The organism is Halalkalibacter flavus (assembly GCF_036663575.1).
GTDB lineage: Bacteria > Bacillota > Bacilli > Bacillales > Bacillaceae_D > Halalkalibacter > Halalkalibacter flavus.
The window spans coordinates 1-98,599 of record NZ_JAWRVK010000018.1 but is presented as its reverse complement, the minus strand read 5'-3'; the positions used below and the strand labels follow the sequence as shown (position 1 = coordinate 98,599).

Genomic DNA, 98,599 nt, shown 5'->3' with positions numbered 1-98,599 from the left:
GGCGGAATTGGCAGACGCGCTAGACTTAGGATCTAGTGTCTTATGACGTGGGGGTTCGACTCCCTTCACCCGCATAAAAAAACCATACATAGTGTATGGTTTTTTTTTTTTGGCGAAAGATCATCTTAAATCTTTCTTCGACTGATCGGCTGTCTTCTTTCCCGGTACAAGATCAATTCCACCTGGATGAAAAGGATGACACTTAAGAATCCTTTTTAACGTTAACCATCCACCTCTAATTGCACCAAATCTTTTGATAGCTTCCATTCCATAATGAGAGCATGTTGGATAAAACCGACAAGTAGGAGGTTTTATGGGAGATATAACGAGCTGATAAAAGCGGATGATGGATAAGAGGATTGTTTTCATTTGAGACACCTTTCAAAAAAAATTTAAAATTAAGGAGGAAATTGTCAGCCTTTGTCTAATTATAACAAATATTAATTTTGAAAGGAGGATAAAATAAACTCTACGTAATATCCCCGCTTTAAAAATTCCTCAGAGGTGATGAAAATTGAATAATGAAAAAGGCTTTACCCTCATTGAAATGTTGATTGTCCTAATGATTATTTCGATTCTCCTCCTTATCGCTGTCCCAAACATGTCCAATAATAATGAAGTTGCAGCTTCAAAAGGGTGCGAGGCTACTGTGAAAATGGTTCAAGCTCAAGTGTATGCGTATGAGATTGAGAAAGGTGAATTACCTAATAATTTAGATGATCTTTCTCCTGATTACGTTGATAAGCTGAAATGCCCAGACGATACTGAATTAGACTACGACAAAGAAGACAATGGAAAAGTAACTAGTAAATCTTCTTAATATGAGCTCAAGCAAAGGATATACCCTCATCGAATTGCTTATCACTTTAACCATTCTATCTTTCATTCTTCTAATACCAATAATTAAACTTTCCAATCCATCGTCAAATGATCACGAAGCGGATTTAATTGCTAAACAAATTAAAGAACAAATTCTTCTCGCACAGCATGTGGCAATAGCAAATGGAAGAAGAGTTTTTATCCGTATGAACAATGACACGAAAGAATTTTCTATTCGCTATAACAGCTTTGATGATTATTTAGTTATTCCGTATCAACACTCGGATATGTTATTTGAATCACAAACCCTCTCTCTTAGTTCCGTTTATTTTCATACCAATGGTCATCCTGGTACATCAGGTACCTTTCAGTTAAGAATTGGCCAGAATAGATATCGCTATACGATTTATTTAGGGAAAGGAATGGTTTCCTATACAAAAATGTAGTGGCTTTACGTTAATAGAAGTGCTATTTGCTTTTAGTTTTTTCGTGTTGTTTAGCGCTTCTATTTTTCCATTGTTAATAAGTGTATATGCTGAGCGAACGGCAATTAATGAAGAGATTCGTGCTTTGCTATTATTAGAAGAGGCAGTGAACCATTATAAAGCTGATCTGCCTGTCAGTGATAGGAAAGTTGATGGGGTTTTGATTGGGAAAGAGGAGGTAGACGAAGATTTGTTGCGGTTTTGTGCAAGGTGGATTGGAAGAAATGGGAGGGACTATGAACGGTGTTTCTTTGCTTCGAAATGAAAAAGGGTTTTCGATGATTGAGCTCCTGATTGCGCTCGTTATTTTTTTAATCATTGTTTCGATGTTTCCTAAAATTATGTTAGTAAGGACAAGTGGTTACTATACGAATACAATATCACCTCAACAAGTTATGACTTTTTTTAATCAATTAGCTCATGAGATTCGAATAGCTTCAAAAGGAGAAGTAATAGAAGGAACTTTGCGATTAACAAGGTTCAATGGTGACCTGATTGACATCGAGCTATTAGAATCAAAACAGTTACGAAGTAGGAAAAATAAAGAGGGTCATAATCTTCTTATTGAACAAGTCAAGGCTTTTTCATGCAGTGTCTCTGAACGTATCGTTACGTGTGATATTGAGATGCTAGATGGCTATCGTAGTAGTAAGACGATGCTGTTGCTGTATGCCAAATAAGGAGGACTCTTATGAATCAAGAGAAGGGATTTGTTTATCCAGTTACTTTGATTATGTGTATGCTAATTTTGCAAGTCCTTATTTACCAAGTATCTTTATATATGACTGAGAAGCAAGCAGTTTACGAACAAGAACGTCTCATGCAAATTGAAACTCTTCTACAATTAGGCATAAGTGATTTTCTGAACGGAGAGTACGACCCAGTTCCCGATAAAAAGATACTCTTTTCATATCCAAACGGTACAGTTACACTAAGTATAGAAACTTATCTTCATGGAATTAGTAACATCTCTGTAAAGGCTGATTTGGAAACCGGCCACGAGCGAATTGCTGGTTTTCAATATAATTGGAGCAATAAGGTATTGGATAATTATTGGGAGGTTTCATAACGTGTCGCATCATTATTACATTACAGGATTTATGGGGTCAGGAAAAACAACGATTGGACAAGCATTAGCTGAAAAAATAGGCTATCGTGTCATTGATACTGATCAATGGATTGAAAGCAAAGAGCATATGTCCATATCAGAAATTTTCGAAAAAAAAGGAGAAGCTTATTTCAGAGAACTTGAAACGCAAGCATTAAAAGAGATACGAGGAGAACGGACGATAATTACGACTGGTGGAGGTATCGTAAAAAAGGATAGAAATAGGGAAATAATGTCCTCTCAAGGTAAAGTTATTTATTTGCAAGCAGACCTTGATGAGTTATTAAGGCGTTTAGAAGGAGATGAGACAAGGCCTTTATTACAACAACAAGAGAAAGATAAAGTCCAAAAACTATATGAATCAAGGCTCGATCTTTATGAACAGGCTGATATTATCGTGAATACTGTTGGGAAAGCGGTTTTAGATATTGTTCGTGAATTAGAATTGATTTTAAAATCCTAATGTTTGGGCATACTTATGCTAGATGCATTAGGAGTTGAGAAAAATGTCATTAAATGATTATGTGAAATTTTTGACCCAACAAGCAGTAATTAGAATGGATCAACCAAAAGAAGAGAGACGCACAAAAAAACTCGAGCGCAGAGCTGACCGTCCGCCTTTTTCTAATCAGGCATTTGGTATAATCCCACTTGGCATTTCGTTGTTTTTAAGAAAAAAACCAAAGAAAAACATTCGTAGAAAGTAAAGAGGGGCTGTTCCAAAAGGCCGAAAGAGAGGTGGCAATGGCTCCGTTCGCTACGCGCCGTGAGTGTGTACCCCACTCCTCTCAAGGCTTTTAAAAGATGTAGCGACTTCGCTCATTGCTTCGGGAGGGTGTCTCAAAAGGTCAAAAACAGACCTTTTGAGACACCCCCTTTTGTTTGTCATTTTATTGGCTAATCAATGATTTTCTTTTCTTTATTTTGGTACCATACTATAATGGGGGAAGTAAGGTAAGTTTGGGAGTGAACATGATGGAACAAAACACATTAAAAATAACAAATGTATTGTCAGATCCAACACGGTTCTCGATTTATCAATATATTGTAAAGCAACGTGAACATGTAACCGTACAGCAAATTGCTGATCAGTTTAATATACATCCAAATGTTGCTCGTCTGCACTTGACGAAATTAGAAGACGTACAAATGATTATTTCAGAGACACAAAAGACAGGAAAGGGCGGACGACCTAGCCGCTATTACAAGCTGTCTGATGAAGTTATTCAACTACAGTTCCCTTATAGAGACTATCAAAGGTTAGCAAAAATGGCGTTAGAATCATTGGTGGAGCTTGGAGATATTGGTTTCGAAGCGCTTAAAAAAATGGGGTATAAGTATGGACGCGAGAGTGCAGACTTGTATGTGAAGCAATTTCACTTTGATGTAGCGAATGCAACAATGGAACAGAAAGTTAGAATGATTGAGCAAATAGCGATTAACCAAGGGTTGAATCCGGAAATTTCTTATTCAACTGAAAAGGATGAAATTGAGTTTAGTATTTATAACTGTACATTTAAAGAATTGATGAGTGAGCATTCAATTTCTCTTTGTTCTATGCATCATGAGTTATTTAAAGGCATTTTCTCTTACTTTCTTGGGGAACATATTCTTAAGGACAATATGAAGTTAACGGATCCTACGGCGAAAGCTTGCTCTTATTCTGTCATTAAATTATAGGTGACACAGTTTTGCCATTCATCAAAGCATTTACAGTCTGGAAGTAGTCGTATATAATAAGGTCTGTACTTAATCATTTGCTATCCTAAACAAATACTGTCGTGTGTGGCAAATTTGTTCATGAAGGAGGGAAACCCAAATGGATCGTATGTATCGTGTTTTAGCATTTTGGACAGGAATCTTTTCCGTTCTGTTCTTTGTTGGTCATATGTATAATGTAGCATTGTTGTTCTTTGCGCAAACAGGCGCATTATTGGCTCTAAGCTACCTAAACCTATCAGAACGTGTGTACATGTACATTTTTGGTGCCTATTTAACGATTTTCTTCGTAGGGTTCACGTATTACGCAACGTTCTTGTTAGTACCAAGCTTTGGAGGGCATTAATATTTCATTGTACATATGTACAGAAGAGAAACCGTTTCCTTATTTAGAGGACGGTTTCTTTCTTGTTGAAAGTTAATACTATTGACACAGTGTTAAAGTATTTATACAATAATACTAGATTGGTGATCTTTGATAGGGAGTCCCCCTCCCCTCAAGGTTCTTACATCAATACGATTTACTCCCCATAGGGCTTCCACTAATTGTGGAGGTCCTTTTCTACATATAAAAAGGTATCCTAAAAGATAATAATCATACCTTTTTGGATACCCCTTTATTACTTAAAATCCAGACAAAAATGGATTGCCATCCATTTCATTTCCTATTGTAGTAGTAGGTCCGTGACCGCAAGCAACTACGGTTTCCTCTGGTAACTCAAGAAGCTTCTTATGTATGCTTGTTAACAATAATTGATGATCTCCACCCGGCAAGTCTGTTCTCCCTATACTTTGGGCAAATAATGCATCACCTGAGAAAACAACCGCTTCGTCCTTAAGGTAGAAAGAAACACTTCCGGGTGAATGCCCAGGAGTTTCATACACGTTAAAGGAGAACGAACCAATCGTAATAGTATCTTCCTTCTCAATAATATAATCTGCGGGCTTCACTGTAATTGCGTGATTCCCCATAAAGCGTGATGAGCCGTTTTTATTAGGGTCTGCTAGCCAATCTTGTTCATTCTTATGTAGGTAGACGGGACAATTGAATTCATTTCGAACGTCATCGACAGCACCAATGTGGTCAAAGTGAGCATGTGTTAATAAGATGGCAATTGGTTTTAAGTTTTGTGATGTTAGCCATTGAATAAAAGCTTGTCCGTCTCCACCAGGATCAATGATAACCGCTTCGTTAGCATCGTTTTGTAATACATACGCATTTGTTTGTAATGGGCCAAGTGGTAGTTGTGTCCATTTCATAGAAATCCCTCCAAGTTATTTAAGTTATTCCTATCATACATTACGAGAAGCGACTCGACAAATATAAAAAAAAAGAGTAAAATAAATGAAAAATGCCCAATATAAATATTGAGGAAACTGTACTAGCTTCGTCAAATTTTAGGCTGACAACGTTCTCAAATGGCATTATAATAGGACTAGTTAAGCTGGGTTCTTAGTTTTACATAAGGAGGGGAAGACAGTATGATCTTTTCTATCATCATGTTAGTTACGGCGCTTTTATGTGCAGTTGCGATTGTTCGTGAACTTCGCAGAAAGAACTTCTTTGCAGTAGGCTTTGCCGGAATTTCATTTGTTGTTTTTGGTTGGTTTGCAGTGGCAACGATTATTTCAATCATTACAACAGGTGGTGGAGCACCTACGGCTCACTAAGAATAATCCACGAAAAAAGGCAGCTACCTTTGGAGTAGATGCCTTTTTTCTTGGGATGTCTCAAAAGGTCAAAAACAGTCCTTTTGAGACATCCCCCATAGCCATCAAGCTAATAAATTTTATTGAGTATATAAATCATATAGCTATTGAAGAAAGAAAATAGCTATATGAATTTTTTTGGCTTTTGAAAAAAAGGCATGCCAAAATATCCTTATTAAAAGGATTTTTTGAAAATAGGAATGTTACCTGTTACAATGATAATTGACACCAAGTATGTCAAAAACGGTCTTTTTCTCATGGCGATGAGACTTTCGTCCGTTTTTCTGTAGGAGGAGGAATAGGCGAAAAAGCAGTTTTGTCATATCTTCGGTGTCTTTTTCTATGGCCTGACTTAGGTTTGAGTAATAGGATAATACGATATAAAACGCTTTATATTCACTAAGTTCCTTCTCTTTCTTTTGTAAGAGGAGTTTTCTCATTTTATATACGGTTGAAGTACAAATTAGTAAGGAAATGAATTGTGCATAGATATGACATTCTAAGCGTTCCAACTTCATTGGCTTGCAGAAATCTACATGCAAAAAGGATTTCCACGTCTTAAATAACAGTTCAATTTGCCAACGGAGCGAGTATAAAGGGTGAATTTCTTCTTTTGATACCGATTCAATTGGTAAATTAGTGATATAGGCATTTAACCCTGTTAACCGTTTACTTCGTTCAGAATACTTGATTCCGCGAATTCTCTCGCTTTCTTTTAGCTTATCAAGGCGTTGTTTTTCTTGGGAGCGCGACAATCTATGGATTAGAACGCGTACAGGGAACTTTTCTTTTCTCCCAATATAAGCCCCTTCTACTTCATGTGTTTCTCCAGGGTGTAGTTGAGCCATCAGTTCTTCTAATGAAACCGGGATATATTCGGTTTTTTTGATGATTGTCCCATTCTTAAAGTAGGATGGTGATGGATTTTTAAAATAGACTTGTGTATTAGACTTTAAACGAGAAACATAATAAGCCCCTTTTTCCTGCATGGTTTGAAAACCTCCCGCTTAAAATAACCTAAATCCCGTAGACAAAGTCCCCTGTCTCAACCGTTTCAGCACACAATGTGCCTGAGGGTAAATCATGATTTTTTTCCTGGCTCTTTTTGGGTGTGAAGAAATTGACCACTTATTAGATCAAATTCAAGTTGTAATTTGATCGAGGTGCAGCCAGTTCCAGGATAGAAATCATGGAAGGAGTTTGGCAATTGAAAAGCAGTTGAGTCCAGTGAACGGATTCTATTAAATAGATGGTTATATTTAGTGAATGGGAGCGCCGTGTGAGTAAATCTTTGGGTAAGTAAATGAGTGAATAAGGTCTTTAAAAACGTCACTGTCTGGGCATTGAAGCGTTGATTTAATGCTTCGGCACTCATATCGTAACACCTGATGAAGCCTCTAATGCACTACATAATTCAACGAGTGAAGCTGTCGCCATTTTTTTACGTAACCAAACACAAAGTTTGATACACTCTTTAGCACCGAATTTACTTTGTCGTTGGACAAACTGAGTTTCTCTGGCTAATTGTTGTAGGGCTTGCGGCGATAAATGTCTCATTAGTTCTGTAACAAATAATTCAAGTTCTTTCTCTACCAGATCTGTCATAAAAACGCTATCCTTTCATCATAGGCTGTTGAAAGAATAGCGTTTTTTAAATTTTTACACAACTATTTTGCTTAGCTTGATGGCTATGAGACATCCCCTTTTTCTGTTAAAAAACCTGTTGTTCTAAATAAAACATTCCTCCATTAATAATAGACACATGAATTTTAGGTTCATATTGTTCTTGTAAGGCTTGTTTCTCAACTTCATAGCTTTCGGGTTTCTCATCATAATCTTCATAAAACTGCTCAAGAAGTGACAAGTCCGTTTCCCATCTATTTACAGCTTCTTCTGCCCATGTTTTGTCTTCATTTTCCGCATAGGTCTGAACCATTTTCTGCAATCGAATCAATCCACTATGAACCGTGATAAGAGGGGTTAATTTAAAGCAGAAATCTGGAATGTTGGGAGATAGTTCTTTTTCTTGCAGCTTATTGTAAAATTGTTGAACAATTTGGCCATGAATGAGATTTAATCCTAAAGATAACAATACATCTTTTTTGCGGTCACATTGAAATGAAACTTTCATATTCAAACACAGCCATGGTTGCAGAGGAATGGACTTTCTCCCTGATGCCTGTATGTCCTCGTAAAGGCGAATGAAGCCCCCTAATTCACGTGTCGATCCAAATAATTGCCGAAGTCTTGGTGATCCAAAGTGAATCTGTTCTCCACGTAAATCATCGGGGACATTCGTCTGATCCGTAATAAACGTTACCTGCATCGGATTAGGTTCGCCACCTGTTTTTTCAAGATAATGCCAATAAAATGGTCTGTTCATTAATAATTTATCTAACTCAATCGATAATTGAACCTTTAAATAACTTGACGTATTTTCAATGATTGGGCTATCATTCGCCTGAAAGTAACGCTCTAAAAAATCATGAACTTGAGGCTGTTGCATCGATCTGATCCTCCTTACTAGAATTCGCAGCTTCTTCTGCTGCATCATTCATAATGGCAGCAAGATGATCAAACTTAATTCGCATTTCTCCTTCAGAATCTGATTGTAATAATATATCTTGTACGTGTTCTTCAACTGAAGGGAGATCAATTTTCGTTAATATATCATCGAGCTCACCGATGACTGCTTCAAATAGGTGAATCTTTTCATATAGCAATTTAAGAATGTGCTGCTCGACGGTGTCATTTACAGCAAAGTTGTAAATTCTCACATCTTCTTGTTGACCAAGGCGATGAATACGCCCAATTCGTTGTTCAATACGCATTGGATTCCATGGCAAATCATAGTTAATGATATGACTGCAAAATTGCAAGTTGATTCCTTCGCCACCTGCTTCAGTTGCAATTAATACTTGGGCATGATTTTGGAAGAGCTGACGCATCCAATCTTTTTTTCCTCTTTTAAATCCTCCTCTAAATGGTACGGAGGAGATGCCATTTTGTTTTAAAAACCATTGTAAATACAACTGTGTTGCACGATATTCAGTGAAAATAATAACTTTATCATTGATTTTCTTGATGATCTCGAGTGCTTTCTCGGCTTTTGCATGGCCTTCTACCTCACCAATTTTGTTCAATAAGCGTTCTGCACCAGGAAGTTTTCGTCCTTCGGCATGGGCTCGTTCAACCATGTTTTTTAGTGTCATAAAAGCAGCCTCTCTGCTGCTGCACAATTCCCTTTTTAAAGTCAGCAAGCCAAAATGACTTGAATCACCATTTAATTTTTCAATCTCTTCATAAAAGGCGCGTTCTGATTCACTAAAATCAATCGGTACCGTTTCAACGATACGTTTCGTCCATTCAATGCCAGTTTCCTCACGGCGATTGCGCACCATGACTTTGTTGACTAACTCTCTTAGTTTTTCTTCATTTTTAGGTGATCTCTTATTCGAACGATATTCTTTTTCAAAAGAAGAGATATCTCCAAGATGCCCAGGTTTAAGCAATGAAACCAAATTAAAGATTTCCTCTAGCTTGTTTTGGACTGGTGTTGCGGTTAATAACAAACAGAATTTCTTCTTCAGCTTTTTAATGAACTCATAATTTTTCGTTTTTGGATTTTTAAGTTTATGAGCTTCATCAATAATGACTAAATCATATGGCTGTTCTAAGACGATATCATGATGTGGTTGCCTTTTGGCTGTATCAATGGAAGCTACGACAACATCACATTGCTCCCATACATATGATTTTCGTTGAGCAACAGCCGGAATATGAAACTTTGTATTTAATTCAATCGCCCATTGGGAAACAAGAGAAGCTGGAACGAGAATTAATACTTTTTTTACTAACCCACGGATCATATACTCTTTTAAGATGAGTCCAGCCTCGATTGTTTTTCCAAGCCCTACTTCATCAGCAAGTATTGCTTTGCCATTCATTTGCTCAATAACTGTATTTGCCACTTCAATTTGGTGTGGAAATGGCTTTAACTGAGGAAGGTGCTTAGGTGCTTGTAAACCATGAAACTCTGGTATGATTTGGTGTTGTTCTGCTTCATACGCTAGTTTAAAAAGTTCCCAATTAGACCAAGGTCCATCTTGACCTAATCTTTCCTTGAAGGTGTCGTTCCAATTCTGATCAAAATGTATATCAATCTTCATTTTCATCACCCTTTCAATCAAACTGCTATATCCGAATGAAATTATAAAAAAACTATAAAATAATCTGATTTAGTAAATAAACAGTTGCGAAAACCTATTCAACTTGGTAGGATATTAATATAAATCCGAATTACAAACTATTGCCTAAATTTTAAAAGGTTTTATACATGTAGTATGTACCACTCATAAGAATTTCATGAGTAAGAGTGAAAACAATTAAATGACTTGCGGATGAGAATAAGGGGAGAGCTTGCGAATTATGCAACGCCGAAGGAGCAAGTATTAGATAATGTGTTATCAATGCGAATCTCTCAGGCAAAAAAGACTCTTATTTGACGCAGCTCTGGAGAGTGCTTATGATAAGCCACCTACGAAGACACTATATTCTTTTAGAATATAGGAAACTTTCTGGTTACAGGACAGAGTTATACACAAAATAGTGTATAACTCTGTCCTTTTTGCATTTTATGAATTAACTTGAGGAGGTTTGATCATGGCTGATTTAAAGAGAACACCACTATTTCATCTTTATAAAGAAGGTGGAGCAAAAACGATTGATTTTGGGGGATGGGATCTTCCCGTTCAGTTTTTAAGCATTAAAGAAGAGCATGAAGCAGTCCGTACAAAGGCAGGGCTATTTGATGTTTCACATATGGGTGAAGTAGAAGTTAAAGGCCCACGGGCACTTGATTATTTACAAAAATTAATGACCAATGATGTATCTAAACTTGTAGATGGGCAGGCGCAATATACAGCCATGTGTTACGAAGATGGCGGGACAGTTGATGACTTGCTTATTTATAGAAAGGCAGAAGACGATTATTTACTCGTAATTAATGCCTCAAACATTGAAAAAGACGTTGAGTGGATGCAGCAACATATCATTGAGGGTGTAACAGCAATAAATGTTTCTAGTGACATTGCACAATTAGCGATTCAAGGACCTCTAGCAGAACAAATTTTGCAAAAAAGAACGTCTTTTGATTTATCTTCCATTCGGTTCTTCCGGTTTGCTGACCAAGTAAACGTAGATGGTGTCAATGCACTCGTTTCGAGAACTGGTTACACAGGCGAAGATGGATTTGAGCTTTACTGTGCTGCAGATCAAGCTGCTAAGCTATGGAAAAGCTTGCTTGAAGCAGGTAAAGAGGAAGGCCTTGTTCCTTGTGGATTAGGAGCACGTGATACATTACGCTTTGAAGCAAGGCTGCCTCTTTACGGGCAAGAATTAACAAAAGAAATTTCCCCACTTGAGGCTGGAATTGGTTTTGCCGTAAAAGTAAATAAAGAAGCAGACTTTATTGGGAAAGAAGCGTTGAAGAAACAGAAAGAAGAAGGGCTGAAAAGAAAGCTTGTCGGCCTTGAAATGATTGACAAAGGTATCCCTCGTACAGGGTATGAAGTGTTTGTTGGTGATAAATTAGTAGGCTTTGTCACGACAGGAACTCAGTCTCCTACATTAAAGAAAAATGTCGGCCTTGCCGTTCTAGATATAGATGTTACTGCACTTGGAACAAAAGTAGAAGTTCAAGTTCGTAAAAAGCGTCTTAAAGCACAAGTCGTATCAACGCCATTTTATAAGAAGTAAGAGGAGGAACATACATGAATCACCGTTATTTACCGATGACAGATGCAGATCAAAAAGAAATGCTTGAAACAATCGGTGTACAGTCAATTGAGGAATTGTTTTCTGATATTCCAAGTGAAATTCGCTTTAAAGGAGAAATGAATGTCAAAGAAGCTTTAAAAGAGCCAGAGCTCATCTCATATTTTCGAGAATTAGCAGCGAAAAATGTGTCACTTAAACAAACCCCTTCTTTCCTAGGGGCGGGCGTATATGAACATTACATCCCATCAATTGTTGATCACGTCATTTCTCGTTCTGAATTTTATACGGCTTACACACCATACCAACCAGAAATTTCACAAGGAGAGCTTCAAGCGATCTTTGAGTTTCAAACGATGATTTGTGAGCTTACAGGAATGGATTTAGCGAACTCGTCTATGTATGACGGCCAAACGGCTTTAGCAGAAGCTGCGATGCTAAGTGCCGGACAGACAAAAAAGAAGACGATTCTAGTTTCTAAAGCTGTTCATCCGGAAGCTCGTGCCGTCCTGCAGACTAATGCAACGGGGCAGCGTTTAAACGTGATAGAAATCGATACGGTTAATGGTGTGACAGATTTGAAACAGTTACAAGAAGTATACGGGGATGACACAGCTTGTGTTGTTGTTCAACATCCGAACTTTTATGGCAACCTTGAGCCTTTAGCTAAGTTAGAAGAGATTACGCATAGCAAGAAAGCAATGTTTGTAGTGTCTAGCAACCCACTTGCTTTAGGATTGCTAAAACCGCCTGGTGAATTTGGAGCAGATATCGTCGTTGGTGACGCGCAGCCATTTGGAATTGCAACACAATTTGGCGGTCCGCATTGTGGCTATTTTGCAACCACGAAGAAATTAATGCGTAAAGTCCCTGGTCGTCTAGTTGGGCAAACAACGGATGAACATGGTCAACGTGGATTTGTTTTGACGTTGCAAGCACGTGAGCAGCATATTAGACGTGAGAAAGCTACTTCTAATATTTGTTCGAACCAAGCGCTAAATGCACTAGCAGCGTCCGTTGCAATGAGTGCGATTGGCAAAAAAGGCGTAAAGGAAATGGCGTATCAAAATGTACAAAAAGCTGCTTATATGAAAAAGCAGTTGAAGGCTCATGGAGTAGAAATGGTTTCAGAACAACCTACATTTAATGAGTTTGTCATTAATGTGAAGAGACCAGTTTCAGAAGTTAATGAGCTTTTACTTTCCAAAGGATTTATTGGAGGGTATGACCTCGGACGTGATGATAACTCGCTACAGGGCCAAATGTTAGTAGCTGTGACCGAAGTACGAACAAAAGAAGAAATTGATACTTTTGCCAAGGAATTGGGGGCATTACTATGATAACAAAAGATCAGCCATTAATTTTTGAACGCAGCAAGCCAGGGAGAGTTGGACATAGCTTACCAACATTAGATATTTGTGAACAATCAATTAATGAGTTAATTCCAAGTGAGTTTTTACGTGAATCAGAACCTGAATTGCCAGAAGTTTCAGAGCTTGAGATCATGCGTCATTACACAGCATTATCAAAACGTAATCATGGTGTAGATTCAGGGTTTTATCCACTTGGTTCTTGTACGATGAAATACAATCCAAAAATTAACGAGGATGTCGCACGTTTTGAAGGATTAGCTCATATTCACCCATATCAACCAGTAGAACAAGTCCAAGGTGCAATGGAATTACTATATGAGCTTCAAACATCATTAGCTGAAATTACAGGGATGGATGAAGTAACACTTCAACCAGCAGCAGGTGCTCATGGTGAGTGGACTGGGCTCATGATGATCCGCGCTTTCCATGAAACAAACGGAGACTTCCAACGTACAAAAGTTATTGTGCCTGACTCTGCACATGGAACGAATCCTGCATCGGCAACAGTCGCTGGTTTTGCGTCAGTTACGGTACGAACGGATGACAATGGCTTAGTTGATTTAGACCATTTACGTGAAGTTGTTGGTGAGGATACAGCAGCACTCATGCTAACAAATCCAAATACGCTTGGTTTGTTTGAATCATACATCGTAGAGATGGCTCAAATTATTCATGAAGCTGGTGGGAAACTTTATTACGATGGAGCTAACTCCAATGCCATCTTAGGAATTGCAAGACCTGGAGATATGGGGTTTGATGTGGTTCACTTGAACTTGCATAAAACATTTACAGGTCCTCACGGTGGTGGTGGTCCAGGATCAGGTCCAGTAGGAGTAAAGAAGGATTTAATTCCTTATTTGCCAAAACCAGTCATTGTTAAGCGTGAAGATGGTTTGTTTGATTTTGATTATAATCGTCCGGAATCGATTGGCCGTGTGAAACCATATTACGGTAACTATGGTATTAACGTTCGTGCATACACGTATATCCGTACGATGGGTCCTGATGGCTTACGTAAAGTTTCTGAATATGCCGTTTTAAATGCAAACTATATGATGCGCAGACTAGAGCCTTATTTTGACCTCCCTTACACGCAACATTGTAAGCATGAATTTGTTATTTCAGGTCGTCGTCAAAAGAAACTAGGTGTACGTACATTAGACATTGCCAAACGCCTTTTAGATTTTGGGTACCATCCGCCAACGATCTACTTCCCATTAAATGTTGAGGAATGTATGATGATTGAGCCAACGGAAACCGAATCAAAAGAGACGTTAGATGAATTCATTAATGCGATGATTCAAATTGCGCGTGAAGCAGAAGAAAATCCAGAGATCGTCCAAGAGGCACCGCATACAACTGTTATTTCAAGGTTAGATGAAACAACAGCAGCAAGAAAGCCAATTTTAAAATATGAAAAAGCATAAGTGTAATAAAGCGCTCCACACGAAAAGGGGTTGTCTCAAAAGCCGATAACAGAGGCAGCAATGGCTCCGTTCGCTACGCGCCTTGAGAGGAGAAACCCACTCCTCTCAAGGCTTAAAAAAATGTAGCGACTCCGCTCATTGCTTCGGGGCTGTCCCAAAAGGTCAAAATCATACCTTTTGGGACAGCCCATTTTAATGAGAAAACAAGTTTAGCTTAGCAGGGCGTATTTTCGAGAAAAATCAGGAATAAAAAAGGAGATGCACCAAATCATGGTAGCATCTCTTAAAAGCTTACTTTTTCTTAATTTTTCCTGACCACTTTTTAAATCCACCTTTAAGGTGCGAAATATCTTCGACGCCGCGCTTCTTCTTAATTAGTTGAGCAGCTTGTCTACTACGAGCACCTGACTGACAGTATAGATAAACGGGTTGATCATTACGTACTTCATTCATACGTTGACGAAGTTGGGACATAGGGATGTTTCTAGCTCCAAGGATGTGACCACCGTCATATTCACGTGGTTCTCGAACATCGATCAACTGTGCTTTACGATAGCCTTTAATGAAGTCTTCTTGTGTTAATGTTTTTAAATATTTTGGATTGTAAAAGCGCTTGAAAACGAGATACGCTACAAATCCAAGTAGGATAAGCCATAAGAATTCCATAGGTTGTTGTCTACACTCCTTTGCGTACTGCATCAATATTTATTATAATAGCCGCTAAGCAAATACGCAATAACTCAAATAACTTGGCTAGAAACAACTCGTTTGATAGAATGACATAGATAACATATTGGAAAGAAGCGATGTGAAATGAAGGAAACATGGCGTTACATAGATTCTGGAGACTGTTCTCCTGCTTATAATATGGCCTTGGATGAGGCATTGTTAGATTGGCATAGTAAAGGCATAATTCCGCCAACGATTCGTTTTTATGGTTGGAATCCTCCTACTCTATCAATTGGATATTTCCAAAAGGTGGAGAAAGAAATCAATATGGATAAAGTTAGAGAGTATGGCTTAGGATTTGTTCGTAGACCAACAGGTGGACGTGGAGTCTTACATGATAAGGAATTAACGTATAGTGTGATCGTATCAGAGGAACATCCAGAGATGCCAAAGACGGTAACGGAAGCTTATCGTGTCATTTCTGAAGGGATTTTAGAAGGTTTCAAAGATGTGGGACTTGATGCATATTTTTCGATTCCAAGAACGGAGGAGGAGAAAAATGCCCTTAAAAATCCTCGGTCTGCGGTCTGTTTTGATGCACCGTCTTGGTATGAACTTGTTGTTGAGGGCAGAAAAGTCGCAGGAAGTGCACAAACAAGGCAAAAAGGTGTAATCTTACAGCATGGTTCGATCATTTTAGATATCGATGAGGATAAACTTTTTGACTTGTTTAACTATTCGAGTGAACGGTTACGTGAACGCATGCAAAAGAATTTCAAAAACAAAGCCGTCGCTATTAATGCATTAAGAAGTAAACCATTAACGATGGAAGAAGCAAAAATGGCGTTTAAGAGAGGCTTTGAAAAGGGTTTAAACATTGAATTAGAGTCATACACGTTAACAAAAGAGGAAGAGGAAGTCGTACTGCAAATTGCAAGAGATCGTTACGAGCGAGATGATTGGAATTTTAAAAAATAAGTCAAAAGGACCTGTCTTTAATGAGACAAGTCCTTTTATTGTTGCAAACTATGCTTTTGGCAATAGCTCTTTGAATTTAGTTTGAAGGTCTTGCGTTACTGGGCCAATAGGAAAGGTTGTTGTTAGTTGTCCATATACCGCTTTAATAGGAGTGATTTCTACTGAAGAGCTAGAAATGAATGCTTCATCTGCATGCTCTAATACTTCGACAGGGAATGCTTCTTCTACAACCGAATAATTGTGTTTTTGAGCTAATTCAATGATTAATTGTCTTGTTATCCCATTTAAAATTAGGTTGGTTGCCGGATGTGTGTATAACACTTTATCTTTAATAAGAAAAAGATTAGAAGATGAGCCTTCAGTAATCGTTCCGTTCCGATGAAGAATCGCTTCTTGACAGTTATGATCGGCAGCTTCACGTTTAACCATTACATTGCCTAATAAATTAATCGTTTTAATGTCACAGCGTAGCCAACGAATGTCATCTGTTAGCCAAACATCAATGCCGTTTTTCTGTATGTCTTCGGTGTTATGAGCAGGCTGAGTGAATGCTGTGAACACTGGTGTCGATTCTCTTGAATACAAGTGGTTACGTGGTTCAATTCCACGCGTTACTTGAAAATATACAAGTCCAGTTTGCAATGAGTTTTTTTCGATTAACGTAGTGATGTATTCTTTAATTTGTTCTTTTGAGTATGGTAGCTTGATGTCTAATTTACTAGAGCTTTGAACAAGCCGATTTAAATGGAGATCCATAGCAAATGGTTGACCTTCATATACTTTTACGACTTCATATATGCCATCGCCAAAATAATATCCACGATCGTCAAAATGTATCATTGCATCATTTTTAGGGAGAAGTTTGTCATTTTGTATTATGTATTCCATTTTTTGATTCCTCCAACTATTATAATCTCAATATATTGATTGAAAATTAACTACATGTATGCATCAAGAATAACATAATTAAGCCAATCATCTATTAAAAATTTTGTCAAACATTTTGTATTTGGCGTATAACAGTGATGAAATAAGCCATAGAAAAAGTCTTTGCTATGGCAAGAGACAAATTTGTTCAAAATGTCGAAAAAAAGCGGATAACATTCTCGTAAACTCGCAAATCCTTCTTTTTTTTACCCATTTCAAAGTTGACAAAATGAATTAAAAAGGATTCCAGCACAATATATGGTGTATTGAAAATAAATTTGAGCACAATATATTGAATCTAGTGCCGATCTTGTGGTAAGCTTACCCAAGAATATCGTACATGGACAAACACCAGAATTAAAGATCAACTAGATATACTAGTAAAATATAGATTTCCATGTGAAAGAGGAGGAGACGCGAATGGCAATGACGATGTCAAATGTTATGCGCCTGAATACGGAAAGATTAAATGAGGATATTGAGCAATTTTCGCAAGTACACCCAATCACAAGCGATATGCATATTACTCAAAAAGGCGTATCAAGACTCGTAATGTTAGACCGTTACACGTTTAAAGATACAGAGAAGAAAACACTTAGAGAAGGGGATTTCGTCGTTTTAACCGTAAAAGACGACCCTAAGTTTCCTGCACGTGGATATGGATTTGTGATGGAGCTTGACCAAGTGAAAAATCATGCAAAGGTACTCGTTGATGAAGAGTTCCGAGGAGTGCTTGAAGGGGACGAGGCAGAAACAGGAATCGTAACTCGTTCACTAGATACAATTGAGAAGCCTCTTGAAATTTATTATGAGCAAATTGCAAAGCGAAATGCGACAGGACTTGCATCAGTTGAAACTACAGTGGAAAAACGTCAAGAAGCGTTCGAACAATTTTATGAACAGCTTGTTTCCATGAACTTCATTCCAGCAGGTCGTGTTTTGTATGGTGCTGGCGCGGAAACGGATGTTACGTACTTCAATTGTTATGTTATGCCATACGTTCAAGATTCACGTGAAGGGATTTCTGAACATCGTAAGCAAGTGATGGAAATTATGAGTCGTGGTGGAGGTGTGGGTACGAACGGTTCGACACTACGCCCGCGCAATACACTAGCTCGTGGAGTAAATGGTAAGTCATCTGGATCGGTTTCATGGCTAGATGATATTGCAAAACTAACGCATCTTGTCGAACAGGGTGGGTCAAGACGTGGTGCTCAAATGATCATGCTTTCTGATTGGCATCCTGATATTTTAGAATTCATCATTTCTAAAATGCAAAACCCGCGTATTTTGCGTTTCTTGTTGGAAAATACAGAAGATGAGCATATTCAAAAGCTCGTAAAAGGCAAGCTTTCTTTCACACCATTAACTGTGGTTGAAGAGTCAATGTATCAAGGAATCGTTAATTATAAGACGATTGCTGGGCAGGGTGGTTTCGATCCGAAAGTGATTGAGAACGCAGAGGAAAAGTTACACGTAGGCGGAACATACTCAGTCAATAATGCTGAATTTTTAACAGGTGCTAATATTTCGGTATGTTTAACGAAAGAATTTATGGAAGCTGTTGAAAATGATGAAGAATATGCCCTTCGTTTTCCCGATGTAGAAAATTACAATGAAGCTGAAATGGCTGCTTATAACGAAAAGTGGCATGAAGTTGGCGACGTTCGTGAATGGGAAGAATTAGGTTACGGTGTTAGAACATACCGTATTATTAAAGCGAAGGAGCTTTGGAATCTTATAAATATTTGCGCAACGTATAGTGCAGAACCAGGAATCTTCTTTATCGATAATGCGAATGATAAAACAAATGCAAAGGCATATGGGCAAAAAGTAGTTGCGACGAATCCATGTGGAGAGCAACCTTTAGCTCCATATTCTGTATGTAACTTAGCAGCGATTAACTTAGCTGAAATGGCAAATAAAGAAACAAAAGAAGTGGACTTTGAAAAGTTAAAGAAAACGGTCGAAGTCGGTGTTCGCATGCAAGACAATGTTATTGATGCAACTCCATACTTCTTAGAACAAAACACTAAACAAGCCAAAGGTGAGCGTCGTGTTGGTTTAGGAGTGATGGGGCTTCATGATCTACTCATCTATTGTGAATCAGTATACGGCTCTGAAGAAGGGAACGATCTTGTTGATCGAGTGTTTGAGACGATTGCGACTACAGCTTATCGTACAAGCATTGAACTTGCTAAAGAAAAAGGAAGCTTCCCGTTCTTAGTAGGTACTACAGATGAAGAAACAATGGAGCTTCGTACTGCATTTATTAATACAGGTTATATGACATCCATGCCAGAAGATATTCGTGAAGGGATTTTAGAGCATGGGATCCGTAATTCGCATTTGCTTACAGTTGCGCCTACAGGTAGTACAGGAACAATGGTGGGAGTATCAACAGGGCTTGAACCTTACTTCTCATTCTCTTACTTCCGTAGTGGCCGTCTCGGGAAATTTATCGAAGTGAAAGCAGGCATTGTGGAAGAGTATTTACAAGCAAATCCAGGTGCAGATGAAAATCAACTACCTGAATGGTTTATTTCTACAATGGAATTATCACCAGAAGCTCATGCTGATGTTCAGTGTATCATTCAACGCTGGGTTGATAGTTCATTATCAAAAACGGTTAATGCTCCTCGTGGATATACAGTGGAACAAGTACAAGCTGTTTATGAGCGCTTGTACCGTGGTGGTGCTAAAGGCGGAACGGTTTATGTTGATGGAAGCCGTGATGCGCAAGTTCTATCTTTAAAAGCAGAAGAAAATCGTTTTGATGATGAAACAGAGACACAATCAGAATCAAATAAAAAAGTTGTATTAATTGACACAATCTCGGAAGTGAGATCAACAAATGTAACAATCGGATCTGAGGTTGGCAATACGTGTCCAGTTTGTCGTGAAGGACAAGTTGAGGACCTTGGTGGTTGTAACACGTGTACAAGTTGCGGTGCGCAGTTAAAGTGTGGACTTTAAAATAAATAATGCTAGGGGCTATTCCAAAAGGTCAAAACCAGACCATTTGGAATAGCCCCTTTTTCTAGTAACTGGAAGGCTGAATCCTCTTAATATGCACACTCTATAGAAGCGTATTAAAAAAGTAATAAACAGAGGTGCATATTACATGAAGGCGTTTGAACCACAACTTGTTTATATAGAACCAGGGGCGCTAGAGTATCCACTAGGTCGTGAGTTGAAAGAAAAGTTTGAGAAAAAAGGTGTAGAGATAAGAGAGACAACATCTCATAATCAGGTACGAAATATTCCAGGCAAAAATGAACTACAGCAATATAGAAATGCAAAATCAACCCTTGTTATCGGTGTAAGGAAGACTTTAAAATTTGACACATCAAAGCCTTCAGCCGAATATGCGCTGCCGCTTGCAACAGGGTGCATGGGACATTGCCATTACTGCTACTTACAAACGACTCTTGGAAACAAACCATATATTCGTACGTATGTGAATTTAGAGGAGATATTTGATGCTGCTGATCAATATATAAAGGAAAGGGAACCAGATATTACTCGGTTTGAAGCGGCGTGTACATCTGATGTAGTAGGGATTGATCATTTAACTCATTCTCTAAAGAAGACGATTGAGCATATAGGACAGACCGATTTAGGGCGATTACGATTTGTAACGAAGTATCATCATGTCGGTCATTTACTTGATGCGAAACACAATGGAAATACAAGGTTTCGATTTAGTGTAAACTCAGATCATGTAATTAAACAGTTTGAGTCAGGGACTTCATCGTTTTTAGAGCGCATTGAAGCCGCTGGAAAAGTAGCCAAAGCGGATTATCCTTTAGGCTTTATTGTAGCCCCATTGATTTTGCATGAAAATTGGAAAGGAGGCTACTATGAGTTATTTGAACGATTAGAAGCCATCTTACCACTTTATGCGAAAAAGGATTTAACGTTTGAATTGATTCAACATCGTTTCACAAAAACAGCAAAGAATATTATTCAAAAACGATATCCGAAATCGAAACTCGAAATGAATGAGGAAGAAAGGAAATACAAGTGGGGGAGATACGGTCGTGGAAAGTACGTCTACAAAGATGAACAAGCTGGAGACTTAAAAGAAACGATACAATCATATATTGATAAATTCTTTCCAGAAGCAAAAATGGAATACTTCACATAAACTTTGTTAACTCATTGTCCTCGTCCTACATTCTGTTGTAAAATAAGAGTGTTGCACATTTTTTATATCAATAGAATAGGTTTATAATACAGGGCTGTATTGTACACCGTATCTGTCAAACGTTTATGTTTGACAAAAAATGGAGGGGACCTTATGCCAACACCTAGTATGGAAGATTATTTAGAACGAATATATATGTTAATTGAGGAGAAAGGGTATGCGCGAGTCTCCGATATTGCAGAGGCATTAGAAGTCCATCCGTCTTCGGTGACAAAGATGGTTCAAAAGTTAGACAAAAGTGAATACTTAATATATGAACGATACCGAGGGTTAGTACTAACGTCAAAAGGGAAGAAAATCGGAAAGCGTTTAGTGTACCGTCATGAGTTATTAGAAGATTTTATGCGACTAATTGGTGTCAATGATTCACATGTGTATCAAGATGTAGAAGGGATTGAACATCATTTAAGTTGGGATGCCATTGATCGTATTGGTGATCTTGTTCAATACTTCCAAGAAAAAGAGACAAGAGTAAACGAATTAAGAGATGTCCAGAAAAGAAATGAGGAAGAAGAATAAGAGAAAACATTCGCAATTATTGCGGGTGTTTTTTATTTTTTTAGGTAGTCCTTCCCGCCTTTATACATAGAGTTGAAGGAGGAGGCGATTTCTAATGAAAGTTGATGGCGTATTTGCTGGTGGAGGAGTAAAAGCCTTCGCATTTATTGGTGCCCTCCAAGTTATGGAGGAGAAAGGGTATGAATTTGACCGAGTTGCTGGGACGAGTGCGGGATCAATCATAGCAGCACTTATTAAAGTAGGCTACAGCAGTGAAGAGATTTTTCAACTGCTTGATGAATTAGATATTGAATCTTTTAAGGATGATCGGATGTCCTTCCTTCCATTTACATTAACAAAATGGTTACACTTGTATTATCGCCTTGGTTTGTATAAAGGCAATGCTTTAGAAGATTGGCTGCGCACCGTGTTAGAAGCAAAAGGAGTAAAGACGTTTGGTGATTTACCTCAAGGGTCATTAAGAATTATTGCATCCGATTTAACGAAAGGAAAGTTGCTCGTGTTACCGGATGATTTAAATAAGTATGGTGTCATTCCAGAAAAATTCCCGGTATCTAGAGCTATTCGAATGAGTTGTAGCATCCCCTATTTTTTTGAACCAGTAAAGATTTATGATCGAGGGAGTGGAGGGAAAGCATCCTATATTGTGGATGGGGGGTTGCTCAGTAACTTTCCAATGTGGCTGTTTATGGATGGAAACCCTAAAAGGTGGAGGCGACCAGTTATTGGCTTTCAATTAAAGCCTGAATTAAGTGAGATACCACCTAAAAAAATCAATAATGCAGTAGCAATGTACCGAGCTTTATTCGAGACTATGGCATCAGCACACGACATAAAATATATTGATGAAGAACATGCCCGGAACATTGTTTTTATCCCAGTCCTAAACATTAAAGCAACAGACTTTGAATTATCAGAAGAACAGAAAGAGAAACTCATCGTCTTAGGAAGAGAAGAAACAAACCACTTCCTAAAAAAATGGTGTTACTAAGATTTAAATCAAAAAGGGGTGCCCTTCCCCTTTTTGATTTAAATCGAAGCAATGAGCGAAGCCGCCGTACAGGTTTTAAGCCTTTTTGAGTGAACTTCTCAAAAAGGCGCACGGCGAGCGGAGCCATTGCAAGCATGTTCGCACTATTTATGGAAAAAGGGGTGCCCTTCCCCTTTTTGATTTAAATCGAAGCAATGTAATAGAAAAAGAAACGAGCGTTTAAAAAAACGCTCGTTTCTTTTTCTTGTTTTTCTTACCTTCTATTACAGTTAAATTATGACCTTCTCTACGGTTTTTAGGGCGAGAAGTTTTTTTCTTTTCAGTCATCATGTTCGTAGTTCTCGGTTTGAAAGCAGCTGTTGGAGCGGGAGACGACGAACGTTGTGTGCTCGTTCGTTTTGCTTTACGAAGCTGCGCTCGACTTGGGCCTGTTTGTGATGGGAAAAGAGGTGTGCCGTATTTACGAGACATATACCATCGATAGCCTAGAAAAATAACAGCTACAAACCCTACAATCATCAAGATCCTTGTTAGGAAGCCAAGAGGATTAAAGATTAGCTCGTAACCGAGTCCTATAAAAGCGAAGAAAAGAACAACGGGTATGATATACTTCATGATCGAACGCATTTGTCTACACCTCCAATAGAATTGACGATCAAAGGCTACACAATTTCTGCTTGGAATCACGCCGGTGTTTTTAGGACATCGGACATGATCTAACAGTGAAAGGTAAGTTTTGCTCGTATAGTTTTTTATTTATACTTACGCCTAAAAGGGCGGATGAAAGGAGTGAAATAAAATAAAATAAAAGAGCACCAAGGCTCAACCATTTCTTTAGTAAACAAAGCTACAGTGATTATGGAAACTCGTTCAAGGAGCTTGCCCTACTGGAAGAATGAATAAAAAGTGGGTAGGTTGTTACAATATTATTCTACATTTGATAGATAAAATCCTCTATAATAACAACTTCGTAAGCAATAGTTCAAAAAAATACTTTTCCCTATATTATACCCAAAATAAGTAGTCTTCATTCTAGTTGGACAATAGAAATTTTATGACTTTTCAACTTTATTATCGGACATACTATTGGGTGGAGGTGGTCAGAGTGGAAAAACAGTATGTCGAAAGAAACAAAAAGGAAGAACAAATGTCGTATCCAACAAAAGTTGTATTAATTGGACTATTTGGGGGGCTTATTTGGTCTCTTATTGGTTATTTGGCTTTCTATTTTAATTTTATTAGAGTTGGTCCGGCTCTTGCGTTAATGCCATTTGTCGTTGGAGATTGGAAAGATACGTATATTGGTCAATTAGTTGGGGTAGCGATGATAGCGGTGCTGTCAATTGGAGTAGCTTTTTTATATAGATTAACCTTACAAAAATTTAATAAATTGTGGATTAGTATTGGGTTTGGACTTGCTCTTTGGGTGTTGGTTTTTATCTTATTGAATCCGATTTTCCCTGGACTTAAATCGGTGAATAACCTCGATATGAATACGATTATAACTTCCATTTGTTTGTATGCTTTGTACGGTGCTTTTATTGGATACTCCATATCCTATGAATATGCAGAACAGCACCGAAATGATTAGGCTTTCTCCTCTTATGTGCTTTGTTTACCTTCTGTTTATGCTACAATAGTTTTTAGTGTAGCGGGTACAATATATTAGAAAGAAGGAGAAAATATGAATCGAATTCAGGTGTTGCGTTCCAAGCTTGAGGAACAACAAATTGACGGATTATTAGTTACAAGTAGCCATAATAGGCAGTATTTGACCCAGTTTACAGGTACTGCTGGTGTTTCAATCGTTTCATTGCAAAAAGCGATATTTATCACTGATTTTCGTTATATGGAGCAAGCGAAAGAGCAAACGAAAGACTTTGAAATTGTTCAACATACTGGACCAATTTTTGAAGAAGTAGCGAAACAAGCTGAAGCGCTTGGGTTGAAGAAATTAGGGTTTGAACAAGCACACCTTACATATGAAGCACATCAAATTTATGCTAAGCAAATGAATGGAATTGAATTAGTTCCTGTCTCAGGAATGGTGGAAGAAATAAGACTTATAAAGAATGATCAGGAAATTCAATTGATTCAAGATGCGGCAAATATAGCTGATGCAGCATTTGAGCATATTACGACATTTATTCGTCCAGGAATTACAGAGTTGGACGTAGCAAACGAACTAGAATTTTTCATGAGAAAACAAGGGGCGGCAAGTTCATCCTTTGATATTATTGTCGCATCAGGTTATCGTTCAGCCTTGCCGCATGGAGTGGCGAGTGACAAGATAATTCAAAAAGGAGAGCTTGTTACATTAGATTTTGGTGCTTATTATAAAGGGTATTGTTCAGATATTACGCGAACAGTTGCAGTTGGGGACGTGAGTGATGAATTAAAAAACATATACAATACTGTCCTTCAAGCACAACTTCGTGGAATGGATGGAATTAAACCAGGTTTAACTGGAAAAGAAGCTGATGCACTAACAAGAGAGTATATTACAGAAAAAGGGTATGGACAGTATTTTGGACATTCAACTGGACATGGCCTTGGAATGGAAGTTCATGAGGGCCCATCGCTCTCGATGAAATCAAGTACAGTACTTAAGCCAGGAATGGTTGTTACTGTTGAACCAGGAATTTATATTGCCGGAGTAGGTGGAACGAGAATTGAAGACGATACACTAATCACACAGGATGGAAACCGTTCCTTCACTCATTCTCCAAAAGACTTAATTATAGTAGGAGAGTAGTGAAATGAATTTATAATAGTTTCGTTCCTAAAATAAGGAAAGAAACTTTTTCCAAGCTGTGGTATAGTAAGGATTGTGACTGAACGTCCAAGTACTGGATGAAAGATGGAGGAATTTAACAATGATTTCTGTAAATGATTTTAAAACAGGTTTAACAATTGAAGTTGATAATGGGATTTGGCAAGTTATGGAGTTTCAACATGTAAAGCCAGGTAAAGGAGCAGCTTTCGTACGTTCGAAATTACGTAACCTTCGTACTGGATCTGTACAAGAAAAGACGTTCCGTGCTGGTGAAAAAGTATCGAAAGCGCACATTGAAAATCGTCGTATGGCTTATCTATATGCTAGTGGAGATATGCATACGTTCATGGATAATGAATCATATGAGCAAATCGAATTGCCGACAGCTCAAATTGAACATGAACTTAAATTCTTAAAAGAAAATATGGTTGTTCAAATCATGACTTATCAAGGTGAGACGCTAGGAGTAGAAGTACCGAATACAGTTGAACTCGAAGTAACAGAAACGGAACCAGGAATTAAAGGAGACACAGCTTCAGGTGGAACGAAGCCGGCTACTCTAGAAACTGGGTTAACGGTACAAGTTCCTTTCTTTATTAACCAAGGTGATCTCCTAATTATTGATACAAGAAATAGTGCATACGTTTCACGTGCATAATAGGGTAAATGATGAGGCGGTCTTAAAGGTCAAAACCTTTTAAAGACAGCCTCTTTCTTTTTGTTCATCGACTACAACAATACAGTCAAATTAAATATAAAAGAAGGACGAGCGCATAAGCTCGTCTTTTTTTGTTCTGAATAAGTGCCTTCTCTCATAAGGTTGTACAAAGCGAATATTGTTGAGGTGGAAGAATGAAAACGTGGTTCTACACAATAGAAATGACTCTGCTAGTAATGGTAGGTTTACGAGTGATTTCTGGCCTAATTGAATTAACGGTAGCTGGTTTGATCCTAAAGTTTAATAGCATTGAAAAGGCTGTAGCACTAAATGCAATGCTCGCTATTATTGGTCCAACAATTTTTATTACTTCTATTGCGCTAGGACTTATAGGGATGTCAGACAAATTATCGTTATCGAAATTTCTATTTATAGGAGCAGGGGTCGCACTAATCTTAATTGGTATTAGAAAGTAGAGGGAGTTGAAGGGGAAATGTTACCAGATATAGCATCCATTTTACCAGAGAATATTCGAGTAGTGATCAATCGCTTACAATCAAACGTTGCACAAAATGTTGAAGAAATTCGCCTTCGTGTTGGCAGACCTCTTGAAGTTGTCTCAGGAGGACGGCCTTATTATCCGCAAACCAACGAGCGGCATTATATTGTGAGAGCAGAGGACGCCAAATATTTATTAAATCAGCTAAGTCAATATTCTATGTATGCATTTGAAGAAGAGTTACGTCGAGGATTTATCACCATTGCAGGAGGACACAGAGTTGGGCTTGCCGGCAAAGTAGTACTTGATCGTGGTTATGTCAAAACGATACGAGATATAAGTTCTTTTAATATTCGAATTGCAAGACAAACGATTGGTGTCGCTGAACAGTTAGTATCGCATCTGTATGATCAGAGATGGTTAAATACAATATTTATCGGACCGCCACAATCAGGGAAAACAACTATGCTTCGTGATGTTGCAAGGTTAATAAGTAAAGGAATGCCAAGTCGCAACATTGCCCCCTTAAAAGTTGGCATTGTAGATGAACGATCAGAGATTGCTGCGAGCATGAAAGGCGTTCCGCAACTAGAGCTTGGGTCGAGAGTTGATGTACTTGATGGATGCCCAAAGGCAGAAGGCATGATGATGTTAATACGTTCAATGAGTCCTGATGTGATTATCGTTGATGAAATAGGTAGAGATGAAGATGTTATTGCTGTACAGGAAGCCCTGCATGCTGGAGTAAAAGTAATGACAACGGCTCATGGCTATTCATTAGAGGACGTTGAACAAAGGCCTGGCTTAAAGAAATTGGTCGAGCTTGGAGTGTTTGAACGAAGTGTTGAGTTAACAAGGACGACAAGAGCCGGTGTCATCAAGCGGATTCGCAATCAAAAAAGGAAAGATGTGGTGACTGTAACGTGAAGTTATTCGGCGCTATTATCATCATACTTGCCACAACTTGGATCGGGTTTGAGGGCGCCAAACGGCTGAGTGAAAGGCCAAAGCAACTAAGACAGCTAAAAGTAGCTATCCAATCTCTAGAAGCAGAAATCATGTATGGCTTAACACCGCTTGCTGAGGCGAGTGAGCATATAGCAAAACAAATGCCATTACCAATCTCGCGCTTCTTCGAGCAGTTTGCCTACAGACTGCAAAATAAACAAGAAACAGCTTTTGAAGCATGGGAAGAAAGCTTGAACGAAACATGGGGACAAACCTCAATGCTTGATAGTGAGAAAGAAGTGATGATGCAGTTTGGTGCAACCCTTGGTCAGCACGACCGAGAGCAACAACAAAAGCAGATCAAATTAACACTTTCTCATCTTGAGCGTGAAGAACAAGAGGCAAAAGAGCGCCAACATCGGTATGAACGAATGATTAAAAGTTTAGGGTTCTTGACAGGATTGCTGATTGTCATATTGATGTTGTAATGGCAGGAGGAGGAGAGGTTGTGGTGTATGATGTTAACACCATTTTTCAAATAGCAGGAATTGGAATTGTGGTTGCGATGATTCACACAGTCTTGAAGCAAATGGGTAAGGAAGATTGGGCCCATTGGGTTACCCTTATAGGATTTGTCGTCGTACTCTACATGGTAGCAACAATTGTTGATGATTTGTTCCAGAAAATAAAAGGGGTCTTCTTGTTTCAAGGGTAGGGAGGTGAGTTGCGATTGATATTATCCAAATTGTCGGGTTAGGACTTATCGCAACCTTCCTAGCCCTTGTCGTTAAAGAACAGAAGCCATTATTTGCTTTTATGCTAACAGTTTTTGTTGGTGTTCTGATCTTTCTATTTCTTATAGATGAAATTGCTAAAATCGTCAAAATGCTTGAAGGAATTGCCGAACAAGCAAACATGAATATGATGTATTTGCAAACAATTTTAAAAATAATTGGGATCGCCTATATAGCAGAGTTCGGTTCACAGATTGCAAAGGATGCAGGACAAGCTGCTATTGCTTCAAAGATTGAACTGGCTGGGAAGATATTGATTTTAGTTATGGCAATACCAATATTAACAGCAGTGATTGAAATGGTTCTTTCTCTTTTACCATCGTAACGAGTAGTGTGTGATTGGGGGGACAAGCGTGAACATACGGTTCATCGTTCAAGGAATCATCGTAGTTACAGTCTTATTATTATTTGCACCAATCAGCTCAGCTGAAACTGGACCGTTGGACGAACAGGGATTTGTTGAACAACAAATGGAACAATTGCAACTAGATGAGATCAGGGCCTATTGGGAAGAGATTTCAACAGAGTACGGAGGGTTTCTTCCGGAAAGTCAAAAAGGAACATTTATGGAGTTTGTTCGAGGGGACAAGCAATTTTCAATGAAAGAATGGGGAATGGGGCTTGTCCGTTATTTATTGCATGAATTGCTAGTGAACGGAAAGTTATTAGGTTCACTTATTCTCTTAACGGTTTTTTGTATGATTTTGCAGTCATTGCAAAATGCATTTGAACAACAGACCGTTAGCAAAGTAGCTTATGCCATCACGTATATGGTGCTAATGATTATTGCGTTAAACAGTTTTAAGGTAGCGATCTCTTATGCTCAAGATGCCATTAGTAGCATGGTCCACTTTATGATTGCTATGCTCCCACTTTTGTTAGCGATGATGGCGGCCATTGGAAATATAACATCAGCAGCGTTGTTTCATCCGCTTATCATTTTCTTAGTTAATACGAGCGGGCTATTAATTCAGCATGTCGTGTTGCCGCTGCTCTTTTTGTCAACAGTACTGAGCATTGTTAGCACGCTTACAGATCATTATAAAGTAACCAAACTAGCTAACTTTCTTAGGAATCTAGCAATAGGAACATTAGGAGTATTCTTAACCATTTTCTTAGGTGTCATTTCTGTTCAAGGTGCAGCAACTGCTGTAGCAGATGGGATTACAGTAAGAACCGCAAAATTTATTGCAGGGAATCTTGTACCAGTAATTGGAAGGATGTTCACAGATGCAGCAGATACGGTGTTAAGTGCATCGCTATTACTTAAAAATACGATTGGAATTGCAGGACTTGGAATCCTCTTAATGTTATGTGCCTTTCCGGCAATTAAAGTGTTATCACTAGCAATAATCTTCAACTTGTCAGCAGCCGTGCTACAACCATTAGGAGGAGGTCCGATCATTGAATGCTTATCAATTATTGGAAAAGCAGTCATCTTTGTATTCGCAGCAATGGCAGCCGTCTGCCTCATGTTCTTCCTAGCCATCACCATCATGGTCGCAGCAGGAAACTTGTCGCTAATGATTAGATGAGTTAAGGAAAAAAGGCCGATCTTGCCTTTTTTCCTTAACTCAAAGCGATGAGCGGAGCCACCGTTATGTTTTAAGCTTTTTAGGAGTGGGTTTCTCCTAAAAAGCGCACGGTGAGTGTAGCCATCGCAGCATGTTCGCACTAGTGAGGAGGAAGATCCGCACCTTACCTAATAATCTGAAGAGTTAAGGAAGCCGCCGTCATGTTTTAAGCTTTTTAGGAGTGGGTTTCTCCTAAAAGACGCACGGCGAGCGTAGCCATCGCAACATGTTCGCACTAGTAAGGGGGAAGGTCCGCACCTTACTTTATAATCCGAAGCGCTAAGGAGCCACCGTAATGGTTTTATGCCTTTAGAAGTGGGTTTCTCCTAAAAAGTGTACGGCGAGTGAAGCCATCGCAACTGTGTACGCGCTATTAAAGGGAGAACGTACGCCTAGCAAATGACTGGAGCTATCACAGCATGTCTCTTAAAGAAAAGAGGGCGATTTCACCCTAGAAAGGAGAGAGAACCTTGGGATTTTTGACAGAATGGCTGACGAATATCATCCTACTAATCTTACTTGCAACGATCTTAGAACTGATGTTACCAAATTCCAATATGCAGAGGTACGTCAAAATGGTAGTAGGCTTACTATTACTTGTTGTGATGCTTCAACCTTTATTAACTATATTTACTGAGGATGTTGATGAATGGCTGTTTTCCTTGTCTAATGAGGTCGAGCAAACAGAAAGATCAATAAATGAAACAATAAATTTACAAAAAAGAGATATAGAGTCAGGTGTACGCGCATATACCTTAGAACAGGTGGCTGTCCAATTGGAGAGACAAGTAGCAGGAGCATTAAAAGATCAACATTCACTTGCAATCAAAAGTGTAAAAATTGATCTTGATGGTGACTTGAATCCAACAGTGGATGAAGAGCAGATAGTTGAGCAAATAAAAGCAATTCACGTCCATGTACAAACACCCTCTTCACCTGAATCCGAAGAGGACCAAGGGGGTTCAAGAGAGATTTTACCAGTCCAAGTTGTTCAGATTGATACTTCAAGTAGAACAAAGGATGAGAAAATCGAAGAAACCGATCATGATTTAGAACCTGTTCAAACATTTCTCTCAGAAAATTGGCAGATCCCAAAAGATAAGATTTTAATAGCTTGGGAAGGGGGGAAACAAGCACAATGAATCGCGATGAACAGAAGGATCAACAATGGCTACAAGCCCTATTTAAGAAGCCTGATAATGGGAAAAAGAAACGATTGTCATTCCATTACATTTTGCTTCTAGGTTGTGTAGGTATAGCGCTCATGATCACGGGCAACCTTCTGACCAATCCAGCAGGAGACGAAGAACAATCCTTACCCGTCTTTAGCGAAGAAGAGAATGAAGCTGAGACTGTATTTGGGCGAGACACATCATCAGCTGAGCCAAATTCGATGCAAGACTATGAAATGCGCTATGAAAATCAGCTAAAAGAAGTGCTTGAACAAATTGTAGGAGTGTCCGATGTCAACGTAATGGTCAATTTAGCTAATACAGAGCGCAATGTGTATGAAAGAAACACAAACGAAAAGCAGCAAAACACGGATGAGACAGACCGTGAAGGTGGCACGAGAAAAGTAGAAGATATCTCTCGTGATGAACAGCTTGTTATTACACGAAATGGTGATAAGGAAGAACCCATTCTAGTCGAACAGGAGAAACCAACCGTTCGAGGGGTGCTCGTTGTAGCTAAAGGAGTGGAGAATGCCCAAGTTAAAAGTTGGGTTGTAGAAGCTGTAAGTCGTTCCCTTGATGTACCAACACATAGAGTTTCGGTAATGCCGAAGAAAACAAAGGAGGATTTATAATGGTCTTAAAAAAGCAAACAGTTTGGTTATTAACAATGTTGAGTTTAATTATCGTTCTTTCCGTGTATTATGTACAGTCCCCGGGTCCGGTTCCAGGAGAACAGGTTGCGTTTGATGAACTGCAAGAAGACTCAGATATGGCCTTAGAAGAAATGGAGGAAGGTGATGCAAATGAAGTTGTCGTTAACATCGCTGAAGAGTTAGATGAGGCTGAAGCTGAAGCAGAAGAAACAGACTCAGGTGTTATTTCTAGCATTTCTACCAATGAAGCATTTGCAACGATTCGTATGGAGCTTCAAGCATCACGCGATCGTATGGCTGAAGAATATACACAAATTGTGGCTTCTCAAGATGCATCTGCAGAAATGAAGTCACAGGCGCATGACAAGAGTATCGAGTTACAACGTCTATCGCAAAAAGAACATCAATTAGAAACATTAATTATTGCGAAAGGATTTGAAGATGCATTAGTAATGGCTGAAGAAGATCAAGTTCGCGTAATTATACAAACAGAAGAACTTTCTCGTGAACAAGCAAATGAAATTTTAAGCATGACATATGATCATTTAGGTTCAAACAATACAGTTACTGTTGCTCATCAAGCATCGAAGTAATTATAGAAAAGGAACGGGCTTTTAAAAGCCCTGAAGAATTAAAAATCACGGAGAGCTGCTTACGCCAGTCTCCGTGATTTTATTTTTGGGGGCTTTCGGTAGATAACACACCTCTTTTACTTCCTATCCGAGCTGAGAAAGGAGGGAAAGGTCCTTCATTCGCTTGATGAGAGACTTTTCTTTCCTCCATATATAAGCGTATTGGATATTATATCATTTGAAACAACCTCTTCTGCCGTTTTTTATAGAAGGGTAATTAACGATGACCAAGAGCATGATAGGCATTAAACCGCTTAAGAACCTATTTTTCGAAAGAGAAATGGCTTCCGGTTATTCGTCTATGATATAATACGCAAAGTAACTAATACGTAAGGAGCGATTGGAATGGAATGGAATGATTTAACAGAAGGTGCAAAGGCAGTTCTGGAGCAAACACGTAATATAAAAAATGATAATATTCAAATCGTTGAATTTGAAGTTGGATTTGAACAAGTTCCTGAAGAAGGTGATGAGGATACATACGCAGTCTCAATTCAAGAGGAAGATTATCAAAATCTAAAACGTTATACACAGGAAAATGAATATGGAGACAAGTTCCATATGGCTCGTAACAAGAACATCGTAAAAATCATCCTGTTAGAAAACGGTAAAATTCCTGATAACTTATCGGAGTTTCCTGTGTTTCGTCAATATAAAAAGGATGCATTAATAAAATCTGAAGTCGACGAAAGTACAGTAGAATCAACAGACGAATAATAGTCTCCGGAACATTATAGTCTTCTAATTAGATTTTATATGGCGATCTTTTATTCCTACTTGACTTCATGAGGAGGGAATTAGATCGCCTTGTCGAAGATACTAATACGATATAATCATGATATAATATTATTTTCAAAAATCCCCTTTGATATAGTTGAATAAGGGACAAGAGAGGGAGTGCATGAATAATGTTAAAAGTTCAAGAACTAAAAGAATTAATAAAAGCACTAGATCAATCAAGTGTAGATGAACTGAAATTTGAACAAGAAGGAACAAAACTAGTATTAAAAAAACAACAAGCACCTGCAGCAGTTGAGAAGGTGGTAGAGGTTTCAAGAGAGCAAGCTCCTGTTGTCTCAACCCCTGTTGTAACTACAGAAGCACCAAAAGAAGCGCCAAAACAACAAGAAGTACCGGTAAATACAAATGTACATACGATTACATCACCAATGGTCGGAACGTTTTATTCAGCACCATCACCTGATTCAGCTCCATACGTAAAGCAAGGCGATAAAGTAAGTGAAGACTCAGTTGTTTGTATCGTTGAAGCGATGAAACTTATGAATGAAATTGAAGCTGAAGTCAAAGGAAAGATTACGGAAGTTCTTGCCGAAAACGGCGAGCTTGTTGAATACGGACAACCATTATTTGTTGTTGAGCTTGTGTAACATAGGAGAGATACGATGATAAAAAAAGTCTTAATTGCAAATCGTGGGGAGATTGCAGTACGGATTATCCGTGCTTGTAGAGAACTAGATATAGAAACTGTAGCTGTTTATTCGGAAGCAGATAAGGATTCGTTACATGTTAGGCTTGCAGACGAAGCTATTTGTATCGGCCCGACGGCTTCTAATCGAAGTTATTTAAATGTCACAAATATTATGAGTGCTGCTACGTTAACAGAGGTTGATGCAATACACCCAGGGTATGGTTTCTTAGCTGAAAATGCTGATTTTGCAGAAATTTGTGCAGCATGTAATATTACGTTTATTGGCCCTAGCCCTTCAGCTATTAATCAAATGGGGACAAAAGATGTTGCAAGGGAAACAATGGCACGAGCTGGCGTCCCAATTGTTCCTGGTTCAAGCGGAATTGTTGAAAGTATTGATGCTGGACTGAACATAGCTGAGGAAATTGGATATCCTGTAATTATTAAAGCGACAGCTGGTGGCGGCGGTAAAGGGATTCGGGTCGCAAGGAATCCGGAAGAGCTGAAAAAGGGTATGAATATTACTCAGCAAGAAGCTGCAACTGCGTTTGGAAACCCTGGTGTTTATATTGAAAAGTACATCGAGGACTTTAGACATGTTGAAATTCAGGTATTAGCTGATAATCATGGAAATGTGATTCACCTTGGAGAGCGGGACTGCAGTATTCAACGTCGTTTACAAAAACTACTTGAAGAAACTCCATCACCTGCGATTTCCCCTCAAACGAGATCGGCAATGGGGGAGGCAGCTGTAAATGCTGCAAAAGCGGTAGAGTATTCTGGAGCTGGAACGGTTGAGTTCATTTATGATCACAACAATGATCAGTTTTACTTTATGGAAATGAATACTCGTATTCAGGTTGAGCATCCTGTTACAGAAATGGTAACGGGTGTTGATCTAATAAAGGAACAAATACGAGTAGCAAGTAACGAGCGTCTCTCGCTTACTCAAGAGGAAATAACATTCCAAGGATGGTCAATTGAGTGCCGAATAAATGCGGAGAACCCAGCAAAGAACTTTATGCCGTCACCTGGTAAGATAACAAATTATTTAGCGCCAGGGGGACTAGGTGTTCGAGTTGATTCAGCTGCTTATCCAGGTTATGTGATTTCTCCTTTTTATGATTCAATGGTTGCGAAGGTGATAACTCATGGAGCAACAAGGGAAGAAGCTATCGCTAAAATGAAGAGAGCATTAGAAGAGTTTGAAGTAGAAGGAGTGGAGACAACCATTCCATTCCATCTTCGTCTTTTGAACCATGATACATTTGTTTCGGGTGATTTTAATACGAAGTTCCTTGAACATTATGATGTAATGTCAATCAAGCTCTAATTCACTGATAAATAAGTGTTACGTTGTTTTACATGCGATAATAGGAGGGAAGTACAATGAACGAAAATCATATTCTCGAACTAGAAGAGCAAAAGTCGGAGCTAGGTAAGGTTGAAATTTCACCAGAAGTTATCGAGGTCATTGCTGGTATAGCTGCGTCTGAGGTTGATGGTGTTGCAACGATGCGTGGTAATTTTGCAACAGGTGTTGCTGAGAAGTTAGGTCGAAAAAATCACGGAAAAGGTGTGAAAGTCGAATTAGCTGAAGATGGCATCACAGTAGATGTTTCGGTTGTTATTACGTATGGGGTAGCTGTACCAGAAGTTGCGACTTTAATTCAATCAAATATTAAACAAGCGCTACAAACAATGACAGCAATTGAACTACAAGCAATTAATGTTCATGTAGTAGGAGTACAATTTGAATCTACTGAACCGGTTGAACAAGATGGAGTGTAATTACAAATTAAAGGTCCAGTGATCTATTTGGCAATTGCAGAAACCATTGGATGGGGGGTGCTTCAAAACGTCTAAATCGACATTTTGAAGCACCTCCTTTTTTCACTTTTTGAATTGATTTATTTTTGGCTATAATAGTATAGGTGTGAGAATATAATAAGCGGTTACTTAGTAAAGAAACGAAAGATTTTAAACAAAACATTGTAAATTGTTCTGTTTTAGCCTTGCGTGTTATGCTATTATCAACATATTAAACGAACAGAAGGAGTTTGACTATGAATCGAAGAGTAGCAAGACTCAGAGCGGCACAAGCGCTCTATCAAATAGACCTAACAGAGAGTGAGGTGGATGTAGCGATCGAGAGCGTTTTAGATGAAGGCGAGACTCCAAGTTCTTTTATGCTTGAGCTTGTCCGAGGAACTCTTGAACATAAAGAAATCATCGATCCAGTAATCTCTTCTAGTCTCCAAGGCTGGACTCTTGATCGAATGGGCCTTGTAGATCGTGCCATTGTACGTATGACTGTATACGAAATGAAGTACATCGAAGATATTCCTGTTAATGTTACCTTTAATGAAGGAATTGAACTAGCAAAAGCATTTGGTGGGGAAGAGTCAGGAAAGTTTGTAAATGGAGTTTTGTCTAAAGCAATGGAGCAGTTACACAAATAGGTTTGTATAAAAAGGAGCGGATTACGTCATGACAGCATTATTATTAAACGGAAAAGAATTAGCAGCTAAAAAGAGAGAACAGTTAAAAAGAGATGTAGAAGAATTAGCTTCTCAAAATATTGTACCAGGCTTGGCCGTTATTTTAGTTGGGGAAGATCCAGCATCCCAAACATATGTTAGAGCAAAACAAAAAGCTTGTGAACAAGCAGGAATTCACTCGGTTCTTATTGAAAAGCAAAATACCATTACCGAAGAAGAGCTATTAGCAGAAATTGACCGACTTAACGAGGATCCTTCAATTGATGGCATTTTAGTTCAGCTTCCAATTCCTGAACATATTTCAGAACAAGCTGTTATTGAAAGAATTGCTCCTAATAAAGATGTTGACGGATTTCACCCAATCAATATCGGCAAAATGATGACAGGAGAAGATACGTTTCTTCCTTGTACGCCTTTTGGTGTTGTAGAGATGTTAAAAGAAGCAGAAATTGACCTTGTAGGTAAGCATGTTGTTGTTGTTGGAAGAAGCAACATTGTTGGAAAACCAGTTGGACAACTTCTTTTAAATGAACATGCAACAGTTACATATACACATTCAAGAACGAAAAATTTACGTGAGATGACCAATCTTGCAGATATTTTAATTGTCGCGATTGGCAAGCCGGAATTTATTTCAGCTGAAGACGTGAAAGATGGTGCTGTTGTCGTAGATGTTGGAATTAACCGTGTAGACGGAAAGCTTGTTGGAGATGTTGATTTTGATGGCGTCAAAGAAAAAGCATCTTATATTACACCTGTCCCAGGAGGGGTAGGACCTATGACGATTACAATGCTACTTGAAAATACGGTTATTTCCGCAAGAAAGCGTTCGTAGAGGTTTATCATGGCGACTAAAGATGTATTAACGATTTCTGAAGTGACCCGCTACATCAAATCACTCATGGAAGAAGATGTGATACTTCAAAGTGTTTGGATAAGAGGAGAACTTTCAAACGTAAAGATGCATAGTCGTGGTCATTTGTATTTTACCGTAAAGGACGATAAATCTAGAATGCAAGCAGTTATGTTTGCAGGTCATAATCGTTATTTAAAATTTAAACCTGAAAATGGGATGAAGGTACTGCTTCGAGGTGAAGTAAATGTGTACGAACCATATGGACAGTACCAATTTTATGCAAAAGAGATGCAGCCAGATGGAGTGGGGAGTCTATACCTAGCTTATGAAAAATTAAAGGCACAGCTTGAAAGAGAAGGATTATTTGCCAATGAACGTAAAAAAGCCATCCCTCAATTTCCTTCTCGAATTGCGGTCATCACATCCCCGACAGGAGCAGCTATACGTGATATTGTCATCACACTAAAAAGACGATACCCAATTGCTCAAATTACATTACTTCCAGTGTTAGTACAAGGTGATCAAGCTCCTAGTTCTATTACACGTGCCATTCGACAAGCTGATCTAGCTGGTTGCTTTGATTGTTTAATCGTTGGGCGTGGTGGAGGTTCAATTGAAGAGTTATGGGCCTTTAACGATGAAGGAGTAGCTAGAGCTATATCACAAGCGAATGTTCCGATCATTTCAGCAGTTGGTCATGAAACTGATTTTACAATTAGTGACTTTGTTGCAGATTTGCGTGCCCCTACACCAACAGGGGCGGCGGAACTGGCGGTACCAGACCATCAAGAAGTGAGAAGGTCTCTAAATATGCAAAAAAAGAGATTAAAGAAGCTTATGATAGATCGATTGTCTTCTGAATCCGCTAAACTAGAACGATTTAAACGGTCTTATGCATTTCGATATCCTGAGCAGTTAATTAGGCAAAAAGAGCAGCAACTTGATGGATACATGGACAGATTAAAACGGAGTGTCACGACAACGGTCACAGGACCGGCTAATCAATTGAAACATTTAGATAAGTCTTTAACGATGCTCCATCCACAAGTGAGAGTTCGACAAGCAAACGAGCAAAGAAATCAACTACAAGCAACGCTCGTAAAGGCGATGAAAGAACAAATTAAAAGCAAACGAATTCCTTTTGAAAAATCAATTGGAGAATTAAACCTTCTTAGTCCTCTACGATTAATGGATCGTGGGTACAGCTTAGTGTATGATCAAAAAAACAATTCATTAATAAAGTCGACACAACAAGTTGCAGTAGGCACCAAGTTAGATATTCGTTTAAAAGATGGGAAAGTCCATTGTGTAGTGGAAGGTGCAGATCGAATGGAATAGGAGGAGAGTTGGATGGCGGAAAAAACGGAACTGAGTTTTGAAGAAGCTATGAAAGAACTAGAACAAGTAGTAGAGTGTTTGGAACAAGGAGATGTTCCATTAGAAAAAGCTATTACAATGTTTCAAGAAGGAATGGCATTATCGAAGCAATGTCACGAAAAACTAGAGAAAGTTGAAAAACAAATGGATCAAATCCTTCATGAAGATGGGGAGTTGGAGCTGTTAAATTTTCAGGAGGATGAATAATCGTGAATCAAGAGCTTACTTCTTTTTTAAAGGAAACAAAAGAGCAAGTTGAGATGCGCTTGCCGCATCACCTTGAGCGATTATCTGTACCTGAAAAATTAGTTCAAGCGATGACTTATTCTTTAAAGGCAGGGGGAAAAAGAATTAGACCTGCTTTGTTGTTAGCAACCATTCAAAGTTTCGAAAAGCCTATAGAATCCGGATTGGATGTCGCGTGTGCAATTGAAATGATCCATACGTATTCTTTGATTCATGACGACTTACCGGCGATGGATGACGATGACATAAGAAGGGGCAAACCAACGAATCATAAAATATTTGGAGAAGCTCTTGCTATTCTAGCCGGGGATGCTCTCCTTACATATAGTTTTGAATTGGTTGCGCAAATGAATAATCAAGGCGTGACAGCTGAACAAAAGCTACTCTTAATACAAGAGATTGCTAAAGCAGCAGGCCCTGAAGGAATGGTAGGCGGACAAGTTGCTGATATGGAAGGAGAAAATAAGTCACTAACATTAGAAGAACTTATTTATATTCATCATCATAAAACGGGAGATCTTTTAACGGCATCTATCGTAGCGGGAGCGATTATTGCAGGTGCGACTGAAGATGATATTGCCAACCTCCGAATGTTTGCCAAGGAACTTGGTTTAATGTTTCAGATTAAAGATGATATTTTAGATGTAGAAGGAGATCCAGAGACGATTGGCAAGCCAATCGGCAGTGATGATGGTAATAATAAAAGCACATATCCGAATCTTTTAGGGTTGGACGGTGCGAAAAAAATGCTAAATGAGCATATGACTCAAGCAAAAGAATACTTATATAGAGTAAACATGAATCATCAATTACTTTTAACGTTAACAAACTATGTGGCAGAGCGTGACCATTAATTCAAAGCATTTCCATTGAGCTTCGAATTAGCTCATGCTATAATAGCGTGACATGTGAGTGGTGCAGTATTCTAGTCAGTTCTCCATTCTTGAAGGCGGGGCTAAAAATCCGCCAAAGGGCACATCGATGAAGCTCCTTGTCTGGGCTTGAGGCGCCCAGCCTTGGGTCTTGACTGGGAGAAAAGGTAGTAGGGCGATCCGCAAAGGCATGTGGGCGTTGACCCTCCTACTGTGGAGGCCTTTTGCTCGGTCCATACACGAGTATGATACTAGGGCAAAGGGTATGAACCTGCAACGGCAAGCTAGGGAGCTTGTCTGCAGCGTAGCCTGCCTTGAGTGGAGGTAGAGGGGATTATGGAAATGAGGACAAAACGTGTCGGCCAACAGGTTTTGAACTTTACCCATATGAAATCTACTCTGCAAAAGAGGATAAAAGAATGGCAAGGAATTGCTGAGGAAATCTCCTAGACTGTTCGTTTGACATTTAAAGAGGATTGCAGTGTAGACTAAGTGGTAATCCAGTCTGACGCTTGGTGACAACGTCAAATTCAGTATAAAGGGAAACCGCCACCCGCGGCGACGCGGTGGAGCTGAATTGGGAAATCCTACTGGACCTAAGCTACAGAGTTTACTCTTTAAATGACCACTCCTAACATATACATAGAACTTTTAAAAGGTGATCGATAGATAATTATGAAACCTCTTCAGAAATCAATACATTGGAGTTTGGGAATCGCCGTTATCACACTTGTGCTAGCGGCTATTTTTTCAGTTATTTCCACGTTTATTTTAAGTGGAGTGACATGGGCAGTCGGTATGTTCATTGTGTTCATTATTGTGTTTTTAGGTGTGTTCTTTGATACAATAGGTGTAGCCGCAACCGCAGCAGATGAGAGGCCATTTCACGCGATGGCTTCAGAGCGTTTACATGGGGCAAAACATGCTGTTTTAATTACGAGAAATGCAGATAAATTTGCAAATTTCTGTAATGATGTGATCGGAGATATTTCTGGTATTATTAGTGGTACGGCATCTGCCTATGTTGTCTTGCAATTATCGATACAACTAGGTTATGGTGATACATCAATACAGCAATTTGCCATTTCTATTTTATTTACAAGTGTTGTTGCTGCTTTAACAGTTGGTGGAAAAGCAGTTGGAAAAACGTTGGCGATTCATTATGCAACTCCAATTATCTATCAAGTAGGTAGATTATTATATTTTTTAGAGGTAAAACTGAAAATAAAAGTATTTTCAGGAAATGGAAAAACAAAGAAAAAAGAAAAACTGACTCGAAAGTGAGGGTTCCTTTATGAAACTAGAGGAATTTAAAGACCCAAACGACCTAAAGAACTATTCAAAAAAACAGCTAGAAGATCTCGCAGAGGATATTAGACAATTTTTAATTGGAAAATTGTCTGTTACGGGGGGGCATCTAGGTCCGAATTTAGGTGTTGTTGAATTAACGCTTGCGTTGCATCATTTGTTTGATAGCCCAAAAGATAAATTCATTTGGGACGTTGGGCACCAAGCATATGTGCACAAAATTCTTACGGGTCGTGCCGATCAATTTGATAAATTGCGTCAATACAAAGGGTTATGTGGGTTTCCAAAGCGCAATGAAAGCGAGCATGATGTATGGGAGACTGGACATAGTTCAACTTCATTATCTGCTGCGATGGGAATGGCTACAGCACGGGATTTAAAAGGAACGGATGACAACGTTGTAGCGATTATTGGCGATGGAGCATTAACAGGTGGAATGGCACTTGAAGCATTAAATCATATTGGACATGAACAAACAGACTTAATTGTCATTTTAAATGATAATGAAATGTCAATTGCTCCAAATGTGGGTGCTCTTCATAATGTCTTAGGAAGACTACGTACTGCAGGGAAATACCATAAGGCAAAAGAAGAACTTGAACAGTTAATCAAGAAAATCCCAGCTTTCGGTGGAAAGCTAGCATCGACTGCTGAACGTGTGAAAGATAGTCTTAAATATTTATTAGTTTCAGGGATCTTCTTTGAAGAGTTAGGCTTTACTTATTTAGGGCCAGTTGATGGACATGACCTTGATGATTTGGCGGAGAATCTTAAGTATGCCAAGAAAACAAAGGGACCAGTTCTTGTTCATGTACTAACGAAAAAGGGAAAAGGATATGAGCCAGCTGAAAACGATGCAAAAGGTACGTGGCACGGGCTTGGACCATATAAGATCGAATCTGGTGAAGTGGTAAAAAAACCAGGTCCTCCAAGTTATAGTGGAGTGTTTGCTGAAACACTGAAGAAAATAGCACGTGAAGATAAACGAATTGTTGCACTAACAGCAGCGATGCCAGGTGGGACGAAGTTAGACGTGTTTGCTAAAGAATTCCCCGAGCGTATGTTTGATGTAGGTATTGCTGAGCAGCATGCGACTACGATGGCTGGTGGTTTAGCAACGCAAGGTATGAAACCAGTGTTTGCTGTGTATTCTACTTTCTTGCAACGTGGGTATGATCAAGTCGTACATGATATTTGTAGACAAAATTTGAATGTTGTCTTTGCGATTGACCGAGCAGGACTTGTCGGAGCAGATGGAGAAACACATCAAGGGGTGTTCGACATTGCTTTCCTTCGTCATTTGCCCAATATGAAAATCTTAATGCCAAAAGATGAAAATGAACTTCAACATATGATTTATACTGCTGCTAAATACGACGGTGGTCCCATTGCCGTTCGTTACCCTAGAGGGAATGGATATGGAATAAAAATGGACGAAAAATTAAAGCAGTTGCCGATTGGGAAATGGGAAACATTACAAGAAGGAACAGATGCCTGTATTTTGACTTTTGGAACGATGATACCAGTTGCTGAGCAAGCATTAGCTCATCTATCGAAACAAGGTCTTTCGGTAAAACTCGTGAATGCAAATTCTGCAAAGCCTCTTGATGAGGACCTGTTACACGAGATTGCTCAAAAGGAAATTCCGGTACTCACATTAGAAGAATCTGCTCTTCAAGGAGGCTTTGGAAGTGCTGTATTAGAATTTTTCCATGACAATGGCTATCACAACGTTGAAGTAAAGCGGATGGGAATTCCAGATGAGTTTATTGAACATGGTAGCGTATCAGAGCTATTAGAGGAAATTGGACTGACATCTGCCAATGTTTCTGATCAAATGATGACGATGTTACCGAAAAAAAAGCAAAGGGCGTAACGAACATTGACTAAGAAAGAACGAATAGATGTTTTGCTCGTCGAGCGAGGCCTAGTCGAAACGAGAGAAAAGGCGAAGCGATCTATTATGGCTGGACTTGTCTACTCTGGTACGGAGAGAGTGGATAAGCCAGGAATAAAAGTGGATCGGGATATTCCTCTAGAAATTAAAGGAAACCCACTTCCTTATGTGAGTCGTGGAGGATTAAAGTTAGAAAAAGCCATCGAGCTTTTTCAACTTAGCTTAAAAGATAAAATTGTATTAGATATAGGTGCATCAACTGGAGGGTTCACTGATTGCTCTTTACAAAATGGAGCTAAATCGGTGTATGCACTTGATGTTGGATATAATCAATTGGCATGGAAACTAAGACAGGATGAGCGAGTTACAGTAATGGAACGAACGAATTTCCGTTACGTGAAGCCAGAGGATTTAACAGAAGGATTGCCTCAGTTTGCAACGATCGATGTATCCTTTATATCTTTAAAGTTGATTTTACCTGTATTAAAGACCGTTCTTGTTCCTAATGGAGATGTTGTGGCACTTGTAAAGCCACAATTTGAAGCTGGTCGTGAACAAGTTGGGAAAAAAGGCATTGTCCGAGATAAAAAAGTTCATGAAGATGTGTTGAAACGTATGATAGAGTTTGCTTCAAATGAAGGGTATCACGTTAGTGGCCTAAGTTATTCACCGATTAAAGGTGGAGAGGGCAACATCGAATTTTTAATGCATTTACAGTATAACGGTGACGAAGGCTCAATTAGTGACTCTATTTCAATTATGGATGTCGTCACTACTGCACATGAGGAATTAAAAGCAAAACAAGAAGAGTAGCTCATTAAAGAAGTCTCGATCAATGATTTAGGAGGGCACTGAAAAAGGGAAAACCACCTTTTTCAGTGCCCTCATGATTTGATCGAGGCGTTTTTTTGTCTATAATTATTCATTGGAATGTATGAAAAATTATTTTTTTCGTAAATTTTAAAAGTTTTTGTAGGTGTAAATGTTGTATTGTAGAGCGAATACGTAGATAATGAACATATGAGACAGTGTAGGAATAGGTGAGAAAAGATGAATAAAGGACAAAGGCATATAAAAATTAGAGACATTATTGCCAATAACGAAGTTGAAACACAAGATGATCTAGTTGAACAATTACGAAGAGAAGGCTATAACGTAACACAAGCAACGGTATCTAGAGATATAAAAGAACTTCATCTTGTAAAAGTACCAATGCTAGATGGACGTTATAAGTATAGCTTGCCAGCAGACCAACGATTTAATCCGCTACAAAAGCTCAAGCGTGCATTAATGGACAGTTTTGTCAGCATTGACCGATCTGATAATCTAATTGTTATGAAAACATTACCGGGTAATGCGAACTCAATCGGTGCTTTAATCGATAATTTGGATTGGACCGAAGTAATGGGGACAATTTGTGGCGATGACACCATTCTTATTATTTGTAAAAATAAAGAAGAAGGGCCAGCTATAACACAGCGATTTTTAGAAATGTTATAAGGGTGTGACATGCATGTTAATTGAATTATCAATCCGACATTTTGCTATTATTGATGAATTGACCGTGCAATTCGAAAAAGGGTTAACTGTTCTAACGGGAGAGACCGGGGCAGGAAAATCAATAATTATTGACGCGATTGGTCTTCTCCTTGGAGGTCGTGGTTCTGCTGAATATGTAAGACACGGTGAGAAGCGCGCAGAAATTGAAGGCTTGTTTATTGTAGAAGATGATCACCCTATCATTGAAAAAGCAATTGAATTTGGCATAGATGCTCAAGATTCAATGTTTATTTTAAGAAGGAATATCACGTCACAAGGAAAAAGTATTTGCAGAGTCAATGGCAAGTTGGTTACTCTTGCTATTTTACGGGAGATTGGACAAGCTCTTGTCGATATTCATGGACAACATGAGCATCAAGCGTTAATGCAGCCAGAAGAGCACATTTCCATGTTAGATGGATATGCTTCAAAAGCTTTAACGGACACGTTTAAAGAGTATCAAATGTTATATAATCGTGCACAACAGCTTCAAAAGCAAGTGTTGTCGCTTAGTGAAAATGAACAAGAGTTAGCACAGAAAACCGATTTATTTCAGTATCAGCTCGAAGAAATTGAACAAGCTAAATTGGTTCCAGAAGAAGACGTTCATCTTATGAATGAAAGACATAAGCTAGCACATAGCGAGAAGCTGTTCTCTCTTCTTCAAGACAGTTATTTAAGTTTGTATGGAGAAGGACGAGGGTTAGATTTTATTAACAATGCTGTGTCGCATTTAGAAGAAGCTGTTTCAATTGATCAGGAATTAAAAGATGTATTTGAATCTGTAAGTAATAGCTATTATTTGTTAGAAGAAGCGGCATTCGCTCTGCGTGATCGGGTAGAACAAATTGAGTTTGATCCAAATCGGCTTGAATTCATTGAAGGGCGTCTTCATGATATACAACGGTTAAAGCGGAAATATGGGGAGACGGTAGATGATATCTTGGTGTACGCTTCTAAAGTTGAAGAAGAGTTAGATTCGATTATCAATAAAGATGATCGCATATCAAAGCTTCAAAATGAGTTAGATGGATTGTGGCAAGATTTATATATAGAAGCAAAAGCATTAACATCAATTCGGAAAGAAGCTGCTCAGGAGTTAACAGAAGCGATACATGAGCAGTTGCGTTCACTATATATGGAAAAGACCGTATTCGATGTTCGAGTAGCGGAGAGAGCGCCAAGTAAGCACGCGCCTATGATTAAGGGAAAGACGATGCCTTTTTCTCAGGACGGCATTGACACGGTAGAGTTTTATTTGTCAACGAATCCTGGAGAGCCAATGAAACCACTCTCGAAAGTGGCATCAGGTGGGGAGATCTCTCGAATTATGCTTGCGATTAAATCCATCTTTTCAAATCAGCAAGGAGTCACATCAGTTATATTTGATGAAGTCGATACTGGAGTTAGTGGACGAGTTGCACAAGCCATTGCTGAAAAAATCCACGCTATATCCATTGGATCACAAGTACTTTGTATTACTCATTTGCCTCAAGTAGCAGCGATGGCCGATTCACATCTCTATATTCAAAAGAACGAAGAAAATGATCGCGTTAAAACTTCTGTAAAGTCGCTCTCAACAGAGGAAAAAATAAATGAAATTGCCCGAATGATTTCTGGGGTAGAAGTAACAGAATTAACAAGGGAGCATGCGAAAGAATTGTTAGAACTTGCAGAATCTCTAAAGCAACCCGCTTGAAAAGCTAGCCAAAAAAGGATAGCTTTTTTCTTTTTGTTCCAGTTATAAATGTTGTTCTCTAAGGCAACATTAATAGTACATCCAGTAACGGAGGTGTGGGCAAGGAGCTAGGAGAGTGAAGTGAGTGAGAGGCGATGCAGTAAGAAAAACATTAGGTATACTTGTATTACTATTTGTCGTAAGTTTAGGTTTTTCTGATGGGGTACGTGAATGGGTGAAAGTTCCCACAGCTATGACTGTGTTCGAAGGGGATATGACCCCTGTAGTGGATGCAACGAAGTCACTAAAAGCTGTAACTGCAACTGCTGCGCCATCAGCACTTACTTTTCAAATGAATGGGGTAAGTGAAAGTGATATAACAGATAATGTATCGTTAGAAGTCGCAGGTTTTCCTGTGAAAAGTATTGATGTTAATGTGCTTCCAAAAACAGAAGTTATTCCGGGAGGACAATCCATTGGTGTAAAGCTTAATACCGAAGGAGTGTTAGTTGTAGGTCATCATCTAGTTGAGACGGAAGATGGCAGTTCTTCCCCAGGAGAAATAGCTGGTATTGAAGTTGGAGATATGATTACAAAAATAGATGATCATGAAATCCAACGTATGAGTCAAGTTGGCGAGTATGTTCAAGCTGCAGGAGATGATGGACGAAAGCTGAAACTTGAAATTAAACGAGATCAACAAACGCTTGAAAAGGAATTGATACCTTTAAAAGCAAAAGGTGAACATTCTTACCGTATGGGTCTTTATATTAGGGATTCAGCAGCAGGGGTAGGAACTTTAACCTTTTATGACCCAGAATCAAAAAAATATGGGGCATTGGGTCATGTTATTTCTGATGTTGACACACAAAAACCAATTGTTGTTCATGATGGACAAATCATTCGTTCTTCTGTAACTTCCATTGAAAAAGGTAGCAATGGTGACCCAGGTGAAAAACTGGCAAGCTTATCTAACCAACGAGATGTACTAGGTACAATTGAAAAAAATAGTTCCTTTGGGATATTTGGAACATTAAAAGAAGCAAATTTAAAGAACAACATCCATGATAAAAAGATGCCGATCGCCCATTCAACTCACGTCAAGGAAGGGCCGGCTAAAATATTGACTGTTGTTGAAGGGGAAGAAGTAGAAGAATATGACATTGAAATTGTTAGTTCTGTTCCCCAAAAACAACCAGCAACAAAAGGAATGGTTATTAAAGTAACTGATCCAAAACTGTTGGAAGCAACAGGTGGAATTGTACAAGGAATGAGTGGAAGTCCGATTATTCAAGATGGAAAAATTATTGGTGCGGTAACTCATGTCTTTGTTAATGATCCAACAAGTGGATATGGATGTCACATTAGTTGGATGCTAGAAGAAGCAGGAGTAACTGATCATTTTTCAAATACACAGGAAGCCAAAGCGAGTTAAAATCGTTTTGGCTTCTTTTCTTTTTCAATTTTTGTGATATGATTAAGGTATAAAGAAAATTCGACAAAAGAAAGTTGGTTTGTTTGTCAATGTTCGAATCAGGTCGAATGAGGTAGTATACTGAAGAATAACTTAGGAAATGTAAAAAAACCATTTAAATTTCAAAAAAAATAAAGGGAAATAAAATCCCTTGTCGAAAACTTAAAAGTATGACAGAAAATAGGAACAGAGGAGGCTTTATTGTGCAAAAAGTAAAAGTATGTATCGCAGATGATAATCGTGAGTTAGTCAATTTACTCAATGAATACATATCAGCTCAGAATGACTTAGAAGTAGTAGGAACAGCGTACAATGGTCAGGAATGTTTAAGTTTGATTGAGGAGCAAGAGCCGGATGTATTAATCTTAGATATTATTATGCCTCATTTAGACGGATTAGCTGTACTTGAGCGGATTAATAAATTAAATTTGAAGAAAAAGCCTAATATTATTATGTTAACTGCTTTTGGTCAAGAAGATGTTACGAAGAAAGCTGTTGATTTAGGAGCTGCTTACTACGTACTTAAGCCGTTTGACATGGAAGTGTTAATTTCTAATATTCGTGAAATCAGCGGACAAACAAGATCATTTGTTCAACAGTCTCCACTTAACTCATTTATTTCAAATGCACCACAACCAGAACAGCATAGCTTTAACTTAGATGCAAGTATTACAAGTATTATTCATGAAATTGGTGTGCCAGCTCATATCAAAGGCTATATGTATTTACGTGAAGCAATTACGATGGTCTATAATGATATTGAGTTACTAGGATCGATTACAAAAGTATTATATCCTGATATTGCAAAGAAGTTTAATACAACATCAAGTCGTGTGGAACGTGCTATTCGTCATGCGATTGAAGTAGCTTGGAGTCGTGGGAATATTGATTCTATTTCTAGTCTGTTTGGATACACAGTAAGCCACTCGAAGGCGAAGCCGACAAACAGTGAATTCATTGCAATGGTAGCTGATAAGCTTAGGATTGAACATAAAGTTTCTTGAAAGGATCGCAATCAAGATACAAATAAAGACTAAAGAAAAAACACTTCAAATTTGAAGTGTTTTTTCATATTGTAAAAATGTCAAAAATAAAAGGGTTTTCACTATCTCTATAGTAGTAAATAGTATGAGAGGGGTGAAACGTATTGGAAGATGGGAAGATGACAGTTATTATAACCGTGGCTGTAGCTATGGTTGTAAAAATACTTTTTGTATTTGTGCTGTTCTATTGGTGGAAAAATGAAAAGAAAAAGGGACGGTTTTAGCATTTCCAATTTTTTTAAGGGAGTGCTGTTTTTCGTACAATGGACTTAAACTCATCTTTAATTTTTTCAATTTACCAAAATCTTTCCTATTATAAATAAAATCGCTAAAATTGCTCATATTATGACCAAACGGTGCAAAGAGGGTTATCATATGAGGAATTTGATAAAAGGACCTATCTATGAACACAAACAAACCAAAAAGCTGCTTCATTATTTGCCAAAACGAAGCATTGTTTTTTTATGGCATGAAGACCTTGATGGTGTAGCAGTCGATGGATTAATTGAAGCGCAAGTGAAGGCAGTAATTAATGCAAAAACTTCGATGACAGGCCATTATACACAGCATCACGTAAGGCGTTTGCTTCAAGCGGGAATCCCGGTCTTTGATATAACAGCTTCTTGCAAGCATGACAGACTGTATCAAGGGGATGAAGCAATTATCTTTCAAGATGAACTTTATGTAGACGATCAGTTAGAGCCAATGTTTGTAGCAAGCTTGAAATCATATACAGAAGAAATAATTAATGAAAAAGCAATTGAAGCACGTAACAACTTTTCAGATCAATTTGATAAATTTGTTCATAACACAATAACTTATGCTGAAAAAGAATGTGATTGGTTTAAACAATTCCCTACTATTCCACCTTCTTTTGAAGTAGTGAATCAAAAAGAGGTATTTATTGTAGCGAGGAATACAAAGTATGAAAAGGATATTAAAGCAGTCCGCCATGCAATGATGAAAAAGGGGACGGTCATTGTAGCAGTGGATGGAGCTGCGGATGGTTTGTTAAAACAAAAAATTGTACCTGATTTCATCATTGGCGATATGGACTCGATTAGTGAGAAGGCTATTGATTGCGGGGCGCAATTAATTTGTCATGAACACCCGAACGGATCTTCACCAGGAAAAGAGCGATTAAATAAAATGGGGTTATTTGTTGATACGATCCGCTTCGTTGGAACAAGTGAAGATGTAGCCATTACAGCATCTTATTGGTCGGGTGCTAACCACCTTTATTTAATAGGTTGTCGTTTGGGTATGACAGAGTTTCTAGAAAAAGGGCGTGCAGGTATGGGATCGACTTGGTTGTGTCGAATTCAAGCTGGTGAAAAAATAACAGACTTAAAGGGAATTCATCACCTGACAAACCGATCAATTAGTCCATTATTATGGCAGAAAAAAAGTCGAGTAAAACCTTCGCTAATTGAAACAATTCATCATCTTGTCAGTGGCCGTGTAGGGTTATGGAAGAAGAGGGAGGTTCTTCGCCATGATTGATATATCATTTGTGATAGCAGCCTATAATGAAGAGGAGACGCTTGAAAAGACACTTCTTGCTATTAGAGCTAACAAGGAATTCAACCAGTCAGAGATCATCGTCGTTGATGATGGAAGTAAGGATCAAACAAAAGCAGCAGCGGAGAAATATGCAGATAAAGTTATTTCGTATTCAAAGAATAAAGGTAAAGGATACGCCATGCAGCTTGGATGGAGGAGTGCAAAGGGAGAATATATTGTTTGTCTAGATGCAGACCTCGAGGAATCAGCTAGTGAGGCATTTGCGCTCCTTGAACCAATTCGCCAAAACAAAGCAGATATGACCATTTCGATTATTAACCCTGGGAAGAAGTCTGGAATGGGCATGGTGAAACGAAGAGTCCAAACAATTGTTTATCAGAAAACTGGGGTGAAATTAGAAGCACCATTATCAGGTCAACGAGCATTTCGACGAAAGTGGCTTTCGGTTCTATTGAGCAAATCTTACTATGGATTCGGCATTGAAACACAGATGACAATCGACCTATTAGAAGCAGGGGCAACTTGTTTAGAAATACCAACGACTATGAAGCATCGTGAAATGGGAAGAGATGTAAAAGGGTTCGTTCATCGTTTAAAGCAGTGGGTTGATATAGAAAAACAACTAAGAGGTGTGCAATCATGATTGCCTTCTTTCTGTCAATGCCAATCATTGCTTATTTAAGCCTTATTTCGTTTCAAACAATGAAGTTAGGTGTGTTGAATTATGAAGGAAGGTTTGTTCCTTATAGTCTAGGAGTTGTCATTATATATAGTTACAGTTATTTATTTGCTCTTTCTCCAGGACTAGAATCAGTCTCCATGGCTTCTTTTATTTTCGTCTTTTCGATCTGGTTACTAGGTCTTGTTGATGATGTGTTTGGCAAGCCGTATCCAAAAGGATTAAAAGGCCATGTTTTGTATGCGTTTCAAAAAAAACGTATTACAACGGGATTGGTAAAGGCAGCTGGCACCATTGTAGTAGCATTGCTATTCGTCTGGATAACGCCCTTGTACACGTACTTTACCACATTCCTCTCTCTTTTCCTACTTATAGGTCTTCCGCATGTTATGAATTTATTTGATACTCGTCCGTTACGAGTGTGGAAGGGAGCGTTATGTTTTGTTGTTCTTGTTCTACTTATTAATCCGCTTCCATCTTTTATCTATATTGTCATGCTACTATCTGTCTTTTATGTTTGGTACGTGCTTGAAGGCTACAGAAAGGCGATGCTTGGAGATAATGGGGCTACCGTAGTTGGGGCCATCTTAGCAATAGTAGCAATCAATCATTTACCAATAGGACTTCAACTTTTTGTTCTCGTTGTAGTTAGTTTCTTTATCGTCATTGCAGAAAAGTATTCGTTTTCAAGAATTATTGAACATTCTTCTTTGCTTCGTATGATTGATCAAATTGGAATTATGAATAAACATCAAAAGGGTGACTCGCACAACTAGAGTCACCCACTTTGAGTTTATTTTTTTTGAAACCTTGGTGCAATTTTTCCATTTTTGCGGTCGCGATAAAAAATAAAACCACCAATAAAGCTTAGTCCGGCAAAGAAAAGGACCAGTCCAGCGAAAAATTGTAACGAAAGATTTGGGAATGGACTATTAATGATTTGAAAAATAGTATCTCGCATCAACTTAATTCCATATCCCGCAATGACTCCTGGTATTACTAATATCATTAAGGCGATAAAACGTCCCATCAACAATTCCTCTTTCATCATTTACTATAGTTATATTTTAACGAAATTTCATCAATGTGTACACGTTAGTGGTTGCATTTTTGTGTCATTTGCGTAATAGTAAAAGGAGGAAAATTAATAGTAGAAGTTAAGACCAAGTCATAAAAGGGGGAGTATTGATGAAACGCGCGGTAATTATTGGTGCTGGTCAAGGTGGAACAGCCCTGTTTCGATTGCTCATGAATATGGAACACATTCAAGTTATTGCCGTGTATGATATTCTATCATCTGCCCCAGGCATTGTAGAGGCAGAGAAACATCATGTGAAAATTGGATCTGATTGGAGAGAAATTCGTAATGATCAGGTTGATTTTATTTTTGAATCTACAGGAAATCCTGATGTTCTTACGGAACTTAGGAAAACGATTCAACCCAATACAATGATTGTTCCCTCTCAATTAGCTAGGCTTTTCTACTCTTTAATGAAAGAGAAAGATCAACTAATTGTCCGTCTGAATGAACAAATGTCGATTCAAGAAACGATCTTAAATTCGACTCACGATGGGATGATAGCAATTAATTCCCATGAACAGATCTTAATCTTTAATGAGGCTGCTGAGCGAATATCTGGGATACAAGCTCAGTCAGCAATCGGGCGTCCTCTTCGTGAGGTTATGAAATCGAGTGGGTTACCACGGGTAATGAGAACACAGCAAGCAGAACATAACCGCAAGCAGCAACTTCAAAATGGGACGATTGTCATTACAACAAGGGTCCCGATGATTGAAGAAGGTCGCTGCATCGGTGCATTAGCTGTCTTTAAAGATATAACAGATATGGTGGAAATGGCAGATCAAGTGACGAACTTAAAAAATGTTCAAACGATGCTTGAAGCAATTATTCAATCTTCAGATGATGCGATCTCAGTTGTAGATGAGAATGGGATAGGCCTAATGATAAATCCAGCCTATACGAGGCTAACGGGATTACTGCCTGAAGAAGTGATAGGACATCCTGCAACTGCAGATATTTCTGAAGGGGAAAGTATGCATTTACAAGTGCTAGAAACGGGGAAGGCTGTTAGAGGGGTTTCTTTAAAGGTTGGACCAAACAAAAAAGATGTGATTGTAAATGTAGCACCAATCATAGTGGATGGACAGAAGCGAGGAAGTGTAGGGGTCATCCATGATGTCTCTGAGTTGAACTCTTTGCATGGTCAACTTGAGAAAGCAAAAAAACGAATTCAAACACTTGAAGCTAAATATTCTTTTGATGAAATTATAGGAACATCCGAGGAGATGAGGGTGGCAATTGAACAAGCTAAATTAGCGGCTCAAACTCCCGCAACAATTTTATTGCGAGGCGAATCAGGTACCGGAAAGGAACTATTTGCTCATGCTATACATAATGAAAGCCAAAGGAAACATCATTCGTTTGTTCGTGTTAATTGTGCTGCGCTATCGGAACAATTGCTTGAGAGTGAATTGTTTGGCTATGAGGAAGGTGCCTTTACGGGAGCGAAACGTGGAGGGAAGAGAGGGTTATTTGAAGAAGCTGATAATGGAAGTATCTTCTTGGATGAGTTAGGGGAACTCTCCAGTACAATGCAAGCTAAATTATTACGCGTTCTTCAGGAACAAGAAATTATTAGAGTCGGAGGAACGAAGCCAATATCCATTAACGTTCGAGTCATTGCTGCGACGAATGTAAATTTGGAAAAAGCAATAGCTGAAAATCGGTTTCGAGAAGACCTTTATTATAGACTAAGTAAATTTCCAATCTCTATTCCTCCTTTACGTGAACGAATGAACGATCTTGAACTTTTAGCGATGCATCTTTTGAATAAACTAAATAAAGATTATGGAAGATACGTTCAAGCCATCTCTCATGAAGCCTTAGAGTATTTAAGTGGCTACCAATGGCCAGGTAATGTAAGGGAACTTGAGAATGTCTTAGCTCGAACGATGATTTATATGGAATCAGCAAGTCGCCGAGTAGAGTTACAACATCTTCCCCCTCTTTTTTCGAATGTTCAAACCGATACAGTCATTCAAAAAAGTACAATTGGGGAAAAAGAAGAGAAACTGCAGGAATTACTTAATAATTTTGAGAAATCAGTTATTGTAAATGCACTGGAACGTTATCAAGGAAATCGAACGAATGCGGCAAAAGCATTAGGTATTTCCATTCGTTCACTGTATTACAAAATGGAGAAGTATGAAATTGCATAAATGTGCATGCAAATTCTTGCGTGCTAATGAAAAAAAATGCATACTCTATTTTGGATTGTGATCGTTTTGTGAAGACTATAAAGGGATGGACAAAAATTCTTTTTGTGGCACGGTTTTTGCAAAGGATAGGGTAAGGAGTCATCTTTTTTTGAAGGTGACGTATTTAAGGAGGCTACATCATGGAATTATTCTCTTATATGGAAAATTACGACTATGAACAAGTCGTTGTGTGCCAAGACAAATTATCTGGATTAAAAGCAATTATAGCGATTCATGATACAACACTCGGCCCTGCTCTTGGTGGAACGAGGATGTGGATGTATGAGACAGAAGCAGATGCGTTTGAAGATGCACTGCGTTTAGCAAAAGGCATGACATATAAAAACGCAGCAGCGGGATTAAATCTTGGCGGGGGAAAAACAGTTATAATTGGTGACCCTAGAAAAGATAAGAATGAAGAAATGTTTCGTGCATTCGGTCGGTACATTCAAGGTTTAAATGGCCGCTACATTACAGCTGAAGATGTAGGAACAACCGTACAAGATATGGATACAATCTATGAAGAAACCGATTATGTAACAGGGATCTCGCCTGCTTTCGGTTCATCAGGGAATCCATCCCCAGTAACGGCGTATGGAGTGTATGTCGGTATGAAAGCAGCTGCTAAAGAAGCATTTGGTACGGATGATTTAGCAGGAAAAACAATTGCTGTACAAGGGGTCGGAAATGTTGCTTATAACTTGTGTAAACACCTGCATGAGGAAGGTGCCTCATTAATTGTCACGGATATCAATAAAGATTCTGTTCAAAGAGCAGTTGCAGATTTTAACGCAAAAGCGGTTGATGTAAATGACATTTATAGTGTTGATTGTGATATTTTTGCTCCTTGTGCACTAGGTGCTATTATTAATGACCACACGATTCCACAATTAAAAGCAAAGGTTATTGCAGGAGCTGCTAACAACCAATTAAAAGAAGAACGTCATGGGAGTCTTATTCACGAAATGGGCATTGTGTATGCACCAGACTACGTGATTAACGCAGGTGGTGTTATTAATGTTGCAGATGAGTTAAATGGGTATAACAGTGAACGGGCGTTGAAGAAAGTAGAAGGAATCTATCAAAACATTGAGAAAGTATTTGATATATCAAAACGTGATCAAATTCCAACATTCAAGGCGGCAGACCGTATGGCCGAAGAACGAATTGAAAGAATGAGAAGATCAAGACGTCAATTCTTACAAAACGGCCAGCATATTTTATCACGTCGCTAAGAGTTAACATAAAAAGGGTGGTTTTCCCTTTTTATGTTAACTCGAAGCAATGAGCGGAACCGCCGTTACGATTTTAAGCCATTTGAGCGATCTTCTCAAATGACGCATGGCGAGAGAAGCCATTGCAAACATGGTTTGCACGTATAAGAAAAAAGGGGCGGTTTTCCCTTTTTATGTTAATTCGACGGGAACTTTAGGAGCTAGGAGGAACGTTACATGGCTGAAGAATACGATCTTGTCATTTTAGGAGCCGGTACTGGTGGATATGTTGCTGCCATTCGTGCGGCACAGCACGGGCTTAAAGTGGCAGTAGTTGAAAAAGAAAAACTAGGCGGAACTTGTTTGCATAAAGGATGTATTCCAAGTAAGGCATTACTTCGAAGTGCAGAAGTATTTGCAACTTCAAAGCGTTCAGAAGAATTTGGTGTTCTTACAAACGAAGTAAGTCTTGATTTTAAAAAAGTGCAAGCACGAAAAGAATCAATCGTCGATCAATTGCATCGTGGGGTCCAGCATCTATTAAAGAAAGGGAAGATTGATGTTTATGAAGGAACTGGAAGGATCCTTGGACCATCCATTTTTTCCCCAACTCCAGGGACGATTTCTGTAGAACGATCAGATGGTGAAGAAAATACGATGCTAATCCCCCAGTATGTTCTTATTGCAACAGGCTCTTCGCCTCGGGAATTACCCGGTCTTAGAGCAGATGGAAAATATGTTCTTACTTCAGACCATGCTCTAGAGCTTGAGGTTTTGCCAAAATCAATCATCATTGTTGGTGGGGGAGTCATTGGGATTGAATGGGCTTCGATGCTGAATGATTTTGGTGTTGAAGTTACCGTTATTGAGTATAGTGAGCAGATTCTTCCAACAGAGGATGCAGCTATAGCAAAAGAAGCGGCAAGAATTTTAAAGAACAAGGGTATCAAAATTGTGACTGGTGCTAAAGTGCTAGCTGAAACTTTAGAAAAAGGGCAAGGGGTAACCATTCAAGCTGAAGCGAAGGGACAACAAGAATCGTATCACGCAGATCAATTGCTTCTTTCTGTAGGCCGAAGTGCGAATGTAGCTGATATAGGCCTTGAAAACACCGATATTCAGGTAGAAGACGGTGTGATTGTTGTGAATGAATATAATCAAACGAAAGAATCGCACATGTATGCTATCGGAGATGTGATCGGTGGTTTGCAGTTAGCGCATGTTGCTTCACATGAAGGTATTGTTGCTGTCGATCATATTGCAGGTAAGAAGCCCGATCCGATCAACTATGACACGGTCGCAAAATGTATTTACAGCAATCCTGAAGTTGCGAGTGTTGGATTAACAGAAAAGCAAGCAGTAGAACAAGGCTTTCGCGTAAAAGTGGGAACATTTCCGTTTAAAGCGATAGGAAAAGCGCTAGTATATGGTGAAACAGACGGTTTTGTTAAAGTGATCGCAAATAAAGACAATCAGGATGTACTAGGAGTTCACATGATAGGACCACATGTAACAGACTTAATTTCTGAAGCAGCTTTGGCCAAAGTACTAGATGCTGCTCACTTTGAAGTAGCAGAAATGATTCATCCACATCCAACTTTATCTGAAGTAATAGGTGAGGCGGCACTTGCTGTAGATGGTTTGGCTATTCATTCATAATAGTGAGGGAGGAAGAAAGATGACTGAAAATCGACATCATGCATTAGGTCTATCCGACGAAACGGTGCTTGAAATGTATAAAACGATGCTGCTGGCTCGAAAGATTGATGAGCGTATGTGGCTCCTAAACCGTGCAGGGAAAATTCCTTTTGTTATTTCATGTCAGGGACAAGAGGCAGCTCAAGTAGGGGCAGCATTTGCACTAGATAAAAGTAAGGATTATATCTTGCCATATTATCGTGACATGGGAGTGGTCTTAACATTTGGGATGACCGCACGCGATCTTATGTTATCTGGATTTGCAAAAGCTGAGGATCCTAACTCAGGTGGAAGGCAAATGCCAGGACATTTCGGACAAAAGAAAAACCGAATTGTGACAGGATCATCACCTGTAACGACTCAAGTTCCACATGCAGTCGGAATTGCATTAGGTGGCAGGATGGAAGGAAAGGATTTTGTCACTTTCACAACTTTTGGAGAAGGTTCCTCAAACCAAGGGGATTTTCATGAAGGGGCAAATTTCGCTGGAGTTCATAAACTCCCGGTTATTTTCATGTGTGAAAATAATAAATATGCGATCTCTGTACCAATTGAAAAGCAACTAGCGTGTAAAAATGTATCTGATCGTGCAATTGGATACGGGATGCCTGGGGTAACGGTTGACGGCAATGATCCTTTAGCAGTATATGAAGCAGTAAAGGCAGCTGCAGACCGTGCTAGAAATGGCGAAGGGCCATCTCTTATTGAAACGGTATCGTACCGTTTAACTCCTCATTCAAGTGATGACGATGATCGGGCTTATCGCTCGCGTGAGGAAGTAGAAGAGGCAAAGAAATTAGATGCAATTTTTACATTTGCAGACTATTTAAAAGGTGTAGGAATTTTAACAGATGACATTTCGTCAAGAATTGAAAAAGAGATGGCTAATATTATCGATGAAGCTACTGAATATGCAGAGCAAGCACCATATGCAGATCCAGAAAGTGCAATGTTATATACGTACGCAGAAGAATAGAAAGGGGGAAGTAAGATGGCTGTTATTTCATATATAGAAGCTGTAACACAAGCAATGAGAGAAGAAATGGAACGGGACGAAAAAGTATTTGTACTTGGTGAAGACGTTGGGGCAAGAGGCGGTGTTTTCCGAGCTACGAATGGCTTATATGAACAATTTGGTGAGCAGCGAGTTATTGATACGCCTCTAGCTGAATCAGCTATCGCTGGTGTAGGAATTGGGGCAGCAATGTATGGGATGAAGCCAATTGCGGAAATGCAATTTGCTGATTTTATCATGCCAGCTGTGAACCAAATTATTTCGGAAGCAGCAAAAATTCGCTACCGCTCTAACAATGATTGGAGCTGCCCAATTACGATACGAGCTCCATATGGCGGCGGAGTTCATGGGGCTCTCTATCATTCGCAATCAGTAGAAGCAATCTTTGCAAGTGTACCAGGGTTAAAAATTGTGATGCCTTCCACGCCTTACGATGTAAAAGGCCTCCTCAAAGCAGCTATTCGCGATCCCGATCCGGTTTTATTCTTTGAGCATAAACGGGCATATCGATTAATAAAAGGTGAAGTACCTGACGATGATTACACCTTACCTATTGGTAAAGCTGATGTGAAACGTGAAGGTGACGATATTACTGTCATTACGTATGGTTTATCCGTTCATTTTGCTTTGCAAGCAGCTGATCGCCTTGAAAAAGAGGGGATCGGGGCACATATTCTTGATTTGCGTACGGTGTATCCGTTAGATAAGGAAGCCATTATTGAGGCAGCGAGTAAAACCGGCAAAGTTCTACTCGTAACGGAGGATAATAAAGAAGGCAGCATTATGGGTGAAGTGGCAGCAATCATTGCTGAGCATTGTTTATTTGATCTAGATGCACCGATTAAACGCTTGGCTGGACCAGATGTACCTGCGATGCCTTATGCACCAACAATGGAAAAGTATTTTATGATTAACCCAGAGAAAGTTGAAAAAGCGATGCGGGAGCTAGCTGAATTTTAATCGCTAGGAGGGAATCGAATGGCGACAGAAATGACGATGCCCCAATTAGGGGAGAGTGTCACAGAAGGTACAATTAGCAAGTGGCTTGTAGAACCAGGTCAATATGTGAATAAGTACGATCCCATTGCAGAAGTGATGACAGATAAAGTAAATGCTGAAGTACCTTCTTCGTACTCAGGTACAATTAAAGAGCTTCGTGTACAAGAAGATGAAACGGTCGAAGTAGGAGTCGTTATATGTACAATTGAAGTTGAAGGAGAAAGTAATAGTGAGGCAGCAGCATCGGTTAAAAAAGAAGATGTGGCTCCAACGCCGCATGTTGAAACACCAACCGACCAGTCACAAAAACGTCGTTACTCTCCAGCCGTGTTGCGTATGTCTCAAGAACATAATATTGATCTTGAACAAGTTACTGGTTCAGGTAAAGGTGGTCGAATCACACGCAAAGATCTACAACGCATTATTGATGGCGGTGTAGATCAAAAAGCAACTACTAGTGCTGAACCTGTTACTCCAGTTACTAATAAACCAGAAAGTAAACCTGTAACGCCGCAAGAGTCTACCGCTGTCCTTACATCACACGGGGACGTGGAAATTCCTGTGTCTGGGGTACGAAAAGCAATTGCTGCTAATATGGTGAAAAGTAAGCATGAAGCACCGCATGCATGGATGACGGTTGAAGTTGATGTGACGAAACTTGTTCAATATCGAAATAAAGTCAAAGAGGGCTTTAAAGAAAAAGAAGGCTTTAATTTAACTTTCCTGCCATTCTTTATTAAAGCGACTGTTGAAGCATTAAAAGAATTTCCACAGTTGAATTCAATGTGGGCTGGTGAAAAGATTATCCAAAAGAAAGATATCAATATCTCACTTGCGGTTGCCACAGACGATGCATTATTTGTCCCTGTTATTAAACATGCAGATGAGAAAACGATCAAAGGACTTGGACGTGAAGTTCATGAGTTAGCTGGTAAAGTACGTTCAGGAAAACTAAGTGGAGCGGATATGCAAGGTGGTACATTCACAGTGAATAACACCGGCTCCTTTGGTTCGATCCTCTCAACACCGATCATTAATCATCCACAAGCCGCCATTCTTTCAATCGAGTCAATTGTGAAGCGACCAGTTGTCATTGAAAGTGACGCAGGCGATATGATTGCCATTCGCAGTATGGTTAATCTCTGCCTTTCTCTTGACCATCGCGTGTTAGATGGACTTGTTTGTGGACGTTTCTTAGCAAGAGTAAAAGAAATACTTGAAAATATGACTGCAGAGACAACATCTATTTATTAAAGAGAATGTTCGAAAAGGCGTTTTTCCTTTTCGAACATTCTCGAAGCGATGAGCGGAGCCGCCGTAATGTTTTAAGCCTTTTAGGAGTGGGTTTCTCCTAAAAGGCGCACGGCGAGAGGAGCCATCGCCGCATGTTCGCGCTATTTAAGGGAAGGAAGCCTAAGTCCTTTGAAAAACTAGGAGAATAGGCAAAGCCGCTGTAGTGTTTTAAGCCTTTTAGGGATGGCATGTTCGTGCTCTTTTGTTTAAATGATAATCAAAGCTGTTAAGAGGAACTGTTCTTAACAGCTTTTTTGTTTACATGAAATTGGTGATCCTGGTTATTCTAAAAGTATCAGAAAGGAAAGGGTGACCAATTCATGAAACGTTTTCACCAGTTGTTTATTCTTGCGCAAATTGTCTTGCTAGCGTCTATTGCTGTTACATCATTGGCACCTGTTCAAGCAGAAGTACCAAATGAAGAGCCAGAGCAGGAATGCCGTGGGCATGAACAACAAGAAATTAATAAGGAGTTAAAAGTTCATCTCGATTATTACTATGAACTGCTAGCTGAAAAATACGCTCCAAACGAATTAGAAAAGTGGAAAGAAATCCGCTCTGAGCGAGATTTGCTTCAGAAGAAGTTAAAGGAAGCTAAGCAAAAAGGTGAATTGGAAAATGGCGGGGCCATTGATAATGAATGGATTGAACAGCATAAAGAAATCACTGATGCTTTTAATGCAGCAATCGAGAAGCGAGATGAAGAACAACTTCGCAAACTACTTCCACAACTTTTTGACCATTATAAAAAACTAAATGATGTATATAAGAAACGTTTAGATGTAGTTAACAGAACATAATGCTATAAGGCTTATCTTCAACATAGATTTGGTTGAAAATAAGCCTTTTTATGTAGGATTTTATATTTACAAATCGTAAAGCTTACGATATAATTTGTAACTGTGATTAAACGTAATCGTTACGAAAGGGGTTTGTTATGAAGAAACTATCGAGCTTGTTTGCATCTGTCCTTATTGCTTCTTCATTTCTAGCGGCATGTGGCGGCGGAAACGAACAAGCAGAAGAGCAAGAGCAACCAACAACTGAAGAACCAATTGAAGAAGTAGAAACATTGGAATTATTTACTACTATTTTTCCATTAGAAGATTTTGCTACTAAAATCGGAGGAGAATTTGTAAATGTGACAAATGTCGTTCCTGTAGGTGCAGATGCACACACATTTGAGCCAACAGCTCGTGAGATGATTAGTGTAGCTGAGGGAGATGCATTCATTTACAATGGTGCAGGTTTAGAAGGATTTGTCGATGCATTAATTGAAACGCTCGAAGGTGAAGATGTGGCGATTGTGAAAGCTTCAGAAGGAATTGATTTTATAGATTATAATCATGATCATGATCATGCGCATGAAGAGGAAGATGACCACGATCACGCACATGATGAACATGCGCATGAAGAGGAAGATGATCACGGCCATGAACATGATGATCATGCGCATGAAGAGGAAGATGATCACGGCCATGAACATGATGACCATGCACACGAAGAGGATGACCACGATCATGCACATGATGATCACGCACACGATCATGACGAGGATCCGCATGTATGGTTAGATCCAATTTTATCTATTACGCTTGCGGAAAACATTAAAAATGCACTTGTTGAATTAATGCCTGAACAAGAAGAAGTATTTAATGCAAACTTTGAAGAAGTAAAGGCTGAGCTAGAAGCAATTGATGCAGAGTTCCAAGCTATGGTTGAAGCTGCAGATAAAGATACGTTCCTAGTTTCACATGCTGGATATGGATATTGGGAAGAACGTTATGGCGTTAAGCAAATTGGGATTTCTGGCATTTCACCAACAAATGAACCATCACAACGTCAATTACAAGATATTATCGAATTGGCAAATGAGTACGGGTTACAGTATGTATTATTTGAGCAAAATATTCCAACAAAAGTTGCCGAAGTTGTGAAAGATGAAGTAGGAGCAGAGGCTCTATACCTTCATAACTTAGAAGCGCTTATTGAAGAAGACGTTGAAAATGATGAAGACTATTTCAGTCTTATGAGAAGAAATATTGAAGTTTTAGAAACAGCACTTCAATAAAAGCAACGAGGAAGATCAGGTAATATGCTGATCTTTCTCTTTTTTAGGTGCAAAAGAATTGGTTTTATTAATCGAAAGGGTTACAATAAAAGTAACATATGTTTAAGAGGTGAAGAGTACAATGCAATTTAATTTCTATATGAATGATGTCGTGAAAATTGCTCGCCAAGAAATGGTCGAGGCAGGTTATGAGCAATTACAAACACCGGAAGAAGTTGATGAGGTATTAAAGAAAGAAGGAACGACTCTCGTAATGATTAATTCTGTTTGTGGATGTGCTGGTGGAATTGCCCGCCCAGCTGCAGCTTATATGAAAAATTACGAAACAAAGCCGGATCGCTTCGTTACAGTATTTGCTGGTCAAGACAAAGAAGCGACAGCAAAAGCAAGAGAATATTTCACTGGCTACGCTCCATCTTCGCCATCATTTGCTTTATTAAAAGACGGTGAAATCAAAACAATGGTAGAACGCTTTGAAATTGAGGGACATGAACCAATTCAAGTCGTTCAAAAGCTTGAAAAAGCATTCGACGACTATTGTAAGGAATAAATATCACTTACCTTGGAAAGAGCTTACAGGTAGAGTCCTCTAAGCTCTTTTCTTTTTGTACGGTGATTTATAAGAAACGAAAAATAATTTATGCTATAATGACTTATATAGTGCGTTTAAAAAGACGGCAATGGCTACACACGCTACACGCCTCTAGGAGAACCCCACTCCTAGAGGCTCAAAACCTTGTAGCGGTTCCGCTCATTGCTTAGATTCTGTACAAAAGGGAAAAATCATCCTTTTGTACAGAATCCTATAAGTTAAATAAGGAGAGTGCAATAAATGCAAGCTTTGTATGATCAAATTCAAGTGTACTTAAATATGGACGAAGAGATTTCTTTTAAAGAATTCAGCGGATTTTACCGTAAAGTTCTAGCTGAATTAGGTGAAGTTCATGAGACATTAGACGAAGAAATGGTTTGGAAAAGCTTATTCATCGTTGAGAACGTCATGTCTAACGCAGAAGGCCGTGCTAAGCAAGGTAAAGGGTCTGAATCAAAGAAATATGCGAAAATGGCTCAACGTTTAGAGTTATGGGCAAAAAACCTTGCTGCACGTTTAGGTGAGGCTGGCTATACAGAAGAAGACATTAGCGAGCGTTTCAACAAAATGCTTGAAGAAGGTACGCCTGCAGAATCGAAATAATAAAGCAATAACTCAAGAGAGAGTTTATCTTGACAATAAGTCTCTCTTGAGTTATATTAGAATATGTCGCTTGCGATATGTGCGCCTATGGTGAAAGGGATATCATTCAAGATTCCGGTTCTTGCGTTGTAGGTTCGAGTCCTACTAGGCGCGCCAAAATAGTATTGACAACTTCCTAGTAATTAAGTATATTAATAGATGTCGATACATTATTATCTTGATCCGTTAGCTCAGCTGGGAGAGCGCCACCTTGACAGGGTGGAGGTCACTGGTTCGATCCCAGTACGGGTCATTCACTAAAAAGTCAGTAATGACGCGTGTTCTCAGGATCTGAGGGGCGCGTTTTTTTGTGGTTAAAGAAGAGAGATGTGGCGTTTGATCACATTTTGATCACATTATTTTGCATTTCGTTTTTTGGGTTTTTCTTTCCTATAAAAAGTTGAACCGAAGTCGGCTGCAAGTTCCTCTTGGATGTTTGGCATAATGTGAGCATATGTTTCCATTAATGTTCGAACATCATGTCCAAGTCGTTCGGCAACAGCCTTTGGATTTGCTCCATTTTGAAGTAACATAGATGCCTCGGTGTAGAGCTTGTGACAGTTTGAGATATTAATGGAGAACCTGCATCACGAGTAGCTGATAAGTACGGGGAAAAGCACGATAACCACTATGATTACATCTTCAATATTTATTAGGTAAGCCCCTCCGATTCACCATTCAAAACGTTTTCATCAATTAGAATTATTTATTCATCAGCAGTTCGAATCACTAAAACGACAGTTGTTTCAGAATTGTTTGCCGCACCGCTTGTCGGTATTATATTGTTGTCAGCTACAAAGAGTCCCTGGATCCTATGAATTTGATCATTTGGATTAGTTGCGGAATGTCCCCATTCGGCAAGTACAAATACCATGGCACACAAAGCCTGGCCAAGTAAACAAAGTGATCGTACCAAGCCTTTTGAATCGACCGATACCTTTTTAATTCCATCGATCATCTGTTGTATTTTTCATTATCTTTTGGACTATAAGAGAACTTTCTAATTTTGGAACTCCAAATTTATCTACTTTGTCAGGGCTCAATGATACGTATTGCTCGTACCTTGATTTAATAACTCCAGACGCTCTGAACCAGACAGCCTCCAGCATAGTTCAAGTTATTAATATATTCTGTAATGTCCTTTTATATGAATCTGACGGTCTGCTGAACTGGAAATGTGATTTGAATATTAGTTTAAAGTACGATAGGTTGAAAGATTTTATTCTATTTTTAATAGAATATTTGCTAGTCGGCCCATAATAATTGAATGAGTGAAGGCCTTGATGTTTTTTTGATAAGTAAGTTTTGGACTAGAAAAGCTGATGGTGGTTGCAAAATTAATTAAAAAGCATATTTCAACCGATTGCAGCAGGCTTAGGCTTGTTCTTTTTTTTGTTTGTTTAAATTGCATGATCAAAATAACTTGCTGCTGTTTCTGAAACTGCAGCAAGTTGTTGTCTTTTCTAGTCCAAACTATTTTTTTAAGTGTCCAAAAGAGGACAAATTTTACTTTTCTAAAATTCAAGGTTCTTTAAATTAATTATGAATATCCAATACCACGATAACGAAAACCAATCTGCTTTAATTGTTTACTATCCAACATATTTCTCCCATCAAAAATATATGGAATATTCATCTTCCTTTTTATTTCTCCCCAAGGCAATTGTTTGTATTGGGGCCATTCAGTGCATATAACAATAGCGTCAGCGTTTTCAGCTGCTTCTTCCGGTGTATTAAATTGGTTTATTTTATTTGAAGAAAGCTTTACTACAGGATCATGAACATGAATAATTGCTTGTTCCTTTGCTAATAAATCAATCATTCTAAGAGCGGGAGATTCTCGTATGTCATCTGTATGTGGTTTAAACGATAAACCTAAAAGAGCCATTTTTTTGTTTGTTAAATTACCTAACTGTTGTTTTATTTGGGACAGAAGATATTTAGGCTGAATTTGATTTACAGCTACTACTTCTTTCATGATATTTAACGGAACATTGTATTTTGCTGCAGTGGATAAAAGTGCGGAGACATCTTTTGGAAAGCACGAACCTCCATAGCCTAGGCTAGCATTTAAAAAATGAGATCCTATACGATGGTCGGTACCAATTCCATTTGAGATATCTTGTATATTAACTCCAATTGTATCGCATAATTTTGCTATTTCGTTTATAAATGATATTTTTAGTGCAAGAAAGGCATTCGCTGTGTATTTAATTAATTCTGCTCCTTTGCGTGAAGTGACAAGAATTGGACAATCTACATCATAATATAATTGCTTTACGATAGCTGTTGCACGTTCGCTTGAACTTCCAATAACAACTCGATCAGGATTTAGGGAGTCATAGAGTGCATTTCCCTCTCGTAAAAACTCTGGATTAGAAACCACGTCGACCTTAAATTCCGTAGTATTAGCTTCTTGGATCCAAGACTCGAATGTTTCATTTGTGCCGACTGGAACTGTACTCTTAATGATTACTACTTTATAATCGTTAATATTTTCACCGATCATCGTTGCAGCACTTTTAATATATTGGAGATTCGCACTACCATCTTCATTAGAAGGAGTACCAACACAAATAAAAACTACATCATTATCATGAATACTTTTCTGTACATCCGTTGTAAAAGAAAGGCGATCGGTTGAAGTAAGTTCATCTAACAATTCCTGTAATCCTGGTTCATGAAAATATATGTTCCCTTGATTAAGTGCAGAAACCTTTTGTAGATCTAGGTCAAGCCCAGTCACTTGATGACCACTTTTGGCTAATACCAAAGAAAGTGTTGTCCCTACATACCCCATGCCAATTACTAATACGTTCATTATTTATCACCAAATTTCTTTATATTTACTATAAACCTCTTATTAACGTATTAATAACAGGGCGAATATGACACGGAAATACGCCTAGTTTCTTAGTAACAAGGAAATAACATTAACAAATTAAATAGACGCTAATCCAATTACGTGTAAGGTGTATTTATTAAAGATTACCTATGCAAAATAGATTACTAGTTAAATTAATTAAAAAAATGACAATCAGTGTCACTTAATATATATAGCCATAAATTAGATAGTATTAACGGACTTTTTATGAGGTGGCTAACAGTGAAAAAAAATACGCTAATTACGGGTGTTGCTGGATTTCTAGGGTCTTATTTAGCAAAGGACCTTCTCGAAAAAGGTTATTCAATAGTTGGCTTAGATAACTTGTCAACTGGTAAAGTTGAGAATTTGGACAGTATTATGAATCACCCCAATTTTCTGTATTTGTGTACAGATGTGTGTTCTCCAGAAATATTTGAGATGAATGAATTGGTAAATACAAAAGAAATTTATCATTTGGCTTCCCCCGCTTCCCCTAAATTCTATCAAGCAACTCCTTTTGAAACCATTAAAGTAAATACATTAGGAACAGAAAACATGTTGAAATTATCTAAAAGAAACTCCGCCAAGATGGTTTATACTAGTACAAGTGAAGTATATGGGGACCCGGAAGAACATCCTCAGACTGAGCAATATTGCGGGTCAGTAAATACGTGGGGTCCAAGAGCATGTTATGATGAATCAAAACGTTTAGGAGAGGTATTATGCTATTTGTACTATAGCTTATATGGAGTGAAGGTAAAAGTAGCTAGAATTTTTAATACGTATTCATTTGGATTAAGAAATGATGATGGAAGAGTCATCTCTAATTTTGTCACACAGGCTATTAATAATGAGGATATAACGGTATATGGTGATGGAAAACAAACTCGATCATTTTGTTATATATCCGACAATGTAAATGCTCTACAGTTAATGATGGAAAAAGAAGAAGCAAATGGAGAAATTATTAATATTGGAAATCCGAATGAGCTTTCGATAGTAGAGATTGCTCATCTGATCAAAAAGTTAGCAAAAAGTTCAAGTAATATTATATTTAAATCGCTCCCAGTGGATGATCCTAAAAAAAGACGTCCTAACATCGAAAAAGCAAAGCGATTGTTAGGATGGGAACCAAAGGTACAATTAGAAGAGGGATTGATAATGACTATAGATGCTTACCGGAAAAACAATAAAAATAATTAATACATCAATTAAACGTCCTTGTTGTTATGAAGGGCGTTTTTCGTTTGAACTAAGAAATTAATTATAACTCAATAAAAACATAATGCATGAAATAGAGGTATTATGTATTTTTAAAAATAATGTCTTTCTTATAAGAAGAATGCCGTGTCCGATAGACAAGTTAATATATATCTTATTATAAAAAGGAGAGATTATATTGTGAACGAATTTCAAACTATTACTGTAAAAAGGTCTGGAAAATCCACACATATCAATAATCCGACAGAATATAAGTTAATCGGTAAAGGGCGCCAGGGGGCTGTTTTTAAATTATCTGAAAATCGTTGTGTCAAAATATATGTAGAAGAAAAATATTGTAGGCGCGAAAAAAGAGCATTAATCTCAGCACAGGATTTTAATATTGTTCCAAAAGTTTATGAAGTAGGTTCAAACTATATCGTCATGGAATACATCGAAGGCAAGTCGTTGGATGATTATCTTCAACAATTTAACACGTTTCCAGAAGATATTGCTAAACAGCTTATTCGTATTTTTACGGTAATGGAGGAAATTGGATTTACAAGGATTGATGCAAAACTACGTCATTTGCTTATGAATAAAAAAGGTGAAATTAAGGTGATAGATCATGTGTATTCATTTAGAAAGAAACACCGATACCCGATTGACTTATTTGAAGGGCTGAAAAAATTAAAATTATTTGATTCATTTATAGAACAAGTAAAAAAAGTTGATCAGGAGCAATTAAATAAATGGATGAAAAAAAGAGGATAATCATATTAAAACATGTTTTAAATGGTTATCCTCTTTTTTCTAATTTAAAATCAAAGAAATTTGTGTCAAACCCTTACTAATGACAATAGACTACAATTATCAGTGCAAAACTTTTGAGGTGACATAATTGGTGAATTATTGGGACTGTAGAAAAACAATTTTCATACTTGCTCCTAAAAATACCGATAGATGTATATTCTTTATTAGGAGGCTCAAATATGCTTATATCAGTTGTTATGGCAGTATACAATGAAGAAAATTATGTTGCAGAAGCTATTACAAGTATACTAAATCAAACCTATAAGAACCTTGAATTTATAATTGTAAACGACGGTTCAACTGATAATACAACATCTATTCTTGAACAATTTCAGGACAGTAGAATTAATATTATTAATTTGTCAAAAAATTCAGGAGTTGCAAAAGCAAGAAATATTGGTGTTGAAAATGCTACTGGAGATTGGATTGCAGTTCAAGATGCAGATGATGTTAGTTTGCCTAACCGTCTTGAAGAATGTGTAAGATTTATAAAAGAGCATCCAAACATTTCAGCCGTGAGTTCCTTGATTGAGTGTATTCCAGGGGCATCACCTATTTCAGAAGAGAAAATTCAATTTGAAGAAGAAATTTACAATCGTTTTAATACAAGTGAAAAAGTGAAAAAAGCTCTTTATTATGGCTGTCCTATTTGTCATGGATCGGTAATCTTCTCAAAAGCAATCTTTAATAAAGTGGGTGGGTATAATGCAAAGTACAAGATAGGACATGATTACGATTTATGGATTCAAATGTCAAAAATCTTACCAATTGAAAAGCTACCTAAAAAATTATATCAATTTCGCTTTAATGAACATTCAGTCTCTCGCTCAGATGTTAAAGCAACTTGTAATGAAGTTATCTTAATATCAACTATAAATATTTGCCGATCTCTTAAGTTAGAACTTGGGTACTCTCCAACTATCCTTGTTTTTGGAACAGAAAAAGCTTATAAAAATTTCAAAAAAAGAATTAAGTCAAAAGTACCGAAAAAAATTTGCTCTTTTAAACATATTATTCATGACAAGTTTAGTGATGTAAGAGAAGCTTACTCTTTATTTAATAAAAAAAAAATAGACGGCTTAATTATTCTTGACCATGATAAAGCTTATGAAGCTAAAAGCTATTTTAAAAGCAACGGTATGAAATCGAACCGGAATTTTTTTGTCATTTGGAATATAACTCAGTAATGTATGATCTTTTCCTGTTTTTATCTTAATTATTTTATTTTAATTACATGAACTAACAAGGCATGGGGGGAGATTTAATGATAATAGGAACTGTGGCTATAGCTAGCCATTTGCATAAAACGAGAATACTGGCACAATCAATAAAGAAACACATGAATAATTGTAAAGTTGTTGTCTGCTTAATTGAAGAAGCTATTCCACAGGAGTTTCATAAGTGTCATTTCTTTGATGAAATTGTATTAGCAAAGGATTTAGGGTTTGAAAACTTTTATAAATTTATTTTTCAGTATGACATGTATGAAGGTACTTTGGCTTGCAAACCACAGTTAATGAAATACTTACTGAGTGAATATCCTAAAGAAGACTACTTTATTTTCATGAATAGCGAGATGAAGGTATATGAATCTTTTAATGATTTAATTAAATTACTAAAACAACACCCTATCATTTTTACACCACATCTTATCTACTTTCCTGAGGATATAAATGAGGATTTACCTAAGTGGCATAATAAGTACGGTTTATTTAATTCTAGCTTTCTTGCAGTAAAGCGGCATCAAAAAGCAAAGGAATTTCTCTCATGGTGGGAGAGAAGATGTAATAGGTCTTGTTATATAGATCATAATAAAGGGCTATTTTTAGATCAAAAATGGTTGGATTTTGCACCATGTTATTATCCAATTTATTCTTTAGATCACCCTGGTTATAATGTTGCTTTTTGGAATTTAGATGAAAGAAGAATTTATAAGAACAGTTCAAACAAGTATTTATTTAATGGGCAAAAACTTTGCTGCTTTAACTTTACTGATTATAATTCCCATTTAATAGATAAAATAAATAAACTTATACCAGAAGAAAAAGAATTATTAAATGATCTAATATTAGAATACCAAGAAGAGCTGCAGCTTGATGAAAATAAGAATGTAGCAGCAAAGGATTGGGACTATAACTATTATCAAAGTGGAGAATTTATAGATAAGAAACTAAGAGGGAAGTATAGACATTCTCATTTATTACAAGATCAATTTCCGGATCCTTTTCAAATGAATAACTTGGCAATTCATAGTTTGAAAAAATAAATTTATCTGGAGGTAATAACAATGAAAATTGATATAGAGCATTTTCCTCCACCAACTGGATATTATTTTTCAACAAAAGAGTATTGTTCTCAGAGGAATGAAAATATTAAAACAACCCAATATTCAGAATTTAAGTTTGATCATTCGTCAAAACGTTCACTGCCAAAAAGTATTTATTCTAGTATTCCGTGGGAGTTTAATAGAGCATACTATAATACACCTTCTAAGGAATTTGTAGCTGAAATACCGATGGGGCGAGTGGTAGAAGGCTGTCATATCGTTACAGAAAACAATAAACTATTATGGGATATTTCTATTCATTATGGTCCGTATTTAACGGTTGAACCTAATAAACACCCTCTTTTAAACGTGGATCGTTTACCTCAAATGAAAGAAACTGATGGGAAAGTAGCAGCTCTCACTTTCTGTGCAAGCCAGTATTATTATCATTGGATGTTTGACATTTTACCACGTATTCATTTAATGGCACTAAAAGGCATTGAAGTCGATAAGTATGTTATTAACCGTAACGGTCCAAAACAAGCTTTTCAGGATGAGACACTGAATTTATTAGGAATAAATTCTGAAAAAATAATTGAAGCTGATAAAAACTTTCATCTAAGAGCTTCTAATTTAGTTGTTTCATCTTTAGCTGGGTATAAAGGTCAAATGCCAAAATGGACTTGTGATTTTTTAAGAAAAAGCTTTTTAGATAGTGACACCTCAAACCTAAATCATTCAGAAAATGAATTAATTTATATAACAAGACAAAATGCTAGACACAGGAAAGTAGTAAATGATTTAAAAGTACAAGAGTTTTTGAAAGAACTAGGCTTTAAAACTGTAAAATTAGAGGAATTATCTGTTAAAGAGCAAGCACGTGTATTTTTCCAGGCAAAGGTTATAGTTGGTGCACATGGTGGTGGGTTAACAAATCTTGTATTTTGTCAACCAAATACGAAAGTGATTGAAATATTTTCACCAGCATGGGTAGCACCGTTATATTGGATACTAAGTAACCATTTAGATTTAGATTACTATTTCTTAATTGGAGAGGGAGAACGATCACCTGAATATGTTGATGTACCGGGTTGTTTTATCGATATCGATATAAAAATGAAAAAACTAAAGAAGACATTAAAATTAGCAGGAGTTTATTAGTAGTTGAAAGGAGAATATTTTCAAATGTCTTTGTTAACTAAGGTAAGGTATACAAAGATAAGGTGGTTTCTCATATGAGCTTGGATAAAAGCAACATTATCTCGGAAAGAGAAATTAAGTCTATTCACTTGTGGATGTCAAAAATGAAAAGATATAAGGACTTAAGCCTAGAAGAGAAGATTTCTAAGTGTAAAAGAAGGTTAAAGTTAAACTATAAAGTTATAGGCAATGGTAAACATAGAATTGTGTACGATTTAAATAATGGCTATGTATTAAAAGTAGCTATAACTAATTGGGGAGTTGAAAACAATAAAACAGAATTTGATATGTATACGAACTGCCCTCGGCAGTTACGGAATAATCTTTGTCCTGTAAAAGAACATGGAGAAGGCTGGATTATTATGAATAAAGTGGATACTAATACTCCTGTTGATTCAAAATATAAGAAGAAGTTAAGACAATTGAAAAAGGAATTCATCGAAAATGGAATTAATCCTAAAGATATGTGGAGAGAAAATTTAGCTCTTTCTGAAGAGATGGAGATCATTGTGATTGATTATGGAAACTTCCACAAAATTGATTAATGTCAACGGATTGTGTAATAGGTATTTAATACCTTCTATATTCCCTCAAATAAAGGGTGTCTCAAGCTTCTCCCAACTTTGAAGACACCCTCGAAAGTTTTGAATGGATTTAGATTTTCTGCTAAATTCCACTCCAAAAATCAAATAGATTTTCGTTTTTTTTCATACCAGCACTTATTAAGTCGTTTAATAAGTCTATCTTATCTTTTGGCTTTCCTAGTACGATTACTCCATCTACATTTAATTGTTTAAAAGATTCAATAGCTTTAGAACTTGCATTTTTTTTGTTAATTGGAATAGTTTTTTTAACCTTCATATTCTTATTTGTGACTGAAATAAATGTATTACACCCATTTTCCGTTCCAACTAAGATAAAGGATGGACGTTTCCTTGTATGAGAAAAATTATTCGTTTTAAGGAATTTTGAAAAAGAAGTGAATAATTCAATTGAAGTTAATTCGTCGTTCCTGTGAGATAATGACTCTTCATAAATTCTATACTTGTATAAAACTTTTGGGATATTTTCAATTGTCCCTATATTAATAAGACGGCACCATAACTCATAGTCATATGCAATTTTATAGTTGGGATTATATTTCCCAGCTTCATAAAAAGCTGATTTGGAAAAGGTTACTGAACCATGAGTTAGAGGACAACCAGTATAGAGTAAGGATCGAATTTCTTCATGAGTAGTAAACTTGTTTCTACCTAGAGTTCTTGTTCGTTTTCTATTTTTTTTGTCAATACACTCTATAAATGAGCCTACTGCTACTAGATTGTTATTATTTTTAATATATTTTACTTGCTCTTCAATTCGCTCAGGAAAGCTAATATCATCAGCATCATGGATAGCAACCCATTCCCCTTTTGCATGAGCAATTCCAAGGTTAAGGGCATTAGCTGCTCCTTTATTTGTTTGTAAATGTATAACGTGTACTCGCTTATCAGTTATTCTATCTAAAATCTCTTTTGTTTTGTCAAAAGAACCATCATTAACAATAATAACTTCGATATTGCTATAGGTTTGTGCCAAGATTCCTTTAATTGCATCTCTCAAATACTGCTCTCCATTATGAACGGCCATAACGATTGAAACTAACATAGAAACTCTCCCCTCAATGTATTGCTTAAGATAATGTATGTATTCCGGATACCTTTGACACGGTTTTATCCCAGTCACTAAAAATGATACTTGAATATTATGGAACAAAAGATATTTTGGAGGGGAACTATGATATTAGTAGTAGGTGGAGCTGGGTATATAGGTAGTCATGCAGTGAAATGTTTACTTGATCATAATCAAGATGTGGTTGTTTTAGATAATCTTTCTACAGGACATAGTGAAGCCGTTGATAAGAGAGCCATTTTTAAAAAAGGTGATATCAAAGATGCAAATGTGTTAACGAATATATTTGAGAATTATCCAATATCGGGTGTCATCCATTTTGCTGCCAATTGTTATGTTGGAGAATCAATAATGGAACCTTTGAAGTACTATGAAAATAATGTAGCCGGAACGATATCATTACTCAAATTGATGAAAATGCATCAGGTTACCAACTTAATTTTTTCCTCAACTTGTGCAGTTTATGGAAATCCTGATGTAGAAAAAATAAATGAATCAACTCCAACAGTCCCAATTAATCCATACGGTCATTCAAAATTAATGATTGAGCAAATTATTAAAGATTTTTCTATTGCTTATAGATTAAACTATATAATTTTACGCTATTTTAACGTAGCGGGGGCAGATCATCTTGAAAGAATTGGTGAAGACCATCACCCTGAAACACATTTAATTCCAAATATACTCTTTCACTTACTTGGCAGGTCGGAACATATTACTGTTTTTGGCGATAATTATGATACGGTGGATGGTACTTGTGTTCGTGATTATATCCACGTTACTGATTTAATTAATGCACATATATTAGCTCTTGAAAGCCTTCAACAAGGGAATGTTAAAAATAAAATTTATAATGTTGGTAATGAACAAGGGTATTCGGTAAAAGAAGTAATTCAGAAATGTGAAGAGGTTACTGGTAAAAAAGCAACTATACTATATAAGGAAAAACGTAAAGGTGACCCGGGTAAATTGATCTCCTCGTCAGAAAAGGTATCTAAAGAATTAGGATGGAAGCCTAAGTACTCATTAGAAGAAATGATTGAAACTGCTTGGAAATGGTTTTCTCGCTTTCCTAACGGTTATAAGAAAATATAAAAGGGGATGTAGATATGTGCACCATATTAGAACATAAATTAACTGGGTAGGTCACGGTGGGAGTTAGAAGAAGCCCCTTTTTGGTTCAGATTCAACGCTGGTTCATGGCATCTATTTTAGGTGCCTTAGCTGTAAACTTAGCTTTTCATGATAAAAATAAAACCTTGAAGAAGTTTTGGTAAGAGAAGAGTAATCCATTTTTCTTCAAAAAGGTGACGTTTGTTGAGGGGCGAGAGCTGTTTACATAGCTCTTTCTTTGAACTAAAGAGAGCTATCGTTCAATAAGCACGAGTGGCTTTAACAACCTTTAAAAATATTATTGATCTTCCACAATCGGGCGCTTTTCTGAAATAAGGAAAGGGTCCTTCTATATGAAAAGGGCAAAGATTGTTGAGGAACGATTGGTTATAAGATGTTAGTTTGTATAAAGACTGTAAAGTTTTTCGCTTAAATGTAGTGTAGTGCTGTGTTTGGTATAAATGAAATTTGAAAATTTTTTTATATTTCTATGAACCATAGTTTTCTTTCTTCATCTTAACAAAAGTTCATTCCAAGTAGCTTCACTCCCTTTAGTTATAGTGCTTGTCCTTCCTTTTGACGTATCCTTTATTTCTCTTTGACTATTATACTTATTAATCCACAGTTTGAGGACAGATTCATTTGTTAGTTCATACTTTCTGGCAACCTCACGCAAAGAATAATTACCAGAAAGATAGTCACTTATGGCAGATTGTTTTAGTTCCCGAGTGTATGGTTTCCGAGTGGAGGATTCTTTCAAACCTTCTGTACCATATTTATCAAATTTATATACCTATTCTCTAATTGTTGATTCATACACCTTTAACAATTTCAGCTAAAGAATATTTACCCTCTTCCAACGCTTTTAATACTTCCAACTTATACTCCGGAGTGAAAGCTCTTTTAGACACAAAAATCCTCCGCTTGTTAGTAGTCAGATTTTTATTTTTTAACCTGTCTACCTTAAGGGGAGCATATCACGTTGAGGAGGCGTTATTTCGTTATATTATAATTAATTTAGCTACTCTGGAATTATTACAAATCCTTTTTATTTTATGGACAAGCTTATTTGAAATATTTGCTATAATGGACTTAGTAGTTTTATATTTACATATCTAAAAGTAATGTGTGATGAAATTTTTGGCCGTACTAATTTTGTTGCTTCAGATAGAGTTATAATGAATGAGAATGAAATATTGATTAAAGGTAACTGTCTCCTTCTATATGTCTAGCATTTAACGCAAAAAAATTTTTCTTTCTACCTGACAGAATTTTTGGCAAAAAGAAAATATTCTAGATAACTGGAATATTTCAAACGGTAGATTCGAAGTTTTTTGTATATTAGTAATTGGCACAATTTTTGCAATTGAAATGTTAGACATAATCGTTTTTCTATACTGAGAGGAGTAATGATCATGAACAAATTTAAAAAAGTTTCTATTATAGGTGTCCCAATGGATTTAGGACAAAAGCGCCGTGGGGTCGATATGGGGCCAAGTGCCATGAGATACGCTGGCTTAATTGAAGAAATTGAATCATTAGGTTACGAGGTTAAGGATTATGGGGATATTAACATTAATCGCCCAGCGAACAATGAATTAAAGGAGGGACAATTGAGGAATTTAGATGAAGTGATCAAAGTAAGTGAAGAATTGTGCAGTGGTGTCGAAGAAATAGAAGCCGAGCACAGCTTCCCGCTTATTCTAGGTGGTGACCATAGCATTAGTATTGGTTCTATTGCCGCTATTAGAAAAAGCTATCAAAATCTTGGTGTTATTTGGTATGATGCTCATCCTGATTTAAATACAGTTGAAACCTCTCCATCTGGCAATATTCATGGGATGCCGTTAGCTGTAAACATAGGAATTGGACATGAAAAATTGATAAATATAGGAAAGATTACACCGAAAGTGAAACCAGAAAATATTGTGATCATTGGTGCACGTTCGATTGATGAAGGAGAACGTACACTCATTAAGGAACAAGGGATAAAGGTTTACACGATGCATGAAATCGACAGAATGGGCATGACTAGAGTCATTGAAGAAACAATTGAGTACCTAGCTAACCGAACAGATGGGGTTCATTTAAGCTTTGACTTAGATGGAATCGATCCCTTGGATGCACCTGGAGTAGGAACACCTGTACTTGGAGGAATTACATACCGTGAAAGCCATTTAGCGCTTGAAATGCTAGCTGAATCGGAATTAATCACATCGGCAGAATTTGTTGAAATAAATCCTATTCTTGATAATAAGAATCAAACAGCGAATGTAGCCGTGGCGTTAGTGACCTCTCTATTAGGGAAGAAGCTGCTCTAACGAATGTGAATTTATCGGACAAAGGGGGGCGTTAAATGGCAGCAGAAGAAATACAACTAAAAAAGAAGGAAGAAAAGAAGAGTAGAGGGTTAAGCGACTATTTACTGTTTCTAATTCCATCATTAATTGGAATAGGGTTATTTATGGTGCCGATTTCAAAAGAGGGTTCCATCACCATTCCAGTAGCATTTATGGCTAAGCACTTAGAGGGAATGATTATTGATCATTTGCCAGGCATATTAACGATCATGCTAGCAATCGTTGTTATCTTTTCCCTTGCGGCAACTATCTCCAAGCCGATCCTGATTATGAGGAATGGATTCTTAAAAAGTCTGTTCCTTGTCCATCCTTTGTGGCTGTTCGTAAGGGTGCTTGGATTTACTTTTGCAACGATGACCTTACTGCAAATGGGACCTGAAGCGGTCTGGTCGGGAGACACAGGTGGATTATTGTTATTCGATCTTCTCCCTTTACTTTTTACCATCTTCTTATTTGCGGGGTTATTCCTTCCGTTGTTATTAAACTTCGGTTTGTTGGAACTATTTGGTGTCTTATTAAACAAGGTGATGAGACCTGTGTTTACTTTACCAGGACGTTCATCGATTGATTGTTTAGCTTCGTGGATGGGAGACGGAACTATCGGGGTGTTGCTAACGAACAAACAATATGAAGATGGTTTTTATACGAAAAGAGAGGCCGCAGTCATTAGTACAACCTTCTCCGTTGTTTCGATCACGTTTAGTATCGTTATCTTAACCTATATGGATTTAGAGCACCTATTCGTACCATACTATTTTACGATTGTACTGGCTGGTCTAGTGGCAGCGATTATTCTCCCGAGAATTCCGCCTTTATCACGAAAGCCTGATACGTACATCGTCGAAAATGAAGAGCGATTTGATGAGAACGCATTAAAGGGACAAAAAGCTTTTTCATATGGTTTAACAAAAGCTTTGGAAAGAGCGCAAAATAACAGTGTAAAGGAAACGTTAATTGGCGGGATGAAAAACGTATTAGATATGTGGTTTGCCGTCATTCCTGTTATTATGGCGATCGGAACTATAGCGCTGATTCTAGCAGAGCATACTTCGCTCTTTGCCATATTAGGTGCTCCATTTGTTCCCATTCTCATGTTGCTGCAAGTGCCTGAAGCTCATGTGGCAGCACAAACAATGGTAGTCGGTTTTGCGGATATGTTCTTACCAGCTGTCATTGGAAGCGGAATTGAAAGCGATTTAACGAAATTTGTCATTGCCTGTGTATCGGTAACTCAGTTAATCTATATGTCCGAAATAGGCGGGTTAATTCTAGCTTCAAAATTGCCTGTAAAATTTATCGACCTTGTTCTCATCTTTTTATTAAGAACATTAGTGAGTTTGCCGATCATTGTTGGTATTGCCCATCTCCTTTTTTAGATGAAGAGGCTGTCATAAAAGGTGACTTTTTACTTTTTATGACAGCCTCGAATCTTTTTATTTCGCACTAATGTCTAAACGCTTCATTCGATATTGCAAGGTTTGGCGGCTTAACCCCAATTTTTCAGCTGTATTGGTCACATGATATTTATTTCTTTCTAGTGCCTTTTTGATGTAAATCTTTTCGGCATCTAGTAAGTAATCTTTTAAATTACGTAAAGGCTGCTGCGGTTCTTTTAAATCTTCGGTTTTCAAACTATGAGTATCATAGACACTTGTAATATCAGAAGATAAAGAAACAGAATGTGATTTATGACGAAAGTGGAAAGGCAAATGTCGCACTTCGATCATGTCCTCATCTATCATTAAGTTCATAGCTCCTTCAATCACGTGTTCGAGTTCTCGAATATTTCCTGGCCAGTCGTAGCTAACTAATAGTAGAGTGACTTCTTCACTTAAACCTTTAACATCCATTTGAAAAAGTTCGTTGTATTTGGTGATGAAATGATCAACTAAAGGATGAATATCTTCTTTTCTCTCTCTTAGGGCTGGTATAAATAGGGAGACGACACCTAGGCGATAGTATAAATCCTTGCGAAGGCGATTATTAGAAATCGCTTCAATCGGATCTTCATTGATGGTTGAAATAATCCGGACATCAACTTTTCGGTCCACCGTATCCCCAATGCGGCGGACTTGCTTTTCTTGAATAGCTCGTAAAAGTTTTGCTTGTAATACGGGACTAAGAGAATTAATTTCATCCAGTAACAGGGTGCCTCCTTCGGCTTCTTCAAATAACCCAGGGCGCTCAATGGCTCCAGTATAGGCACCTTTTTTTGTTCCAAATAAAAGACTTTCAATTAAAGATTCAGGCATGGCCGCACAATTTTGTGAAATGAAAGGCGCATTAGAACGGTCGCTGCCATTATGGATGCTTTGAGCAAATAACTCTTTCCCTGTCCCGGTCTCGCCAACGATTAGCACGGAAGAAGGAGTGCGCGTGGCTCGCTTTGTATTATCAATAACTTCTTTAATGACAGGACTCACTCCAATAATACTATCAAAAGTGAAGCTTGTTTCTCCTTTACTCTCCATATTTTTCCTAATTAACCGTTCTAATTTCGTGATATCTTTTGAAATCTCAATCGCACCAATAACTTTCTTTCCTTCATACAAAGGGAATGTGTTGTTTAAAGCCGTTATTTCTTTTCCTTTATTGTTAAAATACGTTTGCTTTACATGTCTAGATTCTTTTTCTTTGTATAAAGCATCTAATAAGGTACTTCCTTGCCCATCTTCAAACATAAAAATGTCTAAGAAATTTTTGCTTTCTACATCTTCTTTTGTCATTGACTCAATTTCCGTCATTTTTTTATTGTAAATAATCGTTTGTCCAGAAGTATTAATAACATGAATTCCTACATCAACTTCGTTAATTAACGTTTCAAAGATGACTTTTTGCTGGGGTAAAGGGAGGTTTTCAATTCGGTTCATGTGTTAGTCCTCCAGTCTGTTTTTTTATCAGTTTAAACTAGTTAGATTAGTAGAGCAAATAAATTTTTCTTTATTTTTCGAATATAAAATAAAAAGGAAAAAATAATTGTCTATTAGATTATGAGAAACCTAATTCCTTATTAACTGAAAGAATGGCATGAGTTTTGCTACTTAAATATTAAATGCAAGTATGAGGAAAATTAGAAAAGAAGTGAGAGGTCAATGTAATTGCTTTAAAGCGGGACTAATGCTGAAGAGGTTGTTTGATTGATCGGACAAATATTTTTTCTTTTTGAACTGCGAAAATGAACAAAAAGAAAAAATATTTTGCTTTGGTAGTTTGTAAAAGTACTATTTGCTTATCTTGAAAGTTGGCACAGGAATTGCATTAACAAAAGTAAGATCTAAAAGTACATTTCGAAGGTAGCAAATCTTAATCTCGCTATTTCGAGCACATGATAAAAGGAGGAGACTTAAAGTGACCATGTTACAATCAACATCTTCAATTATTAAAAGAACCGACAGTCTTGGTGCGAGAAATTATAACCCACTTCCAATCGTTATTTCAAAAGCGAAGGGTGTTTGGGTGATAGATCCGGAAGGCAGAAGGTATCTTGATATGTTAAGTGCGTATTCTGCGGTGAATCAGGGACATTGTCATCCTAAAATTGTTCAGGCTTTAAAAGATCAAGCAGATAAAATTACGTTAACTTCAAGAGCTTTTCACAACGATCAATTAGCCCTTTTTTACGAAAAAGTTGCCAGATTAACAGGGAAGAATATGTTGCTACCAATGAATACTGGTGCTGAGGCAGTAGAAACGGCTATTAAAGCAGCGCGTCGTTGGGCTTATCAGGTAAAGGGGGTTTTAGAGAATCAAGCTGAAATCATCGTTTGTGAAGATAACTTTCATGGACGGACGATGACGGCAGTCTCTCTGTCTTCTAATTCTGAATACAAGCAGGGTTTTGGTCCGATGCTTCCGGGTATCAAAATTATTCCATATGGTAATATAGAGGCTTTGAAAAAGGCGATAAACGCTAACACGGCTGCTTTTTTATTAGAACCAATCCAAGGAGAAGCAGGTATTAGAATTCCAAAACAAGGATTCTTAAAAGAAGCGTATGAACTATGCAAGCAAGAAAGGGTTTTATTCATTGCTGATGAAATTCAAGCAGGCTTAGGTCGTTCAGGGAAATGGTTTGCGTGTGATTGGGAAGATGTAAAACCAGATATGTACATTCTAGGAAAAGCGCTCGGAGGAGGGGTCTTCCCAATTTCTGTTGTTTGTGCGGATCGTGAGATTCTTGGTGTATTTGAACCAGGTTCTCATGGATCTACATTTGGAGGTAATCCGCTAGCTTGTGCTGTCTCCATTGCTGCACTTGATGTACTCGAGGAAGAAAAGCTAATTGAACGTTCGAATGAATTAGGAAACTATTTATTAGAAAAATTAAAAGCCATTAGAAACCCAATTATTAAAGAGGTTCGTGGAAGAGGGTTATTTGTAGGAGTAGAGCTGACAGAACCAGCTCGGACGTATTGTGAACAACTGAAGGAAGAAGGACTTTTATGTAAGGAAACACATGAAACCGTTATTCGCTTTGCACCGCCATTAGTCATCAGTAAGGAAGATCTAGATTGGGCTATTGAGAAAATTTATCAAGTACTAGAACAGTAAGGCTAATACCAACCGTATGAGGTGAAAGTGACATGGGAGCAATAGTGGAAAAAGGGAAAGAGCCTAGCGTACTAACATCAACACAAGATATAATTCATCAGGCATTGGGGAAATTGGGTTACAGCGATGAGATGTTTGAATTACTTAAAGAGCCGATTCGGATGTTAACAGTTCGTATTCCTGTCCGGATGGATGACGGGACTGTGAAGGTATTTACAGGGTACCGTGCTCAACATAATGATGCAGTGGGGCCAACGAAGGGTGGTGTTCGCTTTCATCCAGAAGTAACAGAGGATGAAGTGAAAGCACTCTCACTTTGGATGACCTTGAAATGTGGAATCGTCAATGTTCCGTACGGCGGTGGAAAAGGCGGGATTGTCTGTGATCCAAGAAATATGTCATTTCCGGAAATCGAGCGCTTAAGTAGAGGTTACGTAAGAGCGATAAGTCAATTGGTTGGTCCTTCAAAAGATATTCCGGCTCCAGACGTGTTTACAAACTCTCAAATTATGGCTTGGATGGTTGATGAGTATAGCAGAATACGAGAATTTGATTCACCTGGTTTTATTACTGGAAAACCAGTGGCTCTAGGAGGTTCTCATGGGCGAGAAACTGCTACTGCGACCGGTGTGACGATTTGTATTGAGGAAGCAGCCAAGTTGAAACAACTTGATTTACAACAAGCAAAGGTGATTATTCAAGGATTCGGGAACGCAGGCAGCTACTTATCGAAAATACTAAGTGAACGTGGTGCTAAGATTATTGGCATATCGGATGCATATGCGGCACTCTATGATGAAAATGGGTTAGATATTGAGTATTTACTCGATAAACGGGATTCTTTTGGGACCGTCACAACATTATTTACAAATAAGATTACGAATCAAGAATTACTCACGAAGAAGTGTGATATTTTAGTTCCTGCTGCGATTGCTAATCAAATTACGAGTGAAAACGCCGACAAAATTAACGCTTCCATCATTGTTGAGGCAGCAAATGGTCCGACAACAACGGAAGCTACTAAAATACTAGCTGAACGAGGAGTTTTAATAGTTCCTGATGTCCTAGCTAGCTCTGGTGGTGTAACCGTATCTTATTTTGAATGGGTACAAAACAACTTAGGGTATTATTGGTCTGAAGAAGAAGTAGCTGAAAAGCTTAGAAGTAAAGTCGTTGATGCCTTTCATCAAGTGGTAGAGACGGCAAGACGTCACAAAGTAGATCCTCGTTTAGCGGCCTATATGATAGGGGTACGGAAAACAGCAGAAGCTTCTAGATTCCGCGGCTGGATTTAAGGAGGGAACCTCTCATGACAAGTTATATGGCTATTGCTAGTAATTCAAGCGGAGTTGTTGAAAAAGTAATGGTGAATGAAGGCGAATATGTACACGATTGGGAGCCTTTGTTTCTCATCAAGTCATCTAGTGGAACGGTAAATAAAGTGGAACTTGGGTTAAGTGGCTTCATTTCTAACGTCAAAGTTAAACGGGGAGATCAAGTCATCTCAAATATGACACTAGCAATCACTATTATTGATTTAAGTGCCGAGAGATTACGTCAATTAGATGATATCTTTGGAAACCAAATTAAAACATTAATGTCCAACCCATTAAACATAGCCGAAGCTGTAGCAGAAGCGGATCTTTTAATCGGTGCTGTCCTAATTCCTGGTGCAAAAGCTCCTAAACTTGTAACAGAAGAAATGATAAAAGCGATGAAGCCAGGTTCTGTCGTCGTAGATGTAGCAATTGACCAAGGTGGAATTGTAGAGACAGTTGATCGTATTACAACGCATGATAACCCAATCTACGAAAAGTACGACGTTGTACATTATGCGGTGGCAAACATGCCTGGAGCAGTATCAAGAACATCAACGATTGGTATAACGAATGTTACAGTTCCTTACGCATTACAGATTGCAAATAAAGGTGTATCCCAAGCCATTTCCGATAATCATTCTTTGAAATCTGGATTAAACGTAGCAAATGGTGAAATTACGTACGAAGATGTCGCTAAAGATCTTGGATATAATTTTGTTTCACCAGATAAAGTTTTTGAAAAGGTTCCTACAGCATAAGCAGAATAATATATAATAAATTAGATGACCTTAAACGTTGATTCATAAAAGCTAGTTAAAGCACGCCTCTCAGAAGTGAGAAGGTGTGCTTTTTTAATATTTTAACTTTATAGACCCAAGTTTCACTAAAAGTACAGTAAACTTCTCTTGAACAACAACATGACGATTCTAAGAGAATAACTGTTCAAATTTGGGATGAAAAAGCTGAATGAAATAACCCGTAGTGAAGGATAGCAGAACAGTCGCTATTCCAATCGCCCTACTGAAGTAAAATGCAAGAATTAGTGCGAAGCTTTCTGCGATTACCAGTAGGGTTGCTGCTTCATTTTTTGATAAATCTGTCCAGTAGCCACTCATCAAGTATGAGTAGAAGATGACTTTTTTTGATGGATTTCCGGTAGCTTCCGTCTGTAGCCAATTTTGCTAGGGTTAGTTCGTCGGAGAAGCTAAAGCGTCACGTTAGGTTTTACCAACTCTTCATGAATATAATCAAAGTTCAACGGTTGTCCTCCAGTAACCTCAAAATTCTTCTCGGGAAAAGAAACTCCTCAATCCATTTATCCGTCATTTCTCCCACTAACGGACAAACCAATCCCTTCTTTTCGGCTAGACCGATGCTCTCCATTACTTTTTGACGAGAGTTAGCTGAATTTGCGGCAATGCCTCTGAGACTAATCCCCTTATCTGTAATTCCAAAATCTTTTGATAATGAATCATACAAAAAATACTTGATATCACTATCGTTGCATTAATTAATTCATAATATTAAAAAGACTCTAAATCTTCAATAATCTTATTTTGTGCAAAGAAAAAGTCCTTTATAATGGATAAGTCAGGTGGTAATCCCGTCCAAATCCAATAATAAAGGACCATCGCATGGATAAGATTACACGAAAAACTTCATTTGGACAATGGTTTTCAACAATAAATCTTCAATTATTTGAAGAACAAGTGAAAACATTGAAATTAGATTTTTATACAAAGAAACTTACTACGGAATCATTCTTGAAATTATTACTTTTTGCACAGCTGGAAGAGATAGAAAGCCTCCATGCGCTAAGCGATTGTCTCTTTGATGATCAACTGCAAAAAGGTATTGATCTTGATTCAATCAGCATTTCGCAGCTTTCACGTCGATTAAATGGAATGAATCCAGATTTATTTCAAAGGTTATTCCTTGATTTAGTCGGACAAATACATGCCAAGACACATTACACAAAACTAATCATGCCATTAAAAATCATTGATTCAAGCACCATGCCACTAAATCTAACCAACCATAAATGGGCTAAGTTTCGCAAAACAAAAGCTGGTGTGAAGTTACATTTGCGGCTTGTTTTTATGGAAAAAGGGGTTTCATATCCCGAAAAAGCATTAATTACAACGGCAAAAGAACATGATCGTAATCAGCTAGAAGTCATGATTGATGACAAAGAATGCATGTATGTGTTTGACCGCGGTTATCTCGACTATGAGCGCTTTGATCGCATGACTGACGATGGCTACTTTTTCCTTTCTAGACTACGGAAAAACGCTGTAATACAGGAAGTTTACGATTTTAAACTACCTGAAGAATCATCTGTTTTATCCGATCAAATGGTGTTGATTGGAACACCTCAAAATCGCGCTGAAAACTACTTTCGGTTATTAAAAGTGATCGACTCAAAAGGAAATGAACTTCATCTGATCACCAATCGATTTGATTTGAGTGCCGAAGAAATTTCAGAGATGTACAAATCACGCTGGGCAATTGAATTGTTTTTCAAGTGGATAAAACAGCATCTCAGGATCAAAAAGTTCTAAGGTCATAGCGAATGGGCGATCCAAAACCAAGTGTTTATCGCACTTATTGTTTTTTGCCTACATGTTCTCGTTCAAATAGAGACGAAAAGTAAGCGAAAAACCTTACAAATTAGCCGTTATTTAAGGGCTGCTTTATGGAAACCAGCACATATTTGGCTACGAAAGATTGAAGGAAAAACCATCCCTTAAAAGAATTTTGTCGTCGTCGCACCAGTCTAATTGTAAATTAATTTCCAAATGAATAGGGCCACCTTTGATTGGTAATTTACCTTTTTGGCTCTTAGTAGGTTAGATAATTAAACTGAAAATTACGACAATATTTATGCAACACTAGTGAATTTTAATAAATCATATAAAATGCGTAATTTCTTTTGGGTAGTATAGAAATTAAGTAAGATATTAAAGTTGAGTTTAACTCTTGTAATTGGGTTACATTTTATAATGAAGAAACACGACTTACTTTTAACAGAGGTATTGTTATAATTAATTGTAAATTAACCACGTTACCACACAATACAACAAAGGGAAGTAGGAATTCTTCTAAAGGTGTATTGCCAGATAAAACTTTTACAGTAAAGGTGAAAGCTCTTATTCACATACTCACCTTGTGTTTTTGAAAAAACAGAGGTAGATTGTAGATCACATCCACTATCTCTATTTTACTATATTCAAACATATTGAAAAGTCATGACCTGCCTAATATGGAGGTCATGACTTTTTTTAATGTTTATAGTTCAACTTAATCATTTATGATTTTTAAGTCGAAAGGTGTCTTATATTTTGAATTAAAAGAATATAAACCACCACTAAAAATTACCGGTAAATATTGGTGGAATTATTGTAATAAAGTACACACCAATTGTTATGAAAACGGTTTCTTTAATGTGGTTTCTGATAGAAAATAAACATGTACTTAATAAATAAGGGGGAGGCAAATTGAAAAAGTAGAGTTCTTTATCCTAAGGCCTTACTAGATATGGCTGATATTAAAGAGCAATGGTACTTCAAAATGTTAGAAAGTAAACGTTTGCTTAGTTATTAATGGACATGTAATTTGTTAAAGGGGGATTAGTTAAGATGAAAATCAAAAAAATTATTAACGTATTAGCAACAGGTTTTTTATCAGCAGGAATTCTTGCGGCGTGTTCTGCTCCGCCACAAAGTGCACCACCAGCAAGTACTCCAGTTGAGGGAGATGGAGATAGCGATAACGAAGTCATTGAATATGAAATCACTCCTGAAGAAGGAGCGGAACTGCTCGTATGGGACAATGGTGATGAAAGTCGAGAATGGGCTGAATATGTTGCTGAGAAATTTACTGAAGAATATGGTGTTCCTGTAACCGTAGAAGAGATGGGGCATACGGATGCACCGGGCGTTTTACAAACGGATGGACCAGCTGGTCTTGGAGCGGATGTGTTTGCAGGTGCTCATGACCATGCAGGAACTATGGACGCCGCAGGACTTATTGTTGAAAACTTCTTTCCTGAGTACTATGAAGAGAATTTCATGGAAGCGGCTGTCCTAGGAACATCAGTAGATGATACATTGTACGGTTATCCTTATGCGATTGAAACGTATGCACTTTATTACAACAAAGATCTTGTAGATGAAGTACCCGAAACTTTTGAAGAACTCTTAGAATTATCAAAAGATTTTACAGATGTAAGAACAGATCACTACGGTATCATGTTTGAACCTGGAAACTATTACTTTACCCATGCTTTCTTAGGTGGATATGGAGGCTATGTTTTTGGTGAAGACAATACTGATCCATCGGTTACTGGATTAAATAACGAAGGTGCTGTTCGTTCTGGTGAATTTATGCGTGAAATAAGAGAAGCGAGCTTGCCCCTGAATACAGAGGACATTACAGGAGATATTATTGGAACACTTTTCAATGAAAATCAAGTCATGTTCCGTATTTCTGGTCCTTGGGATGTTGCTGCACATAAGGAAGCGGAAGTGAACTTTGGTGTGGCTCCACTGCCACTATTAAGTAATGGCGAACATCCAACGAGTTTCTCAGGTGTAAAGGGCTATTATGTAAGCGCGTATACAGATTACCCTGATGCTGCTGCTCTTTATGCACAATTTGCAACGAGTGCGGAAATGCTGGAAAAACGGTTTGAAATAACTAATGAATTACCACCGCATTTAGCGTTACTTGAAAGTGATGTTATCTTAGATGACCCAATTTTATCGGCTTTCTTAGCACAAGCACAATTTGCACAACCAATGCCAAATATTCCTGAAATGCAAATTGTATGGGGTCCAATGGGGGATGCATTTATTAGCATTTGGAATACGGACCGTGATGTTCAAGAAATCCTAGACAGTGCAGTAGATCAAATAAGTGAGTCAATTGATGTGTTAAGCAACTAGTGAAATGAATATCCCAAGTTTGGGAGACCAACTTGGGAATTATTTATAAAGGAGGCTGGAAATTATGGCAGGATTGCCTGCTCCGAAATTAAAGCGAAATGATCAGGAGCTAGAATTAAAGCGAAATGATCAGGAGTCAGAATTAAACCCAAATGAACAGAAGCCAATAAAAAATGTATTTAAAACGAAAGCATATATTGCCTCTTTTTTATCTTTGATCTTTATGGGATTGGGACAGCTTTACAATCGACAAATTGGAAAAGGTCTCTTTTTCTCAGTTTTATGGCTCTATATTCTCATTTTTTACGCTCAACCTTTTCAGTGGGCGATGTGGGGGCTTAGAACTTTGGGAGAATCCCCTCAAATTCGTGAGAGGGGAAGGGTTGTTTTTGAAGGGCATCATTCTATTTTCCTAATGATTGAAGGAATCATTGCTTTATTGATTGCAATAGTTATTTTATGTATCTATGTTATCAGTGTACGTGATGCCTATAAAGTTGGGAAAGCAAGAGATAAAGGGGTTACACCACGTACGTTAAAACAATCGCTTCAAAATAGTTGGGAAAATGGGTTTGCCTATATTTTATTAACTCCAACTGTTATTTTTACATTATTTTTAACGATATTACCTTTAATCTTTTCTGTTATGATTGCTTTTACCAATTACTCAGGACCCAACCACTTACCTCCACGGAATTTAGTCGATTGGGTGGGCTTTCAGACCTTTACTGATCTCTTTAATAGGAACTCGTGGAGTAGAACATTTTACGGTGTATTTATGTGGACAATTGTTTGGGCAGTACTAACAACCTTCACCACATTTTTTGTAGGTTTTTTCTACGCGGTTTTGATCGAGTCAAAAGGGGTTAAATTCAAGAAGTTTTGGCGTGGAATCTTTATTTTACCATGGGCAATTCCAGCATTTGTTATGATCCTAATCATGCGTAATATCTTTAATGGACAATTCGGGCCAATTAATAAATATATTAATAATTTGATTGATCAATTTCCAATATTAGCTGAATGGGGACTTAGTGCAATACCTTTTTTCACCGACCCAACATGGGCAAAGATCATGTTAGTCGTTGTAAACATGTGGTTTGGATTCCCGTTTTGGATGATCTTGATGGCTGGTGTTATGACAGGGATCGATAAAGAACAATATGAAGCGGCTGAAATTGATGGTGCCAACGCTTGGCAGAAGTTTCGCAGTATTACGTTTCCAGTTGTTATGTTTTCGACATCACCATTGTTAATCATGAGTTTTGCAGGAAACTTCAATAACTTTAATATGATTTACCTTTTCACGGAGGGGCGTCCAACGAACTCCGATTATAGTTATGCTGGATCTACAGATATATTGATCAGTTGGATTTATAAAATGACTTTTGATCATAATCAATTTGCAATGGCATCTGCTGTTGGGTTGTTAATTTTTATCGTAGTGGCGATTTTCTCAGTATGGAACTTCAGTAAAACAAGAGCATTTAAAGAAGAGGATATGATGCGATGATGAGCAAAAAATTAAAGAACTTCATCCGGATGTTTGTCATATATGGAGTGCTGGTGGTAACAAGTATCATGATTTTATATCCGGTTTACTTTGTAATTATTGGTTCATTAAACCCTGGAAATACGCTATACGCCACGAGCTTACTTCCTGATAACTTATCATTAAGACACTATATTTATTTATTTACTGAAACCGATTATCTGCGTTGGTATATGAACACATTGAAAATTTCGTTTTGGAATATGCTTATTTCTACCTTTTTAGTGTTAACGGCTGCTTATGCTTTTTCGCGCTTTCGTTTTCCTGGTAGACGAGCAGGGTTAATGGCAATTCTAGTTTTGCAAATGTTTCCAAGCTTTATGGCGATGATTGCGATCTATATTTTGCTTCTACAAATGAATTTATTAGATAACCATTGGGGATTAATTTTAGTTTATGCTGGTGGGTCAATCCCGTTTGGAGCTTGGCTTGTAAAGGGATATTTCGATGGAATGTCCAAAAGCCTAGAAGAAGCTGCCAAAATAGATGGAGCCGGTCATTTAACGATCTTCTTTAGAATTATGATGCCTTTATCCTTACCGATTATGGTATTTATCGCAGTGATGAACTTTATCGGGCCATGGATGGACTTTATTTTAGCAAGACTAGTACTCAGATCGGATGCTAATAAAACACTTGCTGTTGGTCTTTTTGAAATGGTGACAGGACTTGGTAACACTGAATTTACGACTTTTGCAGCGGGAGCAGTACTCGTTGCCGTTCCAATCACAATTTTATTTATGGTCCTTCAAAAACCGTTAACAGAAGGATTAAGAGCAGGAGCGAATAAAGGTTAAATATTCTGTTTCTTAAGGCGAAATGATAAATGGCGATCTTGACCTTTGGGTGCAGGATCGCCATTACTTTTTCGCAACATGATCAGATAACAGAAAAAGCGTGTGAAGTTGACGTTAGCTGTTAGCATGTTTTTTACCATAAAGCATACTAACATTAGTAGTACAGAGCCCGGCCAGGGTTTGTGCTACTATTTTTTATAGTAGAAGTGAAGTAAGGTCGAACCCCCCTGGGACCATTATTGAGTCTGTAATTTTCTTCTTAAGTGAATCTATATTCTCTATTTTTACGTCAAATGCAGAAATCATTAATCTAGGAAACATTTTATTATTGTTAACGATAATGTTAGAACCAGGCCGGGCTACGAACCTTGTTGTCATAAATTCATTAAAAGCAGCAGGAGCTGTTAGATTTCCAGTTTATATCGGAGTACTATCTATGTGGGGTGTTGCTGTACCAGCTGCCTACTCCCTAGGGGTGTACTTTAGCTTAGGTCTAAAAGGGATTTGGATCGCTTTTATATGTGATGAATGGTTACGCGGGATTGTAATGCTATTACGGTGGCGCGGTCGACAATGGAAAAAGTTGCATTTTGTGAAAAGGAAAGAAGAGCGACAACATGTAAAAAGTGGAACTTAATTTTTTATCTACAATGAAAAACTAATTAATTAATAATGGAACAGTTACAGGGAGATGACTTATGTTAATAAAGAAAATGAATTTTATTTTAGCAATAGCACTTGCTGCTACACTTTTGCTAGCTGGCTGTACAGAAAATGCCAATCATTCAATATCATTTGAGAAAGAAGATCTGAAAACAATAGAACCACACGGGGTATATTATGAAATGTTCGTAAGGGCTTTTTATGATTCTACAGGTGATGGGATCGGGGATTTTAAAGGGGCTACATCGAAACTTGATTACTTGCAAGAGTTAGGTGTAGAAGGAATTTGGTTGATGCCAATTAATCCTTCGCCTAGTTATCATGGCTATGATGTGATCGATTATAAAGATGTTAATACAGATCATGGGACAATGGAAGAATTTAAAGAATTTGTGGAAGAGGCAAATAAAAGAGGAATAAAAGTCATTAAAGATTTTGTTATTAATCACTCAAGTGAAGAACATCCATGGTTCCAAGCGGCCTTACAAAATGATGAAACCTATCGAGACTATTATGTATGGGCAGATGAGGATACAAACACAAGTCAAAGTGGAGAATGGGGACAACAAGTATGGCTTCCAGCAGAGAATGGTTATTACGAAGGAGTGTTTTGGCAAGGAATGCCTGATTTAAATATGGATAATCCAAAGGTAAGAGATGAGATTTATGAAATAGGAAGGTTTTGGCTTGAAGAGGTTGGAGTGGACGGCTTTCGGTTAGACGCAGCCAAACATATTTATAGTTCTTATCATGGCAGTGATTATCAGGAGAAGAATCATGAATTTTGGAGGGAATTTCGAAGTGAAATGGAAAAAGCTAATCCGGATGTAATTTTAGTAGGAGAAGTTTGGGATACTGCGTCAGTTGTAGCACCTTATTTAGATGGAGGCCTGCAATCAGCATTTAACTTTGATTTATCCGATAAAATATTGGCTTCTGTAACATCGGAGAGAGATGCAGGTTTAGTTACAGATCTTGAACGAACAAGGAATTATTTTAGCAAAATGTCTAATGATTTTATTGATTCAACTTTTATCACCAATCATGATATAAACCGAGTGATGAGTGAAGTAAATAGCAATATGAACCATGCAAAAATGGCGGCTGCATTATTGTTAACATTACCAGGAAATCCTTACATTTATTATGGCGAAGAGATTGGAATGGAAGGCAAGAAACCTGATGAAGATATTCGTTTGCCAATGAGATGGTATGAAGATCCAAATGGAACCGGACAAACTACATGGAGAAAAGATCGATACCACGGTGGGGAGACAGGAATAGGAATTAGTGTTGAAGCACAATTATCGGAGGCAGACTCTTTGATAAATCACTACAAAGAATTGATACATGCTCGTCGTGCTAGTGAAGCCTTAATTGCAGGGGAAATAAAAAGTACGGTGATTAACGAAAGAGGGATCTTAACGTTTGAAAGAGTAACAGATCATGGTGAGAAGTTGGTGATTCACAATTTAACTAGTGAAATAAAAGAGATAGACTTAGAAGGTGATCTAAGTAACTACAAAGAATACTATTTTTACCTTGGTCATATTGAGGAAATAGAATTAAAAAATAGTACATTAAAAATACCCGCTTACACAACTGTGATTTTACAAAAATAATATAGACTAACATCATTCCAGTTATTGGAGCGGACGGAATTATCGAGATGTTAGAGTTGATAGAAGAAGGGAAATTATCAGGAACAGTAGCACAGAATCCTTATGACATGGGATATTTAAGTGTTGAAGCTGCGACGAAAGTAATGGAAGGTGAAGAAGTTGAAAATAATATGGATAGTGGTGTAGACATTATTATCCAAGGAAATGCAATGCAAAGGTTAGACTTTCAGAGAAGATTGTTAAGGTGAAATAGTAACTTCTTTGCTAGTTAACTTCAACCTTTTAAAGAATAAATGTTTTTTACCGGGTCCCAATAAGAGTCATTTCGAAAAGGGAAAGCTGAACCCATTTTTAGGAAAAGGGTTCAGCTTTTTCTGTAATTATTGAGAAGATTCCTACTACTTCTAGTTACTAGGGGATATACTGAATGATCTAAACAGGGAGTACAAAGTTCAATATCAATGAGTTTAGCACTCAAGTTTTTTTTGGTTTGCCAGTACTATGACCGACGATTAGATCTACTTGCTTGGATATGGATGTGGGAGTCAAATTAATATCGGATATACGTTCTATAAGCATATCTACTAGACTTCTACCTTGCCATTGGAAATCATGGTGAACGGTGGTTAGACTTGGTCGTGTATTTTTAAAGATATCCATATGACCAAAGGAAACTAAAGATATGTCATCGGGAATGCTGTATCCCTCATCTAACAAGGAGTTTAATGCAGTGACAGCTGTTATTTCATTAGAAATTAACAGGGCTGTAGGATGGTCCTCTTGGTATAGATTTTTCACGAAATTGTAGCTGCTTTCATAGGATCCTGGAATCTTAAGTATATTGTTTTGATTGAGTGGAAGATCGTATTCTTCAAAGGCTCTTTTAAAGCCTTTGATTCTTTCTTGATTAAACGAGAGAATATTCCCTTTTACATCTCCAACAATTAGCTTTATATTCTTATGTCCTAGGTCTAGTAAATATTTTGTAGCAATATAACCACCATCAGCATCATTAAAAGTTACATAGTTGTTATTGTGCTCATTTGAGTATTTCATGTTATAGACATAAGGGATGTTTTCATTGTCTAGTTTTATGCTTAGAGTTTCATTCATTGTAGAGCCCAGTAATATAAAGCCATCGGCCGTATTTTTTTTAATAACATCAAAGTAAGATTCATAATTGATTCCAGCTGGATTAATGATTAAAGTATGGTACCCGTAGCTTTGTGCTCTCTCGGTTATAGCTTTTAACAAAAGTGGATAAAATGGATTTAAAATTACTTCACTGAACTCTTGTTGAGAAACAACTAAACCAATGATGTTATTCTTCCCCGATTTTAGTGATCTTGCAGTCTTGTTTGGAACATATCCTAATGCATTAATCGATTCAAGCACTTTTTTTTTTGTTTTTTCACTCACCTGTGAGGAATTGTTTAATACTCTAGAAACAGTAGATTTTGTGACGTTTGAGTGCTTTGCTACATCGTAAATGGTTACTTTTTTTATGATAATCACCTCTTTTAGTACCGATATTTTTCGGTATCGATCCCATTATATATCATATACATTAATAAAAACAATCACTTAAAATGAAACGGCTTACAAAAAAATATTGACTTTCAAAAAAGTATGAATTAGTATTTACTTACAACGTACCGGTACCGTTCCCGGAAACGGAAATGATTTTTGGACTAATAGTGATAATCAGTTTTAACGGGTTTTGTTTTTAAAAAAACAATTTAATGGTATCGTTCCCGGAATAGGAGGGTGGAAGAATTTAGGGGAATATTCCAGTGTAGTAGGGGAGATGTTGTAGCAAGAAAATGTAAAGGGTGATTCTTATGACCGGGAAGGTTTCTTCAAAAGATAAGTTTTTTGGTTGTATTGCCGGTGTACACGTCGGGTCTTCGATGGGTGCTATAGTTGAAGGCTATAATGGTTGGGATTATGAGAGGATTGAAAAAGAGTTTGGTACATTAAATCAATTGCTTCCTTATGAACACTATAAGAATGGGTGGTTGAGGGAACCTGGAACAACAGAAGATGGTGTGGAAAGACAAAAGCTAATGATTACAGCAATTATGGAAAAAGGAGATAGAGTAAATGCTGAAGATGTTAGACGAATTTGGGTTAGGGACATTCATCCCAACGTAGCTGGAGTTATATCTGAACCCTTTGAAGCGGAGCTTTTGACGATGGCCAAAAGCAAAATTTCGGCTAAAGATATTGGGCGGTATTGTGATTATGCTGGATTAAATAGCTTTGCGCGGTCCTGTCATCCAATTGGTTTAATCAATGCGGGAGATGTTGAAAGTGCAAAAGAGGATATCTTGGAAGTCGGTCAATTATACCAAACAACAAATAGCCGAGGTTTAAAATGGGCTTGTGTAACAGGGGTAGCTATAGCGGAAGCAACGAAACCTAATGCAACGGTTGATTCGGTAATAGGGGCTATATATGATCATTGTGATAAAGATGAAGTTGTGAAGGAAATAGATAGAGAACTTAATAGAACGTCTCATTGTAAAGACTTTAGAGAGTTAAGAGAATATTTTGATGGCGTCTATAGTGGTGAAGGAGTTCCTTACTATATGAGCTATGCAAATGAAGTTGTAACTAAGGGGATTTGTGTATTTAAAATGGAAAAAGGAGATTTATACAATTCAATGATTTCAGCGGTTAATTTAGGAAGAGATACTGATTGTGTTGCGGCTGTAGCAGCTGGAATAGCGGGATCTTTGACAGGCAGCAAGTCGATGCCAAGGAAATTCATTGAACAAGTTGATGATGCAACAACTCTCATTCCTAATACCAATTCAAGAAGAACAATAAAAGAAAATGCAGATGGTTTATATGATGCATTCCAAAATCGTTTAAGAAAGATGCAACGTTACGTTGAAGAAATGGGGGAACAATCGACTCATAACAATACTTTTCTTATGGAAGAGAAGTAATTTACTAGATGTTTGTAAGCGTTGTCTGTCTAGTTGACCTAGTAACGGTGTAAATAATTAGAAATAAATTAAGTGATTTAATTTTAGGAGGAAGAAAAAATGATAAAAAATGATGTAATTACTGTGGGTTTAATTGGTTTAGGTCAGATGTCAGGGGGGCATCGTAAAATGATTTCTGAAATAGAACATTTTCAAATGGGAGCACTCTGTGAGGTTAATGAAGAAATTTTGCATCAGATTGGTGATGAAGAAGGGGTTAGTAAAGAGAAACGTTTTACGGATATGGAAGCGTTGATTGCAGATCCAGATGTTGACGCGGTTGTTTCGGTTGTACCTAATCACTTACATGCTAGGGTAATTGAATTATGTATTTACTATCAAAAGCCGCTTATGGCTGAGAAACCTTTTACCTTAGATTTTAATGAAGCAGAAAATTTAACTGCGCTGTATGAAAAACAGCCAATTCCCGTAATGGTTGGGTTTAGTTATCGTTATGTAGCTTCCTTTCGCTACGCCAAAAAGCTAATTGCAGAAAATAAAATTGGTCCAATTCGTCATATTGCCATTCGGTATCTACAGTCAGGTGGAGCAGCGTTATTTGAAAAGCCTTATGCATGGCGTTTTAATAAAGCGGTTTCGGGAACAGGTGCACTAGGTGATTTAGGCGCCCATATGATTGATAGTGCTCGATTGTTCGTAGGAGAATTTCGTGCTGTATCAGCACTTATGGAAACCTTTATAACAAAAAGAAAAGATCCAGTCAGCGGAGAAACGAAAACAGTCGATGTGGATGACTTCACTAGTTTTCAAGCGGTTCTTGAGAATAACGTTATTGGTAATTTTGTCACGACAAGAAATGCCGTTGGATCTGGGAACCAGCACGAAGTAACGATATATGGTGATTATGGTACGATTCACGTTAACTGTGAGAGACCGAATGAGATTGATATTTGTGTTAGGGATGAAAAGGATGAAGAAGGCGCAAGACCTGTGTTTAAAACGGAGATAGTGCCTGATAGTTATAGAAAACAACAATTCCAAGATTTTGCCGATTTAGTCACAGGCAACGAACAGCCAAATACGCCTACCTTTTATGATGGTTATCAAAACCAAAAAGTACTTGATCGAATTATTCAGTCTGCTGAAACCGGTCAAACTGTGAAGGTCGATTAATTAATTCTTTGGAGGTTGTTATGACAGTAAAGATTGGAATAGTCGGAGCAGGTTCATTTGCTGATGTTTGGTATCTTCCTATTTTACAAAAGTATCCGAATGTTCAATTACAGGCTATATGCAGTCCAAGTGGAACGAGTGCTCAAAATCTAGCAAATAAATACAAGATTCTATCAAGCTATCAATCCTATCAAGAGATGTTTGAGAAAGAGGAGTTGGATGGCATTTGTATTGTAACGCCTAATGAATCACACTATGCGATCGCGCTAGAAGCAAGTAAACATGGGATTCATGTAATATGTGAAAAGCCATTAGCGATGGATTCCGATGAAGCTTATTCAATTCTAGTAATGGCTGAAGAAAACAACATTATTCATGGTGTCAATTTTACCTATCGTGAAAACCCAGCCGTAAAAAAGCTGAAGGAGCTTCTGGAGGAAGGGTTTATTGGAAAAGTATATGAAGGGAAATTTCAATACACTGGGGCTTATGGGTTATCAGGTCCCCCTGGTTGGCGGGGGACGCAATCAAAAGGAGGAACGGGCGGGGTTCTTGCTGATTTAGGTTCACATCTGATTGACCTAGTTCAATATGTCTTAGGTGAAACTGTGAACAGTGTTCAATCGTCACTCTCCTTTTTACATGAGGGCAAATTAAAAACATTTCATGAGATGGATGGTCATGATCAATCAGCAGACTCTGTTTATTTTAACGCTACTTTTCCAACTGGTGTCCATGGCTCTTTTTATACTAGTTGGATTTCCTCTCAGGGGAATAGAAATCAAACGATTGAGCTTTCTTTTTACGGAAGCGATGGTGCGCTGCAGCTTCTCTCGAGTAAATTAGGAATACAGTTAACGTACGCCCGAGGAAAAGAATCGTGGCAAGAGATGGACGTAGAGGGTGTAATCAAATGGGATGATGAAGCCAAACCAAGTGAAGAGCGATTTAGACCGTGGCGTTTAACCGATCGGAATGAAATATGGAAATGGGTTGATTTAATTCTCGAACGAAAAAGTGGTCGAAGTGAAAGATCCACGGTGATTCCTACTTTTAGAGATGGGTACTCGGTGCAAAAGGTTATTGATGCGGTGATTCAATCAGCAGTATTAAAAAAAGAAGTTTGTGTTGGAGAATTGACAAAGCCGAATAACGAGTAATAGTAATAAGAATCTTTTAAATTTATATATGACGGAGGTATTAACGAATGATTAAGGTAACAGTATGGAATGAAAATCGACATGAGCAAATAAATCCAAAGGTACAAGAGGTATACCCAGAAGGGATTCATACGGCTATTGCAAGTTTTTTAGAAGAAGAATTTATTGTAAGAACGGCAACCTTGGATGAACCTGAGCATGGATTAACAGATGAAGTATTAGATGATACGGATGTCCTTATTTGGTGGGGGCACATGGCACATGATGAAGTTGAGGATCGGATTGTTGAAAAGGTGAAAGAACGAGTACTAGACGGAATGGGATTCGTCCCATTGCATTCCGCTCACAACTCGAAAATTTTTAAAGTTCTTATGGGAACAAGAACAGGGAAATTAAAATGGCGTGAGTCTGATGATACAGAACGCTTATGGGTAGTCGAAGCGGGCCATCCAATCGTTGAGGGAATCCCAGAAGTCATTGAGCTGGAAAAAGAAGAGATGTATGGTGAACGTTTTGATATCCCTCAGCCGGAAGAATTAATTTTTATTAGTTGGTTTTCTGGAGGAGAGGTATTCCGTAGTGGTTGTACGTATAAGCGTGGGAAGGGAAAAGTATTCTACTTCCGACCAGGTCATGAAACGTACCCGACATACTATCCTGAAAATAACCATTGGTAGAAGTGCATTTTTGGCATACGAAACTAGACCTAGCAAAATCTTTTAAAAAAA

General features: G+C 37.7%; 96 protein-coding genes, 2 tRNA genes, 3 pseudogenes and 1 riboswitch. Of the genes and pseudogenes, 84 read left to right on the top strand and 17 right to left on the bottom strand.

All coding sequences use genetic code 11. The features are described from left to right. Positions 1 to 120: 120 nt before the first annotated feature. Positions 121 to 369: a membrane protein insertion efficiency factor YidD gene (yidD, locus tag SAY88_RS13570; RefSeq protein ID WP_332632350.1), complete on the bottom strand. Its 249-nt coding sequence runs from the start codon at positions 367 to 369 to the stop codon at positions 121 to 123. Between the two features lie 178 nt (positions 370 to 547). Between yidD and comGC the strand changes: the two genes are divergently transcribed. From comGC to SAY88_RS13525, 9 genes are all read left to right on the top strand, one after another. Beyond that, positions 548 to 820 (top strand): competence type IV pilus major pilin ComGC, encoded by a 273-nt coding sequence (gene comGC, locus SAY88_RS13565; RefSeq protein ID WP_431308873.1) that lies wholly within the window; start codon positions 548 to 550, stop codon positions 818 to 820. 1 nt (position 821) lies between these two features. After that, positions 822 to 1,265, top strand: coding sequence for a competence type IV pilus minor pilin ComGD (gene comGD / locus SAY88_RS13560; protein ID WP_332632348.1), 444 nt, complete (start codon positions 822 to 824; stop codon positions 1,263 to 1,265). Positions 1,266 to 1,311: 46 nt separating this feature from the next. Next, entirely contained in the window at positions 1,312 to 1,569 is a 258-nt protein-coding gene (locus tag SAY88_RS13555; protein WP_332632347.1) for a hypothetical protein, read from the top strand. Then, positions 1,541 to 1,984, top strand: a complete 444-nt coding sequence (locus tag SAY88_RS13550) for a competence type IV pilus minor pilin ComGF (protein WP_332632346.1) — start codon at positions 1,541 to 1,543, stop codon at positions 1,982 to 1,984. Before SAY88_RS13555 ends, SAY88_RS13550 begins: the two co-directional genes overlap by 29 nt. An 11-nt stretch (positions 1,985 to 1,995) precedes the next feature. Beyond that, complete coding sequence (gene comGG, locus SAY88_RS13545; protein WP_332632345.1) at positions 1,996 to 2,373, top strand: competence type IV pilus minor pilin ComGG; 378 nt, start codon at positions 1,996 to 1,998, stop codon at positions 2,371 to 2,373. 1 nt (position 2,374) lies between these two features. After that, positions 2,375 to 2,875, top strand: a complete 501-nt coding sequence (locus tag SAY88_RS13540) for a shikimate kinase (protein WP_332632344.1) — start codon at positions 2,375 to 2,377, stop codon at positions 2,873 to 2,875. Between the two features lie 43 nt (positions 2,876 to 2,918). Next, positions 2,919 to 3,119 (top strand): YqzE family protein, encoded by a 201-nt coding sequence (locus tag SAY88_RS13535; RefSeq protein WP_332632343.1) that lies wholly within the window; start codon positions 2,919 to 2,921, stop codon positions 3,117 to 3,119. Positions 3,120 to 3,384: 265 nt separating this feature from the next. Further along, on the top strand, positions 3,385 to 4,092 hold the full coding sequence (locus SAY88_RS13530) for a helix-turn-helix transcriptional regulator (RefSeq protein ID WP_332632342.1): 708 nt from the start codon (positions 3,385 to 3,387) through the stop codon (positions 4,090 to 4,092). A 139-nt stretch (positions 4,093 to 4,231) separates the two neighbouring features. Then, a complete protein-coding gene (locus SAY88_RS13525) occupies positions 4,232 to 4,477 on the top strand; it encodes a DUF2626 domain-containing protein (protein ID WP_332632341.1) in 246 nt (81 codons plus the stop codon). Positions 4,478 to 4,755: 278 nt separating this feature from the next. On the opposite strand, the gene SAY88_RS13520 is transcribed toward SAY88_RS13525, so the two are convergent. Continuing rightward, positions 4,756 to 5,391 carry an MBL fold metallo-hydrolase gene (locus SAY88_RS13520; protein WP_332632340.1) on the bottom strand — a complete coding sequence of 212 codons (636 nt, stop codon included), beginning with the start codon at positions 5,389 to 5,391 and terminating at the stop codon, positions 4,756 to 4,758. A 222-nt stretch (positions 5,392 to 5,613) separates the two neighbouring features. Between SAY88_RS13520 and SAY88_RS13515 the strand changes: the two genes are divergently transcribed. Beyond that, complete coding sequence (locus tag SAY88_RS13515) at positions 5,614 to 5,802, top strand: DUF2759 domain-containing protein (protein WP_250098712.1); 189 nt, start codon at positions 5,614 to 5,616, stop codon at positions 5,800 to 5,802. 242 nt (positions 5,803 to 6,044) lie between these two features. Here SAY88_RS13515 and SAY88_RS13510 read toward each other — a convergent pair. From SAY88_RS13510 to SAY88_RS13500, 3 genes and pseudogenes are all read right to left on the bottom strand, one after another. Continuing rightward, a pseudogene (locus SAY88_RS13510) lies at positions 6,045 to 7,446 on the bottom strand (IS4 family transposase). A 106-nt stretch (positions 7,447 to 7,552) separates the two neighbouring features. Beyond that, positions 7,553 to 8,347, bottom strand: a complete 795-nt coding sequence (locus SAY88_RS13505; RefSeq protein WP_332632339.1) for a YqhG family protein — start codon at positions 8,345 to 8,347, stop codon at positions 7,553 to 7,555. Then, positions 8,325 to 10,010, bottom strand: coding sequence for a DEAD/DEAH box helicase (locus tag SAY88_RS13500; RefSeq protein WP_332632338.1), 1,686 nt, complete (start codon positions 10,008 to 10,010; stop codon positions 8,325 to 8,327). The genes SAY88_RS13505 and SAY88_RS13500 overlap by 23 nt, the downstream gene beginning before the upstream one ends. A gap of 231 nt (positions 10,011 to 10,241) precedes the next feature. Then, positions 10,242 to 10,348: riboswitch (glycine riboswitch) on the top strand. Positions 10,349 to 10,503: 155 nt separating this feature from the next. Between SAY88_RS13500 and gcvT the strand changes: the two genes are divergently transcribed. From gcvT to gcvPB, 3 genes are read left to right on the top strand one after another with little or no spacing between them, the layout of a single operon-like run. Next, positions 10,504 to 11,598, top strand: a complete 1,095-nt coding sequence (gene gcvT, locus SAY88_RS13495) for a glycine cleavage system aminomethyltransferase GcvT (protein WP_332632337.1) — start codon at positions 10,504 to 10,506, stop codon at positions 11,596 to 11,598. Between the two features lie 14 nt (positions 11,599 to 11,612). Next, on the top strand, positions 11,613 to 12,956 hold the full coding sequence (gcvPA, locus tag SAY88_RS13490; RefSeq protein ID WP_332632336.1) for an aminomethyl-transferring glycine dehydrogenase subunit GcvPA: 1,344 nt from the start codon (positions 11,613 to 11,615) through the stop codon (positions 12,954 to 12,956). Then, positions 12,953 to 14,416 (top strand): aminomethyl-transferring glycine dehydrogenase subunit GcvPB, encoded by a 1,464-nt coding sequence (gene gcvPB / locus SAY88_RS13485; RefSeq protein WP_332632335.1) that lies wholly within the window; start codon positions 12,953 to 12,955, stop codon positions 14,414 to 14,416. Before gcvPA ends, gcvPB begins: the two co-directional genes overlap by 4 nt. 291 nt (positions 14,417 to 14,707) lie before the next feature. Here the strand turns inward: gcvPB and SAY88_RS13480 are convergent, their stop codons facing one another. Continuing rightward, positions 14,708 to 15,082 carry a rhodanese-like domain-containing protein gene (locus SAY88_RS13480; protein ID WP_332632334.1) on the bottom strand — a complete coding sequence of 125 codons (375 nt, stop codon included), beginning with the start codon at positions 15,080 to 15,082 and terminating at the stop codon, positions 14,708 to 14,710. 147 nt (positions 15,083 to 15,229) lie between these two features. On the opposite strand from SAY88_RS13480, the gene SAY88_RS13475 reads away from it, so the two are divergent. Beyond that, entirely contained in the window at positions 15,230 to 16,063 is an 834-nt protein-coding gene (locus tag SAY88_RS13475; RefSeq protein WP_332632333.1) for a lipoate--protein ligase family protein, read from the top strand. 48 nt (positions 16,064 to 16,111) lie between these two features. On the opposite strand, the gene dat is transcribed toward SAY88_RS13475, so the two are convergent. Beyond that, complete coding sequence (gene dat, locus SAY88_RS13470) at positions 16,112 to 16,951, bottom strand: D-amino-acid transaminase (protein ID WP_332632332.1); 840 nt, start codon at positions 16,949 to 16,951, stop codon at positions 16,112 to 16,114. Between the two features lie 459 nt (positions 16,952 to 17,410). On the opposite strand from dat, the gene SAY88_RS13465 reads away from it, so the two are divergent. From SAY88_RS13465 to SAY88_RS13450, 4 genes are all read left to right on the top strand, one after another. After that, complete coding sequence (locus SAY88_RS13465; RefSeq protein WP_332632331.1) at positions 17,411 to 19,966, top strand: vitamin B12-dependent ribonucleotide reductase; 2,556 nt, start codon at positions 17,411 to 17,413, stop codon at positions 19,964 to 19,966. 148 nt (positions 19,967 to 20,114) lie between these two features. Then, positions 20,115 to 21,140 carry a spore photoproduct lyase gene (gene splB / locus SAY88_RS13460; RefSeq protein ID WP_332632330.1) on the top strand — a complete coding sequence of 342 codons (1,026 nt, stop codon included), beginning with the start codon at positions 20,115 to 20,117 and terminating at the stop codon, positions 21,138 to 21,140. A 153-nt stretch (positions 21,141 to 21,293) separates the two neighbouring features. After that, complete coding sequence (gene mntR / locus SAY88_RS13455) at positions 21,294 to 21,719, top strand: transcriptional regulator MntR (protein WP_332632329.1); 426 nt, start codon at positions 21,294 to 21,296, stop codon at positions 21,717 to 21,719. 94 nt (positions 21,720 to 21,813) lie between these two features. Further along, complete coding sequence (locus tag SAY88_RS13450; RefSeq protein WP_332632328.1) at positions 21,814 to 22,710, top strand: patatin-like phospholipase family protein; 897 nt, start codon at positions 21,814 to 21,816, stop codon at positions 22,708 to 22,710. 219 nt (positions 22,711 to 22,929) lie between these two features. On the opposite strand, the gene SAY88_RS13445 is transcribed toward SAY88_RS13450, so the two are convergent. Further along, positions 22,930 to 23,337: an SA1362 family protein gene (locus SAY88_RS13445; RefSeq protein WP_332632327.1), complete on the bottom strand. Its 408-nt coding sequence runs from the start codon at positions 23,335 to 23,337 to the stop codon at positions 22,930 to 22,932. Positions 23,338 to 23,815: 478 nt separating this feature from the next. Between SAY88_RS13445 and SAY88_RS13440 the strand changes: the two genes are divergently transcribed. From SAY88_RS13440 to SAY88_RS13290, 31 genes are all read left to right on the top strand, one after another. Then, a complete protein-coding gene (locus SAY88_RS13440; RefSeq protein ID WP_332632326.1) occupies positions 23,816 to 24,301 on the top strand; it encodes a YqhR family membrane protein in 486 nt (161 codons plus the stop codon). Between the two features lie 93 nt (positions 24,302 to 24,394). Then, entirely contained in the window at positions 24,395 to 25,465 is a 1,071-nt protein-coding gene (locus SAY88_RS13435; protein WP_332632325.1) for a M24 family metallopeptidase, read from the top strand. 121 nt (positions 25,466 to 25,586) lie between these two features. Further along, on the top strand, positions 25,587 to 26,144 hold the full coding sequence (efp, locus tag SAY88_RS13430; RefSeq protein ID WP_332632324.1) for an elongation factor P: 558 nt from the start codon (positions 25,587 to 25,589) through the stop codon (positions 26,142 to 26,144). 194 nt (positions 26,145 to 26,338) lie between these two features. Next, on the top strand, positions 26,339 to 26,620 hold the full coding sequence (locus tag SAY88_RS13425) for a YqhV family protein (RefSeq protein WP_250095068.1): 282 nt from the start codon (positions 26,339 to 26,341) through the stop codon (positions 26,618 to 26,620). Between the two features lie 17 nt (positions 26,621 to 26,637). After that, the gene (gene spoIIIAA / locus SAY88_RS13420) at positions 26,638 to 27,570 is read left to right on the top strand and encodes a stage III sporulation protein AA (RefSeq protein ID WP_332632323.1); all 933 of its coding nucleotides are present in this window, start codon (positions 26,638 to 26,640) and stop codon (positions 27,568 to 27,570) included. Further along, positions 27,567 to 28,079, top strand: coding sequence for a stage III sporulation protein SpoIIIAB (gene spoIIIAB / locus SAY88_RS13415; RefSeq protein WP_250095070.1), 513 nt, complete (start codon positions 27,567 to 27,569; stop codon positions 28,077 to 28,079). The genes spoIIIAA and spoIIIAB overlap by 4 nt, the downstream gene beginning before the upstream one ends. A gap of 20 nt (positions 28,080 to 28,099) precedes the next feature. Next, the gene (spoIIIAC, locus tag SAY88_RS13410; RefSeq protein WP_034630453.1) at positions 28,100 to 28,306 is read left to right on the top strand and encodes a stage III sporulation protein AC; all 207 of its coding nucleotides are present in this window, start codon (positions 28,100 to 28,102) and stop codon (positions 28,304 to 28,306) included. Positions 28,307 to 28,320: 14 nt separating this feature from the next. Further along, entirely contained in the window at positions 28,321 to 28,710 is a 390-nt protein-coding gene (gene spoIIIAD / locus SAY88_RS13405) for a stage III sporulation protein AD (protein WP_332632356.1), read from the top strand. 34 nt (positions 28,711 to 28,744) lie between these two features. After that, a complete protein-coding gene (spoIIIAE, locus tag SAY88_RS13400; protein WP_332632355.1) occupies positions 28,745 to 29,920 on the top strand; it encodes a stage III sporulation protein AE in 1,176 nt (391 codons plus the stop codon). Positions 29,921 to 30,429: 509 nt separating this feature from the next. Then, positions 30,430 to 31,101, top strand: a complete 672-nt coding sequence (spoIIIAF, locus tag SAY88_RS13395; protein WP_332632322.1) for a stage III sporulation protein AF — start codon at positions 30,430 to 30,432, stop codon at positions 31,099 to 31,101. Next, positions 31,098 to 31,766, top strand: coding sequence for a stage III sporulation protein AG (gene spoIIIAG, locus SAY88_RS13390; RefSeq protein WP_332632321.1), 669 nt, complete (start codon positions 31,098 to 31,100; stop codon positions 31,764 to 31,766). Before spoIIIAF ends, spoIIIAG begins: the two co-directional genes overlap by 4 nt. Then, on the top strand, positions 31,766 to 32,380 hold the full coding sequence (locus SAY88_RS13385; RefSeq protein WP_332632320.1) for a SpoIIIAH-like family protein: 615 nt from the start codon (positions 31,766 to 31,768) through the stop codon (positions 32,378 to 32,380). Before spoIIIAG ends, SAY88_RS13385 begins: the two co-directional genes overlap by 1 nt. 384 nt (positions 32,381 to 32,764) lie before the next feature. Continuing rightward, entirely contained in the window at positions 32,765 to 33,136 is a 372-nt protein-coding gene (locus SAY88_RS13380; RefSeq protein WP_250095074.1) for a hypothetical protein, read from the top strand. A gap of 191 nt (positions 33,137 to 33,327) precedes the next feature. Then, a complete protein-coding gene (gene accB, locus SAY88_RS13375; RefSeq protein ID WP_332632319.1) occupies positions 33,328 to 33,807 on the top strand; it encodes an acetyl-CoA carboxylase biotin carboxyl carrier protein in 480 nt (159 codons plus the stop codon). Positions 33,808 to 33,822: 15 nt separating this feature from the next. Beyond that, positions 33,823 to 35,181 (top strand): acetyl-CoA carboxylase biotin carboxylase subunit, encoded by a 1,359-nt coding sequence (gene accC / locus SAY88_RS13370; RefSeq protein ID WP_332632318.1) that lies wholly within the window; start codon positions 33,823 to 33,825, stop codon positions 35,179 to 35,181. Positions 35,182 to 35,237: 56 nt separating this feature from the next. Beyond that, positions 35,238 to 35,639, top strand: coding sequence for an Asp23/Gls24 family envelope stress response protein (locus SAY88_RS13365; protein ID WP_332632317.1), 402 nt, complete (start codon positions 35,238 to 35,240; stop codon positions 35,637 to 35,639). 275 nt (positions 35,640 to 35,914) lie between these two features. Next, a complete protein-coding gene (nusB, locus tag SAY88_RS13360) occupies positions 35,915 to 36,310 on the top strand; it encodes a transcription antitermination factor NusB (RefSeq protein WP_332632316.1) in 396 nt (131 codons plus the stop codon). 28 nt (positions 36,311 to 36,338) lie between these two features. Continuing rightward, positions 36,339 to 37,184 carry a bifunctional methylenetetrahydrofolate dehydrogenase/methenyltetrahydrofolate cyclohydrolase FolD gene (gene folD / locus SAY88_RS13355; RefSeq protein WP_332632315.1) on the top strand — a complete coding sequence of 282 codons (846 nt, stop codon included), beginning with the start codon at positions 36,339 to 36,341 and terminating at the stop codon, positions 37,182 to 37,184. A 9-nt stretch (positions 37,185 to 37,193) separates the two neighbouring features. After that, entirely contained in the window at positions 37,194 to 38,543 is a 1,350-nt protein-coding gene (gene xseA, locus SAY88_RS13350) for an exodeoxyribonuclease VII large subunit (protein ID WP_332632314.1), read from the top strand. 12 nt (positions 38,544 to 38,555) lie between these two features. After that, entirely contained in the window at positions 38,556 to 38,789 is a 234-nt protein-coding gene (locus tag SAY88_RS13345) for an exodeoxyribonuclease VII small subunit (RefSeq protein WP_250095081.1), read from the top strand. A 2-nt stretch (positions 38,790 to 38,791) separates the two neighbouring features. Continuing rightward, entirely contained in the window at positions 38,792 to 39,682 is an 891-nt protein-coding gene (locus SAY88_RS13340) for a polyprenyl synthetase family protein (RefSeq protein WP_332632313.1), read from the top strand. Positions 39,683 to 40,375: 693 nt separating this feature from the next. After that, positions 40,376 to 40,984, top strand: coding sequence for a hypothetical protein (locus tag SAY88_RS13335; protein ID WP_332632312.1), 609 nt, complete (start codon positions 40,376 to 40,378; stop codon positions 40,982 to 40,984). 10 nt (positions 40,985 to 40,994) lie between these two features. Beyond that, positions 40,995 to 42,884 (top strand): 1-deoxy-D-xylulose-5-phosphate synthase, encoded by a 1,890-nt coding sequence (dxs, locus tag SAY88_RS13330; RefSeq protein ID WP_332632311.1) that lies wholly within the window; start codon positions 40,995 to 40,997, stop codon positions 42,882 to 42,884. 6 nt (positions 42,885 to 42,890) lie between these two features. Continuing rightward, positions 42,891 to 43,718 carry a TlyA family RNA methyltransferase gene (locus SAY88_RS13325; protein WP_332632310.1) on the top strand — a complete coding sequence of 276 codons (828 nt, stop codon included), beginning with the start codon at positions 42,891 to 42,893 and terminating at the stop codon, positions 43,716 to 43,718. A 237-nt stretch (positions 43,719 to 43,955) separates the two neighbouring features. Further along, a complete protein-coding gene (gene ahrC, locus SAY88_RS13320; RefSeq protein WP_332632309.1) occupies positions 43,956 to 44,405 on the top strand; it encodes a transcriptional regulator AhrC/ArgR in 450 nt (149 codons plus the stop codon). Positions 44,406 to 44,418: 13 nt separating this feature from the next. Next, complete coding sequence (recN, locus tag SAY88_RS13315; protein WP_332632308.1) at positions 44,419 to 46,143, top strand: DNA repair protein RecN; 1,725 nt, start codon at positions 44,419 to 44,421, stop codon at positions 46,141 to 46,143. A 124-nt stretch (positions 46,144 to 46,267) separates the two neighbouring features. Then, complete coding sequence (gene spoIVB / locus SAY88_RS13310) at positions 46,268 to 47,557, top strand: SpoIVB peptidase (RefSeq protein ID WP_332632307.1); 1,290 nt, start codon at positions 46,268 to 46,270, stop codon at positions 47,555 to 47,557. Positions 47,558 to 47,799: 242 nt separating this feature from the next. After that, entirely contained in the window at positions 47,800 to 48,600 is an 801-nt protein-coding gene (gene spo0A / locus SAY88_RS13305; protein ID WP_332632306.1) for a sporulation transcription factor Spo0A, read from the top strand. A 414-nt stretch (positions 48,601 to 49,014) separates the two neighbouring features. Further along, positions 49,015 to 50,142 (top strand): putative cytokinetic ring protein SteA, encoded by a 1,128-nt coding sequence (steA, locus tag SAY88_RS13300; protein ID WP_332632305.1) that lies wholly within the window; start codon positions 49,015 to 49,017, stop codon positions 50,140 to 50,142. Beyond that, positions 50,135 to 50,806: a glycosyltransferase family 2 protein gene (locus SAY88_RS13295; RefSeq protein ID WP_332632304.1), complete on the top strand. Its 672-nt coding sequence runs from the start codon at positions 50,135 to 50,137 to the stop codon at positions 50,804 to 50,806. The genes steA and SAY88_RS13295 overlap by 8 nt, the downstream gene beginning before the upstream one ends. Next, the gene (locus SAY88_RS13290; protein WP_332632303.1) at positions 50,803 to 51,618 is read left to right on the top strand and encodes a hypothetical protein; all 816 of its coding nucleotides are present in this window, start codon (positions 50,803 to 50,805) and stop codon (positions 51,616 to 51,618) included. The genes SAY88_RS13295 and SAY88_RS13290 overlap by 4 nt, the downstream gene beginning before the upstream one ends. Before the next feature lie 17 nt (positions 51,619 to 51,635). Here the strand turns inward: SAY88_RS13290 and SAY88_RS13285 are convergent, their stop codons facing one another. Next, positions 51,636 to 51,872, bottom strand: coding sequence for a DUF2627 domain-containing protein (locus SAY88_RS13285; protein WP_250095092.1), 237 nt, complete (start codon positions 51,870 to 51,872; stop codon positions 51,636 to 51,638). Positions 51,873 to 52,030: 158 nt separating this feature from the next. Here SAY88_RS13285 and SAY88_RS13280 point away from each other — a divergent pair, with 158 nt between their 5' ends. The 12 genes from SAY88_RS13280 (at position 52,031) to SAY88_RS13225 (ending at position 63,898) form a co-directional block, all read left to right on the top strand. Further along, a complete protein-coding gene (locus SAY88_RS13280; protein WP_332632302.1) occupies positions 52,031 to 54,082 on the top strand; it encodes a sigma-54-dependent Fis family transcriptional regulator in 2,052 nt (683 codons plus the stop codon). 179 nt (positions 54,083 to 54,261) lie between these two features. After that, positions 54,262 to 55,356: a branched-chain amino acid dehydrogenase gene (bcd, locus tag SAY88_RS13275; RefSeq protein ID WP_250095094.1), complete on the top strand. Its 1,095-nt coding sequence runs from the start codon at positions 54,262 to 54,264 to the stop codon at positions 55,354 to 55,356. Between the two features lie 216 nt (positions 55,357 to 55,572). Next, positions 55,573 to 56,994, top strand: coding sequence for a dihydrolipoyl dehydrogenase (lpdA, locus tag SAY88_RS13270; protein ID WP_332632301.1), 1,422 nt, complete (start codon positions 55,573 to 55,575; stop codon positions 56,992 to 56,994). 19 nt (positions 56,995 to 57,013) lie between these two features. Beyond that, positions 57,014 to 58,009: a thiamine pyrophosphate-dependent dehydrogenase E1 component subunit alpha gene (locus tag SAY88_RS13265; RefSeq protein ID WP_332632300.1), complete on the top strand. Its 996-nt coding sequence runs from the start codon at positions 57,014 to 57,016 to the stop codon at positions 58,007 to 58,009. Between the two features lie 15 nt (positions 58,010 to 58,024). Beyond that, entirely contained in the window at positions 58,025 to 59,008 is a 984-nt protein-coding gene (locus SAY88_RS13260) for an alpha-ketoacid dehydrogenase subunit beta (protein WP_250095097.1), read from the top strand. 18 nt (positions 59,009 to 59,026) lie between these two features. Then, complete coding sequence (locus tag SAY88_RS13255; RefSeq protein WP_332632299.1) at positions 59,027 to 60,301, top strand: dihydrolipoamide acetyltransferase family protein; 1,275 nt, start codon at positions 59,027 to 59,029, stop codon at positions 60,299 to 60,301. A 359-nt stretch (positions 60,302 to 60,660) separates the two neighbouring features. After that, positions 60,661 to 61,140, top strand: coding sequence for a hypothetical protein (locus SAY88_RS13250; RefSeq protein ID WP_332632298.1), 480 nt, complete (start codon positions 60,661 to 60,663; stop codon positions 61,138 to 61,140). A gap of 137 nt (positions 61,141 to 61,277) precedes the next feature. Further along, the gene (locus tag SAY88_RS13245; RefSeq protein ID WP_332632297.1) at positions 61,278 to 62,411 is read left to right on the top strand and encodes a metal ABC transporter solute-binding protein, Zn/Mn family; all 1,134 of its coding nucleotides are present in this window, start codon (positions 61,278 to 61,280) and stop codon (positions 62,409 to 62,411) included. Positions 62,412 to 62,532: 121 nt separating this feature from the next. Further along, positions 62,533 to 62,961 (top strand): BrxA/BrxB family bacilliredoxin, encoded by a 429-nt coding sequence (locus SAY88_RS13240; protein ID WP_332632296.1) that lies wholly within the window; start codon positions 62,533 to 62,535, stop codon positions 62,959 to 62,961. 282 nt (positions 62,962 to 63,243) lie between these two features. Beyond that, entirely contained in the window at positions 63,244 to 63,606 is a 363-nt protein-coding gene (locus SAY88_RS13235; protein WP_332632295.1) for a hypothetical protein, read from the top strand. 81 nt (positions 63,607 to 63,687) lie between these two features. After that, positions 63,688 to 63,762, top strand: a tRNA-Arg gene (locus SAY88_RS13230). Between the two features lie 63 nt (positions 63,763 to 63,825). Next, positions 63,826 to 63,898 (top strand) — tRNA-Val (locus SAY88_RS13225). Between the two features lie 103 nt (positions 63,899 to 64,001). On the opposite strand, the gene SAY88_RS13220 is transcribed toward SAY88_RS13225, so the two are convergent. The 3 genes from SAY88_RS13220 to SAY88_RS13210 form a co-directional block, all read right to left on the bottom strand. Continuing rightward, positions 64,002 to 64,178 carry an integrase gene (locus tag SAY88_RS13220; RefSeq protein WP_332632294.1) on the bottom strand — a complete coding sequence of 59 codons (177 nt, stop codon included), beginning with the start codon at positions 64,176 to 64,178 and terminating at the stop codon, positions 64,002 to 64,004. A gap of 173 nt (positions 64,179 to 64,351) precedes the next feature. Further along, on the bottom strand, positions 64,352 to 64,603 hold the full coding sequence (locus SAY88_RS13215) for a hypothetical protein (RefSeq protein WP_332632293.1): 252 nt from the start codon (positions 64,601 to 64,603) through the stop codon (positions 64,352 to 64,354). 582 nt (positions 64,604 to 65,185) lie between these two features. After that, on the bottom strand, positions 65,186 to 66,466 hold the full coding sequence (locus SAY88_RS13210) for a UDP-glucose dehydrogenase family protein (protein WP_332632292.1): 1,281 nt from the start codon (positions 66,464 to 66,466) through the stop codon (positions 65,186 to 65,188). A 285-nt stretch (positions 66,467 to 66,751) separates the two neighbouring features. Between SAY88_RS13210 and SAY88_RS13205 the strand changes: the two genes are divergently transcribed. The 6 genes from SAY88_RS13205 to SAY88_RS13180 all read left to right on the top strand — a co-directional run bounded on the left by SAY88_RS13205 (position 66,752) and on the right by SAY88_RS13180 (position 72,535). Beyond that, positions 66,752 to 67,714, top strand: coding sequence for a GDP-mannose 4,6-dehydratase (locus tag SAY88_RS13205; RefSeq protein WP_332632291.1), 963 nt, complete (start codon positions 66,752 to 66,754; stop codon positions 67,712 to 67,714). 198 nt (positions 67,715 to 67,912) lie between these two features. Continuing rightward, positions 67,913 to 68,485 carry an AarF/UbiB family protein gene (locus SAY88_RS13200; RefSeq protein ID WP_332632290.1) on the top strand — a complete coding sequence of 191 codons (573 nt, stop codon included), beginning with the start codon at positions 67,913 to 67,915 and terminating at the stop codon, positions 68,483 to 68,485. Between the two features lie 218 nt (positions 68,486 to 68,703). Continuing rightward, a complete protein-coding gene (locus SAY88_RS13195; RefSeq protein WP_332632289.1) occupies positions 68,704 to 69,711 on the top strand; it encodes a glycosyltransferase family 2 protein in 1,008 nt (335 codons plus the stop codon). A gap of 77 nt (positions 69,712 to 69,788) precedes the next feature. After that, complete coding sequence (locus tag SAY88_RS13190) at positions 69,789 to 70,790, top strand: hypothetical protein (protein WP_332632288.1); 1,002 nt, start codon at positions 69,789 to 69,791, stop codon at positions 70,788 to 70,790. 21 nt (positions 70,791 to 70,811) lie between these two features. Continuing rightward, on the top strand, positions 70,812 to 71,951 hold the full coding sequence (locus SAY88_RS13185) for a glycosyltransferase family 61 protein (RefSeq protein ID WP_332632287.1): 1,140 nt from the start codon (positions 70,812 to 70,814) through the stop codon (positions 71,949 to 71,951). Positions 71,952 to 72,025: 74 nt separating this feature from the next. Next, complete coding sequence (locus SAY88_RS13180) at positions 72,026 to 72,535, top strand: hypothetical protein (RefSeq protein WP_332632286.1); 510 nt, start codon at positions 72,026 to 72,028, stop codon at positions 72,533 to 72,535. A 121-nt stretch (positions 72,536 to 72,656) separates the two neighbouring features. On the opposite strand, the gene SAY88_RS13175 is transcribed toward SAY88_RS13180, so the two are convergent. Then, positions 72,657 to 73,637, bottom strand: a complete 981-nt coding sequence (locus tag SAY88_RS13175; protein WP_332632285.1) for a glycosyltransferase family 2 protein — start codon at positions 73,635 to 73,637, stop codon at positions 72,657 to 72,659. 129 nt (positions 73,638 to 73,766) lie between these two features. Between SAY88_RS13175 and galE the strand changes: the two genes are divergently transcribed. Further along, entirely contained in the window at positions 73,767 to 74,756 is a 990-nt protein-coding gene (galE, locus tag SAY88_RS13170) for a UDP-glucose 4-epimerase GalE (RefSeq protein ID WP_332632284.1), read from the top strand. Positions 74,757 to 75,285: 529 nt separating this feature from the next. On the opposite strand, the gene SAY88_RS26010 is transcribed toward galE, so the two are convergent. Next, complete coding sequence (locus SAY88_RS26010; RefSeq protein ID WP_431308871.1) at positions 75,286 to 75,534, bottom strand: transposase; 249 nt, start codon at positions 75,532 to 75,534, stop codon at positions 75,286 to 75,288. A gap of 655 nt (positions 75,535 to 76,189) precedes the next feature. On the opposite strand from SAY88_RS26010, the gene rocF reads away from it, so the two are divergent. Beyond that, positions 76,190 to 77,095: an arginase gene (gene rocF, locus SAY88_RS13165; RefSeq protein WP_332632283.1), complete on the top strand. Its 906-nt coding sequence runs from the start codon at positions 76,190 to 76,192 to the stop codon at positions 77,093 to 77,095. Between the two features lie 35 nt (positions 77,096 to 77,130). Next, complete coding sequence (locus SAY88_RS13160; RefSeq protein WP_332632282.1) at positions 77,131 to 78,510, top strand: YjiH family protein; 1,380 nt, start codon at positions 77,131 to 77,133, stop codon at positions 78,508 to 78,510. A gap of 57 nt (positions 78,511 to 78,567) precedes the next feature. Here SAY88_RS13160 and SAY88_RS13155 read toward each other — a convergent pair whose 3' ends face one another. Beyond that, positions 78,568 to 80,004: a sigma-54 interaction domain-containing protein gene (locus SAY88_RS13155; RefSeq protein ID WP_332632281.1), complete on the bottom strand. Its 1,437-nt coding sequence runs from the start codon at positions 80,002 to 80,004 to the stop codon at positions 78,568 to 78,570. 484 nt (positions 80,005 to 80,488) lie between these two features. On the opposite strand from SAY88_RS13155, the gene SAY88_RS13150 reads away from it, so the two are divergent. The 3 genes from SAY88_RS13150 (at position 80,489) to SAY88_RS13140 (ending at position 83,762) form a co-directional block, all read left to right on the top strand. Then, entirely contained in the window at positions 80,489 to 81,685 is a 1,197-nt protein-coding gene (locus SAY88_RS13150) for an ornithine--oxo-acid transaminase (protein WP_431308872.1), read from the top strand. Positions 81,686 to 81,717: 32 nt separating this feature from the next. Then, positions 81,718 to 82,980, top strand: a complete 1,263-nt coding sequence (locus SAY88_RS13145) for a Glu/Leu/Phe/Val family dehydrogenase (protein ID WP_332632279.1) — start codon at positions 81,718 to 81,720, stop codon at positions 82,978 to 82,980. A 215-nt stretch (positions 82,981 to 83,195) separates the two neighbouring features. Next, positions 83,196 to 83,762 carry an alanine dehydrogenase gene (locus SAY88_RS13140; protein ID WP_332632354.1) on the top strand — a complete coding sequence of 189 codons (567 nt, stop codon included), beginning with the start codon at positions 83,196 to 83,198 and terminating at the stop codon, positions 83,760 to 83,762. Between the two features lie 291 nt (positions 83,763 to 84,053). On the opposite strand, the pseudogene SAY88_RS26005 reads toward SAY88_RS13140, so the two are convergent. Continuing rightward, positions 84,054 to 84,201, bottom strand: a pseudogene (locus tag SAY88_RS26005) (AAA family ATPase); the annotation flags it as partial. A gap of 437 nt (positions 84,202 to 84,638) precedes the next feature. On the opposite strand from SAY88_RS26005, the pseudogene SAY88_RS13135 reads away from it, so the two are divergent. The 7 genes and pseudogenes from SAY88_RS13135 to SAY88_RS13105 all read left to right on the top strand — a co-directional run bounded on the left by SAY88_RS13135 (position 84,639) and on the right by SAY88_RS13105 (position 92,832). Continuing rightward, positions 84,639 to 85,754: pseudogene (locus SAY88_RS13135) on the top strand (IS4 family transposase). 888 nt (positions 85,755 to 86,642) lie between these two features. Next, positions 86,643 to 87,950, top strand: a complete 1,308-nt coding sequence (locus SAY88_RS13130) for a sugar ABC transporter substrate-binding protein (protein ID WP_332632278.1) — start codon at positions 86,643 to 86,645, stop codon at positions 87,948 to 87,950. Between the two features lie 64 nt (positions 87,951 to 88,014). After that, positions 88,015 to 89,463 (top strand): carbohydrate ABC transporter permease, encoded by a 1,449-nt coding sequence (locus SAY88_RS13125; protein WP_332632277.1) that lies wholly within the window; start codon positions 88,015 to 88,017, stop codon positions 89,461 to 89,463. Continuing rightward, entirely contained in the window at positions 89,463 to 90,299 is an 837-nt protein-coding gene (locus SAY88_RS13120; protein ID WP_332632353.1) for a sugar ABC transporter permease, read from the top strand. Before SAY88_RS13125 ends, SAY88_RS13120 begins: the two co-directional genes overlap by 1 nt. Positions 90,300 to 90,444: 145 nt before the next feature. Further along, positions 90,445 to 90,936, top strand: a complete 492-nt coding sequence (locus SAY88_RS13115) for an MATE family efflux transporter (protein WP_332632352.1) — start codon at positions 90,445 to 90,447, stop codon at positions 90,934 to 90,936. A 61-nt stretch (positions 90,937 to 90,997) separates the two neighbouring features. Continuing rightward, entirely contained in the window at positions 90,998 to 92,584 is a 1,587-nt protein-coding gene (locus SAY88_RS13110) for an alpha-amylase family glycosyl hydrolase (RefSeq protein WP_332632276.1), read from the top strand. Between the two features lie 11 nt (positions 92,585 to 92,595). Further along, entirely contained in the window at positions 92,596 to 92,832 is a 237-nt protein-coding gene (locus SAY88_RS13105) for a sugar ABC transporter substrate-binding protein (RefSeq protein WP_332632351.1), read from the top strand. 226 nt (positions 92,833 to 93,058) lie between these two features. Here SAY88_RS13105 and SAY88_RS13100 read toward each other — a convergent pair whose 3' ends face one another. Further along, complete coding sequence (locus SAY88_RS13100) at positions 93,059 to 94,099, bottom strand: LacI family DNA-binding transcriptional regulator (RefSeq protein ID WP_332632275.1); 1,041 nt, start codon at positions 94,097 to 94,099, stop codon at positions 93,059 to 93,061. A 326-nt stretch (positions 94,100 to 94,425) separates the two neighbouring features. Here SAY88_RS13100 and SAY88_RS13095 point away from each other — a divergent pair, with 326 nt between their 5' ends. The 4 genes from SAY88_RS13095 (at position 94,426) to SAY88_RS13080 (ending at position 98,548) form a co-directional block, all read left to right on the top strand. Continuing rightward, on the top strand, positions 94,426 to 95,538 hold the full coding sequence (locus SAY88_RS13095; RefSeq protein WP_332632274.1) for an ADP-ribosylglycohydrolase family protein: 1,113 nt from the start codon (positions 94,426 to 94,428) through the stop codon (positions 95,536 to 95,538). Between the two features lie 99 nt (positions 95,539 to 95,637). Continuing rightward, positions 95,638 to 96,711, top strand: a complete 1,074-nt coding sequence (locus tag SAY88_RS13090; RefSeq protein ID WP_332632273.1) for a Gfo/Idh/MocA family protein — start codon at positions 95,638 to 95,640, stop codon at positions 96,709 to 96,711. A 20-nt stretch (positions 96,712 to 96,731) separates the two neighbouring features. Then, positions 96,732 to 97,871 (top strand): Gfo/Idh/MocA family protein, encoded by a 1,140-nt coding sequence (locus tag SAY88_RS13085; protein ID WP_332632272.1) that lies wholly within the window; start codon positions 96,732 to 96,734, stop codon positions 97,869 to 97,871. Between the two features lie 47 nt (positions 97,872 to 97,918). Beyond that, positions 97,919 to 98,548 carry a ThuA domain-containing protein gene (locus SAY88_RS13080; RefSeq protein WP_332632271.1) on the top strand — a complete coding sequence of 210 codons (630 nt, stop codon included), beginning with the start codon at positions 97,919 to 97,921 and terminating at the stop codon, positions 98,546 to 98,548. Positions 98,549 to 98,599 lie beyond the last annotated feature (51 nt).

Coding starts and splice junctions, on each gene's coding strand:
- SAY88_RS13160 (WP_332632282.1), top strand. CDS start 77,131: ATGGCAGCAGAAGAAATACAACTAAAAAAGAAGGAAGAAAAGAAGAGT.
- SAY88_RS13120 (WP_332632353.1), top strand. CDS start 89,463: ATGAGCAAAAAATTAAAGAACTTCATCCGGATGTTTGTCATATATGGA.
- SAY88_RS13295 (WP_332632304.1), top strand. CDS start 50,135: ATGATTGATATATCATTTGTGATAGCAGCCTATAATGAAGAGGAGACG.
- SAY88_RS13335 (WP_332632312.1), top strand. CDS start 40,376: ATGAAACCTCTTCAGAAATCAATACATTGGAGTTTGGGAATCGCCGTT.
- SAY88_RS13535 (WP_332632343.1), top strand. CDS start 2,919: ATGTCATTAAATGATTATGTGAAATTTTTGACCCAACAAGCAGTAATT.
- gcvT (WP_332632337.1), top strand. CDS start 10,504: ATGGCTGATTTAAAGAGAACACCACTATTTCATCTTTATAAAGAAGGT.
- SAY88_RS13500 (WP_332632338.1), bottom strand. CDS start 10,010: ATGAAGATTGATATACATTTTGATCAGAATTGGAACGACACCTTCAAG.
- SAY88_RS13525 (WP_332632341.1), top strand. CDS start 4,232: ATGGATCGTATGTATCGTGTTTTAGCATTTTGGACAGGAATCTTTTCC.
- SAY88_RS13095 (WP_332632274.1), top strand. CDS start 94,426: ATGACCGGGAAGGTTTCTTCAAAAGATAAGTTTTTTGGTTGTATTGCC.
- spoIIIAG (WP_332632321.1), top strand. CDS start 31,098: ATGAATCGCGATGAACAGAAGGATCAACAATGGCTACAAGCCCTATTT.
- SAY88_RS13130 (WP_332632278.1), top strand. CDS start 86,643: ATGAAAATCAAAAAAATTATTAACGTATTAGCAACAGGTTTTTTATCA.
- SAY88_RS13140 (WP_332632354.1), top strand. CDS start 83,196: ATGACACTAGCAATCACTATTATTGATTTAAGTGCCGAGAGATTACGT.
- mntR (WP_332632329.1), top strand. CDS start 21,294: ATGCCAACACCTAGTATGGAAGATTATTTAGAACGAATATATATGTTA.
- SAY88_RS13435 (WP_332632325.1), top strand. CDS start 24,395: ATGAATCGAATTCAGGTGTTGCGTTCCAAGCTTGAGGAACAACAAATT.
- SAY88_RS13215 (WP_332632293.1), bottom strand. CDS start 64,603: ATGATCGATGGAATTAAAAAGGTATCGGTCGATTCAAAAGGCTTGGTA.
- SAY88_RS13285 (WP_250095092.1), bottom strand. CDS start 51,872: ATGGGACGTTTTATCGCCTTAATGATATTAGTAATACCAGGAGTCATT.
- SAY88_RS13385 (WP_332632320.1), top strand. CDS start 31,766: ATGGTCTTAAAAAAGCAAACAGTTTGGTTATTAACAATGTTGAGTTTA.
- SAY88_RS13220 (WP_332632294.1), bottom strand. CDS start 64,178: ATGTTACTTCAAAATGGAGCAAATCCAAAGGCTGTTGCCGAACGACTT.
- SAY88_RS13345 (WP_250095081.1), top strand. CDS start 38,556: ATGGCGGAAAAAACGGAACTGAGTTTTGAAGAAGCTATGAAAGAACTA.
- SAY88_RS13090 (WP_332632273.1), top strand. CDS start 95,638: ATGATAAAAAATGATGTAATTACTGTGGGTTTAATTGGTTTAGGTCAG.
- SAY88_RS13475 (WP_332632333.1), top strand. CDS start 15,230: ATGAAGGAAACATGGCGTTACATAGATTCTGGAGACTGTTCTCCTGCT.
- SAY88_RS13465 (WP_332632331.1), top strand. CDS start 17,411: ATGGCAATGACGATGTCAAATGTTATGCGCCTGAATACGGAAAGATTA.
- SAY88_RS13245 (WP_332632297.1), top strand. CDS start 61,278: ATGAAGAAACTATCGAGCTTGTTTGCATCTGTCCTTATTGCTTCTTCA.
- dxs (WP_332632311.1), top strand. CDS start 40,995: ATGAAACTAGAGGAATTTAAAGACCCAAACGACCTAAAGAACTATTCA.
- accB (WP_332632319.1), top strand. CDS start 33,328: ATGTTAAAAGTTCAAGAACTAAAAGAATTAATAAAAGCACTAGATCAA.
- lpdA (WP_332632301.1), top strand. CDS start 55,573: ATGGCTGAAGAATACGATCTTGTCATTTTAGGAGCCGGTACTGGTGGA.
- efp (WP_332632324.1), top strand. CDS start 25,587: ATGATTTCTGTAAATGATTTTAAAACAGGTTTAACAATTGAAGTTGAT.
- SAY88_RS13445 (WP_332632327.1), bottom strand. CDS start 23,337: ATGCGTTCGATCATGAAGTATATCATACCCGTTGTTCTTTTCTTCGCT.
- comGD (WP_332632348.1), top strand. CDS start 822: ATGAGCTCAAGCAAAGGATATACCCTCATCGAATTGCTTATCACTTTA.
- SAY88_RS13520 (WP_332632340.1), bottom strand. CDS start 5,391: ATGAAATGGACACAACTACCACTTGGCCCATTACAAACAAATGCGTAT.
- SAY88_RS13175 (WP_332632285.1), bottom strand. CDS start 73,637: ATGTTAGTTTCAATCGTTATGGCCGTTCATAATGGAGAGCAGTATTTG.
- recN (WP_332632308.1), top strand. CDS start 44,419: ATGTTAATTGAATTATCAATCCGACATTTTGCTATTATTGATGAATTG.
- SAY88_RS13425 (WP_250095068.1), top strand. CDS start 26,339: ATGAAAACGTGGTTCTACACAATAGAAATGACTCTGCTAGTAATGGTA.
- SAY88_RS13365 (WP_332632317.1), top strand. CDS start 35,238: ATGAACGAAAATCATATTCTCGAACTAGAAGAGCAAAAGTCGGAGCTA.
- SAY88_RS13185 (WP_332632287.1), top strand. CDS start 70,812: ATGAAAATTGATATAGAGCATTTTCCTCCACCAACTGGATATTATTTT.
- SAY88_RS13180 (WP_332632286.1), top strand. CDS start 72,026: ATGAGCTTGGATAAAAGCAACATTATCTCGGAAAGAGAAATTAAGTCT.
- SAY88_RS13265 (WP_332632300.1), top strand. CDS start 57,014: ATGACTGAAAATCGACATCATGCATTAGGTCTATCCGACGAAACGGTG.
- SAY88_RS13480 (WP_332632334.1), bottom strand. CDS start 15,082: ATGGAATTCTTATGGCTTATCCTACTTGGATTTGTAGCGTATCTCGTT.
- SAY88_RS13250 (WP_332632298.1), top strand. CDS start 60,661: ATGAAACGTTTTCACCAGTTGTTTATTCTTGCGCAAATTGTCTTGCTA.
- SAY88_RS13255 (WP_332632299.1), top strand. CDS start 59,027: ATGGCGACAGAAATGACGATGCCCCAATTAGGGGAGAGTGTCACAGAA.
- dat (WP_332632332.1), bottom strand. CDS start 16,951: ATGGAATACATAATACAAAATGACAAACTTCTCCCTAAAAATGATGCA.
- SAY88_RS13380 (WP_250095074.1), top strand. CDS start 32,765: ATGGAATGGAATGATTTAACAGAAGGTGCAAAGGCAGTTCTGGAGCAA.
- SAY88_RS13155 (WP_332632281.1), bottom strand. CDS start 80,004: ATGAACCGAATTGAAAACCTCCCTTTACCCCAGCAAAAAGTCATCTTT.
- rocF (WP_332632283.1), top strand. CDS start 76,190: ATGAACAAATTTAAAAAAGTTTCTATTATAGGTGTCCCAATGGATTTA.
- nusB (WP_332632316.1), top strand. CDS start 35,915: ATGAATCGAAGAGTAGCAAGACTCAGAGCGGCACAAGCGCTCTATCAA.
- SAY88_RS13280 (WP_332632302.1), top strand. CDS start 52,031: ATGAAACGCGCGGTAATTATTGGTGCTGGTCAAGGTGGAACAGCCCTG.
- SAY88_RS13195 (WP_332632289.1), top strand. CDS start 68,704: ATGCTTATATCAGTTGTTATGGCAGTATACAATGAAGAAAATTATGTT.
- SAY88_RS13085 (WP_332632272.1), top strand. CDS start 96,732: ATGACAGTAAAGATTGGAATAGTCGGAGCAGGTTCATTTGCTGATGTT.
- SAY88_RS13515 (WP_250098712.1), top strand. CDS start 5,614: ATGATCTTTTCTATCATCATGTTAGTTACGGCGCTTTTATGTGCAGTT.
- SAY88_RS13450 (WP_332632328.1), top strand. CDS start 21,814: ATGAAAGTTGATGGCGTATTTGCTGGTGGAGGAGTAAAAGCCTTCGCA.
- yidD (WP_332632350.1), bottom strand. CDS start 369: ATGAAAACAATCCTCTTATCCATCATCCGCTTTTATCAGCTCGTTATA.
- ahrC (WP_332632309.1), top strand. CDS start 43,956: ATGAATAAAGGACAAAGGCATATAAAAATTAGAGACATTATTGCCAAT.
- SAY88_RS13240 (WP_332632296.1), top strand. CDS start 62,533: ATGCAATTTAATTTCTATATGAATGATGTCGTGAAAATTGCTCGCCAA.
- SAY88_RS13210 (WP_332632292.1), bottom strand. CDS start 66,466: ATGAACGTATTAGTAATTGGCATGGGGTATGTAGGGACAACACTTTCT.
- comGG (WP_332632345.1), top strand. CDS start 1,996: ATGAATCAAGAGAAGGGATTTGTTTATCCAGTTACTTTGATTATGTGT.
- SAY88_RS13260 (WP_250095097.1), top strand. CDS start 58,025: ATGGCTGTTATTTCATATATAGAAGCTGTAACACAAGCAATGAGAGAA.
- comGC (WP_431308873.1), top strand. CDS start 548: ATGTTGATTGTCCTAATGATTATTTCGATTCTCCTCCTTATCGCTGTC.
- steA (WP_332632305.1), top strand. CDS start 49,015: ATGAGGAATTTGATAAAAGGACCTATCTATGAACACAAACAAACCAAA.
- xseA (WP_332632314.1), top strand. CDS start 37,194: ATGGCGACTAAAGATGTATTAACGATTTCTGAAGTGACCCGCTACATC.
- splB (WP_332632330.1), top strand. CDS start 20,115: ATGAAGGCGTTTGAACCACAACTTGTTTATATAGAACCAGGGGCGCTA.
- gcvPB (WP_332632335.1), top strand. CDS start 12,953: ATGATAACAAAAGATCAGCCATTAATTTTTGAACGCAGCAAGCCAGGG.
- accC (WP_332632318.1), top strand. CDS start 33,823: ATGATAAAAAAAGTCTTAATTGCAAATCGTGGGGAGATTGCAGTACGG.
- folD (WP_332632315.1), top strand. CDS start 36,339: ATGACAGCATTATTATTAAACGGAAAAGAATTAGCAGCTAAAAAGAGA.
- SAY88_RS13080 (WP_332632271.1), top strand. CDS start 97,919: ATGATTAAGGTAACAGTATGGAATGAAAATCGACATGAGCAAATAAAT.
- SAY88_RS13290 (WP_332632303.1), top strand. CDS start 50,803: ATGATTGCCTTCTTTCTGTCAATGCCAATCATTGCTTATTTAAGCCTT.
- SAY88_RS13235 (WP_332632295.1), top strand. CDS start 63,244: ATGCAAGCTTTGTATGATCAAATTCAAGTGTACTTAAATATGGACGAA.
- bcd (WP_250095094.1), top strand. CDS start 54,262: ATGGAATTATTCTCTTATATGGAAAATTACGACTATGAACAAGTCGTT.
- gcvPA (WP_332632336.1), top strand. CDS start 11,613: ATGAATCACCGTTATTTACCGATGACAGATGCAGATCAAAAAGAAATG.
- SAY88_RS13550 (WP_332632346.1), top strand. CDS start 1,541: ATGAACGGTGTTTCTTTGCTTCGAAATGAAAAAGGGTTTTCGATGATT.
- SAY88_RS13190 (WP_332632288.1), top strand. CDS start 69,789: ATGATAATAGGAACTGTGGCTATAGCTAGCCATTTGCATAAAACGAGA.
- galE (WP_332632284.1), top strand. CDS start 73,767: ATGATATTAGTAGTAGGTGGAGCTGGGTATATAGGTAGTCATGCAGTG.
- SAY88_RS13110 (WP_332632276.1), top strand. CDS start 90,998: ATGTTAATAAAGAAAATGAATTTTATTTTAGCAATAGCACTTGCTGCT.
- SAY88_RS13145 (WP_332632279.1), top strand. CDS start 81,718: ATGGGAGCAATAGTGGAAAAAGGGAAAGAGCCTAGCGTACTAACATCA.
- spoIIIAA (WP_332632323.1), top strand. CDS start 26,638: ATGTTACCAGATATAGCATCCATTTTACCAGAGAATATTCGAGTAGTG.
- SAY88_RS13530 (WP_332632342.1), top strand. CDS start 3,385: ATGATGGAACAAAACACATTAAAAATAACAAATGTATTGTCAGATCCA.
- SAY88_RS13150 (WP_431308872.1), top strand. CDS start 80,489: ATGTTACAATCAACATCTTCAATTATTAAAAGAACCGACAGTCTTGGT.
- SAY88_RS13125 (WP_332632277.1), top strand. CDS start 88,015: ATGGCAGGATTGCCTGCTCCGAAATTAAAGCGAAATGATCAGGAGCTA.
- SAY88_RS13505 (WP_332632339.1), bottom strand. CDS start 8,347: ATGCAACAGCCTCAAGTTCATGATTTTTTAGAGCGTTACTTTCAGGCG.